The 115343-nt window shown below is 58.3% G+C and carries 97 protein-coding genes, 1 tRNA gene and 1 riboswitch (2 of these 99 running past the window's edge); of the genes, 49 read left to right on the forward strand and 49 right to left on the reverse strand.

Going from position 1 to position 115343, the window contains the following annotated elements:
- From mpl to QWI16_RS14160, 3 genes are all read right to left on the reverse strand, one after another.
- On the reverse strand, nucleotides 1-818 hold the 5' portion of the coding sequence (gene mpl / locus QWI16_RS14150; RefSeq protein WP_302714089.1) for a UDP-N-acetylmuramate:L-alanyl-gamma-D-glutamyl-meso-diaminopimelate ligase. Its footprint begins 544 nt before the window's first position; 818 of the gene's 1362 nt are visible here — the first part of the coding sequence; it begins with the start codon at nucleotides 816-818; the stop codon falls past the left edge of the window.
- A 75-nt stretch (nucleotides 819-893) separates the two neighbouring features.
- Nucleotides 894-2633, reverse strand: a complete 1740-nt coding sequence (gene olsF, locus QWI16_RS14155) for a bifunctional ornithine lipid synthase OlsF (protein ID WP_302714090.1) — start codon at nucleotides 2631-2633, stop codon at nucleotides 894-896.
- Between the two features lie 104 nt (nucleotides 2634-2737).
- Nucleotides 2738-3841, reverse strand: coding sequence for a hypothetical protein (locus tag QWI16_RS14160; protein ID WP_302714091.1), 1104 nt, complete (start codon nucleotides 3839-3841; stop codon nucleotides 2738-2740).
- A 192-nt stretch (nucleotides 3842-4033) separates the two neighbouring features.
- On the opposite strand from QWI16_RS14160, the gene serB reads away from it, so the two are divergent.
- On the forward strand, nucleotides 4034-5251 hold the full coding sequence (gene serB, locus QWI16_RS14165) for a phosphoserine phosphatase SerB (protein WP_302714092.1): 1218 nt from the start codon (nucleotides 4034-4036) through the stop codon (nucleotides 5249-5251).
- A 38-nt stretch (nucleotides 5252-5289) separates the two neighbouring features.
- Here serB and QWI16_RS14170 read toward each other — a convergent pair whose 3' ends face one another.
- The 3 genes from QWI16_RS14170 to epmB form a co-directional block, all read right to left on the reverse strand.
- Nucleotides 5290-7371: an EAL domain-containing response regulator gene (locus tag QWI16_RS14170; RefSeq protein ID WP_302714093.1), complete on the reverse strand. Its 2082-nt coding sequence runs from the start codon at nucleotides 7369-7371 to the stop codon at nucleotides 5290-5292.
- A 418-nt stretch (nucleotides 7372-7789) separates the two neighbouring features.
- Nucleotides 7790-9592: a cyclic-di-GMP receptor FimW-related protein gene (locus tag QWI16_RS14175; protein ID WP_302714094.1), complete on the reverse strand. Its 1803-nt coding sequence runs from the start codon at nucleotides 9590-9592 to the stop codon at nucleotides 7790-7792.
- An 86-nt stretch (nucleotides 9593-9678) separates the two neighbouring features.
- On the reverse strand, nucleotides 9679-10692 hold the full coding sequence (gene epmB / locus QWI16_RS14180) for an EF-P beta-lysylation protein EpmB (protein WP_302714095.1): 1014 nt from the start codon (nucleotides 10690-10692) through the stop codon (nucleotides 9679-9681).
- A gap of 40 nt (nucleotides 10693-10732) precedes the next feature.
- On the opposite strand from epmB, the gene efp reads away from it, so the two are divergent.
- The 8 genes from efp (at nucleotide 10733) to QWI16_RS14220 (ending at nucleotide 19868) form a co-directional block, all read left to right on the forward strand.
- A complete protein-coding gene (efp, locus tag QWI16_RS14185; protein WP_302714096.1) occupies nucleotides 10733-11305 on the forward strand; it encodes an elongation factor P in 573 nt (190 codons plus the stop codon).
- A 2-nt stretch (nucleotides 11306-11307) separates the two neighbouring features.
- The gene (gene epmA / locus QWI16_RS14190; RefSeq protein ID WP_302714097.1) at nucleotides 11308-12267 is read left to right on the forward strand and encodes an EF-P lysine aminoacylase EpmA; all 960 of its coding nucleotides are present in this window, start codon (nucleotides 11308-11310) and stop codon (nucleotides 12265-12267) included.
- Between the two features lie 341 nt (nucleotides 12268-12608).
- Entirely contained in the window at nucleotides 12609-15224 is a 2616-nt protein-coding gene (ppc, locus tag QWI16_RS14195; protein ID WP_302714098.1) for a phosphoenolpyruvate carboxylase, read from the forward strand.
- A gap of 120 nt (nucleotides 15225-15344) precedes the next feature.
- A complete protein-coding gene (locus QWI16_RS14200) occupies nucleotides 15345-15764 on the forward strand; it encodes a GntR family transcriptional regulator (protein WP_302714099.1) in 420 nt (139 codons plus the stop codon).
- Between the two features lie 10 nt (nucleotides 15765-15774).
- Nucleotides 15775-16659, forward strand: coding sequence for an ABC transporter ATP-binding protein (locus tag QWI16_RS14205; RefSeq protein WP_302714100.1), 885 nt, complete (start codon nucleotides 15775-15777; stop codon nucleotides 16657-16659).
- On the forward strand, nucleotides 16656-17333 hold the full coding sequence (locus tag QWI16_RS14210) for a hypothetical protein (protein ID WP_302714101.1): 678 nt from the start codon (nucleotides 16656-16658) through the stop codon (nucleotides 17331-17333). The genes QWI16_RS14205 and QWI16_RS14210 overlap by 4 nt, the downstream gene beginning before the upstream one ends.
- Before the next feature lie 9 nt (nucleotides 17334-17342).
- Complete coding sequence (locus QWI16_RS14215) at nucleotides 17343-18524, forward strand: acyltransferase family protein (RefSeq protein WP_302714102.1); 1182 nt, start codon at nucleotides 17343-17345, stop codon at nucleotides 18522-18524.
- Nucleotides 18525-18620: 96 nt separating this feature from the next.
- Nucleotides 18621-19868, forward strand: coding sequence for a DNA/RNA non-specific endonuclease (locus QWI16_RS14220; protein WP_302714103.1), 1248 nt, complete (start codon nucleotides 18621-18623; stop codon nucleotides 19866-19868).
- On the opposite strand, the gene QWI16_RS14225 is transcribed toward QWI16_RS14220, so the two are convergent.
- Nucleotides 19848-21032, reverse strand: a complete 1185-nt coding sequence (locus QWI16_RS14225; protein WP_302714104.1) for a helix-turn-helix domain-containing protein — start codon at nucleotides 21030-21032, stop codon at nucleotides 19848-19850. The genes QWI16_RS14220 and QWI16_RS14225 overlap by 21 nt on opposite strands.
- A gap of 420 nt (nucleotides 21033-21452) precedes the next feature.
- Between QWI16_RS14225 and QWI16_RS14230 the strand changes: the two genes are divergently transcribed.
- A complete protein-coding gene (locus tag QWI16_RS14230) occupies nucleotides 21453-25238 on the forward strand; it encodes a glycoside hydrolase family 9 protein (protein ID WP_302714105.1) in 3786 nt (1261 codons plus the stop codon).
- A gap of 62 nt (nucleotides 25239-25300) precedes the next feature.
- Here QWI16_RS14230 and QWI16_RS14235 read toward each other — a convergent pair whose 3' ends face one another.
- Nucleotides 25301-25957 (reverse strand): glutathione S-transferase family protein, encoded by a 657-nt coding sequence (locus tag QWI16_RS14235; RefSeq protein ID WP_302714106.1) that lies wholly within the window; start codon nucleotides 25955-25957, stop codon nucleotides 25301-25303.
- Nucleotides 25958-26065: 108 nt separating this feature from the next.
- Between QWI16_RS14235 and QWI16_RS14240 the strand changes: the two genes are divergently transcribed.
- Nucleotides 26066-26617 (forward strand): TetR/AcrR family transcriptional regulator, encoded by a 552-nt coding sequence (locus tag QWI16_RS14240; protein ID WP_302714107.1) that lies wholly within the window; start codon nucleotides 26066-26068, stop codon nucleotides 26615-26617.
- A 4-nt stretch (nucleotides 26618-26621) separates the two neighbouring features.
- On the opposite strand, the gene ybaK is transcribed toward QWI16_RS14240, so the two are convergent.
- Both ybaK and QWI16_RS14250 read right to left on the reverse strand, forming a co-directional pair.
- The gene (gene ybaK, locus QWI16_RS14245; protein ID WP_302714108.1) at nucleotides 26622-27089 is read right to left on the reverse strand and encodes a Cys-tRNA(Pro) deacylase; all 468 of its coding nucleotides are present in this window, start codon (nucleotides 27087-27089) and stop codon (nucleotides 26622-26624) included.
- Nucleotides 27073-27648, reverse strand: a complete 576-nt coding sequence (locus QWI16_RS14250) for a GNAT family N-acetyltransferase (protein ID WP_302714109.1) — start codon at nucleotides 27646-27648, stop codon at nucleotides 27073-27075. The genes ybaK and QWI16_RS14250 overlap by 17 nt, the downstream gene beginning before the upstream one ends.
- Before the next feature lie 141 nt (nucleotides 27649-27789).
- Between QWI16_RS14250 and QWI16_RS14255 the strand changes: the two genes are divergently transcribed.
- Complete coding sequence (locus QWI16_RS14255; RefSeq protein WP_302714110.1) at nucleotides 27790-29886, forward strand: marine proteobacterial sortase target protein; 2097 nt, start codon at nucleotides 27790-27792, stop codon at nucleotides 29884-29886.
- Nucleotides 29846-30499: a class GN sortase gene (locus tag QWI16_RS14260; protein ID WP_302714111.1), complete on the forward strand. Its 654-nt coding sequence runs from the start codon at nucleotides 29846-29848 to the stop codon at nucleotides 30497-30499. Before QWI16_RS14255 ends, QWI16_RS14260 begins: the two co-directional genes overlap by 41 nt.
- A 10-nt stretch (nucleotides 30500-30509) precedes the next feature.
- Here the strand turns inward: QWI16_RS14260 and QWI16_RS14265 are convergent, their stop codons facing one another.
- Nucleotides 30510-31397: a transporter substrate-binding domain-containing protein gene (locus tag QWI16_RS14265; protein WP_302714112.1), complete on the reverse strand. Its 888-nt coding sequence runs from the start codon at nucleotides 31395-31397 to the stop codon at nucleotides 30510-30512.
- A 141-nt stretch (nucleotides 31398-31538) separates the two neighbouring features.
- Between QWI16_RS14265 and dauA the strand changes: the two genes are divergently transcribed.
- Nucleotides 31539-33290, forward strand: a complete 1752-nt coding sequence (gene dauA, locus QWI16_RS14270; RefSeq protein WP_302714113.1) for a C4-dicarboxylic acid transporter DauA — start codon at nucleotides 31539-31541, stop codon at nucleotides 33288-33290.
- A gap of 17 nt (nucleotides 33291-33307) precedes the next feature.
- Entirely contained in the window at nucleotides 33308-33925 is a 618-nt protein-coding gene (locus QWI16_RS14275) for a LysE family translocator (protein ID WP_302714114.1), read from the forward strand.
- Nucleotides 33926-33956: 31 nt separating this feature from the next.
- On the opposite strand, the gene QWI16_RS14280 is transcribed toward QWI16_RS14275, so the two are convergent.
- Both QWI16_RS14280 and QWI16_RS14285 read right to left on the reverse strand, forming a co-directional pair.
- Nucleotides 33957-34901: a hypothetical protein gene (locus QWI16_RS14280; protein WP_302714115.1), complete on the reverse strand. Its 945-nt coding sequence runs from the start codon at nucleotides 34899-34901 to the stop codon at nucleotides 33957-33959.
- Entirely contained in the window at nucleotides 34898-35239 is a 342-nt protein-coding gene (locus tag QWI16_RS14285) for a PadR family transcriptional regulator (protein WP_302714116.1), read from the reverse strand. Before QWI16_RS14285 ends, QWI16_RS14280 begins: the two co-directional genes overlap by 4 nt.
- A gap of 162 nt (nucleotides 35240-35401) precedes the next feature.
- Here QWI16_RS14285 and QWI16_RS14290 point away from each other — a divergent pair, with 162 nt between their 5' ends.
- Complete coding sequence (locus QWI16_RS14290; RefSeq protein WP_302714117.1) at nucleotides 35402-35764, forward strand: cytochrome b562; 363 nt, start codon at nucleotides 35402-35404, stop codon at nucleotides 35762-35764.
- 3 nt (nucleotides 35765-35767) lie between these two features.
- Here the strand turns inward: QWI16_RS14290 and QWI16_RS14295 are convergent, their stop codons facing one another.
- The 7 genes from QWI16_RS14295 to QWI16_RS14325 all read right to left on the reverse strand — a co-directional run bounded on the left by QWI16_RS14295 (nucleotide 35768) and on the right by QWI16_RS14325 (nucleotide 42495).
- Entirely contained in the window at nucleotides 35768-36733 is a 966-nt protein-coding gene (locus QWI16_RS14295) for an ATP-binding cassette domain-containing protein (RefSeq protein WP_302714118.1), read from the reverse strand.
- Complete coding sequence (gene modB, locus QWI16_RS14300; protein WP_302714119.1) at nucleotides 36720-37382, reverse strand: molybdate ABC transporter permease subunit; 663 nt, start codon at nucleotides 37380-37382, stop codon at nucleotides 36720-36722. The genes QWI16_RS14295 and modB overlap by 14 nt, the downstream gene beginning before the upstream one ends.
- A 2-nt stretch (nucleotides 37383-37384) precedes the next feature.
- Nucleotides 37385-38086: a molybdate ABC transporter substrate-binding protein gene (gene modA, locus QWI16_RS14305; protein WP_302714120.1), complete on the reverse strand. Its 702-nt coding sequence runs from the start codon at nucleotides 38084-38086 to the stop codon at nucleotides 37385-37387.
- 105 nt (nucleotides 38087-38191) lie between these two features.
- The gene (locus QWI16_RS14310) at nucleotides 38192-39043 is read right to left on the reverse strand and encodes an ABC transporter ATP-binding protein (protein ID WP_302714121.1); all 852 of its coding nucleotides are present in this window, start codon (nucleotides 39041-39043) and stop codon (nucleotides 38192-38194) included.
- 9 nt (nucleotides 39044-39052) lie between these two features.
- Nucleotides 39053-40039: an ABC transporter permease gene (locus QWI16_RS14315; protein WP_302714122.1), complete on the reverse strand. Its 987-nt coding sequence runs from the start codon at nucleotides 40037-40039 to the stop codon at nucleotides 39053-39055.
- 48 nt (nucleotides 40040-40087) lie between these two features.
- The gene (locus QWI16_RS14320) at nucleotides 40088-41494 is read right to left on the reverse strand and encodes a CmpA/NrtA family ABC transporter substrate-binding protein (RefSeq protein WP_302714123.1); all 1407 of its coding nucleotides are present in this window, start codon (nucleotides 41492-41494) and stop codon (nucleotides 40088-40090) included.
- A gap of 434 nt (nucleotides 41495-41928) precedes the next feature.
- Nucleotides 41929-42495: an ANTAR domain-containing response regulator gene (locus tag QWI16_RS14325; protein ID WP_302714124.1), complete on the reverse strand. Its 567-nt coding sequence runs from the start codon at nucleotides 42493-42495 to the stop codon at nucleotides 41929-41931.
- A gap of 117 nt (nucleotides 42496-42612) precedes the next feature.
- On the opposite strand from QWI16_RS14325, the gene QWI16_RS14330 reads away from it, so the two are divergent.
- The 5 genes from QWI16_RS14330 (at nucleotide 42613) to QWI16_RS14350 (ending at nucleotide 46786) form a co-directional block, all read left to right on the forward strand.
- Nucleotides 42613-43731, forward strand: a complete 1119-nt coding sequence (locus QWI16_RS14330; RefSeq protein WP_302714125.1) for a hypothetical protein — start codon at nucleotides 42613-42615, stop codon at nucleotides 43729-43731.
- Nucleotides 43732-43789: 58 nt separating this feature from the next.
- Nucleotides 43790-44668, forward strand: coding sequence for an endonuclease/exonuclease/phosphatase family protein (locus QWI16_RS14335; RefSeq protein WP_302714126.1), 879 nt, complete (start codon nucleotides 43790-43792; stop codon nucleotides 44666-44668).
- Nucleotides 44649-45035, forward strand: a complete 387-nt coding sequence (locus QWI16_RS14340; protein WP_302714127.1) for a DUF5329 family protein — start codon at nucleotides 44649-44651, stop codon at nucleotides 45033-45035. Before QWI16_RS14335 ends, QWI16_RS14340 begins: the two co-directional genes overlap by 20 nt.
- Before the next feature lies 1 nt (nucleotide 45036).
- On the forward strand, nucleotides 45037-45978 hold the full coding sequence (locus QWI16_RS14345) for a DUF6635 family protein (RefSeq protein ID WP_302714128.1): 942 nt from the start codon (nucleotides 45037-45039) through the stop codon (nucleotides 45976-45978).
- Nucleotides 45979-46300: 322 nt separating this feature from the next.
- The gene (locus QWI16_RS14350; protein WP_302714129.1) at nucleotides 46301-46786 is read left to right on the forward strand and encodes a TspO/MBR family protein; all 486 of its coding nucleotides are present in this window, start codon (nucleotides 46301-46303) and stop codon (nucleotides 46784-46786) included.
- Nucleotides 46787-46789: 3 nt separating this feature from the next.
- On the opposite strand, the gene QWI16_RS14355 is transcribed toward QWI16_RS14350, so the two are convergent.
- From QWI16_RS14355 to QWI16_RS14370, 4 genes are all read right to left on the reverse strand, one after another.
- Nucleotides 46790-47929 (reverse strand): AI-2E family transporter, encoded by a 1140-nt coding sequence (locus QWI16_RS14355; protein WP_302714130.1) that lies wholly within the window; start codon nucleotides 47927-47929, stop codon nucleotides 46790-46792.
- 73 nt (nucleotides 47930-48002) lie between these two features.
- The gene (locus QWI16_RS14360) at nucleotides 48003-48923 is read right to left on the reverse strand and encodes a response regulator (protein WP_302714131.1); all 921 of its coding nucleotides are present in this window, start codon (nucleotides 48921-48923) and stop codon (nucleotides 48003-48005) included.
- The gene (locus QWI16_RS14365) at nucleotides 48920-50233 is read right to left on the reverse strand and encodes an ATP-binding protein (protein ID WP_302714132.1); all 1314 of its coding nucleotides are present in this window, start codon (nucleotides 50231-50233) and stop codon (nucleotides 48920-48922) included. Before QWI16_RS14365 ends, QWI16_RS14360 begins: the two co-directional genes overlap by 4 nt.
- Before the next feature lie 138 nt (nucleotides 50234-50371).
- Nucleotides 50372-50677, reverse strand: coding sequence for a DUF805 domain-containing protein (locus QWI16_RS14370; RefSeq protein ID WP_302714133.1), 306 nt, complete (start codon nucleotides 50675-50677; stop codon nucleotides 50372-50374).
- A gap of 322 nt (nucleotides 50678-50999) precedes the next feature.
- Between QWI16_RS14370 and QWI16_RS14375 the strand changes: the two genes are divergently transcribed.
- Both QWI16_RS14375 and QWI16_RS14380 read left to right on the forward strand, forming a co-directional pair.
- Nucleotides 51000-52316 carry an ammonium transporter gene (locus tag QWI16_RS14375; protein ID WP_302714134.1) on the forward strand — a complete coding sequence of 439 codons (1317 nt, stop codon included), beginning with the start codon at nucleotides 51000-51002 and terminating at the stop codon, nucleotides 52314-52316.
- Nucleotides 52313-52969 (forward strand): hypothetical protein, encoded by a 657-nt coding sequence (locus tag QWI16_RS14380; protein WP_302714135.1) that lies wholly within the window; start codon nucleotides 52313-52315, stop codon nucleotides 52967-52969. The genes QWI16_RS14375 and QWI16_RS14380 overlap by 4 nt, the downstream gene beginning before the upstream one ends.
- Before the next feature lie 31 nt (nucleotides 52970-53000).
- Here QWI16_RS14380 and QWI16_RS14385 read toward each other — a convergent pair whose 3' ends face one another.
- From QWI16_RS14385 to QWI16_RS14400, 4 genes are all read right to left on the reverse strand, one after another.
- A complete protein-coding gene (locus QWI16_RS14385; protein WP_302714136.1) occupies nucleotides 53001-54524 on the reverse strand; it encodes a beta-N-acetylhexosaminidase in 1524 nt (507 codons plus the stop codon).
- 197 nt (nucleotides 54525-54721) lie between these two features.
- Nucleotides 54722-56611 (reverse strand): 1-deoxy-D-xylulose-5-phosphate synthase, encoded by a 1890-nt coding sequence (gene dxs, locus QWI16_RS14390; protein ID WP_302714137.1) that lies wholly within the window; start codon nucleotides 56609-56611, stop codon nucleotides 54722-54724.
- A gap of 43 nt (nucleotides 56612-56654) precedes the next feature.
- Nucleotides 56655-57539 carry a polyprenyl synthetase family protein gene (locus QWI16_RS14395; protein WP_302714138.1) on the reverse strand — a complete coding sequence of 295 codons (885 nt, stop codon included), beginning with the start codon at nucleotides 57537-57539 and terminating at the stop codon, nucleotides 56655-56657.
- Nucleotides 57539-57781, reverse strand: coding sequence for an exodeoxyribonuclease VII small subunit (locus QWI16_RS14400; RefSeq protein WP_302714139.1), 243 nt, complete (start codon nucleotides 57779-57781; stop codon nucleotides 57539-57541). The genes QWI16_RS14395 and QWI16_RS14400 overlap by 1 nt, the downstream gene beginning before the upstream one ends.
- Before the next feature lie 230 nt (nucleotides 57782-58011).
- Here QWI16_RS14400 and pomA point away from each other — a divergent pair, with 230 nt between their 5' ends.
- From pomA to QWI16_RS14415, 3 genes are all read left to right on the forward strand, one after another.
- Nucleotides 58012-58776 (forward strand): flagellar motor protein PomA, encoded by a 765-nt coding sequence (gene pomA, locus QWI16_RS14405; RefSeq protein ID WP_302714140.1) that lies wholly within the window; start codon nucleotides 58012-58014, stop codon nucleotides 58774-58776.
- 7 nt (nucleotides 58777-58783) lie between these two features.
- Complete coding sequence (locus QWI16_RS14410) at nucleotides 58784-59770, forward strand: flagellar motor protein MotB (RefSeq protein ID WP_302714141.1); 987 nt, start codon at nucleotides 58784-58786, stop codon at nucleotides 59768-59770.
- Between the two features lie 516 nt (nucleotides 59771-60286).
- Nucleotides 60287-61663, forward strand: a complete 1377-nt coding sequence (locus QWI16_RS14415) for an MFS transporter (RefSeq protein ID WP_302714142.1) — start codon at nucleotides 60287-60289, stop codon at nucleotides 61661-61663.
- Here QWI16_RS14415 and QWI16_RS14420 read toward each other — a convergent pair.
- Both QWI16_RS14420 and ectB read right to left on the reverse strand, forming a co-directional pair.
- Entirely contained in the window at nucleotides 61660-63027 is a 1368-nt protein-coding gene (locus tag QWI16_RS14420) for an aspartate kinase (RefSeq protein ID WP_302714143.1), read from the reverse strand. The genes QWI16_RS14415 and QWI16_RS14420 overlap by 4 nt on opposite strands.
- 72 nt (nucleotides 63028-63099) lie before the next feature.
- Nucleotides 63100-64368: a diaminobutyrate--2-oxoglutarate transaminase gene (gene ectB / locus QWI16_RS14425; RefSeq protein ID WP_302714144.1), complete on the reverse strand. Its 1269-nt coding sequence runs from the start codon at nucleotides 64366-64368 to the stop codon at nucleotides 63100-63102.
- 364 nt (nucleotides 64369-64732) lie between these two features.
- On the opposite strand from ectB, the gene QWI16_RS14430 reads away from it, so the two are divergent.
- The 3 genes from QWI16_RS14430 (at nucleotide 64733) to QWI16_RS14440 (ending at nucleotide 67153) form a co-directional block, all read left to right on the forward strand.
- Nucleotides 64733-65347: an IMPACT family protein gene (locus QWI16_RS14430; protein ID WP_302714145.1), complete on the forward strand. Its 615-nt coding sequence runs from the start codon at nucleotides 64733-64735 to the stop codon at nucleotides 65345-65347.
- 234 nt (nucleotides 65348-65581) lie between these two features.
- Nucleotides 65582-66142, forward strand: a complete 561-nt coding sequence (locus QWI16_RS14435; protein WP_302714146.1) for an HNH endonuclease — start codon at nucleotides 65582-65584, stop codon at nucleotides 66140-66142.
- Nucleotides 66143-66211: 69 nt separating this feature from the next.
- Complete coding sequence (locus tag QWI16_RS14440; RefSeq protein ID WP_302714147.1) at nucleotides 66212-67153, forward strand: sugar phosphate isomerase/epimerase family protein; 942 nt, start codon at nucleotides 66212-66214, stop codon at nucleotides 67151-67153.
- Here QWI16_RS14440 and QWI16_RS14445 read toward each other — a convergent pair.
- Complete coding sequence (locus QWI16_RS14445; protein WP_302714148.1) at nucleotides 67134-68045, reverse strand: hypothetical protein; 912 nt, start codon at nucleotides 68043-68045, stop codon at nucleotides 67134-67136. The genes QWI16_RS14440 and QWI16_RS14445 overlap by 20 nt on opposite strands.
- A 179-nt stretch (nucleotides 68046-68224) precedes the next feature.
- Complete coding sequence (locus tag QWI16_RS14450; protein ID WP_302714149.1) at nucleotides 68225-68581, reverse strand: hypothetical protein; 357 nt, start codon at nucleotides 68579-68581, stop codon at nucleotides 68225-68227.
- Between the two features lie 311 nt (nucleotides 68582-68892).
- Between QWI16_RS14450 and QWI16_RS14455 the strand changes: the two genes are divergently transcribed.
- The gene (locus QWI16_RS14455; RefSeq protein ID WP_302714150.1) at nucleotides 68893-72384 is read left to right on the forward strand and encodes a HEAT repeat domain-containing protein; all 3492 of its coding nucleotides are present in this window, start codon (nucleotides 68893-68895) and stop codon (nucleotides 72382-72384) included.
- Here the strand turns inward: QWI16_RS14455 and QWI16_RS14460 are convergent.
- From QWI16_RS14460 to QWI16_RS14475, 4 genes are all read right to left on the reverse strand, one after another.
- A complete protein-coding gene (locus tag QWI16_RS14460; RefSeq protein WP_302714151.1) occupies nucleotides 72378-73346 on the reverse strand; it encodes a transporter substrate-binding domain-containing protein in 969 nt (322 codons plus the stop codon). The two genes, QWI16_RS14455 and QWI16_RS14460, sit on opposite strands and share 7 nt — an antisense overlap.
- Before the next feature lie 218 nt (nucleotides 73347-73564).
- Nucleotides 73565-75004, reverse strand: a complete 1440-nt coding sequence (locus tag QWI16_RS14465; RefSeq protein WP_302714152.1) for an efflux transporter outer membrane subunit — start codon at nucleotides 75002-75004, stop codon at nucleotides 73565-73567.
- A gap of 10 nt (nucleotides 75005-75014) precedes the next feature.
- Nucleotides 75015-78218 carry an efflux RND transporter permease subunit gene (locus tag QWI16_RS14470; protein ID WP_302714153.1) on the reverse strand — a complete coding sequence of 1068 codons (3204 nt, stop codon included), beginning with the start codon at nucleotides 78216-78218 and terminating at the stop codon, nucleotides 75015-75017.
- Nucleotides 78219-78266: 48 nt separating this feature from the next.
- The gene (locus tag QWI16_RS14475) at nucleotides 78267-79436 is read right to left on the reverse strand and encodes an efflux RND transporter periplasmic adaptor subunit (RefSeq protein ID WP_302714154.1); all 1170 of its coding nucleotides are present in this window, start codon (nucleotides 79434-79436) and stop codon (nucleotides 78267-78269) included.
- A 287-nt stretch (nucleotides 79437-79723) separates the two neighbouring features.
- Between QWI16_RS14475 and QWI16_RS14480 the strand changes: the two genes are divergently transcribed.
- Nucleotides 79724-80344 (forward strand): TetR/AcrR family transcriptional regulator, encoded by a 621-nt coding sequence (locus QWI16_RS14480; protein WP_302714155.1) that lies wholly within the window; start codon nucleotides 79724-79726, stop codon nucleotides 80342-80344.
- Between the two features lie 91 nt (nucleotides 80345-80435).
- Entirely contained in the window at nucleotides 80436-81887 is a 1452-nt protein-coding gene (locus tag QWI16_RS14485) for a sulfatase family protein (protein ID WP_302714156.1), read from the forward strand.
- Nucleotides 81888-81896: 9 nt separating this feature from the next.
- Here QWI16_RS14485 and QWI16_RS14490 read toward each other — a convergent pair whose 3' ends face one another.
- The 4 genes from QWI16_RS14490 to QWI16_RS14505 form a co-directional block, all read right to left on the reverse strand.
- The gene (locus tag QWI16_RS14490; RefSeq protein ID WP_302714157.1) at nucleotides 81897-82730 is read right to left on the reverse strand and encodes a 3-keto-disaccharide hydrolase; all 834 of its coding nucleotides are present in this window, start codon (nucleotides 82728-82730) and stop codon (nucleotides 81897-81899) included.
- A gap of 89 nt (nucleotides 82731-82819) precedes the next feature.
- Complete coding sequence (gene cysE, locus QWI16_RS14495) at nucleotides 82820-83620, reverse strand: serine O-acetyltransferase (protein WP_302714158.1); 801 nt, start codon at nucleotides 83618-83620, stop codon at nucleotides 82820-82822.
- Between the two features lie 71 nt (nucleotides 83621-83691).
- Entirely contained in the window at nucleotides 83692-84714 is a 1023-nt protein-coding gene (locus QWI16_RS14500; protein WP_370659934.1) for a serine/threonine protein kinase, read from the reverse strand.
- Nucleotides 84715-84739: 25 nt separating this feature from the next.
- Nucleotides 84740-85420: a ComF family protein gene (locus QWI16_RS14505; protein ID WP_302714159.1), complete on the reverse strand. Its 681-nt coding sequence runs from the start codon at nucleotides 85418-85420 to the stop codon at nucleotides 84740-84742.
- Between the two features lie 111 nt (nucleotides 85421-85531).
- Between QWI16_RS14505 and bioB the strand changes: the two genes are divergently transcribed.
- The 7 genes from bioB (at nucleotide 85532) to QWI16_RS14540 (ending at nucleotide 91667) form a co-directional block, all read left to right on the forward strand.
- Nucleotides 85532-86602 carry a biotin synthase BioB gene (gene bioB, locus QWI16_RS14510; protein WP_302714160.1) on the forward strand — a complete coding sequence of 357 codons (1071 nt, stop codon included), beginning with the start codon at nucleotides 85532-85534 and terminating at the stop codon, nucleotides 86600-86602.
- 8 nt (nucleotides 86603-86610) lie between these two features.
- Nucleotides 86611-87786 carry an 8-amino-7-oxononanoate synthase gene (bioF, locus tag QWI16_RS14515; RefSeq protein ID WP_302714161.1) on the forward strand — a complete coding sequence of 392 codons (1176 nt, stop codon included), beginning with the start codon at nucleotides 86611-86613 and terminating at the stop codon, nucleotides 87784-87786.
- Nucleotides 87783-89342, forward strand: coding sequence for a malonyl-ACP O-methyltransferase BioC (gene bioC, locus QWI16_RS14520; protein WP_302714162.1), 1560 nt, complete (start codon nucleotides 87783-87785; stop codon nucleotides 89340-89342). Before bioF ends, bioC begins: the two co-directional genes overlap by 4 nt.
- On the forward strand, nucleotides 89339-90022 hold the full coding sequence (gene bioD / locus QWI16_RS14525; RefSeq protein WP_302714163.1) for a dethiobiotin synthase: 684 nt from the start codon (nucleotides 89339-89341) through the stop codon (nucleotides 90020-90022). The genes bioC and bioD overlap by 4 nt, the downstream gene beginning before the upstream one ends.
- Nucleotides 90023-90285: 263 nt before the next feature.
- Nucleotides 90286-90516: a hypothetical protein gene (locus tag QWI16_RS14530; RefSeq protein WP_302714205.1), complete on the forward strand. Its 231-nt coding sequence runs from the start codon at nucleotides 90286-90288 to the stop codon at nucleotides 90514-90516.
- 29 nt (nucleotides 90517-90545) lie between these two features.
- Entirely contained in the window at nucleotides 90546-91415 is an 870-nt protein-coding gene (locus QWI16_RS14535; protein ID WP_302714164.1) for a putative metalloprotease CJM1_0395 family protein, read from the forward strand.
- Between the two features lie 72 nt (nucleotides 91416-91487).
- Nucleotides 91488-91667, forward strand: coding sequence for a DUF3094 family protein (locus QWI16_RS14540; protein ID WP_302714165.1), 180 nt, complete (start codon nucleotides 91488-91490; stop codon nucleotides 91665-91667).
- Between the two features lie 22 nt (nucleotides 91668-91689).
- Here QWI16_RS14540 and QWI16_RS14545 read toward each other — a convergent pair whose 3' ends face one another.
- A complete protein-coding gene (locus QWI16_RS14545; RefSeq protein WP_302714166.1) occupies nucleotides 91690-92163 on the reverse strand; it encodes a DUF4399 domain-containing protein in 474 nt (157 codons plus the stop codon).
- 171 nt (nucleotides 92164-92334) lie between these two features.
- Here QWI16_RS14545 and QWI16_RS14550 point away from each other — a divergent pair.
- From QWI16_RS14550 to pnp, 8 genes are all read left to right on the forward strand, one after another.
- Nucleotides 92335-92411, forward strand: a tRNA-Met gene (locus tag QWI16_RS14550).
- 331 nt (nucleotides 92412-92742) lie between these two features.
- Nucleotides 92743-93198 (forward strand): ribosome maturation factor RimP, encoded by a 456-nt coding sequence (gene rimP / locus QWI16_RS14555; protein WP_302714167.1) that lies wholly within the window; start codon nucleotides 92743-92745, stop codon nucleotides 93196-93198.
- A 42-nt stretch (nucleotides 93199-93240) separates the two neighbouring features.
- A complete protein-coding gene (nusA, locus tag QWI16_RS14560) occupies nucleotides 93241-94722 on the forward strand; it encodes a transcription termination factor NusA (RefSeq protein ID WP_302714168.1) in 1482 nt (493 codons plus the stop codon).
- A gap of 63 nt (nucleotides 94723-94785) precedes the next feature.
- Complete coding sequence (infB, locus tag QWI16_RS14565) at nucleotides 94786-97461, forward strand: translation initiation factor IF-2 (protein WP_302714169.1); 2676 nt, start codon at nucleotides 94786-94788, stop codon at nucleotides 97459-97461.
- 72 nt (nucleotides 97462-97533) lie between these two features.
- On the forward strand, nucleotides 97534-97917 hold the full coding sequence (gene rbfA / locus QWI16_RS14570) for a 30S ribosome-binding factor RbfA (protein ID WP_302714170.1): 384 nt from the start codon (nucleotides 97534-97536) through the stop codon (nucleotides 97915-97917).
- The gene (gene truB, locus QWI16_RS14575) at nucleotides 97917-98858 is read left to right on the forward strand and encodes a tRNA pseudouridine(55) synthase TruB (protein WP_302714172.1); all 942 of its coding nucleotides are present in this window, start codon (nucleotides 97917-97919) and stop codon (nucleotides 98856-98858) included. Before rbfA ends, truB begins: the two co-directional genes overlap by 1 nt.
- Nucleotides 98859-98984: 126 nt before the next feature.
- On the forward strand, nucleotides 98985-99254 hold the full coding sequence (rpsO, locus tag QWI16_RS14580; RefSeq protein ID WP_302714173.1) for a 30S ribosomal protein S15: 270 nt from the start codon (nucleotides 98985-98987) through the stop codon (nucleotides 99252-99254).
- A 106-nt stretch (nucleotides 99255-99360) separates the two neighbouring features.
- The gene (pnp, locus tag QWI16_RS14585; RefSeq protein ID WP_302714174.1) at nucleotides 99361-101517 is read left to right on the forward strand and encodes a polyribonucleotide nucleotidyltransferase; all 2157 of its coding nucleotides are present in this window, start codon (nucleotides 99361-99363) and stop codon (nucleotides 101515-101517) included.
- 60 nt (nucleotides 101518-101577) lie between these two features.
- On the opposite strand, the gene QWI16_RS14590 is transcribed toward pnp, so the two are convergent.
- Together QWI16_RS14590 and QWI16_RS14595 are read right to left on the reverse strand one after the other, a co-directional pair.
- Nucleotides 101578-102234, reverse strand: coding sequence for a ChrR family anti-sigma-E factor (locus tag QWI16_RS14590; protein WP_302714175.1), 657 nt, complete (start codon nucleotides 102232-102234; stop codon nucleotides 101578-101580).
- Entirely contained in the window at nucleotides 102231-102818 is a 588-nt protein-coding gene (locus QWI16_RS14595) for a sigma-70 family RNA polymerase sigma factor (RefSeq protein ID WP_302714176.1), read from the reverse strand. Before QWI16_RS14595 ends, QWI16_RS14590 begins: the two co-directional genes overlap by 4 nt.
- A gap of 347 nt (nucleotides 102819-103165) precedes the next feature.
- Between QWI16_RS14595 and QWI16_RS14600 the strand changes: the two genes are divergently transcribed.
- Nucleotides 103166-105001, forward strand: coding sequence for a fasciclin domain-containing protein (locus tag QWI16_RS14600; RefSeq protein ID WP_302714177.1), 1836 nt, complete (start codon nucleotides 103166-103168; stop codon nucleotides 104999-105001).
- A gap of 44 nt (nucleotides 105002-105045) precedes the next feature.
- Here the strand turns inward: QWI16_RS14600 and uca are convergent, their stop codons facing one another.
- From uca to QWI16_RS14630, 6 genes are all read right to left on the reverse strand, one after another.
- Entirely contained in the window at nucleotides 105046-108666 is a 3621-nt protein-coding gene (gene uca / locus QWI16_RS14605; RefSeq protein WP_302714178.1) for an urea carboxylase, read from the reverse strand.
- 69 nt (nucleotides 108667-108735) lie between these two features.
- Nucleotides 108736-109377: an urea amidolyase associated protein UAAP2 gene (locus QWI16_RS14610; protein ID WP_302714179.1), complete on the reverse strand. Its 642-nt coding sequence runs from the start codon at nucleotides 109375-109377 to the stop codon at nucleotides 108736-108738.
- Between the two features lie 8 nt (nucleotides 109378-109385).
- A complete protein-coding gene (locus tag QWI16_RS14615; RefSeq protein ID WP_302714180.1) occupies nucleotides 109386-110102 on the reverse strand; it encodes an urea amidolyase associated protein UAAP1 in 717 nt (238 codons plus the stop codon).
- Nucleotides 110099-110896 (reverse strand): ABC transporter ATP-binding protein, encoded by a 798-nt coding sequence (locus QWI16_RS14620; RefSeq protein WP_302714181.1) that lies wholly within the window; start codon nucleotides 110894-110896, stop codon nucleotides 110099-110101. Before QWI16_RS14620 ends, QWI16_RS14615 begins: the two co-directional genes overlap by 4 nt.
- Entirely contained in the window at nucleotides 110893-111714 is an 822-nt protein-coding gene (locus QWI16_RS14625) for an ABC transporter permease (protein ID WP_302714182.1), read from the reverse strand. The genes QWI16_RS14620 and QWI16_RS14625 overlap by 4 nt, the downstream gene beginning before the upstream one ends.
- 47 nt (nucleotides 111715-111761) lie before the next feature.
- Nucleotides 111762-112802, reverse strand: a complete 1041-nt coding sequence (locus QWI16_RS14630) for a putative urea ABC transporter substrate-binding protein (RefSeq protein ID WP_302714183.1) — start codon at nucleotides 112800-112802, stop codon at nucleotides 111762-111764.
- 63 nt (nucleotides 112803-112865) lie between these two features.
- A riboswitch (guanidine-I (ykkC/yxkD leader) is annotated at nucleotides 112866-112970 on the reverse strand.
- A gap of 480 nt (nucleotides 112971-113450) precedes the next feature.
- Here QWI16_RS14630 and QWI16_RS14635 point away from each other — a divergent pair.
- A protein-coding gene (locus QWI16_RS14635; RefSeq protein ID WP_302714184.1) for a DUF1631 family protein crosses the window boundary here: on the forward strand, nucleotides 113451-115343 show its 5' portion. 525 nt of this gene lie beyond the right edge of the window; only the first 1893 of its 2418 coding nucleotides appear in the window; its start codon is at nucleotides 113451-113453; its stop codon lies off the right edge, out of view.

A 115343-nucleotide genomic window follows, 5' to 3' on the forward strand; every position in this document is an offset into this window, starting at 1 on the left:
CACTGTACCTCGGCCACGGTGGCATCACCGTTGAGCACTTGAAAGTGGCTGCCGTCGGCGGCGAGCTTGTGGCTTTGCCACTGGCCGGTCTCGCCGAAGGTTTCGCGCTCGCTCCAGCAACCTTTGGCCAGGGTATCGTCAATGGCTGGAACGGCGGCGGGGGAAATAATGCGCCCGCTGCCGGGCACGGTGCGCACCAGGTGGTGAAACTGCTTTTGAATGTCCGCGAGTGAGTCAAAGATGTCAGCGTGGTCAAATTCCAGGTTATTGATGATCAAGGTGCGCGGTTGATAGTGAACAAACTTGGAGCGCTTATCGAAAAAGGCGCTGTCGTATTCATCGGCCTCAATCACAAAAAACGGTGTATCGCCCAGGCGGGCGGAAACGGGAAAGTTCTGGGTCACGCCGCCGATTAAAAACCCCGGGCTCATGCCTGCGTATTCTAAAATCCAGGCGAGCAAACTGGCGGTAGTGGTTTTGCCGTGGGTACCGGAGACCGCCAGTACCCATTTGCCCGGCAGCACCTGTTGGCGCAGCCATTCGGGGCCGGACGTGTAGGCCAGGCCCTTTTCCAGTACTGCTTCTACCGCCGGGTTGCCGCGGCTCAGGGCGTTGCCGATAATCACCAGATCGGGTGCGGGCTCCAGCTGCGCCGGATCATAACCGCTGATCAGCTCGATACCGACTTGCTCGAGCTGCGTGCTCATGGGGGGGTAGACGTTTTGATCCGAGCCGGTTACCCGGTGCCCCAGCTCCTTGGCCAGGCAGGCAAGGCTGCCCATAAAAGTACCGCAGATGCCGAGAATATGGATATGCATGCTGAAAAAACCCGCCCACTTGGATGTGGGGCGAGCTTAGCATAATGCGGCAATAGGAGGGTACGGCTGGCGCCGTTAACCGTTGACAGCCACCGGTGGTATGTCTTCGCCAAAATAGCGCTTTTTCTTGGTCGCTTTCATCAGGGTGAGATCGCCCATAAACAAACCGTCCAGGCAGTCGCCAAAATCCGAATCGACGCTAAACGCCAGCAAGCTGTAGCCGCCGGGCTCGTAGAGTGCGGCGTACTGTTTGTAGAGGGTGGGGAACTTGTGGCCGGCCTCGGCGAACTGCTGTTGCAGGTAGCGGAAGGCCTGCTCCTGATCCATGCCGCTGAAGCGCTGATTGATCGCGGCAAAGTCGTCCGGCTCGATAAAGTGCGGGTGGTTCGCCTGAGCCAGGGGCTTGGCGGTGCGGTAGTATCGCTCGTAAAAGTACACGGTAAGGTCACGCAGCGCCTTGGGGTAGGCGGCGCTCATACTCACCGGCCCGAGCACATAGCGCACTTGCGGGTTGTGCGTGAGATAGGCGCCGAGGCCCTGCCAGAGGTAATCCAGGCTGGCCTTGCCCCAGTATTTGGGGTTGACGAAGCTGCGGCCGAGTTCGACACCTTGTTCCAGGTAAGTGAAAACCTCTGGGTGGTAGTTGAACAGCTCGTCGGTGTAGAGGCCGGCCGCGCCCATCTGCTGCAAAATGCGGCCGCAGTCGCCAATGCGGTAGGCACCGGCAATGGTCAGGTTGCTCTCATCCCAGAGCACCAGGTGGCGGTAGTGATGATCGTACTTGTCCAGGTCGCGGCGCGCGCCAGTGCCTTCTCCCACCAGCCGGAAGGTGTGTTCGCGCAGCCGGCCGATTTCGCGCAACACGGTAGGATGGCTCTGGTAATCGCAGAGAAAGATCTTGTTGTTGTCAGAGGTGGTGCCAATATGCTGCGCGTTCGCCAGCTCGGCCTTGATTGCACCGCGCTCTTCGGGGTGGGCGATGGTGCGTTCGGTCACGAACTGGGCACCGCGCTTTTTGCGCAGTTTATAAACGTGTTTTTTCAGGCGCTTGATGAGCGCTTTATCGGCCAGTTTGTCGGTGTCCAGCTCGGCGTGAGGGATAGGCTCGCCGATGCGGATGCGGATTTCCGCCGACTGCTTTTTAAACATTTCGCGCGCGAGCAGTGCTGTGCCAAACGGCTTGTAGAGCATGGAGGCGGAGTAAAACAGCAGGGAGTTTTTTGCCTCGATAAACATGGGCAGAATGGGCGAGCCGGTTTTGCGCGCAAAGTGCAAAAAGCCCGCGTGCCAGGCGCCGTCGCGAATGCCCTTGGGGCTGGCTCGGGAGACTTCGCCGGCGGGAAAAATAATCACGGCCTGGTCGTTGTTCAGCGCCTGGGCTATCGCCTTATAACTTCTGCGGTAGGCGCCGCGGGTCATGTTATCGAGCGGCAAAAAGACATTGTGCAATGGCTCAAAGGCCATGAGCATGTCGTTGGCGACGATGCGCACGTCCGGGCGAACCTCGCTCACCATGCGCAGCAGCGCCAATCCGTCCAGCGAGCCTATGGGGTGATTGGCAATGATCACCACGCGGCCCTGGGCGGGAATGTTGTTGCGATCGCGCGAGCCGACGCTGTAGGTAAAGTTAAAAAACTCGAAAATCTGATCGATAAAGTCAATGCCGCGCAGCCCTTCATGATTGCGCAGAAACTGGTTGATCTCTTGCTCGTGGGTCAGTTTGCGCAGCAGCGACAGCGTCGGTCGTCGAATAATGGGCTTGGTGTTGGCAAAGCGCGGGAATTTCTCGGTGACAGATTGTTCGATGTTCAGCATAGCTCTCGCCCGTTGTGGTCACCCGCCTGGGTGGGTGTTGGGGCTAAGCTAGATCGAAAAAGTGACAGTTGCGTGATGCTTTGGTGACCGGCCTGTGACAGGCCTTAATCAAGTGTGTGTGCGAGCCGCTGCAGTTGCTCCTGCTGGCGTTCCAGTAGGGCTTTATAGGGCGGCTTGATGTCGCGCAAAAGGCCGGCCTCGCCGAGCTCAATGTGGTGCAGCAGAGCGTCGCTCTGCAGGCGCGGGTCAATCCAGACGTCGCTGCGCTGATGCGTCGGTGCGTGCGGGCGGGGGTTGTGGTAGGCCTCGCTCAGGGTGAGGGCGTCATCGGCGGTGTCCGCGGCGAGAATATTGGCCGCCAATTTGAGTTTGGGGCTGTCTTCGGTGTTGCACAACCCAAGCGCGAGCACGCTGATGCAGATACCGTAAAAGCAGGCGTTCTCGTTGGAGTCACCCGCCACTTCCAGTTGCAGACGGTCGCCGCTGAAGTGCTGTTTGCTGCCGGTGTAGAGCGCAAGTATACCGCGCAGGTGTTGGTCAAAGCGGTTCAGGCGCTCTTCAAAACCCGCGCGCGAGAGCTGCTGGCTCAGTTCATTGATATTGATAAAAACCAGCTCGATGATGACAGTGCAGTCGGGCAGCGCCGGGGGCTCGGCGTTGGCTTCTTCCTTTGTAGGCACCGTTAACGGAGGCGGAGCGGCCAAAGCTTCTGTCAGCCGGTGCTGGGCGAGCCACAAGAGCGCCAGGCAGCCGACAATGGCAAGCGTCCAGAGCCAGAGCCAGGTGCTGTAGGCTTGATACACCGGTGCCAGGGATAAGGTCACTGTGAGGTGCCCGGCGATGTGTGTGTCCAAAGTGATGGGTGCGGTGAAGCTCAGCGCCCGGTGACCGGGGGTCAGCTCACTGCTGCCGCTTTGCACCAGCAGGCGGTTCTCGACATCGTGAATGGTGGCGCCGCGCACATCCGGCTGCTTCGCCAGGCTCTGCAAAATTACCTGCAGGCTGATCATGTCCTGCGCCAGGGCGGGCTCCACGGCCTGCGAGGCGGCCCGCTCGGCGAGGGCCTGGCCGTAGCGTGAGGCCTGTTCCTGGCGCTGGGCATCGGCTTGTGCCAGCGTCAGGAACACGCCCAGCACTCCCAGCAGCAACACCGCCAGGGTACACAGGCCGAGCAAAGGGGCGCGGGACAGACGCTGGCGTAGACTCATGGGGGATCCGCTGTTGTTAGAAGTCGGCGCATTCTAGCGCAGTTGCGGTATCTAAACATGAGTGAGGGTGAATGAATAGCCCGGGGCGCTTCAACAGCGGTGCAACGCGGGAGCGGGCCTTGTGCGGCTTCATAGTCAGAGCCCAACCTTAGCCGCTATAATGCGCCTTTTCTTCGGACTTTATCGGTCATTGTGAAACAGATCCTCTTGATTAGCGCCGTCGGCTCCGACCGGCCGGGCGTCACCTCAGCCATTACTCAGGTTCTCGGTCGCTATCAGGCCGCCATTCTCGATATTGGCCAGGCGGTGATCCACGACAGCCTCACCCTCGGTTTACTGGTGGGGGTGGATACGGCCAATGTCAGCCAACAGCAGCTGCTCGATGAGCTGCAAGCGGCGACGGCGGCGCTGGGTATCAATATCCGCTTTACACCGATTGACCACGACAATTACCAGCAGTGGGTGGAGCAGCAGGGCAAGGCACGTTACATCGTGACCCTGCTCGCGCGCGAAGTCACTGCCGGGCAAATTGCCGATCTGACTCAGGTCACCGTCAAGCACGGGCTGAATATCGACAACATCAATCGTCTCTCCGGGCGTATTTCTCTGGACGGTGCCGATCGCAAAACCAGCGCCTGCGTGGAGTTTTCCGTCCGCGGTGAGCCGGCCGACCGCGAGGCGCTGCGGGCCGACTTTATGGAGCTGTCGACTCTGCACGAGGTGGACATCGCCTTTCAAAAGGACACGGTCTACCGGCGCAACCGGCGCTTGGTGTGCTTTGACATGGACTCCACGCTGATCGAGGCCGAGGTGATCGACGAGCTGGCCAAGGCCGCCGGCGTGGGCCAGCAGGTGGCCGAGATTACCGAGCTGGCCATGCGCGGTGAGCTGGATTTTAACGAGAGCTTCGCCCGGCGGATGGCGCTGCTCAAGGGGCTCGATGAACGAGTGCTGGCCGAGATCGCTGAGCATTTGCCGATTACCGAGGGCGCGGAAAAGCTGATCGCCAGCTTGAAAAAACTCGGGTATAAAACCGCTATTCTCTCCGGCGGCTTTCAGTACTTTGGCGAGTATTTGCAGAAAAAGCTGGGCATTGATTACGTTTACGCCAACACCCTGGATATTGTCGATGGCAAGGTCACCGGGGAGGTCAAAGGCGAGGTGGTTAATGGCGAGCGCAAGGCGGCGCTGTTAAAAATGCTTGCCGAGCGCGAGGGCATCACTACTGAACAAACCATCGCTGTCGGCGATGGCGCCAATGATCTGCCGATGCTTGGTGCCGCAGGCCTGGGCATTGCTTTCAGGGCCAAGCCCCTGGTGAAAGCTTCGGCCGAGCAGGCGATTTCGACGTTGGGGCTGGATGCGATTTTGTATCTGATGGGGTTTCGCGAACGCGATCAAATTGTCTGATGACACACGCAGGCGGCTGGCGCCGCCTGCTTCACAGCTTAGCCTTCCATATTGAAATCGTAACTCATGGAGTGGGTTGGCTCCTGCAGATAGTGCCCCTGAATAAAGTGCACCCCTGCCTGCCAGAGCGTAGACAGCACGCTGGCGTTTTCTACAAAAGGCACAATAGTGATTTTCTCCTGCTCGTGCAGCTCCTGCAGTAATTGTGTGAGTGCCTCGGGGCTCTCGCTCTTGCTCTGAATGTCCTGGGTAAAGGAGCCATCGACTTTGATGATGCTGGCGTTGACGTGCTTGAGCGCGTTAAACGGATTGAGCGAGCAGCCAAAGTTACTGATGGCCAGCGACGTGCCGAGCTTGGTCAAACCGTTGTTAAGCGCCTTGGCGGCATTCAGATGGTTGGTGACGTCTACTTCCTGCGCCTGGAACACCACCGAGTCGGCGGTGAGCTTGGCCGCCTTAAAGGCAACGCCGAGCCAGGGAACGAGGGTTTCATCGCACACCGAGGCGCGGTTGAGGTTGACGATAAGCTTGGTTTTATTGCCGCGGGCGCGGTGCTCGGACAACATCTTAATCGACTCGAGAATCACCCAGCGATCAATTTTTACGCCTATACCGGCCTCAGCCGCCGACTCGAGAAAGCGGTTGGGGGAAACTTCTTCGCCCTCACTGTTCACCAGGCGCAGCAATACCTCGTAGTACTCTTCGTCAGAACCGCGCAAACTGATAATGGGTTGGAACAGCAAGCGGAACAAATCGTTGTCCAACGCGTGCTGCACCTCGCCGACGATATCCCGCTCCTGGCGCTCTTCTTCGCTGATGGGCGGCTCGTAGAGCAGGGCCTGGGCATCTTCCGCTTCGCGCGCTTTTTCCATAGCGTCTATGGCCTGCTCAATCACCGTCTCAGCGCTGACACTGTTCTCGTTGATAATCGAGACACCAATGGAGGCGTTGACCTGCAGGGTCTTACTGTTGACCTCGACAATGTGGTCGGCAATTTCCCGGCATAGGGCTTCGGCGCGCTTTACCGCTTCGTTGGCGGTGGTGTTGCCGGTGAGCAGGGTGAAGCTGGAGTCGCCGAAACGGGCCAGGCTTTCGCCCTCTCCGGCCTTGCTGGCGAACAGCTGGGCGAGATCCTTGAGCGCGGCGTCGGCGCCCGCCACCCCGAGTTTGCCCTGCACGGCATCGGCATAGTCATCAATATCAATGTACAGCAGCGCCCGGCTCTGGCCATCGGGCAGGTTGTCGATCAGTTTGTCGGTGTGGGCCAACATGTGGGTGCGATTGTTCAGCCCGGTGACCACATCCTTCCACTTGACGGCTTCGAGCTCGCGAGCAGTGGCCGCGTCCTTGCGTGTGGCTTTGGCGAGAAACTGAATGCAGGGCTCGTCATCGTAGGTGGCGTGGGCCACTTGCAGGGCGATGTCGGTACTGGAGCCGTCCTGCTTTAGGCCCTGAAAATTCAGCTTGGTGGATTCGGCATCCACACCCTTGAGCGTAAACTCTTTAAGAAACTCTTTCAGGGTGGCCTGGTCTTCGTCGCTGACCATGTCCATGATGGGCATGCAGTCGATATCGTCTTTATCGTTGTAACCAAACAGCTCGGCAAAGGACTCGTTGGCGTAGAGGTAGAGCCCATCCTGAACATAGGCAATGGCGTCGCGAGAGCTGTCCAGCAGCGACTGGGAGCGGCGCTCGGACTCGCGAAAGCGCCGGTCGGTAATGCGCTTTTCCTGACGTTGATTGCGGTTGGCGATTTCGCGACCGATGACCAGCAGCAGGTGCTGATCTTCATCCAGGCGCACCACATCGACGGCGCCGAGTTTCATGCCTTCGACAATGGTGGGGCTGCCCTCTTCGTCGGTGAGCAGAACCATCGGAACGTCCTTATTGAGACGGCGAATCTGTTTAATCGCCTCCTGAGGCGTCAGGTTCTGGGTTTTGTCGTGGGCGATCATCAAGTCCCACGCTTGATCTTCCAGCAGCTTGACCAAGGACTCATTGCTGGTCACATGCTGGGCGCGACTGGGTCGTCCGGCGTTATGCAGCATGCTGATAAGGCGTTCCGCCTCGGCCTGGGAGTCGTTGAGGATAAGCAGGCGGATCGTTTCATTGGGGTTCATAGAGGATAACTGCGCTCGTCTATTCTCATCGTTGGTTGAGTGCGCTCGCCGCTGATCCCTCAGGTCTGTTAACAGGGCATGTCTCATGCGCCTTCGGGTAAGCGTTGTTGCTGTGCCGTGGCGGTAACACTCACCAATCCCTTCTCCCTGTGAGGACAAGAGTGCGCAGCCATTGCTACGGGCACTACCCGAAGAGTGTTAACAGATCCTAGCGGAAAGAAATCCATTCACTCGAAAAGTCATACCGGCCGTCGGCATGTACTTGCAATATGTAGTCTATCTGGCCGGAAGCGACAACTATATTAACCGAAACCGGCCCCAGGACAACACCTGTAAAATGATTGATGCGCCGCCTTCACCCTTGTGGTTGAAAAATGCGACGAGCTTGGCGTTTCCCGCTCGCCCCCTTATCACGACCTTATTCACGCCATACGGATTCGAAGTCGTCGGTTGAGCGCTTGTCGGCCTTTTCGGTGTTGGCGTCGGTGCTGACCAGGGTCTTATAGGCAAACTGACTCACGGTGCCCGTGGTAAACAGGCGCCTTGTCAGTTGCATGGTGGTGAGCTTGCCGTTTTGATAGAGCTTAATTTTTTGCTGCTCGTGAAAGCTCAAGGCGTTGGTTAGCAAGCTGGCGGGGCGGTTGGCCAGTCGCTGGGCGGGTAGCGCGAGTACCCGCAGGTATTCGGCCGAATCGCCGGTTTTTTGCAGCAGGGCGGCAGCGGCGGGCTGCGCCTGGGGCGCCAGCAGCTGGATGCCCAGCTGGCTTGAGCCGCGCGCCTGCTGTACCCAGCGAACTGCCGCTATGGCCCATTTGTGACGCCCGGGTTCGCGCACCCCGAGCAACTCGCCGGCCTTGAGTTGTAGGGGGCTTTCGGTATGCCACTCCAGGCAGTAACCGCCGGCACTGACGTCCACCACATCCACCGAGTAAATGGGGTGCTGGCCGCGATAGCGCAGCCGGGCGCTGCGGCGGATACTTTCCTCGACATTACTGGTAGAAGCGCTGGAGTTGGTGATAGTGGGCTTGGCCACATCAAAAGCCTCGCCCCAGGGGTCGGCGGCCTCGGGGCTGATGCGGTCTTTGAGCTTTAAGCTGCGCTTTTTAAAAATGCCGTCGTCACTGTCGTCCAGACCCAGGTCGGAGGGTTGGCGCACAAACATATTAAAAGGTGTTTCATCGGCCACGTGAAAGTGCAGGTTGGACAGGCCGACGGTCACCTCAAGCTGGCCCTCCCCGGCGTGGCGATCAAAGCTGCGCTGGGCCGGCTTCTGCCAGGCGTTGATTGCGTGAGTCACCAGCGCCGAGGACAGCTTCATGTTTTTCAGGGTATCTGGTGAATGGAGAATAGACGCCAGTTCGTCGCACAGAGCGGTGGTGTCTATTTGGCGCACTACATCGCTCTCGTACAGGCTCAGGCGCGTGCGATACACCGGCGGCGTGTCACTGTCGAGCATAACGCTGTAGAGGTTGCTGGCCTGCTCCGGGTCGAGGGTATCGAGGCGCGCCTTGCCAGCGAGCGTCTCCAGCGCCAGATAAATGTGGTAGAGGTCGTTTTGGCGCAACTGGTTGGGGCGACAGGAGGCCAGCAGGCAGATGCGCAGGTAGGCGGCATCAATGGTGCGCACGCCCCGATGATAGGGCAGGGGGTCGTCAACCGCTACCCGTGTGAGGTTGTGCAGCTCTGCCAAATGGTAAAGGGTATGAAGTTCGCGCCACAGCTGGTTGATGGTGGGTGTATACAGCTGGTAGCTGCGCAGCAACAGCAGGCCCAGACCGGTAATGGCCCGGTGAATTGTCAGCGCCTTGAGCTCGTCGGAGCAGCGCCCTGACAGCACATCGCGCACTGCGGCTAAATAGGCGTTGCTCAAGTGTTTTTGCAGCGCCTGGGCCACGGTGGCGGCTTTGCGCGCGGGCTCGGGCAGGATGATCGGCTGATTGAGAAAGGCTTTTGACAGACCGACAATGCAGCCCTGCACGGCGGGGCGCACCACTTCGAGAACCGCCACATGGTTGTCGCCATCGGTCTTTAAGCGGGCCAGCTCAGGTAATGCTGAATAGAGAACGGCACTGACAAAACTGGTACGCGTCAGCGGCAGGGCATCGACCCACTGTTCAACACTCTTGGGCGACGCGCTTTTGCAGAAACTCAACTGCTTGAGGTCCGCCTCGGGCAAGCGCAGCCTTGCCAATAACTGTTGCTGTTCGGTCTGGGTATTCATGCGTCCTCAGCGTCGCTCGTATCTTATCAGGAATATAGCGGATTTCGTCTCGCCCTGTCGCCCCAAAACTCGCCGTCGTGTCTGTGTTAGTCGCAGTAGACGGGGGTCTTGCAGGGCTCGCCGGCAATTTCCCGCACAAGCTTTGGCACCAGATAGCCCGACATCGACGCCTGCAACTGGCGGTGTAAGTGCACGGCGCTGGCTGTGTCCACATCAAAGTGCGCCGCGCCTTTGACCTTGTCGAGCAGGTGCAGGTAGTAGGGCAGCACGCCGCAGGTAAACAGCCGCTCACTGAGATTTTGCAGCGCCTCTAGTGAGTCGTTGATGCCGCGCAGCAGCACCGTTTGATTCAGCACCGTTACGCCCGCGCCGCGCAGCCGCGCCAGGGCGCCGGCAACCTCATGGTCAATTTCGTTGGCGTGGTTGGCGTGGATCACCAGGGTGTTGGCAAAGCGGCTGGTCGCCAGCCAGTCCAGGCAGTCGTCGGTGATGCGCGCCGGGATCACCACCGGCAGACGCGAGTGGACCCGCAGGCGCTGCACGTGGTCGATATCGGCGATCTGGCCGCTGAGCCAGGCGAGCAGCGAGTCGGGGGCGCCGAGCGGATCGCCGCCGCTGAAGATCACTTCGGTGATGGAGCGGTCGCGGCGGATATAGTCGAGCGCCGGCTGCCAGCTGGCTTTGCCCGTGCGGTTATTTTCGTAGGGAAAGTGCCGCCTAAAACAGTAGCGGCAGTTAATGGCGCAGCTGCCGGTGACGATCAACAATACCCGGCCGCGATACTTGTGAATCAGCCCTGGGTGGGGGTTGGCCTCGGCCTCGGCGAGGGGGTCTTCGGTGTAGCCCGGCTCGGCGTTGAGTTCCTCGGCGAGCGGCAGCACCTGCAGCAACAGAGGGTCACGCGGGTTGCCTTTTTCCATGCGGGCGGCGTAGGCGCGTGGCACCCGCAGGGCGAAGTCGCCGGCGCCGGCGCGGGCTCCTTCGAGCAGCCCCGGGTCCAGCTCTAGCACGCGGCAGAGTTCTTCTGGGGTGCGAATGAGCTCTTTCAGCGCCTCTTGCCAGGTTTCGGTCTGCCATGTGGCAGCGGTTCGATGTATCATTGGCGCCTTTGAATTTCTGTCAACGTCTACGAGAGGGGTTATGGCCACCTATTCTATCAGCGATTTCCGTACCGGTCTGAAAGTCATGCTGGATGGCGATCCGTGCAACATTGTGGAAAACGAACTGGTAAAGCCCGGTAAAGGCCAGGCCTTTAACCGCGTTAAATTGCGCAACCTGACCTCCGGCCGGGTATGGGAGCGCACCTTCCGCGCCAACGAAACACTCGACAGTGCCGACGTTGTCGACCGGGATATGGAGTACCTCTACAGCGACGGTGAATTCTGGCACTTTATGGACCCCGACAGCTTCGAGCAATTTGCCGCCGATGCCAAAGCGGTGGGCGATGCGGCCAAGTGGCTGCGCGAGCAGGACAAGTGCATCATCACGCTGTTTAACAACGCGCCGCTGGTGGTGACGCCGCCCAATCACGTAGAGCTGGAAGTGGTGCAAACCGACCCGGGCCTCAAAGGCGATACCGCCCAGGGCGGCACTAAGCCGGCTACTCTGAGCACCGGTGCTGTGGTCAAGGTGCCTTTGTTTATGAACCAGGGCGACGTGGTGCGCGTGGATACCCGCACGGGCGAATACCTGGGCCGGGCCAGCAAAGACTGATTTTGGTCGACCCGCAAGAGACCTATCTCCCCTCCGCCCGGCCCGAGATGATCGAGGCCCGGGCGCAGCTCTACCGAGCGATACGGACCTTTTTTAGCGAGCGCGATGTTCTGGAAGTGGAGGTGCCACTGCTGGGCTCGCACTTTGTCACCGATCCGTATATCCCCGCCGTTGTGGCTGATAACGCCGGCAGCGAGCGCTTTTTGCAAAGCTCCCCCGAGTACGCCATGAAGCGGTTGCTGGCCGCCATGCCGCGTTGCATCTATTCTTTGGGCAAGGCTTTTCGGGCGGGCGAGCGCAGCGCCCGCCACAATCCCGAGTTTACGCTGCTTGAGTGGTACCGGCTGGGCTTTGATGATCGGCAGTTGATGGCCGAAGTCCGCGAGCTGGTTGTCGCTTTGTGTCCGGGTACGGCCGTCCAGTCGTTGAGTTATCGCCAGTGGTTCGAGCAGAGCCTGGGCGTGGACCCTCATACCGCGACCCTGGATGAGTTGCGCGCGACCGGCTTGGCTCATATTGAGATCGATGGCACAGGCTTGGATCGCAATGACTGGCTGGATTTGCTGGTTACCCACACGCTGGAGCCGGCTATGGTGCCCGGCCTTACATTTATTTACGATTATCCGGCAAGCCAGGCGGCTCTGGCGCGCGTATTGCCAGATGAGTCGGGGGTGGCTGTGGCCCGGCGGTTTGAGGCCTTCTTTAATGGGATGGAGCTGGCTAACGGTTACTGGGAGCTGACAGACCCGGCTGAGCAGCGCGAGCGCTTTGCCGCTGACCGGGCACGCAGACGCCAGCTCGGCCTGCCGGATCGCGCCGGCGATAATCGGTTACTCGCAGCTCTGGAACACGGCCTGGCGCCCTGCGCCGGCGTGGCCCTCGGCGTTGACCGGCTGCTGATGCAGCGCGAGGGTTGCACGCATATTCGCCAGGTGTTGGCGTTTGACGACAGCCGTGCATGAGAATGTGCATAACTTTGGTCAAAAGTCGTTCAGGGGGGGGCGTTGGTTGCCGTATGGTAGGGGGAGGCCCCCGCGGCATTTGGTGATAAAACCGGCTCGATTGGTTGTCATCTGTGCAATTGTTTGCTTTTTAACTGATTGATTTTGTTTGAATTTTACGCTGTGTGAGAATCGCACAGATACGCGCGGGGCAGGTGTGGCAAGGCCTCGCGGCGGTTACGCAGGGCTCGTTCACAAAGTTATCCACAGCAAGTGTGGACAAGCCCTTTCTCATCAATGGCCGCGCTGACGGTGTCGGTCGAAATCCCTTAAAATAATCGTTTTGGCTACGGAGACAGTTGATGCAACAGTTACCCGAAACCCTGCGGGAAAACGTCCGCTTACTGGGGGAGTTACTGGGCGAGACCATTCGCGACCACGAGGGCGAAGAGCGTTTTAGCAGGGTCGAACAGATCCGCCAGTTGGGCAAGAGTATCAATCAGAGCGAGGAGGAAGACTCCAGCGCACTGGTGGAAATTCTGGGCGAGCTCGACGATGAGGACATACTCCCCATCGCCCGTGCGTTTAATCAGTTTCTCAACCTCGCCAATATCGCCGATCAGGAATACGGCGCCAGCGCCGAGGCCGAGCCCGAGGATGGCCTCAAGGCCATGCTGCTGAATTTTTCCGAAACCTACGGCCGCGACAAACTCTCCGAGGTGGTGCGCAATCTGCGCATTGAGCTGGTACTGACGGCGCACCCCACCGAGGTGACGCGCCGGACCCTGATTCGCAAATACGACCAAATCGTCAACACCCTGTCGGATCAGCAGCGCGGTAACCTATTGTCCTTTGAAAAGGACAAAGTCGTGGGTCGTCTGCACCGCCTGGTGGAAGAGATCTGGAGCACCGATGAAATCCGTGCCGAACGGCCCACCGCGGTGGACGAAGCCAAGTGGGGCTTTGCTGTCATCGAGAACAGCCTCTGGCAGGCCGTGCCCGATTTTATCCGTCATCTTGACCGGCTCTGTTGCCGGCATCTTGACCAGTGCCTGCCGCTGGATCTGCAGCCCTTCCGGTTTTACTCGTGGATGGGCGGCGACCGCGACGGCAACCCCAATGTCACCCACGAGGTCACCCGCGAAGTTCTGCTGCTGGGCCGGTGGATGGCCGCCGAACTCTACCTGCGCGATGTCCAAAACTTGGCCGGTGATTTGAGCATGCACGCAGCCAGCGCCGAGTTTCGCGAGTTGGTGGGCGAGTCGGATACACCCTACCGCGATTATCTCGCCGAGTTGCGTCGTCGCATTCAGGCCACGCTCGACTGGGCCGAAAGCACGCTCAAGGGCGAGGAGCCTGCCCGCCCTCAGGGGCTGATCGAGTCGCGGCAGGATCTGCTCGAGCCCTTGATGCACTGCTACCGCTCGCTCAACGAAGTGGGCTTGCCGCACATTGCTAACGGGCCGTTGATGGACACCATTCGCCGCGTCCACAGCTTTGGTATAAATCTGGTTCCGCTCGATGTCCGCCAGGACGGTGAGCGTCATGTCAAAGTGATGGATGAGCTGACCCGCTATCTTGAAATGGGCAGCTACCTTGAGTGGAGCGAGGCCGAGCGCCGGGAGTTTTTGCTCAAGCATCTTAAGGATCGCCGCCCATTGCTGCCGGCCCATTGGCCGGTGAGCGACGAGGGGGCAGAGGTGCTGAAAACCTGTCGCGTTATTGCCAACGAGCCGCGCGAGACGCTCTCCACTTACATCATTTCCATGGCGCAGCAGCCCTCCGATGTTTTGGTGGTGGCGCTGCTTCTAAAAGAATGCGGCATGAGCTGGAACATGCCTATTGTCCCGCTGTTTGAAACCCTGGATGACCTGGATCGCTCGGCCGAGGTGATGGATCTGCTCTGGCAGCTGCCCTGGTATCAGGAGTACACCGGCTCGGCCCAGACGGTCATGATCGGCTACTCAGACTCGGCCAAGGACGCCGGCAAGTTTGCCGCAACCTGGGCGCAGTACAAGGCGCAGGAAAAGCTGGTGGCTCTGGCGGACAAGCACGGTGTGGACCTGGTGCTGTTCCACGGTCGCGGTGGCACCGTTGGCCGCGGCGGTGGCCCGGTGGAAAAAGCCATGGCCTCACAGCCGCCTGGTTCGGTGAAAGGCAAGATTCGGGTGACCGAGCAGGGCGAAATGATCCGCTACAAATTCGGTTTGCCGAAGGTGGCTTTCTCGAGCTTTTCCACCTACGTGGTCGCCACCTTGCGGGCGACGCTGGAGCCCCACGCCGCGCCGAACGATGAGTGGCGGGATCTGATTGAGCGCATGGCTCAGGCCAGCCTTGAGGGTTACCGCCGCGTGGTGCGCGGCCATCCGCAGTTTGTCCCTTACTTTCGCTCACTGACGCCCGAGCAGGAGCTGGGTTTGCTGGCGCTGGGTTCGCGTCCGGCCAAGCGCAAGGCGACCGGCGGCGTAGAGAGCCTGCGGGCGATTCCCTGGGTGTTCGCCTGGATGCAGGTGCGGCTCAATTTGCCGGCCTGGCTGGGCACGCGTCAGGCGCTGGAGTTTGCTCTGGAAAATTCGCCTTCGACGCTGAGTGACATGGTGGACAACTGGCCCTTCTTCTCGGCGTTTTTGGACTTGCTGGAGATGGTGATCGGCAAAGCCGATACCCCCATTGCCGCCTACTACGAAAAGCAATTGGTGCCAGAGGAGCTGCACCCGCTGGGGCAGGAGTTGCGCGCGGACCTGGGAGCGCTGGAGGTATTGATCAACCGCATTAAAAAGCAGGACAACCTCTTCGATGCCGACCCGGTGCTGCGTCAGACACTCAGTGTGCGCAAGCCCTACATCGATCCGCTCAACTATCTGCAGGCAGAGCTGCTCAAGCGCTATCGCAGTGGCAAGCCTTTTAGCAAAGAGCTGGAGCGGGCGCTCAAGGTGACCATGGCTGGTATCTCGGCAGGTATGCGCAACACGGGCTAGTCCTGGCGTTTTCCAGCTGTCACGTAACAAGGCCAGATCTTCGGATCTGGCCTTTTTTTCGCCTCAATATCCTGCCGCCGGCTTCTTACCGCTTGCTCATGGTTCCCTTGTGTGTATACTGTGTATATACTATATGCACAGTTGGGGATGAATGTGGTTGAAGGGTTGTTTCTTTCCCAGGCCGATAGTCGGCCGATGTATCTGCAGATGATGGAGCAGATCAAACTGAAAATTATGGCGGGTGACTGGCCCCCGGGCTTTGCTTTGCCGTCGATTCGTGAGCTGGCCGCGGCGACGTCAGTCAGTGTGATCACGGTTAAGCGCGCCTATCGCGAGCTGGAAAGCGAGGGGCTACTGGTGACCCGGCAGGGGCGGGGCTCTTTTGTGGCGGGCTCCGCCGGTCAGGCCGAGCTGCGCGACTCGGAGCTAAACCGTCACCTGGACCAGCTGCTGGATGCTTCCGAGCGGTTGGGGTTGAGTGCCGAGGAGCTGTTGCTCTGCCTGGAAGCGGCGATTGAAAAGCGCCGCAATCAGCAATGAGGATGATGTTATGGCGAATGTAATCGAGATGTCGGGGGTCGCCAAGACCTATCAACATTTCAGTCTGGATCATATTGATCTGACCCTGCCAGCCGGGGAGATTATGGGGCTGGTGGGTGTGAACGGTGCGGGCAAGTCCACCACCCTGCGCATTCTGATGGGGCTGATTGCGCAGGACAGCGGCAGCGTTCGGGTGCTGGGTCATGCCCTGCCCGATGAGCAAGTGGCCGCGAAGAGAGACATCGGTTTTGCCTCGGAAGATATGCGCCTGTATCGGCACAAAGATTTGCAGTGGCATATGGGTTTTATGCAGAGCTTTTTTCCCACCTGGGATCAGAGCTACGCGAAGCACTTGGCGGCAAAATTCGACCTGGCGCTTGATCAAAACCTGAAAGGCTTTTCTCACGGGCAGCGCGTAAAAGCCAGTTTGTTGTTACTGCTGGCTCGCCGCCCAGGGTTGCTGATACTCGATGAGCCCACCACAGGGCTGGACCCGGTGGCCAGAAGCGAAGTGATAGAAGAGCTGGCGGAAGTGCTTACCGATGAAAATCGCAGTGTACTGTTTTCATCACATAACACCCACGACGTGGAGCAGCTGTCGGACACCCTGACCTTTCTCCACGATGGTCGCGTGCTGGCTTCTGAAAACATTGAAGATTTTCTCGATAAGTGGCGCTGCGTGCGTTGCAAGGGCGACCTGGCGGAAGGTGACCTGCTGCCTCCCAATGTGGCTGAGATGCGGCGAAGCGGATCCTTGGTTAACTTGAAAGTCGATAACTTTGGTGAGCCGAGTTTGCAGATGTTGCGAGACAAGGGCCTGGAAGTGGTCGAGGTGATGCGCATGACACTCGAGGAGATATTTATCGCCAATGTCAAAAGAGGGCGTTTGCAATGACTACCGATCTTGTCACGGTGAAAAAGCTGGTGCTAAAAGACTGGGACCTGCACCAAAAGATCATCGCCGGGTATATTGGCCTGGGTATTCTTGGGTTGGCGATTCTCGGTTACCCCCATGTGTGGGCTTTTTACATGGGCTGCGTCATCCTGATGACAGTAATGATTTCCGCGGGTTTTCATGCCATCAATGTCACCATTATCGGCGAAAAAAAGGAGCAGACAACGCCGTTCATTATGAGCCTTCCGGTGCGACCTTTTGAGTATGCACTGGCAAAAATTGTTGCCAACTTGGTGATATTTCTCGTGCCTTGGACAGCGATTGTGGTGGGAATCGTCTTTCTTACGCTTACCACGCACATTCCTGACGGCATACTGCAATTTTTCCTGGTGATGTGCGTGCTCCTGGTCATGAACTATTCGCTGGTGTTGACGATCACGCTGGTCTCCGAGTCCGAGGGCTGGAGCATTTTTTTTATGGTCATTGTCAATATTGCGGTCAACCCTTTTATTATGCTGACGTTGCGCAATCCCGAGTTTAATCAACATATGGAGTCTGACACTTTTTACTGGAGCGACGATGCCACGGTGATGATGTCGGTTATGTTGGTGGCAACCGTGCTCTTCATAGTCGCTGGTGCTCTGCGCCAGAGCCGTCGTCAAACGTTTATTTGAGGCCCGATCATGAATGCCAGCTCAGAACGTTTGCACTATATGGATAACTTACGGGCGATTGTGATGATCGTGGGGGTGTTTTTTCACGCCGCACTCGCCTACAGCCCGCAGTTGCACCCTGTTTGGATGAGCGCCGACACGGTCAACTCCCCGCTCGTCGATTGGGTGGCAAGCTTTCTCCATGTGTTTCGAATGCCCTTGTTTTTTGTGGTGGCGGGATTTTTTGGCGCACTGCTTGTGCGCCAGCGTGGCGTGGGCGCCATGTTGAAAAACCGGGCCCTGAGGGTGCTTTTGCCCTTTGTGATTTTCTGGCCCCTGGTGATGGCGGCAATTATCGCGCCCATGATGTGGGCCGTTCACAACGTTGAGAATCTGCCGCCTTTGCTCGAGTTTATTCAATCCATGATGGCAAACCCCGACGCGCCGCAAAGTCCGCCATCGACGGTGCATCTGTGGTTTCTCTACTATCTGGCGTTTTTCTATGTATTGATTTGGGTATTGCGTCAAGCGCCGCTCGGCGGTGTAAAGCGGTTTCTCCTTGATCTTCACCCAATGGTTGCGTTGATGGTGTTGCCGCTGTGCCTTATCCCCGGTTTGAGTTTGGCCGTGGTGCCTTATCCAGCGCCTGAGTCGTTTATCCCGCAGCTGTGGGCCTTTGGTTTTTTTGGTCTGTTTTTTGTGTATGGCTACTGGTTGTTTGATTCCATGCGTTTGTTGGATTATTTTGAGCGCTACGGGTGGGCTCTGGTCGCCATGAGTGTGCTGTTGTTTATTCCGCTGTTTTATGCATTTCCAGAAACCGTTACCCTGCAAAACGCCTATGTTCATCCGCCTTGGCCTGAGCGGGCGCTGATGGTGATCTGCATAGCCTATATCTCGGTGTTTATGTCCGTAGCGTGTCTGGTGCTCGCACGCGTCTGGCTGAATCAGCGCAACGCCTTTATGCGGTATATGTCTGATGCATCCTATTGGATTTATATCGCTCATTTACCGGTTGTGCTGGCTATACAGTATTGGCTGTTGGATCAACCTGGTGGCTGGTTTTACAAGTTTTCCGTGTCATCACTGCTCACCATGGCTATCTGTATTCTAAGCTACATACTGCTGGTGCGCTGGAGCCCTATCGGCTGGCTTCTTAATGGCAAACGTAAGAGTCTGTTGCGGCGAGCGCCCGTCGCAAGCGAGGTATAGCCTAAAGGTTTGGCGCTGTATTTGGCGCGGGGTAAGAAAAGTGTCACAACCGCGGCATAGCATCAAAGCTCCACGGACGACAGGAGCCCTGATGCCATGCGCGGATACAACCCGGATTTTCTCGACAACATTCACTTGCCTTTGCCTGATTTCAGTGCCCGGTTGGCCGGCGAGGTCCACCGATCTGCTGATCTCGATGAGCAGGTCATTGCACACTATCCCAACTACTCGGTGATCACCAACGCCCATATTGATAAGCGCTCCGCCGTGGTTGCCGCTCTGAATATTGATCAAAATCAGTATCGGCGAACGCATCGCTCCGATCGGTGGCGCACAGACAGCCGTATTGGTGAAGAAAATCAGCTGAACAACGACTATTATCGCAATAACCCCTGGGACCGGGGGCATTTGGCTCGGCGTGATAACGCCGCCTGGGGCGCGGATGAACGAGAAGCGCAAATCGCATCGGATGAGACTTTTTATTACTCCAATGCCTCATTGCAACATCAAAATCTCAACCAGGACGAGTGGCTGGCACTGGAGGACTGGGTGCGCGACTTGGATATCGTCAAGGGCGGTAAGGTATCCAGTTTTAGCGGCCCATTCTACGCGGCTCACGATCGCAGTATCACCCCCGAGGGCCGGCCTCTGGCGCTGGTACCCGCGGGCTTTTTCAAGGTGGTCTGCTTTATCAACAAGGACTCAGACGCGTTGGATGTACGCGCCTTTGTGATTTATCAGGATGAAGAGGCTTTGCGCGATCGCGCTGGCCGCCAGCGATACAACAACCTTACCTACCAGTCCACCATTACCGAGGTGGAGGCGCTGACAGGCCTGTTGTTCGACAGCCGAATCTATCATGCCAACCCGCTGTTCGCGCATATTGACAGCGCAGCGCGCGACGGCCACGGTGAGACGATCACCCCCGAGCGCTTTGAAGTGGCAAAGAGCAAAGATCTAATGGCTCGCGAAACACCCAGACCCGTGATTCGCGACGATCTCGTGGATATTTATATCGCCGGTGCCTTGCCCAGCCCCGCCGGAGAAGATCGCACCGGCGAGTGGATAGTGCTGATGAACCTCGGCGCCGAGCCGGTTTCGGTCGCCAACTGGAAGCTGGAAGACAACAGCGGTCAGCGCCTTGAGGTGCCACCGGCTCTGCTGGAGGCGGGAGAAACGCTCAAAGTCGGACCGCTCTTGCCGCTCAAACTTGGCAACGGCGGCGATGTTATCAAGCTCTTTAATGCCGCCGGTGAGCGCATAGACTGGGTAAACTATTTGAGCCACATGGTTCAGCCGGGTCGACCCGTCTGGTTTCTCGCCTCACGGGATATTTTGCGATGAGCACACACCGGCGTGCCGCTTGCGATATTCGCTGGGGGTCATGCCGGTGTGTTTCTTGAAGAGTGTGTTAAAGGTGGCTTTACTGTTAAAGCCGGCGGCATAGAGAACATCCAAAATGCTCGTCCTTTCGCTGTCGGGCCTGGAAAGTATGTGGCGCGCCTCATCAATACGGTAGCCGTTGATGAACTCATAGAAGTTTTTGCCAAAATGACGATTGATCATGGCGGAAAGCGTTTTTTGGCTAAGCCCGATGGCAGTGGCCAGATCATCCACAGTCAGCGAATGCTGCAAGTAGGGCTTGTCTTTTTCGATAAACTGCATCAGCCGATCAATATCTCCTTTCTCATAGGGCGCCCTTTCGTTGGCCTCGGGCTTGACCAGTGATTCTTCCACTGAGGCGATAATGCTTGAGTGCCTAAGGCTGAAAAATATCAACACGCTAACAAGCAAGAACGCGAGATAATTGGCTGCCAATCCTGCAGAGCTGAAGTCGAGGTTAAACCCCGAGTGAATGCTGGCCAGAATCATCAGTGCCACCAGAACGGCAATGACTCGCAACACCAAAAATCCGTCTACCAGTAAATTCAACCACTTAAAATCGATGCTCTGAATATCGGAAAAATTGTCGCGAATGCGCGCGCGATATCGTCGGATTTCAACAACACAAGCAATGCCAAACCCCAGTCTTATCAATTCCCTTAGAAGAGTTACATAATTCATATACTTGGGTGCCAAGGCCAGATCATAGCCCTGCTGTAGGGAGAGCTTCGCGTCGTTTGACAGGCTGTAGTAGAAAGCGATTTCGTATATCAGATAGGCTGCAAAAGGTATGAGGTAAACCCACTCGTGCTTTTTCGGCAGGTAATTTTTGTAGAGCACTGACCGCGTATACCACAGCAGTAAAGGCCCCTCCAGCCAATACGCGAAGCCGAACACGTAAAAGAGGTTGGGGGAAATGTCCATGGCTACATAGCGAAACTCCTCACCAAAATTGATCAGAATGTCGAGCGGTATAGCCGCGTGGGAAAACAGAAACAATGCCAGAAACAAATTTTTGGGCATGTGCCCGCGACTTACTGCGAGAAGCAGAATGGAGTACAAAATACACTGGTAGGCCGTCATTAAAAGGACGACATCGTGCGTGTTGAATATAACTGAATCCATGACCGTGTCCGATGTTCTTATTCTTAGGATAAGCGCTAAAGCGTTGTTTTATGCGTCAGGCATTCTCCCAGCTTGCAAGAAGTCAGTATATCAGGTCATTGCAGCCAGTCGTTGTAGTAAAAAAATGCGGTGTAGAGATTCGCGCCAACCCCCGTCATTGCTGCGCTCTGGGCGTTCAAACTTTATCTGAACGTTCAGGTACAGGCAGCGTCCGCGTTTCGGTCGACGTCTCCTGAACGGTGGCGGAGTATCTCCGTCGGATCTCATCCGGAAAACAAAAGCTCTTTCTGCGCAGCCCACGCGGTAAGTTTTATGGATGTCTAACAGACTGAACCAGTTGAGAGCCAATGAAAATGATCAATGCGAGCGTTCAGTGCCCTTGATCGACAAAACTCTAATAAAGTGAAGGAGGAATAGCGTGTGAAATCGTCATGCAAACTTAAACAATGGGTGGTTGCGACCGCCGCTCTGCTTAGCGGTGGTTTGGCCCACTCAGCTGAAATCAATGTTATCGAGAACGCCACTTTTCCAGAAAATAGCTATTACCCTTGGGCAGCCAACGTCTGGGCCGGTGACGCAACAGCCGGTGTTCGAGGTGGCGGTAACCCGAGCAATCGTTTTTGCCTGGAGATGAACAACCCAAGCGCGAATGAGTGGGATATCAACCTTCGCCATGAAGGTATACCGCTCATTGCGGGACAGGCGTACCAATTCAGTGCCGACGTTTGGACGAGCACAACTGTCGATATTAAAGTAGCGACTGGTAGTCCTGACGCTGATTTCCACTTTGGCACTTTTGGTAACGCAGATGGTCCTCATTTCAACGTTGATGGAGCCCCTCTGACAGGGACGCCGCAAACCATTTCACGAACCTTTAATGCACCAACGTCAAGCGCGAGCGGGCCTCTTCCGGCGGAAACCACCGGTTGGTTTGATTTTCAGCTTGGTGGGGGGCTAGTGCCCGCGGGAGCAACAGTTTGTTTTGATAATGTGCAGCTTATTACCGAAGCTGAGGAGGAAGAGCCAAAAGTAAGCCAGTCGCCCGTCGAAGTAAACCAACATGGCTATTTGCCGGGTTGGCCGATGAATGCGGTGTATGCTCTGCCGAGCGGTGTCGCTGATACACAGACTCCCCGTGCCTGGGCACTTTACCGAGAGGGTATTGCAACCGCAGTGAAAACCGGGGGAACCAGCTCTTACGGTAGTTATGGACCGGCGGGCCAACAGGTGCACTTGGTTGACTTTACTGACAGCTCGCTGGCCGATGGCGATTACCACCTGGAGGTGGAAGAAACGGGGGGAGCGGATACTTATAAAAGTCATATCTTCAGCGTAGGCAGTGACCTCTATACCGATCTCAAGTACGACGCGTTAGCCTACTTTTACCACAATCGCTCGAATGCAGAAATAGACGCGAGCGTGGTAGGCAGCGAATGGGCTCGTGGCAAAGGGCATATTCAGGACGACTCTGTACAAACTATCGCCTGTAAAAGCGCCAGCGCAACCCATGACTGTCTCACCTTAGATGTTTCGGGCGGCTGGTATGATGCTGGCGACCACGGTAAATATGTCGTCAACGGCGGGATCTCTGCGTGGACGCTAATGAATCAGTACGAGCGATCCAAGCATCTGGGTGCCAATCTGGCTGACTTTGTCGATGGCAGTGATATGGCTTTGCCGGCCGGAGAGAACGCTGATGGTGTCCCCGACATTTTGAATGAAGCCGCATGGGAAGTTAAGTGGCTTATGAAGATGCAGGTTCCCGAAGGTACTAACGCGGGTATGGCGTACCATAAAATGCATTCCGAGGTCTGGGCCAATGTCCCGTGGGATCCCAGCAGCCAAGAAGCCTACGACGAAAAACGCTACATTTGGGGCCCTTCGACAGCGGCGACGTTGAATTTTGCTGCCGTGGGCGCGCAGTGCTATCGAGTGTTTAAGGGCACTGGTATTGCGTCGGATGATCCCTCTTACGCATCGTTGGCAGACGAATGTCTGGATAAAGCTGTTCTTGCTTATGAGACTGCCGCCGATACGCCTTACGTTCCGTCGCCGCCGGAGACAGTGGGCGGTGGTGCTTATCCTGACGGTTCGGGTGGAGCCTCCGCTGTGGATGATGAGTTCTACTGGGCTGCCACCGAACTTTACCTCGCTACCCATAACACCGGGTTTGATCGCGACATCTACGGCAGTGCCATAGCTGCATCTCCAGATCACCCTGGCTTCGGAGAATATGCCTCTCATCAAAGTGTTATGAATTGGCAGAATACCGGCGCTCTGGGTGTACTCTCATTGGCGACTGTTGGTGAAGCCTATGCTGCAGATAGCAGCTGGGTGGACGCGGCACGCGCCGCCGTGAAAGACTCTGGAGCGAATTATGCAACAGCTGCTACCGGCGCTCCCTATGGTGTTCCTTTTGATCCAGCCAATATGTATTGGGGTTCAAACTCTAACGTCTTGAACAATATGCTCGTAATGGGACTGGCTCGTGATTTTTCATGCGACACAGAAACCTATGACGAGGCGCTGCAACAAAGTATGAATTATCTACTGGGCCTTAACCCATTAGACCGTTCCTATGTCTCAGGGTATGGTAAACGGCCGGTTCGCCATCCGCACCACAGGTTCTGGGCGGATCAAGGCGACTTTCCTGCAGTGCCCCCTGGTGCAGTGGCGGGAGGGCCCAATGGCGATATCACTAGCTGGACAGAAAAGGAAAACAGTTTCTTGCCGGGCTGTGAGTCAGCACCACTGACATGCTATATGGACGATATCAGCAGTTACGCAACCAACGAAATCACCGTAAACTGGAACGCTCCCTTGGCCTGGGTAGTGGCTTACATGGACGAAGCGGCTAGCGGTGCTACTCCACAGTCTTGTGGTGGCCTCGTAGCTGAAGATGCAACTTTGGATTTGGGTTCGTCCAATACTGGCACTTTGGACCTGTCTGCTTTGAATCAAAGCCTGCCCGGGGATACGTTTGTTATTGTTGATGGTCCCAGCTTTGGCACTGCTTCAATCGATAGTGGAGTCTTGACGTACACGGTGGACACCGTGTCTAGCGAAGATAAGCTTACCTACCAAATTCACCGCGGCTCAGATGTGTCGACAGCTGGACAGGTGGCCGTACAACTACAGCCACAATCTCCACTGAGCTGTTCGTGGAATATTGTTCGCGACGTAGATGACTACAACAACTTCTGGGAAGCAGAGGTGTTACTCGAGAACAATACAGCAGATGACATCTCCAGTTGGGAGCTGTTGGTGACGGTCGGAGCAGACAATGTTGTGGGCTACGAGTGGCACGACGCTGGTTACACCAGAGTATCGGGTGATGAAGCCACGCAGAGTACCTGGTCTGTGGAGGATCGGGGATGGGATGGTTTTATTCCCGCCGGAGGTAATCGCACGCTGATTCTGTCGGGCTATGATCCTACGGTTAAACACTGGGAGTCTGGATTTGACGGCTATACACCCGCTAATGTTGTAAGCATCGGTGGCGATTGTGGCACGCCCGCCGAGAAAACAGTGGATATAGTGAGTCTTGAGGGGGGCGACTCTAACGTATTTACTGGAGACGACTTTATTACGCTAAGTTGGTATAACAACAGCGGCAAAGTTCTGTATATTGAGGATGAGCAGGGTAACGTTCTGCCGCTAACTCGCAGAGATGATCCGGTTCGTATCATTCCCGACGGCACTTGGACGAGGATGGAGGCACGGATATACCACCTGCGGGAGATGACATCGCTCGATATGTCTCCTGGTACTCATACGTGGACGGTTGCAACCGATTCGGGCTTGGCGCAGGAAATCAGCAGCTCCGTCTCATTTACGGTCTCGAGTGAGGCTGTCATGCGCTGTAGCGTCGGCGTTACCACCCGTTACAACGATGGGGATTGGCTGGGAAGCTTTGAGCTGACCAATACCAGCAATCAGGTTGTCTCCAACTGGAGCTTGCTGATGCAATGGCCCAGTGAAGACTACACCGATGCGCCGGCTTCAATCCAGAACGTATTTGGCAGTGACAAGTATACCGTGGAGCAAGTAGAGCCATGGATTTACCGGATTGTTGCAAACACCAGCATTGCGCCCGGTGAGATGCTGACGGATGTGTACCGTGGCAACGTCTGGCCGGGAAGTGATACATGGGCCGTATCGGAACCAGAGGTTACCTCCGAGCCGGGAGGCTTGCGCTGTTACTAGTCTGAAAATGGCTCCTTTGTTATGAGCTTGCGCCAGTTCGGTTTTGCGATCTGGCGCTTTTTCTATCGAGACTGGGACAGTGGCTTAAGGATCATTGTACCGCTTTCCCTCCTTTGTAGCCGCTCGGTGTAGGCCGTCAGTCTGTTTGAATGAGCCACAATATTGAGAAAATCGGGCGAATCTAGGTTGTAGAACAGCATCGGCGCCAGCATGGCATCGGCGAGTGTGAACTCACGGCCCACAAGATACGGCTTGTCACCCAATTGTTTTTCCACGATCTTCAGTGCATTCTCCGCCAAGGGACGCTTTTCGGTAATCACATCGAACCTCGGTTCGCCATTTTCTCCCTTGGGAATCAACTGCTCCAGCATAAACTGGCGCACCACATGGTAATCCACATAGTGGGTTATCAGAGAGCACCACTGATCCACCTCGGCTTTTTGTTGTGCAGAATTGCCTTGAAGTGTTTCTTCACCAAAGGTCGAATCCAGATAGCGGACAATGCTTGCGGTTTCGGCGAGGACAAAATCACCGTGAAACATGACCGGTAGTTTGCCGAACGGATGCACCTTGAAGTGTTCCGGGCTGTGGGTTTCGGCCGGTTTTTCGTCAATAATTCTGCCCACGGTATAGGGAATACCCTTTTCTTCGCACACCAGTAAAACAACGCGTACAAATGTGCTGAAGGTGGGGCCGAATATATGCACTGTGTCCGTCATGACTTTCTCCTGTTGATTAACGCTCGACAGCGTTACTGTAACCGGATTCAAAATATGTTAAAGAACATACTTTAAGGCTGTGTTTATATAGGTTGGGAGGTATTGCCAATGGGGTGGAAGAGTGAGCACAAGCAACAGACCAAGGCCCGCATTTTGAGCGCGGCGGGTCAGCTGTTCACGCGTTTGGGCTACGAGCGGGTCAGTATTGACGATGTTATGGCCGCAGCGGGTCTCACCCGGGGCGCCTTTTACGCGCACTTTGGCTCAAAGTCCGAGCTCTATGCCGAGGCCATAGTCACGGCAGCCATCAGGGCCAGGAATCTGCTGCTGGAGCCTCTGTCCGAAAGCCCCAGCGTGGACGCGATTGCCGCGCGCTATCTCTCGCCTGAGCGGGCGCGAGACGGAGACGCGCGTTGCCCATTGGCTTTTCTCGCCACGGACATTCATCAGCGCGACGATCAGGTGCGCGATGCCTACACGCGGGTGTTAAAAGGTTTTGCGCGCACCCTGGCTGGCAATACAACAGCGGTTGAGCTGTCACCGCAAACGCTCAGGCAGCTTGTGCTTTTGGTGGGCGGTTTGGCGCTGGCCCGCGCGGTCAATGATCCGGCCCTGAGTCAGTGCCTGCTGGACGCCTGTCGCCAGGGTGTTAATGGTTGAGCCCTCAGTCAGCCAGCGCGGCAAAGTTGGCGTTTATTGTTCGTGCTAAATCCTGTGGGGCCAGAGCGATCTCAAGGCCGCGCTTGCCGGCGCTGACATAGAGTAAGTCGAGCCCTTGCGCTGAGTCGTGGATAAACGTGCGCAGGCGCTTTTTCTGGCCCAGAGGGCTGACGCCGCCCAATACGTATCCGGTCGTGCGCTCCACTTTGCTCGCCTCTGCCATTGCGGCTTTTTTAGCGCCCGCCGCTTTTGCCAGACTCTTGAGGTTTAACGTGGTGTCTACGGGTACCAGCGCCGCGACCAGCTCGCCGGTGTTCAGCTCAGCGATCAGCGTTTTAAACACCGCTTGCGGTGCTACCCCGAGCTTTTCGGCCGCTTCCAGTCCATAAGAGGCTGCCGATGGGTTGTGGCTGTACTCGTGTATCTGGTGAGAAATTTTCTGCTTTTTCAGCAGATCAATGGCCGGGGTCATGGGGCATTGCATCCATAAAATCGGAGTCATTCAGCGTGTAGCGCAAGTGGTTGACGCTAACGCCATAGAGGTCTTCGGCTTGAATAACTTTGCGCGTACATTGAAAGCCAAGCCGTTGGGCGATAGCAATGCTTTTGAGGTTGCCCTCGGCAACGTTGAGTGTGACGGTGCCGAGGGCCCGCTCGGTAAAACCAAACCGCAATAAGCGCTGGGCGCAGCGCGTCATAAGTCCCTGGCCGGTGTGTGCTTCACTCAGCCAGTAGCCGATATTGGCCGTGCCACTGGCCCGGTCCATCGCATCCAGTGAGCAGGTGCCCACCAGCTCGCCGTGCCAGCTTACGGCAAAGACTTCGGCCTCGCCGGTGGCACGATTATTTTGTGCGCTGCTGATGAACCGCCTGGAATCGGCCACCTGGATGTTGCTATCCAGCCAGGGCAGCCATTCGCGCAGATACACACGATTGCGCTCAATACACGCAAACAGCGCCTCGGCGTCCGCCTCTTGCAGTGTCCGTAGCGCCAGTTGGGGCGCTACCGCCAGTGTTCCTGAGTCCGTCATTGAGTCAGTCGACTTTAGCCATGTTAGTAGCTGCCATATTTAATCACAATTGATCATCGCTTTGCCGCAAACCAGCCGCTCGCGGCCCTATTGCTCTGTTGCAATGACTGTGACTGAAACATCCTCAACGGAGTACAGAATATGCGGATTGGATATTGGTGGCGGCTGGCGGCCACGGCGTTATTGGGGCTGGCATCGATGAGCCAGGCAAGCGAGACGGCCGAAGCCGGGAACCTGGTGTACACCTCGGGGAGCCAGGGCAGTGCGCTGCATCTGGGTACCCGGCTCGATATCAATGTGCAGGGGTTGCAGGCGCAAGTACGGGTGGCTCAGCGCTTTCAAAATACCAGCAGTGAGTGGGTCAATGCCGCCTACGTATATCCGCTGGCGGAAGACAGCGCGGTGAGCGGCTTGAAAATGCTGGTGGGCGAGCGGGTGATTGTCGGCGAGATCAAGGAAAAAGCCGAGGCGCGTAAAACGTTTGAAGCGGCCAAGGCCTCCGGCAAAAAAGCCACGCTGGTAGAGCAGCAAAGGCCCAACCTCTTTCGCCAGGAGGTGGCGAATATTGCACCGGGTGAAATCATTGAGGTGCACCTCGTTTACAGTCAGCAAGTGATTTACGATGCCGGGGAGTTTCGCCTGCGTCTGCCAACCACCCTGACCCCGAGGTACATTCCGGGCGTGAGCCGCGCCGAGTTGCTCGGCAGCGCCAGTGTGCACACCGGCGCCTCTGGTTGGTCGCTGCCCACCGATCAGGTCGAAGATGCTCACTTGATTACCCCGGCGCAGCACCACAACACGCCGGGCAGGCTGCTCAATCCAATGTCGCTCAATCTTGCGCTCAATGCCGGTATGCCCCTGGCTAAAGTAAACAGTGCGACCCACAAGTTGGCCATAGAAAAGCCGGCGGGAGCGGCGCAGGGTGTGCGCAGCATCCAGTTTGCCGCCGGTGAGGTGAGTATGGATCGCGATATCGAACTCAGCTGGCTACCCGAGCCCCAGGCGGCTCCCGTTGCGGCGCAGTTTGTCAGTCAGTGGCAGGGCGAGCGCTACGCGCAATTGATGCTGATGCCGCCGCGCGAGCTGGCCGAGCATCAGGTGTTGCCCCGCGAGCTTATTTTAATCGTGGATACCTCTGGCTCCATGGCCGGCAACTCCATTGAACAGGCCCGCGCCAGCAGCCTGCTGGCGCTCAATCAGCTGACAGAGCGCGATCGCTTTAACGTGATTTTCTTTAGCAGCAGTACTCACACGGTGTTTGAGCAAGCGGTGGCGGCCACGCCGGCAAACCTGGCCAGTGCACGCCAGGCGATCGAGAGGATGCGAGCCGACGGCGGCACCGAAATGCACTCGGCCCTGTCCCGTGCGTTTGATCACGACAGCAGTGGCGAGCATCTGCAGCAAATCGTGTTCGTCACTGACGGCAGCGTGGGCAATGAATCGGCACTGCTGACGTTAATACACCGCTGCCTGGGCGATGCGCGCCTGTTTACCGTGGCCATCGGCAGTGCGCCCAACCGGTTCTTTATGCGCCGCGCCGCCGAGTTCGGACGCGGCAGTTTTACTGAAATTGCCACTGCCGATCAGGTGCAAGAACGTATGGCCGGGCTTTTGTCCAAGCTGCAAAAACCCGTGGTGGCCAATGTGCAGATTGACTGGCCACAACCGGTAGAGGCGTTTCCGCGCACGGTTCCGGATTTGTATTGGGGCGAGCCTATCCTGGTCACGGCTAAGCTTCCGCCCTGGCCGTCGCGCTCCGATGCCCGGGTTGTGATTACCGGCGAAAGCGCGGGTAAGCCCTGGCAGCGGGAGCTGGTATTGAGCGCCGGCGAGGCGCCTCTGGCCGATGTCGGTGTGCCGGTCCTGGCGCAGCGTTTTGGCCGGGAGAAAATCGCTTTTCTGGAGGATGAAGCCTATCGCGCGGGCAATAGCGAGCAGGCGCGCGATACCGTCCTGCCGGTGGCACTGCAGTACCAATTGATGTCGCGCTTTACCAGCCTGGTGGCGGTGGATAAAACGCCCTCGCGCCCGGCGCAGGTCACGGCCAAAGACGGGGCGATTGCCAATGCCATGCCGGCCGGCTCAGGTATGCAGGCGGTGGGTTATCCGCAAACGGCCAACGGTTTGCTATGGCACTTGCTGATGGGGGCGCTGGCTTTGGTGGGGCTCTTGGTGTTGAACTCGCGGGGGGTGGTGTATGTCCGCACGGAATTCACGGCCGCTGCCGGCCGGTCATAAAGGGCGCTTGTGGATCAGTGCGCTGTTGCTGTTGGTGCTACTGTGGCAGTGGGGCAACGCTTTTGGCATTGAACTCAAGGCGCAGCTGGCCCAGATGTTGATTGAGCGCGCCTGGCAACAAAAGCTCGACGCCCCTGGGCTCAAGGCTGCGCCCTGGCCCTGGGCCGATACTCAGCCGGTGGGACGGCTCCAGTGGTTGGATGAGCGCGGTCGGGTGCAAAAAGACCTCTATGTCTTGGCAGGCGCTCACGGTGAGGCGCTGGCCTTTGGCCCGGGACTGATGGCCGATGCTGTGGGTACGGATCAGCGGGCGCGCGTTATCGGCGGCCACAGGGACACGCACTTTCGGTTCTTGCAAAAACTCAGCAGCGGTGATCGGTTGCGCTGGCAGGGCGCCGACGGCCACTGGCGTACCTATGTGATCAGTCAGCGCAGTATTGCCGATGTGCGCACCGAGGAGTTGTGGATAGAGCCCGCGGCCGATGCGCTCTGGCTGGTGACCTGCTACCCGTTCAATGAGCTGCGCGCCGGCGGTCCGCTGCGCTACGTAGTGCGAGCCGATAGCCTGGAGGCGGTGACACAGCAATATGCCGACGCGGGCGTCAGGCTTTAGCGTCAAAGTGTTAGCGCTTGGGGGAAGTGGCCAGTAGCGGCTTTTCCAGAGCGGGTACGAGCGAGGGGGACGGATGCTCCAGTACCAGCAGCTGGGTATCGCTGCGGCGGATCAGGGCGATGGCGTCGCCAAAATGATGGTGGAGCAATGCGTCCAGGGTGCCATCTTCCTCCACGCGCTTGAGCCCGAGCGCGATACGCTCGGCCAGCTCGCGTTCGCGCGCACTGACATAAAATACCATGGCGTGGGGGTAGTAAATTAAGGTGTGCTCGGCCACGGTTAATTGCTCGGCGGCCCGGCTGGCGGCGATTTCGTCGGCCGCCTCGGCGATGCCGAGAAAGACGGTGTCGAAGCGGCCATAGGCGAGCATCTCCAGCAGGTTTTCGTAGCGGCCGCTGTCGTTCACGGTAAAAGCATTGTGGCGCAAAATATCCGCATCGGCCCAGTGACTGCCCTGGCCTACCGTGAGGTTGCGCAGCTGGTGCTGTGCGGCGGCCTCGGCAAAGCGCTGCTGGTCGGTTTTGCGAATAATGGCGGCCCGGTAGCCGAGCAGCCCTTTCATGGTCGGGTGGGGCACCACCAGCAACCTGCCTGCGCGGGTAAAGTCATCGTCTCTGAGGCCAGAGACATAGACGTTGGCCAGCTCACCGTCGGCCACGGCCTGGCGTCCGCGCTGAGCCCCGAGGTGCTGGTTGTTGACACTCAGCCGATAGGCGGGATATTGGTCGGCGGTGTGATCCAGCACGGCCTGCAGCAGCTGCGTTTCGTAGGCCGTGCGTGCGTTCTTGCCGCCCCAGAGGGTGACCTCCATGGCGACGGCCGATGTCGCCAATAAGCTCGCCAGGGTCATGCCGGTGATCCAGCGCAGCAGGGCGCAAGACCTTTGGGTTACATGCATACATCCACCCGTTTGCCGCAGAGGCCAAGGACTCTCTCGGCGCATATTTCATTATTGTGATGGCTGTTATAGCCTTTTCACGCGTCCTTAGCAAGCTGTGACGGGGTGTATACTTGTTCTCTTTACGCATGGAGATTGCCTATGCCGGCCAGGCGCCAGCTTGAAGGATTAAAGGTTGCCAGCGCGCTGCGGGAGAGTTGCCTGGAGGAGGGCTACAGCTTCCATAAGCTGCGCGGTGACCTGCTGGCGGGTCTGACCGTGGGTATCTCTGCAATCCCCCTGTCAATGGCACTCGCCATTGCCATCGGCGTACCGCCCGAGCACGGGCTTTACACTTCGCTGGTGGCCGGTGTGATTATGGCGCTGCTCGGTGGTTCGCGCTATTCGGTGGCAGGCCCCACAGCCGCGTTTGTGGTGATCTTGCAGCCGGTGGTGCAGGAGTATGGTCTCTCCGGCCTGATGCTGACCACCTTAATGTCGGCGGTGGTGCTGGTGCTAATGGCCATCGCCCGCTTTGGCCGCGTGGTCACTTACATCCCCAATACGGTGACCTTTGGTTTCACCCTCGGCATTGCCGTGATTATCGCCACGCTGCAACTGCCGGATCTGCTGGGGTTGGTGATTACCGAACCCATGCCCGATTTTTATTTTGCCAAGCTGTGGATGATTGCTCGGCATCTGGCGACGCTGCACTGGCCCACCTTGCTGGTCAGCTTGGTGTGTGTGGTTACCATGTACGGTTGGCCGCGGTTGAACTGGCTGCCCATTCCAGCGCATTTGATCACCATTGTCACAGGCACAGCGGTGGCGCTGCTGCTGGCTTATTTTCACTACCCGGTGGCCACCATTGCCAGCTCGTTTGAATACCAGGCACCGGCTGGTCATACCGTGCACGGCATCCCCACCTTTTTACCCGAGTTCACTTTGCCCTGGAAGCAGCCGGATGGTTTGCCCTGGTCCCTGGAGATGGTCAGTGCCCTGCTGCCGCAGGCGTTGACCATCGCGCTACTGGGCGCGATTGAAGCACTCTTATGTGCGGTGATGCTGGAGCGTCTTACGGGCAAGCGCTACCACGCGAACGCCGAATTGTTTGGTCAGGGCGTGGGTAATTTGCTGGTGCCGTTTTTTGGCGGCTTTAGCGCCGCGCCTGAGCTCGCTCGCTCCACCACCAACTTTCGCGCCGGGGCTGCGACGCCTCTGGCCGCACTGATTCACACCGCGGTGATCGCCGGCTGCCTGATCTGGGCGGCGCCCTATCTCAAGCATTTGCCCATGGCTTGCATGGGCACTTTGGTGGTGATTGTCGCCTGGCGCATGTGTCACGGCCGGCAAATCGTTTCTACCGTGCGCACCGCGCCGCTGGCGGACGTGCTGGTGTTTGCGGTGTGTTTTGCCCTGACCTTAATGGTGGATATGGTGGTGGCGATTGGCTCGGCGGTGGTGATTGCCGCCATACTGTTTATGCGCGACATTGCCGCCATGACCAAGGTGCGCGACATTACCAAGCAGCTCAAACACGTGCCCCGCCCGCTGCCCGAGCACTGGCGGGTGGTAAAGATTTCCGGCCCCATGTTTTTTGCAGCGGCGGACAATATTTTTGCCGAGCTGGACGCCTTTGCCAAGGATCAGCGGGGGCTGGTGATGCATATGGACGGTGTGCCCTTGTTGGACGCCGGCGGCCTCGATGGCCTGACGGGTTTTATCAAACGCTGTAAAAAACGCAAGGTGGAACTGATTTTGTCCGACGTGCAATTTCAGCCGTTAAAGGCCATGGTCAAGGCGGGCATCAAGCCCGAAAACGGTAACTTTGTGGTCTACCCAACCCTCGCCGAGGCGCTGGAGGCGGTGCTGGATAAATCGCCGGAAGTGGCGCCGGTAGCGGATCAGGATTAGCGCCCGGAGGCAAGTGTATGAGCATTGGGGATGGGTGTTTGTTGTTTTTCATGCTGGTGGGGCTGGCCGCGTTGCCGAGCTCGAGTGTGGCGCTGGTGCTCGGGCGCAGCGCCAGCGGCGGCCTCGCTCATGGTTTGGCCACCGCCTGTGGCATTGCACTGGCCGATACGCTGTTTATTTTGCTGGCGGCGCTCGGGCTGTCGGTCGTTGCCACTTACGCGGGCCCCTGGTTTTTTCTGATCAAGCTCCTCGGCGGATTCTATTTGATCTGGTTGGGTTACCAGCTGTTCACCCGCCCGGCGCATGTACGCGCGCCTGGAAAAAGCGCTCGTGATAAGCGTTTGAGTTTCAGCCTGCTGGCAGGATTTGTGTTTACCCTCGGCGATATTAAGGCGATTGTCTTCTACGCCAGCATACTGCCCATGGTGGTAGAGCCCAGCAGTCTTACACTCGCCGAGCTGGCTGTGTTGGTAACCCTGACCTTGGTGGCGGTCGGCGGCGTCAAAGCCGCTTATGTTTTTCTTGCGCAGCGATGGTTGGCGCCCCCATCCGGCGCCGCGCCGGCTCTGCCTGCCCAAAAGCTCGTGGGCGGCGCCTTAATGGCAAGCGGTGCTTTTATTGCGTTAAAGCCGTGAGTATTGCGCAAAGGCGAGTCAGCATTTTTGCCTAGCCAATCGCTCGGTATTGCCGCGCCTTGGTGATCACATCAATCAGCGCGACTATGGCGTAGCCCGCCAGGCCTATGCCAATCCAGGTAGAGGAGAACGCAAACTCGCGGGCGTGTTCACCAGTGCCAATCACAACGCTCAGCGCACTGTCCCACTGGTAAATAACGGCCAGAATGATCAGTGTCGGCAGGTGCAGTGCCATGTCGCCGATGAGTTTGCGCCGCGTCCAGTAAGGAAAGATCAGTTTGGCGACGGCCATGAGCAAGCTGGCCAGCAGCAGGGCGTTGATCCACGGTAGTAAGCCGATCCACTGCTCCGAAAAAACAAACGCAATGGGATTTTCACCCAAGCTGCGCGGAATTATGCGGTTGAGCCAGGCGGTAAAATACACCAGTACTACTACTTCGATGGCCGAGCCGGTGCGGCTGATGTATTCGCCTTCGGCGCTAACCTTGGGCAGGGTGTCCGGCTTCCAGTGTTTAAACAGTTCCGTGCGGTTGATGGATTCGCCAAACAGATAAAAGATCAGCGTCAGCCAGGCGAAGCCGTAGAGGCTGGCATTGAGGGTGCTCCAAAAAAGCTGCGGTAGTATTTGCCAGACGCGCGGGTCCTGTTGCTGAATCAGCGACAGGCCTGCCAGGCAGATTTGCACGAGGGCGATGGCCATGACCAACCAGCGCAGCAGCTGCAGGTACACGGGAAAGAGGCTGTGACTCACCAGCGTCGGGCGGGGCTGGAAATCGGCGGCGACGAGCATGGGGTGTCCGCGTTCTTTGAGCAGGGCTTTGATCTCGTCGTCGGTGAGATCCCGGTTGAGAGTTTCGGCGCGGTAGTCACATTCGTCCTGCAGATCGCTCAGCAGTTCATCGGCGACATCGCCGCGAACCTGCGCCGGCAAGTAGGATTTAACCGCGTAGGTATAGCGCTCCAGCCAGTTGTTCATGGTGTGTTCTCCGTAATTTGGGTCAGTGCCCGGTTAAGGCGTTGCCACTCGGTTTGCATAGCCGCCCGCGCCGTTTCGCCCGCTTCTGATAAACGGTAAACCCGGCGCTTGCGTCCTTCCTGTACTTCCCATTCGCTGGCCAGCAGCTGCTGGCTCTCCAGCCGGCGGAGCAGGGGATAGAGGGTGCCCTCGTCCACCTCCAGCTCTCTGTCCTGCAAAAAGCGGCGCAGCGAATAGCCGTAGTGCGGCTTCACCAGCGCCTCAAGAACCGCCATTACCAGCAGCCCGCGGCGCAGCTCCATGGTGAGCTTGTTCAGTCGTTCGGCGTCATCGTTCACGTGTCCGGCCCCATACTGTGTATTGCACAGTATATACTATGTGTCACACAGTATGTGTTTGTCAAGCGCTGACCAATAAACCGCAGGCGTGTCTGGTAAGTCCTTCATGTTCCGGTAAAATTTGGCACCTACCATAAGCACTCAACCCAAAGAGGTATCACCGTGAAGCCATTTTTAGCCGCATTGCTGTGCGCCCTGATGCTCGGCGCTTGTTCCAAGCACGACGATTTGCACGAGTCCATGGAAACCATGGGCGACGCTTTTAAAACCATGCGCGAGAGCAGCGATCTCGACGCGGTCAAAACCGAGTGGGAGAGTTTTAAAGCCGGCGTCGAATTGGCGCAGATGCAGCAGGTGGCGCCGGAAGATCAGGCAACCTTTGATAAAGGCATGGACGAACTGGCCGAGCGCATGGCCGGTGTCGATGCCGCCTTGGCAGCGGGCGACCTGGAACTCGCCAAACAGGGTATGAAGCGCCTGGGAGAAGTGCGCAAGGAGTACCACGACAAGCTGGAAGTGAAATAAGCTTCAGGCGGCTTTGACGCTGTGGGCCTTAAACTGGGCAAACACGGTTAGGCCCCGCGTCAGTTCCAGGCTCTTTACCGCCCGTGGGGTGACCAGTGCGTAGAGAGGCAAGTCGTTCCAATTGAGCGTGATGATCACACTGTGATGATCCAGAGCCTCAATGTCGATAATCTCTACTTCGAGTGTATTGCCAATACTCGAAAGCACCGGCCGTTGGCGGGCAAGGGAGACGTCGTGGGCATCAATGCGGATGCGCCGCGTGTGCGCGGGCAGCGGGCCGGTGTCGAGCGCCTGACCGCGAACCTTGAGGTGGCCGGCGCGCTGTTCGATGGGCCAGAGTGCGGCCGCTTCACTCGGCGCTTGCTGCACCTGCCGCTGGTGAGCGGTGGCCAGCTCCAATAGTTCTCGGCTCTGCCAGAGATAAACACGGTCGCAGCTGGCTTCAATATCCCGCCATTGATGGCTCACCAGAATCGCCGACAGACCGCGCTCGGCGCAGTAGCGGCGCGCGACCCTGAGCACCTGCCGGGCGGCGGCTTCATCCAGCGCCGATACAGGTTCGTCCAGTAAGACCAGTCGGTGAGCACTGATCAGAGCGCTCAGCAGAGCCACCCGCTGGCGCTCACCACCCGAGAGTGTCTCGGTATGCCGCGCCAAGAGCGGGGTGACCCCGAGCTCCTCGCACAATTTTTCGGTTCGCTCTGCGCCGTGCTTTTTCTGCAGCGCATTGATTTGTGAGGCGACGGTTTGCGCCGGCCATAAAAGCGCTCCCTGAGCCGCCCAGCCGAGGCCCCGCGCCGCTGGTGCCAGCGCAAAGAGGTCCGTGCCTCGGATGCCGAACTGGCCCGTCTTGCCCGCGGCCAACTCGGTGAGCAGTTGAGTTTTACCGCAGCCGGACGGGCCGCTGATGGCGAGCCATTCCCCTTCGGCCCACTGGCACTTATGACCGCGCGCCTCAAGGTGCCACATACTTCAGCCCCCGCTGGCGCTGCCAGCCGTACAAGATCACCAGCAAGGCAAAGGAGGCGGCTAGCAAGCCGCCGGCAATGTGATGCGCGCGGGCGAAGTTGAGCGTCTCCACCTCATCAAACAGCAAAATCGACAGCACCTGGGTTTCACCGGGAATGTTGCCACCGATCATCAGCACCACGCCAAACTCGCCTATGGTATGGGCAAAACCGAGTGCGGCGGCCATCACAAACGCCTGGGCGCTGGCGGGCACAATCAAGTGGCGCAGCAGTTCCACACGACTGAGACCCTGGCTGCGCCCGAGCTGCAACAGGCGCGTATCCATCTGTGCAAAACTCGCCGCCAAGGGTTGCACGACAAACGGCAGGGAGTAAATCAGCGAGCCGATGACCAGTCCGGTAAACGAAAAGGCGAGCCCCGCTTGGCTGAACCGCCCCAGCAGTCCGTCGGGCGCGAGCAGCAGCAGTAAATAAAAACCGAGTACTGTGGGCGGCAAAATCAGGGGCAGGGCCACGGCGGCCTCGACCAGGGTGCGCCCCAGTCGTGAGCGCCCCTGCGCCAGCCACCAGGCCAGCGGAGTACAAAGTATGAGCAAGAGCGCCGTGGTGACCACTGCGAGTTTTAGAGTGACCCAGATCGCTTCTGCCATGGTTACAGCGCCGCCAGATAGCCGTGTTGAACAATGAGCGCCTGCGCCGGTGCGGCGAGCAGAAACTCGAGAAAAGCCCGCGCCTGCGGCGAGTTCTTGACCAGGGCGGCGGCCTGAATCAGTACGGGGGCATCGCCGAGCGGGTACCAGTGCAGCTCGGGTGCCAGGGGCTTGAAACTGGCGGCCACCAAGGCACAGTCGGCATTGCCACTGGCGACAAACTGCAGTGCGCTGGCCACCGAGCCCGCCTGTACCTGGCGCGCGCGAAAGGCTTGTCCGTGTCGACTCAGCCAATGGGCGCCGGCGCGACCGTAGGGGGCGGTTTTGATATTGGCGAGCGCCAGGGTATTTGCCCGGGCCAGGGCGGCTTCGGTATCGGCCGCCCAGTGACGGCAAGTGGCCATCAACTGGCCGCGCGCGTAAGTGACCGGTGGTTTGGCCCGACCTCGCTCGGCAAGTGTTTGCGGATAGGACTCATCGGCAGAGAGAAACAGATCAAAGGGCGCACCGTGCAAAATTTGCTGGGTGAGCGCGCCGGAGGGGCCACTAGAGAGGGTGACAGGGGTATGGCTGCGCTCTTGCCACATCGCAAGCAGAGCTTCTAAGGTCGGTTTGAAGTTACTGGCAACGGCGATTCGCAGAGGCTGCTCTGCCAAGGCGTTTACAGAGAGGCCGAAGAGCAGGCCCAGAATCAGTGTGCGCATAGTCAACTGCCGCTGTGTTCATGGAAGCGGTAGTCCGGAACCTACGGCAGGCCCCTGAGACACCGGCAGGGGCATTGTGCCATAGAACGGGTTTGCGAAAATGCCCTAAGCGACGTGGTGTCGACTTTCCCCCGCTTTGGTTTGGTTGTCGCGGCGCGCGCCAATGGGTTCGATTTTTCTCTGCTTCTCGTACAAAAAGCGCAGCACCGCACTGCGGTAATGGTTGTAGTCGGCATTGTCCGCCAAGGCGAGGCGATCCCTGGGGCGCGGCAGATCCACTTCGAGGATTTCCCCGATGGTGGCGGCCGGACCGTTGGTCATCATCACGATGCGATCGGACAGCAGCACCGCCTCGTCTACATCGTGGGTGATCATGATCACGGTGTTGCCGAGTTCCGCTTGGATCTCCATCAGCGAATCCTGCAGGTGGGCGCGGGTCAGCGCGTCCAGCGCGCCAAAGGGCTCGTCCATCAATAGCACCTGCGGTTCCATGGCCAGTGCCCGGGCAATACCCACGCGCTGCTTCATGCCACCTGAAATTTCATCGGGTTTTTTGTGCATGGCGTGACTCATTTGCACCAGCTCGAGATTGTGTTCAATCCACTCGCGCATTTCGCGGCGCGATTTGCTCCGGCCGAACACCCGCTTTACCGCCAGCTCCACGTTTTGATAGGCACTGAGCCAGGGCAGCAGTGAATGGTTTTGAAAGACTACGGCGCGCTCGGGGCCTGGCTCATTGACTTCACGCCCATTCAAAACCACGCCGCCGCTGGAGGCTTGATACAGGCCGGCGACAATATTGAGGACGGTGGACTTGCCGCAGCCGGAGTGGCCAATCAGCGAGACAAACTCACCCTTGGCGACTTTTAAGTCCACGTCTTTCAGTGCGCAAAATGGACCCTTGGGCGTAGGGAAACTGATGCCGACGCGCGACAGTTCAAGGTGTGGGTTGTTCATAGTGATCTCCTAGCGCACGATGGCGCTTTTGTCCCAGTTGACCCAGCTTTGGATAAACAGCAGGGCGCGATCGAGCAAAAAGCCGATAAAGCCAATCATCAACACGGCGACGCAAATACGTCCCAGTGAATCGGAAGAGCCGTTTTGAAATTCGTCCCAGACAAATTTGCCGAGCCCGGGGTTTTGCGCGAGCATCTCCGCAGCGATCAGTACCATCCAGGCAATGCCGAGTGACAGGCGCAGGCCGGTAAACATCATGGGAATGGCCGATGGCAGCACAATGGTTTTTACGTGGGTAAACCAGCCTAGGCGCAGCACCCGGCTGACGTTTTTCAGATCCTGATTAATGCTGGCCACGCCCACGGCAGTGTTGATCATGGTTGGCCAAAGACAGCACAAGGTGACGGTGACCACCGAGGTGATAAAGGACTTGGCCAGCATAGGGTCGTCGGTGACGTAGACCGCGCTCACCACCATGGTTACCAGCGGCAGCCAGGCCAGCGGTGATACCGGTTTAAAAATCTGAATGATCGGGTTGAGTGCACGGTAGACCGTGTTACTGAGGCCAATGCAGATACCCATGGGAATGGCGATCAGGGTTGCGAGGACAAAGCCCGTCATGACCGTGATAAGGCTGGTAATAATCTGGTCAAAAAAAGTCGGCCGGCGATTGAACTCGCGCTGGGAAATGTCCGCCGCGGGATTCTTGGCCAGCTTCTTGGCATTGCGCTCATCCTGGCGCTGGTAAAAGGCCGCTTCGCGTTGGTTCTCGGCGCGGTGTTCGCCGAGCAGGTTTTGCCATTGCTCCTTGACTTGTACCGGCCCCGGAAACTGACCGAGGGAGGTGTCCACTTGCTGCGCGCCCAAATGCCAAACGCCGAGAAACAGCGCCAGACCAATAGCGGGTATGAGCAGCGCTTTGGCCAATGCCTGCCATTGGGCTTTGCCGAAGTGAGTGTGTTGCCATTTTTGGCGTATTGCGATGGCGGGGTTCATAGCCAGTTCCTCGTTGAAAAGCGGGCGCCTGACGGCGCCCGGATGAATTTACAGAGTGTCCTCGGCTTTTAAGCCGATATTCAGGGTTTGCAAATACTCGGTGGGCTTGCGGCCATCGTAAGTAATGCCGTCAATAAACTCCGGTTGCGGTCCCTTAAAGCCGGACTCAGAGGTAAAGTCGGGGAACTCGTCAGCGCTGGCCTCGCCATCCTCAATCAGCGCTTTGGCGGCGGAGGCGTAGATGTCCGGGCGGTAGACTTTCTTGGCTGTTTCAAAGTACCAGTCGTCGTCTTTGTGCTCGGCAATCTGGCCCCAGCGGCGCATCTGCGTGAGGTACCAGATCGCGTCCGAGTAATAGGGGTAGGTGGCGTGGTAGCGGAAAAACACATTAAAGTCCGGCACTGAACGCTTATCACCTTTTTCGTATTCGAAGGTGCCGGTCATGGAGTTGGCAATCACCTCGGCATCGGCGCCCACGTAATACGGCTTCGAGAGTATCTCTACCGCCTCGGGGCGATTGGCGTTGTCGTTGGCATCCAGCCATTTGGCGGCGCGAATCAATGCTTTGGTTAAGCGCACAGTGGTGTTCGGGTATTTTTCGGCAAATTCTTTGGTGATGCCGAAGACTTTCTCGGGGTTGTTTTTCCAGATTTCGTAGTCGGTAATCACCGGTACGCCTATACCTTTGAAAACCGCCTGTTGATTCCAGGGCTCACCGACGCAGTAACCGTAGATGGTGCCGGCTTCCATGGTCGAGGGCATTTGCGGCGGCGGGGTAACGCTCAGCAGCGCATCGGCTTGCAGTTGACCAGAGGTGTCCCCTTTGTGCGGCGCGTAGAAGCCCGGGTGTATGCCGCCGGCCGCCAGCCAGTAGCGCAATTCGTAATTGTGAGTGGATACCGGAAATACCATGCCCAGGTTGAATGGCTTGCCTTCTTTTTTATAGGCCTCTACCACGGGTTTGAGCGCATCGGCTTTAATCGGGTGTACCGGCTTGCCGTCGGCGCGCTTGGCAATGTGCGGCTTCATTTGTTCCCAGACAGCGTTAGAAACCGTGATGCCATTGCCGTTCAGGTCCATGGAAAACGGCGTAATAATATGAGCCTTGGTGCCAAAGCCGATGGTGGCCGCCAGGGGTTGTCCGGCGAGCATATGAGCGCCGTCCAACTCACCGGTAATGACCCGATCCAGCAGTACTTTCCAGTTGGCTTGAGCCTCCAGTTCGACAAACAAACCCTCGTCTTCGAAATAGCCTTTTTCAAAGGCGATCGCCAGCGGGGCCATATCGGTCAGCTTAATAAAGCCGAATTTTAAGTCTTCTTTTTCAGGCTCGCCGACAGCGAATGCCTGCGCACCCAAGCACACTGCGGCAAAGCCCGCCAGGATGTTTATCAGTGGTTTAAGCCAGCGCTTTATCGGTTGTTGTCTTCGCTTTGTGCTGTTTGGTGTGATCATAAGTGACTCCCGTTCCCCAATGAATCAATAAAAAAGGCGCACACCGCAGGCCCGGTTTCCCGGTTGCGATGGACGCCTTTGTCCGATGAGCAGTAACCGCCGTTGGCACTTGCCCCTTTGTGTTTGCCCTATGGCTATTTCAAAGGCTGTGCCAAGCTAGCAGCCAACTTAAGAAAAATGCCGGCTCGCCAAAAGTGTGCGTCGCTCGAGGGTGAATCAGCTAGGTAAAAGCGAAATTTGCCCAATATGCACCTTGTTGAGCCGCGATGTTTTTTCTGACGCAGAGAAAGGCGCTATAAAAGTGCGCCCGTCACGGGCAAATCGTGGACAACGCTGGTGCACGATTGCGAGCTTGTGGTGCGCCGGTTTGTCGGGCCGCGGTCGAATCGCGGCGGCGGGGAATTGGTCGGGCTTGAAGGGGTGGGGTTGGCGTTTTACAGCAGTGACTGCATGGCGAGAATCTGGCGGGCGAGATCGCCGATACGCTCTTGGCGCTTCATGGCTTCGCGGCGCAGCTTTTGGTAGGCGTCGTCTTCACTCAGTCCCTGGGCCTGCATCAAAACGCCTTTGGCTTTTTCAATGTCCTGCCGGTCGGCCAACTGTCGGCGGGTACTGGCTAATGCTTTTAGCAATTGGCGGTCGCGCTGATGACGTGCAAGCGCCGTACTCAGGACCACCGCTAAGCGACCTCCCTCGAGCTTGCCGGTAATAAAGGTGGTAACGCCGCAGGCAATGGCGCTGCGCGAATCTTCTTCGCTGGCGTGGCGACAGATCACGATGCAGGGCAGGTCGCTTTGCGCCAACCGCGTTTGCAGATGACTCATTAAGGTAGGGCACCATTGCTTTGTCTCAACAATCAGTAGCGCCTCGCTAGCGCCCGGGCAGCCGGTCAGCTCATCGAGTGTGGCCTGGGTAAACTGCCGGCAGCCCGGCCAGGCTTTGAGCCCGCCCGCCAATAGCCCCGGTAACTGGGGATCAACCAGATAGAAAATGTGCGTCATATCGCCCTCCCTTCGCAGCCACTTGAGCAAGTTATGTACCATTTCCAGCGGCGGGAGACGTGCGCGCTTGTGGGGCAATAGCAACTATACTGACAGTGAGAAGGTGAGGGCCATGCGATGCACAACAGAGCCCGACAAGGCTGGCTAAATGTCTTTCTGGCCGCCGCGCTGGGCACGGCGGTGGGTTGTAGCTCATTGCCCGTTAATGAGGTGGTGCCCGCACCGGACTCTGCGCTGATTGCCGCAGCCTTAACGGGCAGCCCCCTGGCGCTTGAACAAACGGTAGTGGTTACTGAAAACCCGGACACCCTGCTATCGCTGACGCCCGCCATGGCGCATTTTGCCGAGCAAAGTGTGAGGGGCTATGCCAAGGATGCGGCCCGCACTCAGGCTCTGCACCGGGCCTTGATCGACCCGCCGGAAGCCGGCGGCCTGGGCATGCGCTACCATGCAGCGGCGACACTCACGCCGCAACAGGTGTTTGTGCGCCGCGAGGCCAATTGCCTGAGCTTTTCACTGCTGTTTGTCGCCATGGCCCGGCATGTGGGGCTCAGGGCCAGTGTCAATGATGTATCCATTCCGCCCGCCTGGGATATGACCGGTGACCGGGTGCAGTTTATGCGCCACGTCAACGCCAAGGTGGACTTGCGTTTTAGTACCGATGCCATAGTGGTGGATTTGGACTTGCCCAATTACCGGCCCTACTACGCCCAGCGGCTGATCTCTGATGCCACCGCGAAAAGCCAGTACTACAATAACCGCGCCATGGCCGACAAGGCGCGGGCCGCGACCCTGGCCGAGCGCTTCTACAACTTAAAACAGGCTCTGGCGCTGGACGATAGTCAGAGTTTTTTATGGGACAACCTCGCCTCGTTATACTGGCGCGCCGGGCACTTATCCATTGCTGAGGCCCTATACCTCAAGGCGTTGGAGACCAACCCGCGGGATCTCACCGCTATCTGGAATCTCAGTGAGCTCTCGCGCCAGCTGGGCAAACCAGATACGGCGGACGAGCTGGCCGAGCTTGCCAGCGACTATCGCGACGCCAACCCCTATTATCAATACCGCCTGGCCAGCCGGTATTTTCTGCAGGCGGACTACGCCGAGGCCGCCACGAGCATCGAGTCGGCCATTAAAATGCAGCCCAACGAGAAGCGCTTTTATCAGCTGGCCGCCGATATTTATGAGACCATGGGCCTCGAGGCCAAGCAGTCGCGGGCGCTTAGCCACCTGTAAACGGAACTTGCCCGCCGCCGGCCGATCAAAACCGATTCCCGTTTATTGAGCGAAAATCATGTTGACCTCTCTCAGGCGCCTAAGCAGTTTCTGCATTGTTGCTCTGACATTGTCGGCAGCGCTCGGCGCTCAGGCGCTGGAGTCGGCCTCCGACGAGTCCGCTGGTTTGACGACCCTGGCCGTGACCGCGGAGCAGTGTATCGGCGAGTTGCGCAGCAGCCGGGAGCGGGCCTACCCCGATACCTACCCCTTGCCCGACGAGTTGCGGGTGATGAGCTGGAACATCTACAAAGCCCAGCGTGAGCAGCTGTTGAGCGATTTACAGGCGCTGAGTGAGCAGGCGGATATCCTGCTGTTGCAGGAAGCTTTTGCCGATGAGCGCTTATCGGCGCTCAAACCCCACTGGCGCTTTGCGCCCGGCTATCGCGATGGCGACTTACAAACCGGCGTGCTCACTCTCAGCCAGTGGCCGGCGGCGGTGCACTGCCACCTCACTCACACTGAGCCCTGGCTGCGCACGCCCAAGGCCACTAATATTGTCGAGTATGTGTTGGCCGGCGACGAGCGGCTGCTGGTGGTCAATCTGCATGCGATTAACTTTGAGCTCAGCACCGACAGCTACCGCGAGCAACTTATGGCGGCCGTGGGAATCTTGCAAGAGCATCCGGGTCCGGCCATTTTTGCAGGCGATCTCAACAGCTGGAGCGATACGCGCCGCGCCCTGTTAACCGAGCTGCTCGAGCCGCTCGGCCTGCAGCCGGCGCTGTTTGACGAGGACAACCGCACCCGCGCCTTCGGTCTGGCGCTGGATCACGTCTGGACGCGCGGTGTGAGCATCAGCGCTTCCAGTGTGCCCCAGTACACAAGCTCGGATCACAACCCACTGCTGGTCACTCTTGAGCTGGAGGGCGTGAATCGTGTGGCAGAAAACCGCTAAGTGGTTCTGGGTGGTCTGGCTGTTAGTGGTGGCGGAGCGCTCTCTGGCCGAATCCGAGGCGCAGCGGGAGATTACCGGCCTGATTCAACATGTGGCCCAAAGCGGCGTGGTGTTTATTCGCAACGGCTCCGAGCACACGGCCGAGGAGGCCGCCGACCATCTGGCCATGAAGTACCGCCGGGCCAGCCGCTACGCGAGCACCGCCGAGGAGTTTATCGACAATCTGGCGAGCAAAAGCTCGATCACCGGCAGACCCTACCAGGTGCGCCTGGCGGACGGCACACAGATGCGGGCGGGCCAGTGGTTGCACACTGCCTTGCAGAGTCTGCGCCTGCAGCGCGCGGCAATGACCGATGCCAAGCCCTGATATGAGGACCAGCGAAGAGGCTTCGCAAGACTCAGCCCTGCTGCTGGCCGCCTTAGAAAAAGGTGTGGAGCGCTATTTTGCCGAGTGTCGCGCCCGCGTCCCCGCGTTTGTGAAGCGCCACTTTCGCTACCCCGGCGCCTGGTACACCAACCGCCAGTCGCTGGGGTGGGACATGTTGCGCTCTCCGCTCAATTTACTTTGGGTACCGGTTTACCTGCTCGCTCAGTGTCTGGCTTGGCTGGCGCAGCGCCTCGGCCTCGCATGGCCGACGCGCTGGCTGCGCCGGGTGCCCAGCGGTATGCGTACCCGTGTCCAGCGCTATCTGATCGAGCGCACCGAGGCGGAGCTGCTGGGCCGGGCGGCCGGGGTAAACCCGCTGCGCGAAGCGATTGCCGAGGCTATTGTCGAAACCCAGGGGCTGGGTCAGCTCAGTGAGGAGCGCGAGGCGCAGTTGGAAAAGAGCCTGGTGGATGCCCTGTCGCAGTACGCTCTGACGCGCACGGCCAATGCCGATATCAGCAATACCGTGTTCGCCACCGTCGCCGGTGCCTTCACCCTACAAAAGTTCACCCCGGGCGGCATCGCCATCGGTATGTCCTTGGCGGGGCTGCTCGCCAACCGCCTGGCTGCGCTCGACTTTATCTTTGGCCCCTGGCTCGGCCGGTGGTACTACGCGCTCTTTCCCGTCTCGCCCGATGCCTGCCTGGTGCTGGTCTCCACCGCCGGGGTGATGCTGTTAATGGCGGTGTTTGCCTGCTTTTCGGGTTTGGTGTCCGACCCGCTGCAGAGTCTTACCGGTATACATCAGCGCCGGCTCAAGCGGATGATTGACAGCCTCGAGCGCGACCTCAAAGCGCGCACGACTGGCAGCTTTCGGCCCAAAGACGCCTATCTGGCGCGCTTGATGGATATTATCGATGCTGCCCGGGTAGGGATGGCCTAGTGAAATCCAGGCACCAGGCACTTCCTGAGCCCGCCCTCGGGGTCGGGCCAATAAGAGATCAACGCTGGGAAACCGTTGTATCAGCCCGCCAATCCCCTTGAAGCACAGGTGATCGCCGGCCTCCGGGCGCAGGCCTATGCTCTGGTGCAGGTCAGTGAGGCGATTTTGGGGTTTATTCGGAGGGCGTGGGTTAGGGCGGTCTGCTGATCGCTGCGCCACTGATTGCTTGTACCAAGCTGATCAGCTAGCCGACTTTGTTCGTATCTTTCAATCGATCAAAACATCACAAAACTCAGGGTATTCAACGATGGGGAACTCTTCAATGTCTCGTACTGGCCAAGCTCTCGGCCTGCTTGCGTGGCTAGCACTGTGTTTTCTCGCCTCGGGCCTTGGCGCTATCGCCTCGGTCAATGCCGGGGGTTTCTACGCTGAGCTGGCTCGCCCCGATTGGGCGCCGCCGGCTTCAGTGTTTGGGCCTGTCTGGAGTCTGCTGTACGCCATGATGGCGGTTGCCGCCTGGCGGGTATGGCGGTTGAGCGGTTGGCGCGGCGCCCGGCTCGCCCTCGGCGTGTTTGTAGCGCAGCTGGCGGTGAATGCCCTTTGGAGCTGGGTGTTTTTTGCCTGGCGGCTGGGCGGCGCGGCGCTGGCCGATATTGTGGTGCTCTGGTGCCTTATCGGCGTGACCCTCTGGTGCTTCTGGCGCCGGGATCGGTGGGCCGCAGTCCTTCTCTTGCCCTACTGGGCGTGGGTAAGTTTTGCCGGGGTGTTGAACTATACCTTGTGGCAGACCAACCCCGGCCTTTTGTAGCGGCTAATCTTGTTCAGGCTCCTTGGCGGGGCCAGCGCCCGCCTCAATCAGCTCATTTTCGGTTTCTCTCTCGCCGGCGCTGAGGTCTTCTTCCTCGACGTTGATTTCACGCATAAAAATGCCCCAGAAGGCGATAAACAGCGCCGCGATCAGCGGGCCGATGACGAAGCCGTTAATGCCAAATAACGCCATGCCACCCAGGGTCGACAGCAGCACCAAGTAATCTGGCAGCTTGGTGTCGCGGCCCACGAGAATGGGGCGCAGCAGGTTGTCCACCAGACCAATCACGCCGCCACCGAAAGCCACCAGAACAATGCCCTGAACGTAAGAGCCGGTGGCGAGTAGGTAAATGGCCACAGGGCCCCAGATAATGGCAGCGCCCACGGCCGGCAGCAGCGAAGCAAACGCCATGACCACGCCCCAGAGCAGGGCGGCGGGTATCCCGAGAATCCAGAAAATAATGCCGCCCAGCGCGCCCTGAACCATGGCCACCACCAGGTTGCCTTTGACGGTGGCGCGGGTGACCTCGGCAAACTTGGCGAACAGCAGGCGCTCGCGCGTATCGCCCATGGGCAGCGCGCGAACCATCAGCTCTTTGAGGTTGTGGCCATCGCGCAGGAAAAAGAACGTCAGGTAGAGCATCAGGCAGAAATCCAGCACAAATTTAAAGGCGTTGGAGCCGATGTCAAAGGTGTACTGGGCGAGGAACTTGCCGCTGTTCATAGCGAGATTGACAGCTTGCTCTTTCAGGTCGGGAAAGTTCACCCCAAAGCGCTCAAGGGTGTCCTTGACCACAGGAAAGCTGTTTTGAAACTGCTCAATGTAGCGGGCCGGGTCCAGCTCGCCGGCTTCAATTTTTTGGTAGAGATCGGCCGCCTGGGCGACCACGGAGCTGACCAGGAAAATCACCGGAATGATCACAATCACTAGACACATCATCAAGGTCACCAGCGCCCGCGAGTTGGGCCGGTGTTTGAGTGAGCCCAGCAGGCGCGACTGCGCCGGGTAGAAAATGATCGCCAGGGCACAGGCCCAGAAAATCGGACCGAAGAAGGGTTTGAGTACCCATAAAAAGGCCGCCGATACCAGTACTAGCAGTGCGAGAAAGGATTTGGTTTCCAGGTTTTTTTGAAAGTCAGACATGTCCCTGCCTTAAGAAAGTCGGTTTGCGCCATCATAAGGCAAGGTGGCTCGGACTGTCATCCAATAGTGGCGCTCAGGCGGCGCTGCTTGAGCGCATGCGCTCCAGGTAGCCCTTAACTCTGTCCAGCAACCTGTGGCTGGTTTTACCCTGGGCCTCGAGCGGCTGCTCTTGCACGCGGTGGCGGCGCAGCATGATGGGGTTGTCTTTTAAGTTTTGGCGGTGCTTGTGGGCCGAGGCTATGCTGCCGTAGAGCATACGGCGCGATAAGGGCATGGGCAGTACGCGAAACACCTGTGCGCGATTGATTAGCTGGATCAGGTGGCTGGTGTCCGAGAAGGCGGTGACGACCAGTACCACCAGCTCGGGGCGCCGGCGCTTCATAAGCGCCAGAGCTTCGGAGATGTCGCCTTCTGGCAGGATCAGGTCGGTGAGCAAAATGGCGTCCGGGTGCTGCACCAGTTGCTCCATCGCCGCGTCGACGCTGCAGGTGTAATGCACCTGGTATTCCGGCTTTTCTTTTTCAATCAGTTGCGCCATGGCCTTCTTGCTGTGCAAGACAACAATGTCGCCACCGCTGTGCGCGGGCTGTTCTGATAGGGTGTTGGCTGGCGCTGTTTCGCGGGCCACGGCTATGGCCTCATCCAGAGTCTCACGCAGCTCATTCAGGTGCCAGGGCTTTTGTACGTAGCGAAAGATTTCCCCCTCGTTGATCGAACCCACAATGCTCGCCAGCTCCGAGTAACCGGTCAGTAGAATACGCACAGTGGCGGGGGAGATATCGCGTGCGCCGCGCAGCACCTCAACGCCCGTCATCAGCGGCATGCGTTGGTCGGACACAATGACCTCTACCTTGTTGTGGCGCAACATGGCCAGGGCTTCCTGGCCGTCGGTGGTGGTCAAGACGTTGTAATCGCGGCGAAATGCCATTTCCATGGTGCGTAAAATTCGGCTCTCGTCGTCGACAAACAGCAATGTGGGTTTGCTTGCGCTCATGTCGGCTCCTGTAAGGCGGAAGGGTTGAGTTGTTTGCGGGGCAAACGGATGACAAATTCGGTTCCCTTGTTCTCTATAGACCGTACGTCGATCAGCCCTTTGTGCTGCTGGACAATCTGGTAGGAAATGGACAGACCCAAGCCCGTGCCCTCGCCAACGGCTTTGGTGGTAAAAAACGGATCGAAGATTTTCTTGCGCACCGTCTCGGGCATGCCGCGGCCGTTATCTCGGATATGCACGTCCACAAACGTTTCGCGCGCGCGGGTTTTTACCTTGATGCTGCCGTAGTGCTCAATCGCCTGGGCGGCGTTGGTGAGTATGTTTAAGAACACTTGATTGATCTGTGAGGCAACACATTCGATGCTGGCGTCTTGATCGTAGTCGCGAATGATCTCAGCTTTTTGCTTAATGATATTGCGGCCGATGTTTAGGGCGCTGTCAAGGCATTCATTGAGATTCACCTGTGAGAGTTTGACATGATCCAGCCGGCTGAAGTTTTTCAGGTTGGTCACCAGCTCACCGATTTGACTCAGCCCATGCAAACTGTCGGCAAACAGTGTGTTCATGTCCGACAGCAAGCCACCTTTTACCACCTCATCCACGCTGTCTATCGAAGCTTGTATGGCGGATTCGATATGTCCGTCGTCAGCGGTTTTATCCAGCAGGGCGCTTAATAGACTTTGGTTGTTGTCGGCCAGAAGCGCAACGGACTGACTGAGATCGGCCGCCAACTCGATGTTTGATTGCACATAACCGAGCGGGGTATTGATTTCGTGAGCCACGCCCGCGACCATCTGGCCGAGGGAGGCCATTTTCTCCGACTGAATCAGCCGCGCCTGGGAGGATTTCAAATGTCGGTTGGCGGTTTGGAGAGCTCGATTGCGGGTCTCCGCACGCTTTTCCAGCAGTTCAAGCAGCGACAGGACCATGCCCATGCCGAAAAAGTGGTTGTCTTCGATAATGACAAAGTCTTCGGTAATCGGATTGCTGATGTGCGCATGCACATAGCGGCTGGCCTCTTCGATATCGGTATTGATGTCCACCAGCAGAGGTTTGGCGTTCATAAAGTTGGCAACCGGGCGGGCGCCGAAGATTTCCCTGCCGTAGGATTGCAGGAAGATTTTCATGATCGCATAGCGGGAAATGGTTCCCGCGACCTTCCCGTTCTCAACAACCGGTAGGCACAAGAGCTCCCTGTACCTTTCAGAAAGGAACAGGTCGGCGACGTCATTGATTTTAGTTGTCGGTGTCAGTGGCTCGACAGATACCGCCAGTTCGCGAACCCGCTGACAGGAAACGGCAATGTTCATGCGGCCCTTCGCAGTTTCGTCACTTCACCCGACCCGCAGTCTGGGGGATGTGTGTGACGATTGTATGAACTGTGAAGTGCGCCTCAGAAAAGAACACCGCCGGGATGGCGGCGGTGTTGGTTGGTGCCAGCGGGGGAGTTATTTGCTCGGCTGGGCCAGCAGTACGATTAATACGATAAAACCAAGAACAGGAATCAGGCCAATCAGTACCCACCAGCCCGAGCGGCCACTGTCGTGCAAACGGCGTACGGCGGCAGCAATAGACGGAATCAGCACGATCAGGCTGTAGAGCGTGCCGAGCACACCGAGGCCGAGCATAGCATCGACAACGCCAACGGCGATGGCAATAAGCAGATTGATCAGGAAAAACATCCAGTACTGGGTGCGGGTCCAGCGGCCTTCGAAATCGGTAAATTGTTTAAACGCCTGTATGTAATGTTCCATGGAAACCCCTGTGTTGTTATGACGTATTGTTTACAGCCGGATTACCTCTCCAGCCCAGTCATTTTTACTCACCCCGTCAGGCTTGTCGACTCCTGTGAGGATTTTTGCACCAGTTGTGATACAGGCGTGGCCGCTCGCGGGGCCACGCTGCGCTCAAATGGTGCGCCCGGACTGGTCCTCGACCCCGGTGCTTTCGCGCTGTGCGCGCCACGCCAAGGGGAGCGCGCTGTAAGAGCTTCTGGCACGCTAAATGCGTCATTGGCAGGACAAAACGACAATTGCACCACGGTGAGCCATGCCGTGAGTATAAGGAAAATGCCCGATGAACAAACGATTCTCTGCGCCAGCGGCCGCGGCGCTGTTGGTCTGTGCGCCTGTGGTTTACGCGGAGCAGGCCGCCTCCTCAAGCTCTGTCAATACGGTGTGGATCGCGATTGCTGCGGCCCTTGTCTTCTTTATGCAGGCCGGGTTTGCACTGCTTGAGAGCGGCATGTCCCGCGCCAAGAACACCGTCAATGTCATTATGAAAAACTACGCCGATGTCTGTCTCGGCAGTTTGGTGTTCTGCCTGGTGGGATTTGGTTTGATGTTCGGCGCCAACCCCACCGGCTTTTTCGGCACGGATCATTTCTTTCTCAACCCTGAAGAGGAGTGGGATTGGTCGGTGGTCCTGTTTCAGGCCATGTTTGCTGCCACCGCCACCACCATTGCCAGTGGTACGATGGCCGAGCGCACGCGCTTTAACTCCTATCTTTTGTCGGCCTGTATTGTCATGGGGTTTCTCTATCCGGTGTTTGGCAGCTGGGTGTGGGGCAGTGCGTTTGAGGGCTCGGGGTGGCTGGCCGAGCTTGGGTTTATCGACTTTGCCGGCTCTACCGTCGTCCACTCACTAGGCGCCTGGGTGGCGCTGGCCGGGGCGCTGGTGGTTGGCCCGCGCATTGGTCGTTTTGACCGCGATGGTAAGCCGCACCGGATCCCCAGTCACAACTCAAGCTATGTTGCGCTTGGTGGGTTTATTCTCTGGCTCGGTTGGTTTGGCTTTAACGGCGGCAGCACCCTGGCGGCCGAGGTCTCCATTGGCCTGATCAATCTCAACACCCATTTGGCCGCTTGCGCTGGGGCCGCCGGCGCTTTGTTGGCTTGCAGTCTGCGCCGCTCGCCCATTCTGGTCGGGCATGTTGTCAATGGCAGTCTCGGTGGCCTGGTGGGCATTACCGCCGGGTGCGCCACCATGGACCCGCTCTGGGCCATGGTCACGGGCCTGGTGGCCGGGTTAATCGTGGTGTTTGGCTCGGGCGTTTTGCTCAGGTGGCGCGTCGACGATGTGGTGGGCGCAATACCGGTGCACGGCTTCGCCGGAGCCTGGGGAACGATTGCCGCGGGGCTGTTTTATCGTGAGCAAATGTTTTCCATCGACCTGGTGGTGGTGCAGCTGATCGGCGTGCTCTCCTGTTTTCTCTGGGCCTTTGTCGGCGCCCTGGTCATTTACGGCCTGGTGAATCTGTTCTTACCCTTGCGCGCTGAGGCGCAGCACGAGCAGCGCGGCTTGGACATTACCGAGCACGCCGAGATTGGCTATCCGGAGTTTAGCAAGAACACCGCCTACAACGAGAAAACCCTGGAGGTGCTTGAGCGATGAGCGCCAATCCCATACAAGTTCAAAAACGCCGTATCGTCTACACGGCTTTGGCACAGTTTCTTAAGGGCGAAGAGCTTGAGCGCGCGTTCAGGCTGTGGGAAAAACAATACGCCACCAAGCCGGTGTACGCGCTCAATGAATTTGTCGGCAAACTTGGCGATAGTCCCGCGCTGGCCGGGCGGCGCAAAGAGGTGATTCGCACGCTGCTCAACTTGAGCCAGCACCCCGAGGGGCTGTTACCTGATCCGGTGGCCGGTTACGGTGAGCTGACTGACTTTTCCAAAGCCGCACCGGCCCAGTATCCCGAACGGCTCGACAGAATTTTTGAACACTTTTTGGTGGCTGTTGAAACGGTTTTGCCGAGCGATGCGTTTATTCAGTTGCGGCTGAATTTTCTCGTGCGCCTAGCGGACATGAAGCTCAATCCCACCCTCAAGGCGCGCTTGCGATTGTGGTTTGACAGCGATGGCAGCGGCAAGGTGTTTTCGGTGGTGTGCACCGCGCCGGAGATTCGCCGGGTGGTGAATCAATTGTACGTCGTGATGTGTGAGCTGTTTGGTCCGGTGCGGGCCGACGACATTCTGGAGGCCTGCGTCGCCTGGTTGGAGCGCTATCACCCGGTCAGTGTCAGGGACATTCGCCGCTTCTTGTGACCGGGCGGCGAGCGCCGCCCGGTGGCCGGTGTTACCAGCCGAGGTCGGGCTCGCGGTAGTACTCAATGCCCAGGGCATCGAGCTGAGCGCGCAGCGCCGACAAGCGCGCGACAAACTCAGCGTAGTCGCGATCCTCGGCGCGGCTCCAGCCCAGTTCGGCGGTGCTTGCTAAACGCGGCCAGAGGCGGTTGTCGGCGACCGCGTTGGTGTGTACCAGCTCCGACCACATGGCCGATTCAACGCCGACGGTTGCGCCGAAGGCGCTGGGGTCGAGGCTGTAGGCCCGCGCCAGGGGCACGCCCTCTTTGCGACACCAGTCGTAGGTGTTGGGCTGGCCGGCGTAGTTGCCGTGATCAAAGTAGGTATAGGAGCAGGGCGAGACGATCAGTTGATGGCCGCGATCCAGCGCCGGCTGGATATCGTACTGGTCGTTCCATAATTGCAGCAGAACATCGGGATCATTGTCCGCCACCGAGCCCTCTTCCCAGGCAATGGCGGTGCGACCCAGATCAGCAACAATGCGTGTGGCTCGGCCGATGAACTCACCGTAAAGCGGGTCTTTGATTTCGTCGCCACCGATGTGGATGTACTCTGACGGAAACAACTCGACCAGCTCGCTCAACACATTCTCTACCCAGGGGTAGATCACCTCGGGTTTTGTCAGGCACAGTTTGCTGAAACCCACCTCCAGACCCGAATAGGTGTTGAGGTTGGTGACATCGTCGCAGGCCAGTTCGTTGTAGGACGCAATGGCGGCCTGAGTGTGGCCGGGCAGATCGATTTCGGGCACCAGGGTGACGTGACGCGCCTCGGCGTAGGTCACCAGCTCGCGAATTTGCTCCTGAGTGTAAAAACCCGCGCGGCCACCGGTGACGGCGCTGGCACCGCCAATCTCAGTGAGTTTGGGGTACTGCTTGATTTCCACGCGCCAGCCCTGGTCATCCGACAGGTGCAGGTGGAGGCGGTTGAGCTTGAAGCGCGCCATGCGCTCAATGTGCGCCTTGAGGTAGTCCGCCGGCAAAAAGCTGCGGGCGACGTCCAGCATATTGCCGCGCCAGGGGTAGCTGGGGCTGTCGGTGATATCGACCAGCGGCAGCGGGTAGCTGGCCTGCACCTCGGCCGGCAGCAACTGGCGCAGTGTTTGTACCGCGTAGAACAGGCCGGTGTCGGTGTTGGCCGAGAGTGTGATTTGGTTGTCGATGATCAGGCGGTAGCCCTCTTCGCCGAGCTCAGGTTCCTGCACCAGAAACAGCTCTATCTGGCTTTCTGCGGTATCGCTTTCGGTGATGTCCAGGTCGGCCAGCAGGCGCTTGAGGGCCGGCAGCGAGGTCTCCGAGCCGGTGGCGGCCTCAAGGTGAACCACATTGCCAAGTTCCCACTCCCCTTGGTGCCGGACAACCGAGCTTGGGTAGGGCACCAGCGCCAATTGCTCGTCTGCCGTTTGCGGCAGGCTGCTGGAAGCGCGAGAGGATTGCGCGGAGGATGAGCTGGGTGAGGGCGTGCTGCCGCAGCCTGCAATCAGGCAGGTGGCGATCAATGCCAGAAGTATTCTCATTGTGGTAGTGCTCCATTCGTCGGGGAACCGAGTGACGGGCATTTATTATCGTGGTGAGCGTGTCGGTCGGTGCTCTGTGGCCCCTGATGTCCTCCAGCCCTTGGCTCTGCCCTTACTCTAGAGTAAGGGCAATTCTCGGGGCAAGCGCCCTGGCACTCCCTGTACAGATACTTACAGTTCTTTAAAGGGCTGAGGGGTTAAGGGGCCAGCTTGCCTGGGCGCGCACTGGCAAGTTCTGTGAGACGCTGATCGATAGCGCGCTCAATGCTATCCGCGTCCAGGCCTTGGCTGGCGAGCTGCTCGGCGTGGCTCGCGTGGCCGACAAAGCTGTCATCCAGTCCGAGCTGCATGATGGGCAGGGTGATGCCCTGATGGTTCAGATACTCGGCCACCGCTGAGCCCGCGCCGCCGGCCACCGCGTTTTCCTCCAGGGTGACCAGCAGGCCATGACGCCTGGCCAGATCGTCAATCAGCGCGGTATCCAGGGGTTTGACGAAGCGCATGTCGCACAGTGTGAGGCCCAGCTTGTCGGCTGCCTGGCGAGCAGAGGCGGCCAGTGTGCCAAAGCACAAAATCGCCGCGCCTGTGCCCTCGCGCCGGATCACGCCCTTGCCCAGGGGCAGGGCGTTCATGGCGCTGGCAATCTCGGCGCCTGAGCCGCGCCCGCGCGGGTAGCGCACGGCGGATGGTCCACGGTGGCGATAGCAAGTGTACAAAAGCTGCCGACACTCGTTTTCGTCACTGGGTGTGGCGATGACCATGTTGGGGATGCAGCGCAGATAGCTGATGTCAAAGCTGCCCGCGTGGGTGGCCCCGTCTTCGCCGACCAGACCTGCGCGATCAATAGCGAAAGTAACGTCCAGGTTCTGCAGTGCCACGTCGTGGATCAGCTGGTCATAGGCGCGCTGTAAAAAAGTGGAGTAAATGGCCACCACGGGTTTTTGGCCTTCGCAGGCAAAGCCGGCCGCCAGGGTCACGGCGTGTTGCTCGGCAATGGCCACGTCGTAAAAGCGCTCAGGGTAGTCGCGGGCGAAATCCACCATGCCCGAACCCTCACACATGGCCGGGGTGATGGCGACCAGGCGTGGCTCAACGGCGGCCATATCGCACAGCCACTGGCCGAAAACGGCCTGAAATTTGGGTCTGTTGGGGACCGGCTTTTTCGGTGCGGGTTCGAGCTTGTTCAGGGCGTGGTAACCCACGGGGTCTTTTTCGGCCGGCTCAAAGCCCTTGCCCTTTTGCGTGATGATGTGAAGCAGCTTGGGGCCTTTGACGTCGCGCAGGTTGCGCAGGTAACGCACCAGCGATGACAGATCGTGGCCGTCGATGGGGCCCACGTAGTTAAACCCCATTTCTTCAAACAGGGTGCCTGGGGAGACAAACCCCTTAAAGTGCTCTTCGGTACGCTTGGCAAACTCCCAGGCGGAGGGAATTTTGGTCAGCACCTGCTTGCTGCCTTCGCGCAGAGAATTGTAGAACTTGCTGCCCCAGATTTTCGACAGGTAAGTCGCCAGCCCGCCCACATTGGGGGAGATGGACATATTGTTGTCGTTGAGAATGACCAGCAGATCGGCGTCGGTATGGGCGGCGTGGTTGAGCGCCTCAAAGGCCATGCCCGCGGTCATGGCGCCGTCGCCAATGATGGCGGCGCATTTTTTGTCACCACCGGCCAGTGCCATACCGAGCGCTGCGCTGATGGAGGTGCTGGAGTGACCCACCCCGAAAGTGTCGTACTCGCTCTCCTCGCGCTTGGGAAAGCCGGACAGCCCACCCGACTGGCGCATGGTCAGTAGCTGCTCGCGTCGGCCGGTGAGAATTTTGTGGGGGTAGGTCTGGTGACCGACGTCCCATACCAGCCGGTCTTGCGGCGTGTTGTACACGTAGTGCAGGGCGAGGGTCAGCTCCACCACGCCCAGACCAGCGCCAAAGTGTCCGCCCGTTTGGCCCACGCTGTAGAGCAAAAACGCGCGCAGCTCCTCGGCCAGCTGCACGAGCTGCTTCTCTTTGAGCTCGCGCAGTTGCGCCGGGGAATCGATGCCGTCGAGTAGCGGCGTCTCCGGGCGTTTGGTGGGGATTTCGTTCAGCATCTGGACACTTCGGCTATCGGGAAACCTGACATTGTAGGCGCCTCTAGTGCTCCCGCTCAACCACATATTGGGCGATCAAGCGCAGCTCACCCGCGTCGCCCGTCAGCGCATCCAGGGCCTCGAGGGCCTCCAGGTAGAGCGCTTGGGCGCGCCGGCGAGCTTCTTCGAGCCCCAGCAGCGAGACATAGGTGGGTTTGTTGCGCGCTTCGTCGGCCCCCTGGCGCTTGCCCAGAGTGCCAGTATCGGCAGTGACATCGAGAATGTCGTCCTGCACCTGGAAGGCCAGGCCGAGAGCCCTGCTGTACTGGGCGAGGGCGGCCAGCTCAGACTCGCTCGCGCCGCCAATCAGGGCGCCCATACGCACACTGGCGTCGATCAGTGCGCCGGTTTTGCAGCGGTGCATGTGCTCTAGCTCGGCGGTGTTGGGCTGGGTGTCCACGGCGGCCAGGTCAATGGCCTGGCCCACCACCATGCCTTTCAGGCCCGAGGCGCGGGCGAGGGTGCGCACCAGCGCCAGCCGGATGGTGTCATCGAGCCCGGGTGTCTCGCACAGCAGTTCGAAGGCGAGTGTCTGCAGGGCATCGCCGGTCAGTATGGCGAGGGCCTCGTCAAAGGCGATGTGGCAAGTGGGTTTGCCGCGGCGCAGTTCGTCGTCGTCCATGGCCGGCAGGTCGTCGTGCACCAGGCTGTAGGCGTGCATGGCCTCGAGCGCGGCGGCGGCGGTATCGAGAGCCGGGTGGTCTGCGGTCTTACGCACAGCGCGAAAGCCTGCGAACAGCAGCAGGGGGCGAATGCGCTTGCCGCCACCGGCGAGGGCGTAACGCATGGCCTCGGCCAGCTGGCTGCCCGGGGTATCTGGCACCGCCTGTTCCAGTGCCTGGTCGATGCGGGCGCGCAGGGCGCGCGCGTGGTCGAGAAATACCGACATTAAGGGTTGTCCGGTGCGTCGAAATCCGTCAGCACGGGCTCGCCATTTTGAGCAATCAATGCCTGCACCTGCTGCTCGGCCTGGGTCAGGCGCTGCTGGCATTCGCGGGTCAGCTTGATGCCTTGCTCAAAGGCCTCCAGGGATTGCTCCAGCGTCAGCTCGCCGCTCTCCATACGGGCGACGATGGTCTCCAGCTCGTTGAGCGAGGCCTCGAGGTCGAGGGCTTTCTTCTTCGCGGGCATGGGGGTGGATCCTGCACGGTTGCGCGCCGGGGTTCAGCTTTCAGGCCTGCGGCCGATAGCCTCTCCAAGCGCTCGATGAATGAATCGTGAATTCTTTTGCCGCATTATACCGTCTTGAGCAGGCATCTGTGGTATTTACAGCGCAGGCGAAATTAAGACTAGAATAGGCGTATCAGATAAAACGGCGGCCCGGTTCTGGTCGGGCAATGGCCAAAGTGAAGGAGTGAGGGGTGGATCTAGCAACGCTGATCGGGCTGTTGGGGGCTCTGGGCCTGATTGTCGCGTCCATGTTTATGTCCGGCGAAATTGGCATGTTCGTCAACGCGCCATCGCTGGTGATCGTGGTCGGCGGCAGTGTCTTTGCGGTGATGGCCAAGTTCGGGCTCGGGCAGTTCCTGAGTGCTTTCAAGGTGGCCGGCAAAAGCTTTGTTAATAAGCTGGACGATCCGCTGGATATGATCGACGAAATCGTCGAACTGGCTGACGCCGCGCGCAAGGGCGGTCTCTTGTCGCTCGAGGGCAAAGAGGTGAGCAACGGCTTTTTGCAAAAGGGCATTCAGTTGCTGGTGGATGGTCACGATCCCGATGTGGTGCGCACCATGCTCTCCAAGGATCGCTCACTGGCCGAGCGGCGCCACAGAAACGGCGCCTCTATTTTTTCTGCGTTGGGCGATGTTGCTCCGGCGATGGGAATGATTGGCACCCTGATTGGTCTGGTGGCCATGCTCGCCAATATGGATGACCCCAAAGCCATTGGGCCGGCCATGGCGGTTGCCCTGTTGACGACCCTGTACGGGGCCATGATCGCCAATGCCATTTGCCTGCCCATCGCCGACAAACTCAAGCTCAGGGCGACCGAAGAGTACCTGATCAAAAGCATGATCATTGACGGTTTGCTCGCCATTCAAAACGGTCAGAACCCCCGTGTCATCGATACGATTTTGCGAACCTATTTGCCCGAGCGCAAGCGCGACGTGGCTGATGCAGCGGGTTAATTGATTCATGAGTGCTGACGAAGACGAAGACGGCTGCGAATGCCCCCCGAGCCTTCCGGCGTGGATGGCGACCTTTGCCGATTTGATGGCATTGCTAATGTGCTTTTTTGTGCTCCTGCTGTCGTTCTCCGAAATGGATGCGATGAAATTTCGCCGACTGGCGGGCTCCCTGGCGCAGGCGTTTGGGGTGCAGGCAAAAGTGAACGTCAACGAGGTGCCCAAAGGCACCAGCATCATCGCCCAGGAGTTTAGCCCCGGCAAGCCCGAGCCGACGCCGATCAACGAGATCTTTCAGCGCACCGAGGACATTACCAAAATGAGCCTGGAGGTGCGCGACTCCCAGGAGTACGACATAGAGCGCGGCGAACCTGACATGGAGGAGAGTTCTAAAGAGCGGCTGCAGCAGGTGCTGGAGGAGCTGATTGCCCAGACTCGCCAGGACGCCACTGAGTTGGCGGACAAGCTCAAAGAGCGCATCTCCAACGGTGAGCTGGAGATTGAAACCCGCGGCCGCCAGATCATTATTCGCATCCGTGAAAAGGGGTCATTTCAGTCTGGCTCTGCCACACTCGACCCGGATTACTACGATGTAATTGACGAAATACGCGCGGTGCTCATGCTCAAGCCCGGCCGCATTGAGGTGCAGGGGCACACGGATAATGTGCCCATTCGCTCGGCGCGTTTTCGCTCCAACTGGGACCTGTCCGCCATGCGGGCATCCTCGGTGGCAACCCAACTAATGCGCGGTGGCTACCTCTCACCACAGCGCTTCGAGGTATCGGGGTTTGCCGACACCCGGCCGCTGGCGCCCAATGACTCGATCACCAGCCGGGCGCGCAACCGCCGGGTTGAGATTGTCATACGCCAGGGGCTGGAGGCCGATCTCGGCGCTGAGGATCTGGAACTGCTCAAGAGCGAGGGTGACGACATTATCCGCAAGCTGGATGTCGAGCCCCAATACCTGTTTGACCTGGAGCCGGAAGAGGTCTTCTAGCGCCGGCTTTGGCGCGCATTTCTGTAAGATATGTCTCACAAGGTTTGCTGACATTGGCGGCTGTTCCACTTTGACCATTGGGCCGATAATAGCGGCTAATGGACATCGCCATAGGGATATGAGGCACGGAAAAGACGGAACGCGCCGCACGAGCCCAAGGTTGGACTCCATCCTGCAAACCCTGCAACAGGCCCCCTTGTTGCAGGGTTTTCTTTATTGCTTCAGCGCTTATTAGAGACCCCCCCCCCCCTCTTGATGTCGCCCTGAATTTGGCGATGGCCACGAGGTTTTGCGAAAAGTCGGGTAAAGAGGCGCATGGCCAGCGCTAATTGTGCTCAAATAGGCTTTGGTGCTCTTTCTGGGAATCCGCAGCTTTTCACTGTGCCCTAATAGGGACTCCTGGCAAGGTGCGGTGCGCCGCGACTGGCGTAGCCCGCTGCAATTTGCAAGCAGTGGGGCACAAGGCCCATTTGGCGGGCCATTTCTTCGTTGACTCAATGGTTCCACTAAAAACCCATGACTGAAAACCCCTCAGCCGAGTCCTGGTGGCTTTTGCTGACGGTCTGCCTTGGCGCCTTTATTGCGCCCCTGGGTATGGCCTCGGTAAATGTGGCGATTCCGGCCTTGGCCTCCGAATTGGCGGCCAATGCGGTCCTGGTCAGTTGGATTCCCACGGCGGTGCTGGTGGCCAACATTGTCTTTATGTTGCCTGCTGGCAAGCTGGCTGACATCTGGGGACGCAAGCGGGTTTTTCAGCTGGGAATTTGTCTCAATGCCTTGGCGGGCTTGGGCGCGTTCGGGGCCAGCTCCATTGAGTGGGTGCTGCTCATGCGCTTTTGTCAGGGGCTCGGCTCGGCCATGATGTTTGCCACCAGCATGGCGCTGTTGATCTCGGTGTTTCCCGCACATAAACGCGGCCTGCCCCTTGGGGTCAATGCCGCCTGCATTTATCTGGGGCTGACCTTGGCCCCGGCGCTGGGTGGCTGGGTTACTCAGTGGCTCGGTTGGCGCTATGTGTTCCTGTTGCCCATGCCGCTGGTGGTGATTGTCCTGGGATTTATTCACTGGCGGGTGCCGGGCGAGTGGCACTCGCAGGAACCCAGCCGTTTTGACTGGCGCGGGGCCTTGGTGTTTGCCCTCTGGGCGCTCGCCCTGGTTACTGGGCTAACGGGCTTGCCCGACCCCAGGCACCTGCTGGCGCTAGTGGTCTCGTTTGTTTTGCTCGGGGTGTTTATCGTTATGCAGGCGCGCTCGCCTTCGCCGCTGATTCGTGTGCAGATGTTTCGCGAATCACGGGTGTTCTCCATGTCGCTTGGTACTGCCTCACTGATGTACGCCTCCAGCTACCCCTTGGGCTTTATGTTGAGTTTGTACCTGCAGTACGTGCGCGGCTACAGCGCGGCCGATGCCGGCCAGCTGCTCTTGGTGCAGGCTTTTGCCATGGCCTGTGTGGCGCCTTTTGCCGGAAAGTTATCGGACTATTTTCCGGCGCGCTGGCTCGCCAGCGCGGGCTGCGGCTGCACGCTTGCGGGATTTTACGTTCTAAGTGGTATTGACGCCCAAACCGAGGCGCCGGTGATCGGTGCAGGCCTGTTGTTGGTAGGGGTGGGCTTTGGCTTTTTTTCCAGCCCCAACAATCATGTGGTAATGCACTCGGCCAGGGCGAGCGAGGTGGGCGTGGCAGCCGCCACTCTCAACCTCGCCAGAGTCACGGGTAACCTGGTGGGTATGAGCCTGGTGAATTTATTGATCTACTGGAATCTTGGCAATGTTGCCATGAGCGCTGAGCTTGCCGCTCCCCTGCTGATGACCTTTCACGGCGCGCTGCAGTTGGCGCTGGTTTTTTTGGCGGCGGCGACGCTCTTGTCCCTACTGCGCGGTCGCGCGCGTTAGCGCGCGCTGCCGATCAGAGTGTTGTACAAGATACGTGTCGCCTCGTCCGCGACCGTCTGGTAAACCCCCACGTGAAAGCAGATTTGCGAGGGGCTCTGGTCAATCAGTTCAATGGGCACATGGGCATCCCCCAGCGCGCTCAACGCCTCTATAATTGGGTAGGAGTTGCGGTTCAGCCCCAAACCCACCGGTGTGATGATCGACAGGTTGTACTCGACCCGCATATTGTCCGGCTTTAAACGCTTTTCGATGACCCGGCGCAAATCGTTAATGCTGCCCAGCAAATCGTCCTTGCTCACCAGTACCGCGATGTCATCTTTGTCGGTGGGGTAGTGATAAGTATTGATGCCGAAGTCGTGAAAAATTTGCAGCAGGGAGGCCGTAAAGCCCACCTCTTCGCCCAGCATGTCTTTTTCAATATGGATGTACGACATATTGTCTAACCGGGCGATACCCACTACGCCTTCTTCCGGTACACGTTCATTGAGAATCAAGGTGCCTGGTTCATTCGGGGCATTGGTGTTGCGAATGTTAATGGGGATTTTCCGGTCCCGGCATTTGAGCATGGCGTCCAGGTGAAAAACGTTAAAGCCTTTGCTGGAGAGCAGGCGGATCTCTTTGAAGGTCAGCCTGGGGATGGCCCGCGCCTCTTTGATGATCCTCGGGTCGGCCTCATAGACGCCGTTGACGTCGGTCCAGTTTTCGTAGGTATCGGCATCCAGTGCGTAGGCGATTTCGCCACCGGTGAGGTCGGAGCCGCCGCGGGAAAATACGGCGATATGGCCGTCCTCGGTGACGCCGTAGAACCCAGGCACTACGGAGATACCGTCAAACTCTTGCAGCGCGAGAACATTCTCGTAGGCTTTATCCAGCGTTTTGGCGGCCAGATAGTTATCGCTGACCAGAAAGCCCACATCCTCCGGCAGCTGCGCCTTGGCGGGCATGTCCGAATTGTTAAAGTAAGCGGCAATAATCCGGGCGTTGTAGTGTTCGCCACGAGAGGCGAGAAAAGCCACGCGTTTGTCACCGCCAAGCTCGGTATTCAGGTCTTTTTTCAGCGCCTCGATGATCTCTTTATCGTCGACTTTGAGGTCGCGCATGATGGCGGTAAATTTGTCCACCACTGCCTTGCGGCTGTCATCGGCCGTAATGTTCTGGCGCTGATTGTAAAAGTGAATACCCTTGGTGGCGATGTTGATTAAATGGTCGGTGACCTTTTCTTCGCTCTTATGGCTACGTCCCGGTCCCGACACCACAATGACTCTCCGCTTCTTATCGCTTTTGACAATGTCGCGTACTTTGGCAATTTGTTTGGCGTCGGCGACGGAGCTGCCGCCAAATTTACTGATGATAATGTCTGACATGGCTCTACTGATCGGCTGGTGAGTGACAAGCGCGAAACCTGGGTTTCGCGCTACCGGTGTCTTTGGGCGAAGCTACTGGCCGGTGACCATTTTTTGGCGACGCTCCGACAGTGCTTGCAGGGAATCGCGAATAATGCCGAGCCCTTCATGCAACAGATCTTCTTCAATCAGTAGTGAGGGCAAGAACTTTAACACCTGATCGTCAGCGCCAGAGGTCTCAATCACCATGCCTCGGGTAAAGGCTTCAGCGGATGTGTCACTGGCGACACCCGGCGACATTTCCAGGCCCCAGATCATGCCCAGACCGCGCACCTTGGGTTCAAACTCGGGAAACTCACCGGCGATTTTTTTCAATTCTTCGCGGATCAGTTTGCCTTTGTATTCGACGGCTTTGGACAAGTCGTCATTATCCCAGAAACTGAGCGCCTGGGTGGCGGCGATAAACGCGAGGTTGTTGCCACGGAAGGTGCCGGTGTGCTCACCCGGTTGCCACTGATCCAGCTCGGGACGCATCAGCAGCAGGGCCATGGGCAGCCCGCCACCGATGGATTTGGACAGAGTGACCATGTCGGGGTGGATGCCCGCGCGCTCAAAGCTAAAAAAGGTGCCTGTGCGACCGTTGCCAACCTGGATGTCATCAATGATCAGCAAAATATCGAATTCGCGACACAGTTGCTCCAGTTTTTTCAGCCACTCTATACGGGCGACATTGACACCACCTTCACCCTGGACGGTTTCAACGATGATGGCGGCTGGCAAATCCACGCCGCTGCTGCCGTCGGAAAGAAACTTCCGCAAGTAGTCAATGGTGTCCACGTCTTCGCCGAGAAAGCCGTCGAAGGGCATAAACGCGGTATTGCTGCGTGAGCCGTAAGACTCGTCTTTGTAAAAATAATTGCCGGTGGCGGCGAGAGCGCCCATGGTCAGGCCGTGATAGCCATTGGTAAAAGCAATGACGTTGGAGCGACGCTTGACCATGCGCGCGAGCTTGAGTGCGGTTTCAACAGCGTTGGTGCCGGTGGGTCCGGTGAACTGAACTTTGTACTGAAGGTTGCGCGGTGCGAGAATGGTGTCGCGGAACTTTTGTAAAAAGCTGCGCTTGGCAATGGTGGCTTTGTCCAGACCGTGAACAATACCATTGTGCTGCAGGTGCTCGATCAGGGCCTCGGTGATCATCGGGTGGTTGTGGCCGTAGTTCAAAACACCAGCGCCGGCAAAGAAGTCAATGTAGCGGGTACCGTTTTCGTCGAACAGCTCTGAGCCCTTGGCGACATCGAAGACCGTGGGGAAAGAACGCACATAGCCGCGCACTTCAGATTCCATTTCTTCAAAAATTCTCATGTTCGTCTCCAGCTGAAGGTTAATTGTCTGCCGTTGCCGGCCTGTCTGTCGCTGCGGGCGCAAAGCGGAGCAACCCAAAAGGGGCGGCGCCCCGAGTAGCCGTTCTGAAACGGTCGCCTGGACGACCGGCTATGTCAAAACGCCAAAACAAGTGGCGTTACATACGTTGACGACGCAATCCGGATGAGGGAAAGGTCACTTGATCGGGGTTGAACGGCGCCTGTAGCGGGCGGGTCAGTGGCCCTTGTCGAGGGGCTAATGATAACAAGGGTAGCGGAGAATGCCTAATAAGCGCCCGCGCGCCAATGACCAGAGGGGTCGGAAACGGTACACTGAGCGCTACTCAATATTGATTGAATTGCGTATGAAACAAGCCTATCGCGCCATTGCTGACAAGGCCGAATATGTTCACGAGGAAAAGCGCAGCACCTTTACGGCACTGCTGCATCCGGTGCGTTCGCGCGAAGAGGCCATGGCCACCTTGCAGGCTATTCGGCTGAACCGGCCCGGGGCCAGCCATTATTGCTGGGCCTATGTGCTGGGCGACGCCTTGCAGCCGCAGGCAGCGGCCTTTAACGACGACGGCGAGCCCTCGGGCACCGCCGGGCGGCCGATGCTCAATGTACTCATGCACCGCGAGGCAGGCGATTGCTTCGCAGTGGTGGTGCGTTTTTTTGGTGGCGTTAAACTCGGTGCCGGTGGCCTCGTGCGCGCCTACGGCGCTGCAGTGTCCGGCGCGCTCGATCAAGCCCGCTGGTATTCGGTGGAGCCTCTTGCCACGGTGCGGATTGCGACCGCTTTTGCCAACGAGCAAAAAGTCAGACACTTTTTGCAGGTTCAGGGCGCGGATCACGTGCAAGCCGCTTACGGCGAAAGGGTCGAGATTACCGCTAGGGTGGCCGAGCAGCAGTGCGAGGCAATGGCCGAAGCGCTCGCACACCTGACCTCGGGTCAGGCCAAAATGGTTGTTGATTCATAGCCTAGGGCAATCCCCAAAAACCGCAGATCACATCGGGGCCTTTGCAAAGCGCTGGCAGCGAGTGGACGGTCTTGCGCGGCAATTGTAAAAAACGGTAGGTAAAACACGAAAAAAGCGTTACATTTGACATATTATCGTCACAGTTTACAGACAAAGTAAGACAAGCACCACGTCAGTGGTTGTGCTCTGCCAGTAGCGGAAAGCGTGAAGCAACCGCGATGACAGGAGGTGTCGATGGAAGAGAGGATCCTGCGGCTCAATATCGCCGGCCAGCCAATCGAATGGTTGCACTGGCAGGATGCAGTTTGCCTCTACGCTCGCGACTTGGTTGCCTGGAGCCTCGGCGGCTCGGTTCGCAAAGTGATGGGCGGTTATGCCCGCTGCAGCGGCGTCAGGTCTCAGATTACACTCCCCGCGATTATTGCCTGTGGCGGCAGCCGCATTGCCCGCTATCGCCAGATTCCGCCTTTGACCAACCGCGCCCTCTTTGCCCGCGATAATCACCTTTGCCTCTACTGCGGCAAGACGTTCAGTTCGGCACTGTTATCCCGCGATCATGTGCACCCGATCAGCCGCGGCGGTCGCGATGTCTGGCAAAACGTGGTGGCCGCCTGCAAACGCTGCAATCAGCGCAAGGGCAATCACCTGCTCGAAGATATTGATATGGAGCTGTTGGCACTGCCGTTTCGCCCCAACATTGCCGAGTATCTCGCGCTGATCAATTCCGACCGGATTCGCGGCGACCAAATGGAGTTTTTGCGCCCGCAGTTTTCCGAGCACCGCAATTGGCACTGACCCCGCCACGCGCTAGAATCGCAAGCTCAATGATTCACTCGCCCATCTTCTGGACGCCGGGGTTGCTCTATGACACACATTTCTCGCAGACAGTGGCTCAAGGGCGCTGGCGCCCTGGCAGCAGGCGCTGCTCTGGGCGGCTGGTGGCCGGCCCGCGCTGCCGACAATTTTCACTTTGATATTTCGCTGGCGCAGTGGTCGCTCAACAAAGCGTTTTTTGATCGCTCGCTAAGCCCACTGGATTTTCCCGCTGTGGCGCGCACCAGCTTCGACATCGGTGCCATTGAATACGTCAACCAGTTTTTTATGGATAAGGCCCGCGATAAAGCGTTCCTGCAGGATCTTAAAGCTCGCGCCGCCGATCACAACGTTCGGAGCCTGCTGATCATGGTGGACGGCGAGGGCGATTTGTCCACGGTCGATGAAACCCGCCGCAAGCAATCAGTGGAGAATCACTACAAATGGGTGGAAGCGGCCAGTGAGTTGGGCTGTCACAGTATCCGTGTGAATCTGCACGGCGCCGGCAGTGCCGAGGATTGGCACCGCGCTTCAGTGGCCAGCCTGCGTGAGTTGGCCGAGTTCTCCAAGCCGCTTGATGTTGCCATTTTGGTGGAGAACCACGGCGGGTTTTCCTCTCATGGCGCCATGCTCGCCTCGGTATTGAAAGAGGCCGACAGTGCCTATTGCGGCTCTATGCCGGATTTTGGCAACTTCTGTTATCAGCGCGCCAGTGGCGATTTGTGGGATTCACCCTGCGTCAAGCAATACGACATTTACCAGGGAGTGGCGGATCTCATGCCCTACGCCGGCGCCGTGAGTGCCAAGGCGTTTCGGTTTGATGAGGCGGGCAATGAAACGGATATCGATTACCTGCGTATTTTTAAGTTGATCAAGGCGGCGGGCTACTCCGGTTATGTGGGCATTGAATACGAAGGGCACGACCTGCCGGCCGACGAGGGCATTCGCAAAACCAAGGCGCTGCTTGAACGTGTCAGGGCGCAGCTGGCTTAGAGCCGACCTTAGGCCCCAGCCGCTGCCAATTGCTGACCTGGTCGTTGTAGAAACCGCATTCCTGATAGGCCCTGACAATGGTGCCTTTACTGCGCAGCAACGCCAGCCCTTTTTCCAGTGCGCTGTAGTAGGCGCTTCCCAGCGGGTGTCGGCGGCTGACAATCCAGTGTCGCGTGCCGTCCAGAGCCACCTTAAAGCCGGGCAGGGGTAGTAGCTGCCCCTCTGGCGTGTCTATGCTCATATCTCTCTCTCGCTGAAAGGGGGCGAGGGTAATGTCCGCCCGCTCGGCGGCAAGCATGCGCACCATGGACACCCAGCTGTTGGTGAAGTAGAGACGCTCAAAGCCCAGAGATCGCAAGGTGGCGATGTCTGTTTTCCAGTCCGGGCTGGTGACTACCCTAAGTTGCCTCAGGCTATCGGCGTCGGCGTTTATGGCCCGACGGTTATGCGCTGCCGTATAAAGGCCGACGGTAAACTCGCCATGGCGAACCACGGCAGAGCTGGTGTACAACTCGCCATCCAATGGCGTTATATCGCTGCGCCAGACCAGAGCCCCCGAGCCGATTAACTCGCCGCTGGCCACCTGGTGAAGGGTGCGCCGGTAGGTTTGCTCGGGCACTATGTCCAGGCGCTGATCAAAGCCGCCGAGTAGCAAAGCTTGCTGGAGCAAAACCAGCTCAATTACATCGCGCCGCGCGCCCTTGCCATCGTAATGGTGAATCTGCCCAATAGCTCTGCCTGCGACAAAGCGCCGGTAATCGGCGAGGATGTCGGGCGTCACTGTAACTCTGATCGGTACAGTCTGCGCCTGGCCCAAGGGGCTGAAGGCAAGTGTCAGCACGATCAGTAGCCCGCAAAAAACGCGGTAAACAAAGGCCGTTGTACTGGACAAGAGCGGCACCTGCGTCGTTGGTGACCCTCGCTTGCAGGGCCCAATGTGGTTTTTCTAAGTGTGGCTGCTGGCGGTGATTTTTGCCACAGAGCGCGCTGTCCCGACCTACAGGTGACGGGGTTTTTGGGTGGGACTCAGGAGTATCAGTGTTTTGTTTTCGGGCGCGGCGCTCGGGCGGCTCAGCGATAGACGACTTGTCCGCGATAAATGCGCGCCGGCCGGCTGCTGTGTTCATCGTCGCTGGATTTCGCCGGAGGCACTTCTTTCAGGCTGACCTGGCCCCGGTAGACTTTCACCTGGCTTTTGGGGCTTGGCGCCGGTTCGGGGCTGTCGAGGCGCGCCACCCAGGGCTCGCCCGCCAACTGCATCAGCTCTTTTATCAGCGCACGAGTCACTGTGTTTGCACCGTCGTGATAGTGATCGGCGAGCTCGGCCAACACGTCCGGGTTGGCTAGCTTGATGCCCGGCTTGAGAGTGGAGGGTACACGCCGGCGCAGTTCAAGAACCAGATCGATCATGGGTTTGCTGTACTGCATAGGGTGGATTCCTGTAGTGAGTGCAGGTAAAAGCTGTTGAAGCAAAATGCCAGCCAAAACGCAAGCGGCGCGGACAAAGGTCCCGGAGGCGACAGCATGCCTTTGCTGCCCCGATCTGGGGCGTCTGCCCGGGGACGCGTCTACAATAGGTGCAGAGGGTAAAGTTGGGCCTAAAGTCGTATTGAGGTTTAAAAACACTACTTTACTTGCGCCATTAGGGCGCTACCGTATACTCCGACTGCGCTGTAATCGGTTTTATTGAGCCGTGCTGTGCCCATTGCTTCTGAGCCATAACGATAATTGTGATGCCTATGTTGAAAAAAACTCTCGGCGCCCGTGGTGCCTCGCGCTGTTTCCAGATGTCCCTGCTTGCCCTCTCGGTTGCTCTGGCAGCCTGCTCCAAAGACGAGGCCGTTCAGACGCCAGAGGCTCCGGCGGCAAGGCCCGCGAGTGCGCCTGAGCCAAAGCCTGCACCCAAGGTCATCGAAGTGAGTGATACGGATGCGGCAAAGCAGGCTGCACGCATCCAGTCCCAGGTAAATCTGGAGCTTGCCGAGGGCGTGGCCATGGACTTATGGGCCTCGGAAAAGCTGCTGGCAGACCCGGTGGCGCTGAGCATGGATTACCAGGGCAACGCCTGGGTGGCGATTACCCACCGCTCTAACAATTCAGAATTTGATATCCGCCCCTACCCGCATTGGCAAACGCCCTCGCAGGCCATGGTCACGGTCGAAGATCGCCGCGCCTTTCTGCGCGACTACTTTGCCGAAGAGAAAAACCTGACCGCTGAGGATGTGCCGGATCGCAACAAAGACGGCGTGCATGACTGGCGCGATCTGGCCGTGGTGAAGGAAGAGGTGCTCAAAATCAGCGATCTCAGTGGCGACGGCCATGCCGACCGAGCTCAGACGTTTCTGGAAGATTTCAACAGTGAGGTTACCGACGTGCTCGGCGGTATTTACTACCACAACGAGCGCGACGAATTGTTTCTGGGGGTGGCGCCCAGCGCCTGGCGAGTGAAGGACACTGACGGCGATGGCAGCGCCGATGAAAATCATAAGCTCTCCGACGGTTTTGGTGTGCACATCGGCTTTAGCGGCCACGGCATGTCCGGCGTAACTCTGGGGCCGGACGGTCGCATTTACTACGGCATTGGCGATGTCGGTGCGAACATCACCGATAACGACGGCAACCAGTACCCGCACCCCAACCGCGGTGTGGTGGTGCGCAGTGAGCCAGACGGCAGCAACTTTGAAGTCTTTGCCTATGGGGTGCGCAACACCCACGAATTTACCTTCGATAAATACGGCAATCTGATCAGTGTCGACAACGACGGCGATCACCCGGGCGAGTACGAACGCATCGTCTATCTGGTGGATGGCTCCGACAGTGGTTGGCGCATCAACTGGCAGTTTGGCAAGTACACCGACCCCAAAAACAACGAATACAAAGTGTGGATGGATGAAGACTTCTACAAGCCGCGCTTTGACGGTCAGGCCGCCCATATCCTGCCGCCCGTAGCGCCCTACCACGCCGGGCCGACCGGTATGGTGTATCACCCGGGCACCGGCTTGTCCGAGCGCTGGAAAGACCATTTCTTTATTGTCGAGTACACCGGCAGCGGTCCGCGCTCCGGCATCAATGCCTTTACGTTAAAGCCGAGCGGTGCCGGGTTTGAACTCGATAGCGACGAAAAATTGATGCGCGGCGTGCAGAGCACGGGGCTCGATATGGGGCCCGATGGCGCACTCTACACCAGCGATTGGATTGAGGGTTGGCAGCGCAACGGCAACGGCCGCATCTGGAAGCTGGACACGCCTGAAGCCGCCGACAGCGCTGAGCGCGCCGAGGTGCAGGCGTTGCTGCAAGAAGATTTGTCCACCCGTGAAGCGGCCTCGCTGGTCAGTCTTCTGGGTCATGCCGATATGCGCGTGCGCTCGCGCGCCCAGTTCGAATTGGTCAGTCGCGATGACAGAGCCAGCCTTATCGGTGCACTGGACGAGGACAACCAAATGACCCGGGTACACGCTATCTGGGGCATCGGTCAGTTCGCCAGGCAGGATCCGGCCGCTGCACAGCCGCTGCTGGCCCTGCTGCAAGACGAGGATGCGGAGATTCGCGCGCAGGCGGCCAAAGTCATAGGCGATGCCGCCTACCCCGAGGCGGCCGATGCTCTGATTGGCAATCTTGAACACAGTAGTGCCCGTGTGCGTTTCTTTGCCACTCAGGCGCTGGGTCGTCTCGGCCAGAGCGGGGCGAGTGCCCCCATCATCGCCATGTTGGAGCGCAATAACGATCAGGATGTTTACCTGCGCCAAGCCGGTGCTATCGCCCTGGCCCGAATCGGTGACGAGTCGGCGCTGGCCGCGCTTGCCGAACACGCCTCCGAGGCGGTGCGCATTGCCGCCGTGGTGGCGCTGGGTCGCCTGGCGAGCCCCGAGCTGGCGGCGTTTCTCGATGACGACAGCCAGTTCGTGGTGACCAATGCCGCCCGCGCCATAAACGACGACCTGTTTGTCGATGAGGCGCTACCGGCGCTCGCCGAGCTTTTGGGGAGGACACCTCATAGCAACGAGACACTGCTGCGCCGTGTAATTAATGCCAATGCCTTTGTCGCCGGCAAAGCGGAAGCCGAGCGCCTGGCACGCTACGCCGCCGATACCTCGGCTGCGCCGGCGCTGCGCGCCGAGGCGCTTGAGGCGTTGACCTATTGGGAAAATCCCTCGGTGTTTGACCGCGTCAGCGGCCGCTACCGCGGCGAGCGTAAGGGCGACCCAGCGGTGGCGCGCCAGGTGTTGGCGGATGTGTATCCCGCCCTGCTGCAGGACGCCCACAGCGACGTTCGGGTGGCCGCGGTCAACGCGCTGGGCACACTGGCCTTTGCCGATGCCACCGAGCGTTTGGTGGCATCGGCCAAAGGTGACAGCGATGGCCAGGTGCGGCTGACTGCGCTCAACAATCTGCATAAGCTCGGTCACAGCGATATGCAGGCCGTGGTCTATGGCGCGCTGAACGATAAAGACCAGGATGTGCGCATGGCGGCCCTGGCCATAGTGCCGGATTTGGATATTCCCACCGAAACCAAGGTGGACATGCACACCATCCTGTTGGCTGAGGGCTCCGTGGGCGAGCAGCAGGCTGCCTATCAATCGCTGGCAAACATCAAGGCGCCCGAGGCTTATCAGGTACTGGCCGAGCAAATGCGCAAGCTGATGGCCGGTGACATAGCGCCGGAGGTGAAGTTGGAGCTGGTCAATGCCGCCGAGGCCGCCGGCCAGGCGCAGCTGACCCAGTTACTGGCAGACTATGAGGCGGCAAAAGACCAAGATGACCCGCTGTCGCTCTACGCTGAGGCACTCAAAGGCGGCGATGCGCGAAGTGGCTTTGCCCTGTTCAGTTACAACAGCACCGCCCAGTGTGTGCGCTGCCATGTGATTGGTCCGCGCGGTAGCAAGGTTGGGCCGGAGCTGACGGACATAGGTTTGCTCCTGTCGCGCGAACAACTGCTGGAGGCCATGGTGGCCCCCGGTGCTCGCATCGCCCCCGGTTACGGTCGCACCACGGTAACCCTGAGCGATGGTTCACAAGTTGACGGACTCTTTGCCGCCGAGACCGAGAAGACCATTACGGTGCAGAGCAACGACGGCAAGTCCCACGAGATTAATCGCAGCGATATCGTCGAGCAGAGCTACTCGCCATCCGGTATGCCGCCTATGGGGCTGCTATTGGATAAAGGTCAGCTGCGCGATCTGGTGGAATACCTACATCTTCAGCGCGGTCAGCAAAAAGCGGAAACTCACTGAGCGCCCTCCGCGGATCGCTCAGCGGGTGGTGATCCCACGGCGGGTTCACCACCCGCTGAAACGACGGGCTTAAGGATGGGCCATTGGTCCGTTTGGGCGTTAAAAAAGCCGGACTGGCGATAGGCCCGCTCCACCACCCCCTGCAATCGCAGCTGTGCCAGACCTCTCTGCAGCGCGGCAAAAAACGCCGGTCCTTGAGGGTGTTTGCGGCTTACCGCCCAGTGGCGGCTGCCGCTGATCGCGACTCGAATATGCTCCACTGGCAGTAGCCGGCTGCCATTGACCTCGATGGATAGATCGTCGCGGTTGGGGAAAGGCGCCAGCACCAGTTCACCTCGCCCGGCGTCCAACATACGAACCATGGAGGGCCAGTCGCCACCGTAGGTGATTCTGCGAAACCCTAGGGCCTGTAAGGTGTGGACATCGGCGCGCCAATGCTGGTTGCTGATGATGCGCCACTGGCGCAGCTGATCAGCCTCTGCCTGTTGAATGTGCCGGTGCGTGGCCAGGGTGTAGATGCCGACAATAAACTCTCCATTCTCAACCAGGGCATCGCTGATCAACAGCGCATCTCCGGCGCTGGCGAGGTCGAGGTGCCACTTACTGGCGCCGGTACTGATCAGCTGGCCAGCTGCCATTTGCCGGATGACTCGTCGGTAAGAGGTCTCGGGGATAAAGGTTAATGGCCACCCAAATCCACCCAGATGCAGCGCTTGCTGAAGCAAAATCAGCTCTACCACGTCGCGCCTGGAAAATGGACCCGAAAAGTCGCTGATCGCCAGAGGGTCGCGCGGGCCGAGAAAGCGCTCGTAGTCTTCAATCACATCCACAGACACGGCAACCGGCAGCGGCTCAGCCGGCTGCTGGGCCTGGCTTGACACTGCAAGGCCTGTCAGCAGCAGATAACACAGCAAACGTCCTGTGCAGTGGAGGCATCCCTGAATCAGCGCGGTGGGGTGCAAGGATAAAATTCCGGTGAGGCCACAGTTACTTAATATTCAATAGTGATTTAACGTTCAATTTAGCACTATATGTGCCATAGATCTTTAAATGGTTTTCGGGGCTAGGCGTTTTATTGGGGGCGGTTCGGGGGAAGGAAAAAGCCACCGCTGGTCCGGTGCTGGCGCTCGGAGCAGACACCAACGCCGGACCTTTGGTGGTAAGGCAATGCCCGGGAGGGTTACCGGGCGGATGCGAGAGCGTCGGCCGCTATCGCATCTGGGGGGAGGGGCCAGCCGCCGGCGAGGCTTTTGTAGACGGCAATCAATGACTGGAGCAGTTGGGTTTCGCTTTCGGCGAGCTGGGCGCTGACGGTTAACCGCTGGCGCTCAGCATCCAGAACGCCGAGAAAGTTCTCACTGCCTACCTCAAACCGCTGGCGGGCGTAACCGAGCGCCTGCTCGCTGCTGACACTGGCTTTGCGCAATTGCTCGTGCCGTTGATTCTGGCGGCGGTAGTTTTCCAGCGCATTGTCGGTTTCTTCAAGAGCGAGCAGCACGCTCTGTTCGAACGCGGCAAGCTGAGCCCGGGCCCTGGCGTCGGCGGCGTCAATGCGCGCGTAGACCCGGCCGAGGTCAAAGGCGGCCCACTCGATCCTTGGAGTGAAGTTAAAGGTTTCACTGTTTTGCTCACCCAGCTCGTCCACGTCCGTGGCCAGATAGCCAAGGCCGCCGTTGAGCGTAATGCGTGGATAGAGGTCTGCCACCTGCACGTTGTAGCGGGCGGTCGCCGCGCTCAGGCGCGCTTCGGCGGCGTGAATGTCAGGGCGACGGCGCAACAGCTCGGACGGTTTTCCCGCGGCAATTTGCGGCGGCCGTGCAGGCAGTGGGGCGTATTCGGCAAGGCGGTCGCGAATGTGTTTTTCCGGCTGGTCGGTGAGTACCGCGAGCCTGTTTGTAGCGCTGTTGATCTGCGCCTCAAGGCTCGGCAGACGCGCCTCTACCAGCGCCAACTGAGTGCTGGCGCGGGTAATATCGAACTGGTCGGCGCGGCCAATTTCGGCCAGTCGGCGCGTCAGCTCAAAGGTCTCGCGCAGATTGGCGGCGTTGCTGGTAGCAACCATCAGCTGATGCTGTGCGCCGCGCAGCGCCATATAGGCGCTGCCGACTTCGGCGGCAATGCTGACTTGCGTGGCGCGGACAATCGCCTGCTGCTCGTCCAGTTGCGCATCCGCCGCTTTGACGGCATTGTTGACCCGGCCAAACAGATCCAGCTCCCAACGGGCGTCAAAGCCCGCCTGGTAATACTCGGTGATGCCGACGCCCGGTTCCGCCTGCTCGCTCATTTTGCGTCTTTCACCCTGCGCGCTTGCGGTGACCTGGGGAAAACGGTCGAGCTTGGTGTGACGCAGCAGCGCGCGGGACTCGGCGAGCCGCTCGCGGGCGATGCGCATGTCGTGGTTAACCGTGAGCGAGCGCTCTACCAGGGCACTCAACTCCGCGTCCCCAAGTTGTTGCCACCAGTGCGCGACAGGCGTCGCGCTTGCGTAGAAGTCGGCGTTTTCAAATTCATCGGCCAGTTCGGGCAGTTCGGCCTGCAGCGAGGCCTCCTCGACCGAGCGGTAGTTGGCGCAACCGGCTAGCACTAGGGCGGCGGCAAGGGTGGTCATGGTCAATTTCATAGCTCTCTCCTCAGGCCTCTGCGCTGCGTGGCAGTTGTGGCTGTGCATCGGCGGCCAGAGCTTGGTATTCGGGCCGGTAGTATTTATCCGCGCGCTCAAGCTTGCGTACCAAGACGTAGAACACCGGCGTAAAAATCAAACCGAAGAAGGTCACACCGAGCATGCCGGAGAACACGGCAATGCCCATCACGTTGCGCATCTCGGCACCGGCACCCGATGACAACACCAAAGGCACAACCCCCATGATGAAGGCAAAGGAGGTCATCAGAATGGGCCGCAGGCGCAAGCGCGAGGCGTTAATTGCCGCTTGGTAGGTGGGCATGCCCTGACGCTCGAGGTCGCGCGCAAACTCCACGATCAAAATGGCGTTTTTGCTCGCGAGCCCGGCTAATACAAAGAGACTAATTTGCGTAAAAATGTTGTTGTCGCCCCCCGTCAGCCAGATGCCGGTAACCGCCGCGAGTACGGACAGAGGCACAATAGCGATGACCGACAGCGGCAGCGCCAGGGATTCGTACTGAGCGGCGAGCACCAGGTACACCAGTAGCAAACACAGCGGGAAAATAAAGATAGCGGTGTTGCCGGACAGTACTTGCTGATAAGTCAAATCTGTCCACTCGAAGGCCATACCTGGCGGCAGAGTCTCAGCCAGGATTTCACTGATGGCATCCTGAGCGGCGCCGCTGGAGTAGCCGGGCGCAGCGTTGCCGTTCAAATCCGCCGCCAGATAGCCGTTATAGTGACTGGCACTTTCCGGGCCGTAGCTCTCCTGCATTTGTACCACCGAACCCAGAGGGACCATATCGCCCGATTGATTACGCACTTTTAATTTCAGCGCGTCTTCGGTGGAAGAGCGGTACTCGGCATCGGCCTGGGCGATGACCTGGTAAGTGCGACCGAACTGGTTGAAATCATTCACGTACAGAGAGCCGAGGTAGATCTGCATGGTGTCAAAGACTTCATCAATTTGCAGGCCGAGTTGCTTCGCTTTGGTGCGATCCAGGTCAGCGTAAAGCTGTGGCACATTGATTTTGTAGTTGGAGTACACACTGGACAGCTCGGGGCGCTGCCAGGCTTTTTGCGTCACTTGGTTTACAACGTCCGCCAGCGCTTCGTAGCCCAGATCGGCGCGGTCTTCAATCTGCAGTTTAAAGCCGCCGGTGGTGCCCAGGCCACGCACCGGTGGCGGTGGAAAGATGGCGATAAACGCCTCCTCGATACCGGCAAACTTCATTTGCAGTTTCTGGGCGATGGCGCCGGCAGATAATTCGTCACTGGTGCGCTCGTTGAACGGGTCGAGCGGGACAAACACAATACCCGCGCTGGCGCTGTTGGTAAAACCGTTCACCGACAAGCCCGGAAACTGCACAGCGTTGGCGACGCCGGGCTCGGCCAGGGCGATTTCTCCCATTTCACGGATGACATCCTGAGTGCGGCCGAGAGTGGCACCGTCGGGCAGCTGGGCAAAGGCAATCAGGTACTGTTTATCCTGCGCCGGCACAAAACCCTTGGGCAGTGAGGTCAGACCTACTCCTGTGATGGCGAGCAGTACGGCATAGACCGCGATGGTGAGCGTTTTGCGACCTAGCAGGCGTCCCACGCTGGTGGAGTAGCTGCCGGAGCCGCGATTAAACACTCGGTTAAAGCCGTTGAAGAAGCGGCCAAACAATTTGTCCATGACGCGCGTAAGCCAATCTTTGGGTGCCTTGTGGTCTTTCAGCAACAGTGCGGCCAGCGCCGGGCTCAGGGTCAGCGAGTTCACGGCCGAGATAACGGTAGAGATAGCGATGGTCAGGGCAAACTGCTTATAGAACTGACCGGTCAAGCCACTGACAAAGGCAATGGGAACAAACACCGCCACCAGCGTCAGCGAAATAGCGATAATCGGGCCGCTGACTTCCTGCATGGCTTTGTATGTGGCGGCCAGTGGCGACAAGCCCTCTTCAATATTGCGCTCGACGTTTTCCACCACCACGATAGCGTCGTCCACTACAATACCGATGGACAGCACCAGACCAAACAGTGACAGAGTGTTAATGGAAAAACCAAAGGCGTGCATCAGCGCAAAGGTGCCGATGATGGACACGGGAACGGCCAGCAGCGGAATGATGGAGGCGCGCCAGGTTTGCAGAAACACGACCACCACAACCACAACCAGCAGCAGGGCTTCGAGCAGTGTTTTTACCACCGCCTTGATAGAACCTTTCACAAATACCGTCGGATCGTAGACCACTTCATAGTCCACCCCATCGGGGAACATCTCTTTCAGCTCTGCCATTTTGGCGCGGGTGTTGTTGGAAATTTCAATGGCATTGGCACCCGGGCTCTGGAACAGACCAATAGCCACGGCGGATTTGTTATCCAGCATGGAGTTGAGGTCGTAGGCAGAGGACGACAGCTCTACCCGCGCCACATCCTGCAGGCGAGTGATTTCTCCGGTGCTACCGGTGCGGATAATAATCTCGCCAAACTCTTCCGGGGTTTCCAATCGGCCCTTGGCGTTGATGGGCCGCTGCACTTCAATCGCTTCGCTGATAGGGGCGCCGCCGATAATTCCGGCCGCCACCTGAACGTTTTGCTCGCGAATGGCGTTGACCACGTCTCTGGCGCTCAGGCCGCGCTCGGCAATTTTGTCCGGGTTGAGCCAGACGCGCATGGCGTAATCGCCCGAGCCCCACATGTTCACCATGCCGACACCGGGCACCTTGGCCAGTTCATCTTTGATGTTCATGTGCGCGTAGTTACGCAGGTACAGATCGTCGTAGCGGTTATCCGGCGAGAGCAGGTGCACCACCAGGGTCAAATCCGGCGAGCTTTTCACCACGGTGACGCCGAGTTGGCGTGTCACCTCGGGCAGCCGTGGCAGAGCCCGCGATACACGGTTTTGCACCATCTGCTGAGCCAGGTCGGGATCAGTGCCAATTTTGAAAGTGACGGTCAGGGTCAGCCGACCGTCGGCGGTGGCCTGCGAGTGCATGTAGAGCATGTTCTCGACGCCGCTCATCTGCTCTTCCAGCGGCGTCGCCACGGTTTCGGCAATCACCCGCGGGTTGGCGCCGGGGTAGGAGGCGTTGACCACCACCGAGGGCGGCGACACTTCCGGGTACTCGGTCACCGGCAAATCAAACAGAGCCAGAAAGCCGGCAATAAAAATCAACAGGGAGATAACGCCCGCAAAGATCGGGCGGTCCACAAAAAACTTGGAGATGTTCATAGCGTTTCCGTGCGGTTATGCCCGGCGCAGAGGCCGGGCGAAACACAATTAAAAAGTGGCTGCTAAATTGTCGGTGGATTCGGCGGCGGTGGGGGTGACCGGTGAATCGGGCCTTACGTGGGCGAGCCCGCCGACAATAACGCGATCACCCGGCTGCAGGCCCTCGCTGATAATTCTTTGGCCGCGCCACTGCTTGCCGAGCGAGACTTCGCGGTAGCGCGCGGTGTTGTCCGCATCCACCACCAGAACAAACTTCTTGTTCTGATTGGTACCTATGGCGCGCTCGGGCAGAACCAGTGCTTCGCTCAATTGCGGTGCTCCTAGACGCACCTCGGCGTACATGCCGGGGGTGAGTGCGCCGTCGGTGTTCTCGACAATGGCGCGCGCACGAATGGTGCCGCTGGCGGTATCCAGGCGGTTGTCAAAGGCGTGTAGGTGGCCCTCGTAGATCACGCTTTTGTCGGCGGCCAGGGTCAGCTCTATGGGCATGGACTTGGGGTTGTCCGTCGCGCGAACAAAGCGCAAAAAGGTCTGTTCGTCCACGCTGAACTCGGCGTAAAGGCGGTCGTTGGCCACAATGCTGGCCAGTACCGGAGCGTTGGGGCCGGCTTCAACGACATTGCCCTCAGTGAGCTCGGCGCGGCTGATGCGCCCGGCCACGGGTGCGCTGATATGGGCGTACTCGAGATTGAGCGCCGCTTGCTGCCGGGCGGCCTGAGCCTCGGCGACCGCGGCTTTGGCTGTTTGTGCGTCATTCTGCGCCGCGTCAAACAAGCTTTGTGATATCAGCTTATCTTCCAGCAGCCGGCGAGCCCGCTCCAGCTCGTCTTGGGCGAGAGCAAAGCGTGATCGCGCCGCTTCCAGTTGAGCGCTGGCGCGCGCCAAAGCGGCCTCATGGGGCCGGGGGTCAATCAAAAAGAGTGCCTGCCCCTGGCTGACGTGCTGGCCGTCGTAAAAGCTGACTTTTTGGATGGTACCGCCGACCAGTGGCTTGATGTCGGCACTGGCCACTGGAGTCAGGCGCCCGGAGAAGCTTGCCCAGGTACGGATTTGCTGGTGCTCCACGGTGGCGACCGTGACCGAGGGTGGCGGTGGCGCGCTGGCCTGCGCCTCGGCGCTGGCTTGGCTTTGGTAGAGAGTAGCGCCTGTCACCGCGGCGGCGGCGATGGCAAACGCCAGTGTGAGCCGGCGGCCCGGCTGTTGTATGGCCTTGAGCATGGCGATTTCCTTTCTGAAAGTGGTGGTTGTCGATAAGAATGTCGGCTAGAATACATACCGGTCGGTATGCTCGTCAAGAGGGTGCGTATGACAATTTGGCGATACTTTTGTGGCAAAGGGGAACTTTAGTGCCGCGGCTGGCTCAGATACTGGTAAGTATCAACCGAATCTCATCTTGCCACGGGGGTAAGGTCGGGTTAGTGTTGGTCAAACCGAGCGATCGGTAAAAGTACGATTTATTTCAAACCAACCGGTATGTTTTGCCCGGTGAGGAGAGAGCAAGTTCCATGAGTGCCATTGAAACCCGCGAGCGCCTGCTGTCCACTGCCCTGGAGCTGATCTGGCAGAGCAATTACAGCAGTGTTGGGGTCAACGAGATCTGTAAGCAGGCCGGTGTGACCAAGGGGGGGTTTTACCACCACTTTGAGTCCAAGGCGCAGCTGTTTTGCGAGGCGACGGACTATTACTGGAAAAGCGTCAAAAAAGACTTTGATGCACTCTTCTCACCGTCCAACTCGTCGCTGGAGCAACTTGAGAATGTGTTGGCGTTTATTCTGCGCACCAAGCTGGACGAGGAGAACGATGATATCCCCGGCTGTGCGTTTTTTAGCGCCGGGACTCAATGTGGTAACAACGAGGAAAAAATTCAGGAGGCGCTGCGCGAGATGTCCAACGCCTCGGTGCGCTATAACCTCTCGCTGGTGCGGGCCCTCGCTGGCGACGGCTATCTGGAGGATAACGTCGATCACGAGCGCGCTGCCCGCTACATGCACCAGTACATTCAGGGGGTGCTGATCTATGGCAAGGTGCACCGCAATTTGCCTCTGGTGCGCGACGATTTGCCCGAGGCGGTCTACCGCCTGCTGGGACTGAAGCGCGAATACTGGTTTTCCGCAAAGCCCACCTAGGGGCGGTCTTGGGTTTTTGCCTGGGGTGGGTATGCCCTGGGCGCCGGATTTGCAAAACAATAACAACCCCACCCAGAAGTGCGTGCCCCCTATGAAGCCAGCCTTGCTTTTCCTGTTGCTTGTTTTGAGTGCCTGCCGGTGGACAGCCCAACCCGAATCCGGCAGACATGCCAAGGCCCAGGGCGCTGAGCCTTCGGCGCCCAATGTCATTATCGTGTTTACCGATGACCAGGGTTACGCCGATCTCGAGCCCTTCGGTGGGGCGAACTTGCGCACCCCGAATCTTAATCGCTTGGCCGATCAAGGCGTCAGGCTGACGGACTTTTACGTGGCTCAGCCCGTGTGTTCGGCCTCCCGGGCCGCTCTACTGACAGGGGCCTACCCCAATCGCGTGGGCGTCAGCGGCGCTTTTATGCCAGACACTGGCCGCGGGTTGGCTTTGGAAGAGACCACCCTGGCCGAGATGCTGAAAGCCCGTGGTTATACCACTGCTCTTATGGGTAAGTGGCACCTGGGGGACGACCCGGCCCTGATGCCCAATCGCCAGGGCTTTGATGAGTTTTTCGGCATCGCTCACTCCAATGACATGTGGCCTTACCATCCCCTGCAGGGCGACGTATTTAATTTTACCGACCTGTTGCTGTTTGAAAACGAAACGCCACTGCGGGCATTGGAGGATCAGTCCGATCTCACCCGCTTGCTCACGGACCGGAGCATTGCGTTTATTGAGGCCAATAAACAGCGGCCCTTTTTTCTCTACCTCGCTCATCCGCAGCCACACGTTCCCCTGTTCGTTTCCGGGGCTTTTCAAGGGAAGACGGGCGCCGGGCTCTACGCGGATGTCATTGGAGAAATTGATCACTCTGTGGGGCGGCTGATGGCAGCGCTAGAGCGCTATCAACTGGCCGATAATACCCTGTTGATATTTACCTCGGACAATGGCCCATGGCTGGCCTACGGCGACCACGCCGGCTCGGCCGCGCCTCTGCGCGAGGGCAAGGGCACAGTGTTTGAAGGCGGTGTGCGCGTTCCCTTTATTGCTCGCTTTCCCGGGCGCATTCGCGCCGGAAGTGAGGTCAATGTGCCGCTAATGAGCATCGACCTTTTGCCGACCATCGCCGGTATTACGGGCAGCCCGCTGCCGGAGCGCAAAATTGATGGTAAGGATGCCTGGTCAGTATTGACCGGTGCCAGTGATCACCCGCCGCACGAAGCCTATTATTTTTACTATGGCGATAACGAACTCAGAGCGGTGCGTTACGGCAAGTGGAAGCTTTACTACCCCCACAGCTACCCATCGTTAAACGGTCGCGAAGGGGGAGCGGCGGGCCTGCCCGCGCGCTATGAGACGCTCGAGCTCACGCAGATCGCACTCTACGATTTGCAGCGCGACCCCTCGGAAACACGCAATCTGGCTGCGCAGCATCCGCAGGTGGTCGCGCGTATTGAAGCCCTGGCGCAACGCCAGCGCGAGGCCCTGGGAGATGGTCTGCGAGGCCAGGCCGGGCGCGAGCGCCGCCCTTTGGGGCGCGCGCCAGACTAGGGGCTCGGGTTATTCTTCGCCGTTAAACTGACAGCTGCCGGCGTCGTGCTTGACCAGGTAACTTTTGTAATTGCTGGCGGACGGGTCCATGCAGCCTTCCAGATTCAGCAGGCGCACAGAGCGGAAGTCGATCGGGGCCGATTCGGCCTGCAGCGCAATATAGCCGCTGCCGTGCGCTGAGCCGTCGTCCTTTTGCAGGTCGCGATAGCTCATGACTTCTTTCCCGGCGACAAAGTGGCGCGCCAGTTCCCGGCCGTGCACTTCCAGGCCGACGGTGACCCATTGATCGCCGTTGTAGGTCTGGCTGGCCGAGTTTATGCAGTGGTCTTTGCGCAGTGCCTGGCCAATAACCACCTGGGTGCCGGGGGTGCAGAGATTGGCTGTCGACCTTTCGCCTTCTTCCAGGCCGCCAAGCATTTGGTATTCGAGGCTCAGGGGGAAATCTTGATCGAGCGCCATGCTCTCGGGAGATTGGGCGTGATACATAATGCCATTATTGCGCCTCGCCCACTCCGGGCCTCCGGCGGCTTGCTGCTCTACAAAGCGGTATTCCACCTCGATTCGGTAGTAGGAAAACGGCCGCTTCTGATAGAAAATATGGCCGAATTCGCCGGTAAACGACGGGTAGTTATCGTATCGTACTTGCAAGAGCCCGTCTTCGACCCGAAAGGTCTCGTGGATGTTTTCACCCAGGGGTGAGCCCTTAATTTTGATCGCCCAATCGGCTAGGTCTTTGCCGTTGAACAGGTCGATCCAGTCTTGCTGATCCGCCGAAGCGGCAAGAGCGGTGTTGTTAAGGGTTGATAACAGGCCGCACAGGGCGAGTGCTTTGAATGGGGGCATAGGTGGCTGACTCTCATTTTTATTCGTGACATAAGAATCAAATATACAGCAAATGCCTCGCCGGTTGCAGGGGCGAGCAAGCTTTGCGCTTACTCGCCGATGGTGTGGTTCATGGCTCTGGATGGGTGATCGCAATCCGCGTTACCTACCACCTTGGCCGGCACGCCCGCCACCGTGGTGCGCGGCGGTACTGGCTTGAGCACCACGCTGCCAGCGCCCACCTTGGCGCAGTGGCCAATTTCGATGTTGCCGAGAATCTTCGCTCCGGCGCTGATCAGCACACCGCTGCGCACTTTCGGGTGGCGGTCTCCGCTCTCCTTACCGGTTCCGCCCAGGGTGACGGCCTGCATAATTGATACATCGTCCTCTACAACGGCTGTTTCGCCAATCACGATCCCGGTGCCGTGGTCGAGCATGATGCCGCGCCCAAGCACTGCGGCCGGGTGGATATCCACCGAAAAGACCACCGAGATGCGATTTTGCAGAAACAGTGCCATAGCCTGCCGTCCGCGCTGCCACAGCCAGTGAGCGACGCGGTAAGCCTGGAGCGCATGGAAGCCTTTAAAAAACAAAAAGGGCGTCGTGAGCGAGCAGCAGGCGGAGTCGCGTTCATTGACCGCCTGCAGGTCGGCGCGCACGGCGGCGCCGATGTTCGGATCGTCAGCCAGGGCGGCGTCGATGACTTCGCGTACGGAAATCGCTGGCAATGCGGGGCTGTCCAGCTTATTGGCCAGATGAAAGCTCAGCGCATCTTCCAGGCTGCTGTGGTTCAGGATGGTGGCGTAGAGAAAACTCGCCAGCATCGGCTCTTTGCCCGCTTGGTCGTAGGCGCGCTGGCGAATCTCTTCCCACACCGGGTCGGCGCTGGTGGTGGCCTGTTGAATGGTCATAGGGTTTCCTCCTAGCCGCCATTATTAGGCTTGGGGGCCGGGATTTCCAGAGGCGCGAGTGTGAGCAGGCGCTAAAAGACTTCGAGCGCCGGCTCCTGCAGCGCGGCCAATTGCTCTCTGAGCTCGAGAATGTGCTCGGCCCAATAGCGCTCGGTGTTAAACCAGGGAAAGCTGTGGGGAAACGCCGGGTCTTCCCAGCGCCGCGCCAGCCAGCCGGCATAGTGCATGATGCGCAGGGTGCGCAGCGCCTCAATCAGCAGGAGCTCTGCCGGGTTAAAATCGCAAAACTCGCGGTAGCCGTCGAGAATCTCCGATAGCTGCGCGCTCTGTTGGGCTCTGTCGCCGGAGAGCAGCATCCACAGATCCTGAATGGCTGGGCCGTTACGCGCATCATCAAAGTCGACAAAGTGGGGCGCGTCGTCGCGCCAAAGGATATTGCCAGGGTGGCAGTCGCCGTGCAGGCGGATGGTGTTAAAGCGGGTGCTGGCAAATACCTTGTCGCAGCGATCTATCAAGTCCTGGCCCAGCGTTCGATAGGCCTCGCGAAGGCTGTCGGGGATAAAACCCTTGTCGAGTAAAAATGTGTAGCTCGCGCGGGCAAAAGTGTCGGTGTTGAGCTCGGGGCGCTGCTGAAAGGGCGCCACGCGACCTAGGGCGTGAATTCGCCCGAGTGCGCGGCCGAGGCTGAGCAGGTGGTCGAAATTATCCAGCGTTGGCGCGTGCCCACCCTGGCGGGGGTAGAGGGCGAAGCGAAAGCCGTCAAAAGACAGTAGACTGCCGGCATCGTGCTCTATGGGCGGTACCACAGAGACGCCCAGGTCATGCAGGGTGCGCGAAAAGCCGTGCTCTTCGAGAATCTGCTCGTCGCTCCAGCGCGCCGGGCGATAGAACTTTGCAATCAGCGGGCTCTGCCCGTCAATACCGACCTGATAGACCCGGTTTTCGTAGCTGTTGAGGGCAAAAACCCGCGCGTCGCAGACATAGCCCAAGCTTTCGACGGCGTCCATCACCAGATCTGGGGTGAGGTGCTCGTAGGGATGTGCGGTGTCTGTGTCGTTCATAGTGTGGCCAGCGTCCATTGGATGGGCTGCCATTGTACAGGTCCCGGCGCTTTTGGCTCTAATGGCCGTCTTCCGGTGTTCGCGCCAGCGCCCAGATTTGTACGGAGCTGGCGCCAGCCTTGCGCAGGCACTGGCTTATCTCCCTGGCGGTGGTGCCGGTGGTGAGCACATCGTCCACCAGGGCAATGTGCAACCCCCGGACGCGCTCGGCGCTGAAGGCGCCGCGAATATTGGCGAGGCGCTCTTTGCGCGGCAAGCCGTGCTGATCGCTGGTGTGGCGGTGCTTAAAGAGCCGTCTACGCCCGTGTGCCACGCCCGTGGCGCGGCTGGCTGCTCGGGCCAAGGTCTCAGCCTGATTAAACCCCCGTTTTAGCAATCTTCGCCAATGCAGCGGTGTGGCCAGTATCAGCTCGGGGGGGTGCGGCAGTTGCTGCTGGCTCAGCCAGCGGCCAAAGAGTTGGCCGAGCAGCGCCCCACTGCCGCGACAACCATGAAACTTGTAACGGGCGATCAGGTAGTCCAGTGGGAACTCGTAGCGATAGGGAATATGGGCGCTATCAAAGGCTGGGCGTTTGCTCAGGCAGCGCCCGCACACGCGGCCACTCTGACCGAGGGGCAGGGCGCACTGCATGCAGTGGTCAGGGCCGATAGCGAGCGCATCGAGCGCCCCTTGGCAGGGCCGGCAGACCCGCCCGTCGCTCGCCTGACGACAGAGTAAACACAGTCCGGCAGTTGGCATTGGTTAACCTCAAAGTCCTTTTCAGGTTGACAGCGGCCCCGCCGTGAATATGATGGCAGGATTACCGAGATTAGCAGCTGCGCTGCAGCCTACCAACATTTTGGAACAATTATGACTGTCTCCGTTAACGGCGCCCCGCTGGGCGCAGTGCGTCACGACTGGACGCGCGATGAAATCCTGGCGCTGTTTGCGCAGCCATTTAACAACCTGTTGTTTCAGGCTCAAAGCCTCCACCGCCAGCACTTTGATCCCAATCAGGTGCAGGTGAGCACCCTTTGCTCCATCAAAACCGGGGCCTGCCCCGAGGACTGCGCTTACTGTCCACAAAGTGCCCGCTACGATACTGGCCTTGAGCGGGAGAAGCTGATGGCGGTCGAGAAAGTCGTGGAAGAGGCCCGCGCGGCCAAGGCCTCGGGCGCAACGCGCTTTTGCATGGGCGCGGCATGGCGCTCGCCCAAAGGCAAAGACATGCCCTATGTGACCAAGATGGTTCAGGAGGTTAAATCCCTGGGCCTGGAAACCTGCATGACCCTTGGCATGCTCGATGAACATCAGGCGCGCCAATTGGCGGACGCCGGTCTGGATTACTACAACCACAATCTGGACACCTCGCCGGAGTACTACGGTGAAATCATCACTACCCGTACTTATCAGGATCGTCTCGATACCCTCAGCAATGTGCGTGCGGCCGGTATGAAAGTCTGTTGTGGTGGCATCGTCGGCATGGGTGAAGAGGCCGGAGACCGCGCCGGACTCTTGCAGCAGCTGGCCAATATGCCCGAACACCCCGAATCGGTGCCGATCAATATGCTGGTGCGGGTCGAGGGCACGCCGCTCGAGCAGCAAGAAGAGCTCGACCCCGTCGAGTTTATCCGCACTATCGCTGTGGCGCGGATTCTGATGCCCGAATCCCATGTGCGCCTGTCGGCCGGGCGCGAGGCCATGAGCGATGAAATGCAGGCTTTAGCGTTTTTTGCCGGAGCCAACTCTATTTTCTACGGCGAGAAATTGCTGACCACGGCAAACCCCGAGGCCAACAAAGACATGCAGCTGTTTGCCCGCCTGGGTATCCGCCCTGAAGAGCGCCATGTGCACAGTGACGACGATGCCGTGGAGGCGGATATCGCAGCATCCATGGAGGCGGCTCACAACGACAGGTTTTTCTACAACGCCGCTAACTGACAGGCTACATGAACCCCTTCGATCAACACCTTCAGGCGGTGCTCGATGAGCGCCGCTCGCTGCACCGCTATCGCTCGCGCCCGCACATCGGCTCGGCTCAGGGGCCTGAGCTCGAGGTGGATGGTTGTCGCTATACGGCATTTTGCAGCAACGATTATCTAGGGCTTGCCGCGCACCCCGATGTGGCTGCGACCCTGGCGCAGGCCGCTGGCGACTGGGGGGCGGGCAGTGGTGCCTCGCACTTGGTATGCGGTCACTCGGCAGAACACCACGCGCTGGAGCAGGAGCTGGCCGCCTTTTGTGGGCGCGAACGTGCTCTGGTTTTCTCCACGGGGTTTATGGCCAATCTGGGTGCGGTCACTGCGCTGGTAGGGCGTGGCGATGCGATTATCCAGGACAAGCTCAATCACGCCTCGCTGCTGGATGCGGGGCGCCTCAGTGGCGCGCGCTTCAGCCGTTTCTTGCACAATGATTTGGCCTCTTTGCGTACTCGCCTAGCAGCGGCGCAGGCCCGCCGCGCGCTGATTGCGGTCGATGGCGTTTTCAGTATGGATGGCGATCTGGCGCCGCTGGCGGAACTGGCGGACATGGCTGCTGAGCACGGTGCCTGGCTGATGGTAGACGACGCCCACGGGCTGGGGTGTCTTGGTGCGGGCGGCCGAGGCTCGGTAGAACATTTTGGTTTGAGTCAGGCTCAGGTGCCCGTACTGATGGGTACCCTCGGTAAGGCAATGGGTACCTTTGGTGCCTTTGTCGCGGGCTCAGAGCGTTTGATAGAGGCGCTGATTCAGTTGGCGCGCAGTTACATCTATACCACGGCGCTGCCCCCCGCCGTAGCCGCCGCCACCCGCGTGAGCTTGCGCCTAGCCGGTGAGCAGGGTTGGCGCCGCGACCACCTGCGGGCTCTGATCGAGCAGTTTCGTTTGGGGGTCGAGTCGCTCGGCTATGCCCTCATGCCTTCACAGACGGCCATTCAGCCTATAGTGGTGGGGTCTGATGCGGCGGCCCTGTCGCTCTCGCAGGCACTGAAGGACGAGGGCTTTTGGGTGAGTGCGATCCGCCCGCCAACGGTGCCCGAGGGCAGAGCCCGTTTGCGGGTGACGCTCACTGCGGCGCACAGTCGCGCGCAAGTCGAAGGCTTGCTAGCGGCGCTAGAGCGCGTTAAAGCGGTGGTGGCGTCTTGATTGGCAAAGCGCTCTATCCATCGCTGGCATCTTCTCCCTCTGACCCTATTGTGCTCTTGCACGGCTGGGGCTTCGATCGTGCCAGTATGGCGTCACTGGTCGAACCTTTGCGTGCGCTGGCCGATGTCTGGTGCCTGGATTTGCCGGGGTTTGGCGAATCTACGCCGGTGGAGTATCGCGCCGACGTGCTCGCTGATTGTCTCGCCGAGCACCTTCCTCCGCGAGCGGTTTTGATTGGCTGGTCGCTTGGGGGGGTGCTCGCGGTGGATTACGCCGCGCGCTATCCCGAGCGGGTTACGGCCCTGGCGACGCTGGCCACCAACGCCCGGTTTGTGGTCAGCGATACTTGGCCAGAGGCTATGGCCCCCGATGTTAACCTCGCCTTTAACAGAGGCTTTGCCTGCGCGCCGGCCGCGACAGTAAAGCGCTTTTGCGCCCTGGCGGCCCAGGGCGGGCGTGAAGCTCGTCCACTCGCCCGCACGCTGCAGCAGATGAGTTGTCCGTTAGCTGAGCCGCGCGCGGACTGCTGGTCCGAAGCCCTTGAGTACCTTGCCAGTCGCGATATGCGCAAGGCACTGGCTGAACTCACCGTGCCCCGGTTGCATCTTTTCGGTGAGGCAGATGCGCTGGTGCCCGTGTCGGCTGGCCCCGCCGTGGCTGGCTTGGCCCCTTCGGCTCACATAGAGGTGGTGGCCGGTGCTGGGCACGCCCTGCACTTGGATCGCCCAGATTTTGTCGCGGCCAGGCTACAGACTTTCGTCCGCGAGGCTGGCAATAACTCGCTGGATAAACACTGGGTGGCGCGCTCATTCAGTCGCGCTGCGGGCAGCTACGATGCATCGGCACGCCTGCAAAGGCAGGTAGGTGAGCGTTTACTATCAGAGTTGCCCCCAGAGGTGGAGACCGCTCTCGATCTCGGCTCTGGCACGGGGCTGTTTCTCGGACCTTTACGTGAGCGTTCGGGTGCGACAACCCTGGTTGCCCTTGACCTGGCGGAAGGCATGCTCAAACACGCTCGTCGCGCGGGGCGCGCGGCGGATGCCTGGGTGTGCGGCGATGCCGAGTCTCTGCCGCTGGCCGCAGAGAGCATCGATCTGGTGTTTTCCAGTCTTGCGATTCAGTGGTGTGAGCGCCTGGAGCGCCTTGCCAGTGAGTTGCACCGTGTCCTTCGTCCCGGCGGGCGCCTATGTCTCGCGACTCTTGGCGAGGGAACGCTCGCCGAGTTGCAGGCGGCCTGGCAAGTGGTTGACGGCTATGTGCACGTTAATCGGTTTGTGCCGCCTGAGCGTCTGCTTGAGGCTCTGGCGCAGGCCGGATTTAACCAGATTCAGGTGGAGCAAGAGCGCTGTGTGCTTTATTGCGACAGCCTTCGCGCGTTGAGCAGTGAGCTCAAGGGGCTGGGCGCTCACAATGTCAACACTGGCAGGCCTCGTGGTCTGACCGGTAGGCACCGTCTGGCAGCGTTGGAGCAGGCCTATGAGCGTTACCGAAACGATCAAGGGTTGCCTGTGACCTATCAGGTGGCTTATGTCACCGCCACCTGGGGGGGCGTATGAGCCAGTGGTTTGTGACGGGAACCGATACCGATGTGGGTAAGACGCGAGTCGCTGCAGCGCTCCTCTATCTCGCGCGGAAGCGGGGGTTGAGCACGGCGGCCCTCAAGCCGGTGGCGGCCGGTTGCGAGCAAACAGCCGTAGGGCTGCGCAACGATGATGCAGTGCGCCTGCAGGCACAGTGTCAGCCGCCGCTGGCGTATCAGGTCGTTAACCCAGTGGCGCTGGAGCCGGCGATCGCGCCGCATATTGCCGCCGATCAGGCGGGTGTCTCTTTGTCCTTGGCGAAGTTGGTGTCCGCGGCCCGCGCGCTCTTGGCACGCCGGGCCGACTTTAGTTTGATAGAGGGGGCCGGTGGCTGGCGGGTGCCATTGAATGAGCGCGAGACGCTGGCAGAGTTGGCTATGGCCCTGGAGCTGCCGGTTATTCTGGTGGTCGGGGTGAGGTTAGGCTGTCTCAATCACGCGCTGCTGACGGCCGAGGCCGTTGAGCGCGATGGCCTCAGGCTGGCCGGCTGGGTAGCCAATCTTGTGGATCCGCAGAGTCTGTGCATTGAGGAGAATATCGCCACCTTGAAAGGGCGTCTGGCCGCGCCCTGTCTCGGCACCGTGCCCTACCTGCCTGCCACCGAGGCGCCGGATCTGGCGCCCTATCTCGATCTTGATAGCTTACTGAGTGTCTAGTGTTCCATATGGCTAAACGTGACGGAATGAACCACATCAACCACCCGCGTCCGCTGCTGGATTCTCATCGTATACCTATATAAGGGAATACGCTGGTTTAGCCCCTTCTTAGCCCCAAGTATTCTTATTTTTGGTGTTTTACGCGCCATGTTCTGGTTGTTTTTTGTACTAGCTTGGCGCTAAACTATGGAATAAGTGTAATTGGGTGAGAAGTGTCAGTGCGCTTGCCCGGTGTGTCGAACAAGTCTGGTGTGAGGTGTGTGATGGACGTCGGTTCAGTGGTTAACCAAAGCCTGATAGGGCTTCAGAGTTCGCGCGCGGAGATCGTAAAATCCGCCGAGCAGATCACTCGCGCCGCTCAAGGTGATCAAACCCAGAGTATTGTGGAGCCTCTGATCAATATCGAGGCCCAGCAGCAGGTGTTTGACAGTTCGGCGAGGGTGCTTGAAGCCGCCGACGAGACCATCGGCACCTTGCTTGATATCAATGCCTGATCAGCGGGCTTGATTTTTGGGACTATGATGTGATCAATTCACTGCCCTCAAATTTCGCCAATGCAGTGACGCCCTATGCGCCGCTGGGGCGTCAGGCTGTGAGTGAAGAAAACACCGAGCTGAAAAGTTCGCCCTTTAAGCCTCTGGAGGAAAGCGCCCAGTCCGGTCGCAATGAGAATCGCCGCTCGCCCGACGAGCGGGCGGCAGAGGTCGAAGAGCGCGAGCGCACCCGCATCGCGCCGCGCGATTCTGAGCGGTCACCGGCAGAGGGTGACGGCGCGGCCGCCGAGCGGCGTGAGCAGGAAGAAGTGCAGGACACCATTCGCGAGCTCGCTGCACGTGACCGCGAGGTGAGAGCCCATGAGCGTGCCCACGCTGCTGTGGGTGGCCAGTACGCCGGAGCGCCGCGCTACGAGTACACCCGCGGGCCGGACGGCGTCAATTACGCCACCTCGGGCGAGGTGAGCATCGACACTAGTCCGGTGCCCGGTAACCCCGAGGCAACGATTGAAAAAGCCGAGCAAATCCAGCGCGCTGCGAGTGCGCCGGCTGAGCCTTCACCACAAGATCGCAGGGTGGCGGCGCAGGCGACTCAGCTTGAGGTGCAGGCGCGTGCTGAGCTTGCCGCTCAGGAGCGCGAAGAGCGGCGTTTGGAAAGTGAGCAGGCCGAACGCGCCCGAGCCGAGCGTTCTGAGGGCGAGGCTCCTTCGCAGGACACCCAAAGCTTGCGCGAACAACAGCGTGAAGAGGCTGAGCAGGAACAGCGCAAGCGTGAAGAGCGTGCGCGCGAATTTGCCGAAATCAGTGCCCGCAATATTGATATTAATCGCCGCCTTATCGAGATCGGCGTTATCGAGTCCCCCACCGGCAGCGGTCAGCTGCTGAGTCAGCAAGTCTAGGGTCTTTATTCTTTAACACCTTTGCCGATTTGCTGGTAATCTCTGCCTGCCAATTGCAAGTGTGAGGATTATATGGCCAGTAAACTGACACCTGAGGATCAGGCCCGTGTCGAGCGGGTGATTCATCGCGGCGTTAATAGCGTCGAGCGCAAACCCTTTAAGGTCTGGACGCTGTTTGCAAGCATCTTGCTCTTGTTGGTGTTGATGAGCGGTTTCAGCTATTTCATAGCCTGGCAGCACGGGGTCGTCTGAGGCCAGCGACCCCCTTGCGATACTACTTTACCGTAATGGTGATTTTTTCCGACATGACCGGGGTGTCGTGCGGGCGGTGCAGGTGATCGCCCACCAATAGTTGCAGTGTGTGTTCGCCGGGGCTTAGGTTCAAAGTGGTTTCCGTTTGGCCGCCGCCGAAATGGCGGTGCCGGTCATCGGCGGGGATAGTGGTGCCCGCCCTCGGAGGTTCGGCTACATCAATCAGCAAATGGTGATGCCCGGTATTGCTAACCTCAATGCCGGCGGGTGCGACGCCCATGCCGCTCAAGCCAAATTTGACGGTAATCGGATTGCTGAGCACATCGCCATTCTGCGGACTAATAAAGTAGACCTGCGCCTTGTCGGCCGCCAAGCTAGCCTGTGCGAGGCAGGCGCCGGCAAGTGCCAGAGCGCACAGTATCGGGCGCGACGCTTTGTTACGCTTAAGGCCTGAAGATCTTTCTTTTCCCGAGAATCTATTTTGTGCGAAAAACATGGGAACTCCTTTTGAGAACTTGTGGATGCCCCTGATTATAGGGGGATTGCCGAGTAGGTGTCATTGACGGTTCTGTTAAGAAAAATGAAATCGGCCTTGACCCCTGTCATATGTCTCCCTATAATGCGCGACCTCGGTTGGGGGATCACACATCCTTTGCTGAGTTGATGATGCGGGGTGGAGCAGCCTGGTAGCTCGTCGGGCTCATAACCCGAAGGTCGTTGGTTCGAATCCAGCCCCCGCTACCAAATACGTAAACGGGTGTCTCAGGCGACGCCCGTCGGTGTCAGCCCCAAGGGGCTGGTAAGCCACAGCAGGTGGCCCGCCATGCAGAGACGAGCTGCTGGCATAACAGGCTGGTATGTTCTAGTGTATAGAGCCTGCAGCCCGGCGCCGTTAGAATAGGCGCTTCCGGAGCCCCTGCAAGGGGCTTTTTTGTATCTGAAAGTCAGTGGGGTGCCACTGCCGCAGACGACTGTGGTGCTGTAACAAAGGTGGGCCTTGGGCCCATTTTTTGTTTCTGGCGGGCGGTGTTATCGGTGGTGAGACCCGCCGGGTGTTGAAGAGTCGGGGGTTCTTATGGCGTCTTTGGAAGAGCGGTTGACGAATATGTTCGCCCCAGTGGTGACGGCGCTTGGTTGTGAGCTGTGGGGTGTCGAGTATGTCACCGGTGGCCCGAACAAAGTCTTGCGCGTGTTCATCGACAAAGACGAGGGCGTGATGGTTGAAGACTGCGAAAAAGTCAGTCGTCAGTTGAGTGCTCTGATGGATGTCGAAGACCCCATCGCTGGGGAGTACATGCTCGAAGTGTCCTCTCCGGGTATGGATAGGCCGCTCTACACCCTGGATCAATTTTCCCGTTATGTGGGTCAGGTGGTGGCAGTAAAATTGCGCGTTCCTTTCGACGGGCGCCGCAAGTTTAAGGGTGTCTTAACCGGCATCGAAGATAGCGATGTTGTGGTGGCTGTGGACAATGAAGAGTACCTGCTGCCAATAGAATCCATTGAAAAAGCGAATATAGTCCCCCAGTTCTGATCGCTAAGCCGGTCGGAAACAGGAGTTGAACGAGGCAAACTCATGAACAAAGAAATTTTGCTGGTCGCTGATGCCGTCTCCAACGAGAAAGGCGTTGACAAGGAAGTGATCTTTGAAGCTATTGAAAGCGCTCTGGCGATGGCCACCAAAAAGCGGTTTGAAGAGGACTCAACCATCGAGGTCAATATCGACCGCGCGACCGGTGATTATGAAACCCACCGCAGCTGGGAGGTGGTGGCCGATGATGTGCTTGCCGAGCTGGGGACCCAATTGACCACCCAGGAGGCCGCCGAAGTTGATACCAGCCTGAAGGTGGGCGATATCTACCGCGAAAAAATTGAAAACGTCGAGTTTGGTCGGATCGCCGCGCAAACCGCCAAGCAGGTGATTGTGCAGAAGGTTCGTGAAGCCGAACGCGCGCAAATGGTGGACGAGTATCGCGACCGCGTGGGCGAGCTGGTTAACGGCACCGTGAAAAAAGTCACTCGCGACAGTATCATTGTAGACCTTGGCAACAATGCCGAGGCGCTCCTGCCGCGCGATCAGCTTGTCGGGCGCGAAATTTTCCGTATGGGCGACCGCGTGCGTGCCTTGTTGCAAGATGTGCGTTCTGAGGCTCGCGGCCCGCAGCTGTTCCTGAGCCGCTCCTGCCCAGAAATGCTGATTGAGCTGTTTAAAATTGAAGTGCCAGAGATCGCCGAAGGCATTATCGAGATCAAAGGCGCCGCTCGCGACCCCGGCCTTCGGGCCAAAATTGCGGTTAACACCAACGATGGCCGCATTGATCCTGTGGGCGCTTGTGTGGGTATGCGCGGCTCCCGGGTGCAGGCGGTTTCCAACGAGTTGGGCAATGAGCGTGTGGATATCGTGCTGTGGGATGATAACCCTGCCCAGTTCGTGATTAATGCCATGTCACCGGCGGAAATCGAGTCAATTGTGGTCGACGAAGACGCCGGCTCAATGGACCTTGCAGTCGCCGAGGAAAATCTCGCCATGGCCATTGGTCGCGGTGGCCAGAATGTCCGTCTCGCCTGTGAGCTGACCGAGTGGGACATCAACGTGATGAGCACTGCCGAGTGGGAAGACAAACAGGCGGCGGAAACCGGCGGGTACATTCAGGTATTTATGAATGCGCTGGATGTGGACGAGGATGTCGCCCAAGTACTGGTGGAAGAAGGCTTTACCACCATTGAAGAAGTGGCCTATGTACCGCTTGATGAAATCGCCTCCATTGAAGGTTTTGACGAGGATGTTGCTGAAGAGCTACGTGCTCGCGCCAAAGACGCGCTTCTGACTCAGGCACTGGCCTCTGAGGAGCAGCTCGAAGGTGCAGCACCTGCCGATGACCTGCTCAATATGGAAGGTATGGACAAAGAACTGGCCGTTGCTATGGCCAGCCGCGGAATCGTCACCATGGAAGATCTTGCTGAGCAGGCGATAGATGACCTGTTGGGCATAGGTGATTTGGATGAGGAGCGCGCCGCGGCACTGATTATGAAAGCCAGAGAGCCCTGGTTTGCCTAGTCTCACCGATGGTCCAGTCGGAGTAATGGTGATGTAGGCAAAATTCGAAACTGAGGAAATGTAATGGCAGAAGTTAAAGTAAGCGAACTCGCTAAATCAGTGGGAACCCCCGTTGAGCGACTGCTTAAACAAATGCAGGAAGCCGGGCTGCAGCATACCACTGAGAATGCGTTGGTCTCTGATGAAGAGAAGCAACAGTTGTTGGCTTATTTGAAAAGTAGCCACGGAGGCGAGTCCGAATCCGAGCCGCGGAAAATTACGCTCAAGCGCAAAACCACAACCACGCTCAAAGCTGGCAGTGGCAGCGGCCGTAAGACAGTCAACGTTGAAGTGCGGAAAAAGCGCACTTACGTGAAGCGCAAGTCTGTCGATGAAGAGCCGGAAGTGGAAGAAACACTGGTGGCGCCGGAGCTGGAAGCGGCAGTGGAGCCCGAAGCCATCGCTGCCAGTGCGCCTGCCCCTGAGCCTGAGCCCGTCGAAGAGCCCGAAGCCACTGAGTCCGAGGCCAGTGAAACTGCTGTAGATGCCGTTACCGAAGAGGCGCCCGCTGAGCCGGCGCGCAGCTCGTTTGTCGATGACATTGAAGAGAAGCGCCGTGCCGCCCAGGAACGACGTAAGGCCGAAGAAGCCGCCCGCGAGGCCGAGCTCAAAGCCTTGGAAGAAAAGCGCAACGCCGAGAAAAAATCCACCGAACAGGCAGCGCCGGCGGCAGATCCTGCCGCTGTGGCTCCTGCGCCGGCCAAGCCGGATACCAAGCACGGGCGCAAAAAAGAGCGCCGTGAAGAGTTTGAAGACGACGAGTCACCGCGTCCCAAGCGTGCAGGCAAATCGGGCAAAAAAGGTATGGGCCCGAAGAAGTCATCCAAGGCTGACCTCTATGAATTGGCAGAGGACGATGTGGATCAGGCGTTTATGCAGCGTCGTCGTGCCGGCCGCGCCGCGCACAAAGCCTCCAACAAGCATGGCTTTAAAAAGCCCACCCAGAAAATCGTGCATGAAGTTGAAGTGCCGGAAACCATTTCGGTATCCGACCTTGCGCAGCGCATGACGGTTAAAGGTGGCGAGCTGATCAAACAGCTGATGAAGCTTGGGGTGATGGCCAATATCAACCAGCCGCTCGACCAGGAAACGGCGCAGCTGGTGGTTGAAGAAATGGGGCACACCGCCAAGCTTGTCAGTGAAAACGATATTGAAACCCGCCTGGAAGAGCATGTCCGCGTAGACGGCGAGGCGCTCCCAAGAGCACCTGTGGTGACGGTCATGGGCCACGTTGACCACGGCAAAACCTCACTGCTGGACTATATTCGCCAGGCTAAGGTCGCTGCCGGCGAAGCCGGTGGTATTACTCAGCACATTGGTGCCTATCGGGTAAAAACCAGCCAGGGTGAAATCGCCTTTTTGGATACCCCCGGTCACGCCGCCTTTACCGCCATGCGCGCGCGCGGTGCCCAGTGTACCGACGTGGTTGTCCTGGTGGTCGCTGCCGACGACGGCGTGATGCCGCAAACCGAGGAGGCCATCAACCACGCGCGCGCCGCGGGCGTGCCATTGGTAGTCGCTATTAACAAGTGCGATAAGGAATCCGCTGATCCTGATCGGGTGAAGAATGAACTGGTGGCCAAAGAGGTGATCCCGGAAGATTGGGGTGGCGACACTCAGTTCGTTGAAGTCTCGGCCCATACCGGTGCCGGTATCGATGAGTTGCTGGAAGCTGTGTCTCTGCAGGCTGAGCTGCTGGAGCTTAGGGCAGTCGCCGATGCGCCGGCTCAAGGTGTGGTGGTCGAATCGCGCCTGGATAAGGGCCGCGGTGTGGTGGCCACTTTGCTGGTACAGCAGGGGACCCTCAAACACGGGGATCTGGTGCTGGCCGGTCAGAGTTACGGCCGCGTGCGTGCTGCTACCAACGAGCTGGGCCAGCAGGTTCAGTCGGTGGGGCCCTCGTCGCCCGTCGAAATTCTGGGGCTGGATACGGCCCCCAGTGCCGGCGATGAGTTTGTCGTGCTGGAAGATGAGCGCAAGGCTCGCGAGGTGGCTGAGTTCCGCGCCGAGAGAGAGCGTAAAGAGCGTATGCAGCGCCAGCAAGCGGCTAAACTTGAAAACATGTTTGCCGGTATGGACGGCGGTGAGAAGAAAGTACTTGCCGTGGTGGTCAAAGCCGACGTGCGTGGTTCGCTGGAGGCAATTCTCGCCTCGCTGGCGGATATCGGCAACGACGAGGTGGAGGTGCAAGTGGTCTCTTCCGGTGTGGGCGGTATTACCGATAACGACGTCAACCTGGCCCTGACGGCCGGCGCTATCGTTGTCGGCTTTAACGTTCGCGCCTCCGGCAGCACCCGCCGCCTGGCAGAGCAGGAAAGCGTTGAGATTCGCTACTACAGCATTATTTACCAACTGCTGGATGATGTGAAAAGCGCGCTCTCCGGTATGCTCGACCCAGAGCGTGTGGAAGAGATCGTCGGTATTGCCGATGTTCGCGAAGTGTTCAGTTCACCCAAGTTCGGCCAGGTGGCAGGCTGTATGGTCACCGAGGGTACGGTATACCGCAATAAGCCTATTCGGGTTCTGCGCGACAATGTGGTGATCTTTGAGGGCGAGCTGGAATCGCTGCGTCGCTTCAAAGACGATGTCAACGAAGTGCGCAATGGCATGGAGTGTGGTATCGGCGTGAAGAACTATGATGTGAAAGTCGGCGACCAAATTGAGGTCTTCGACGTCAAGGAAGTGGCGCGAGAGCTGTAAGTCGGCGCGCTTCTTCAATCGCCCCGGCGCTTGTCAGCGTCGGGGCTTTGTCGTTTAAGAGCAGGTGAAGAGATGCCCAGAGAATTTTTCCGCGCGGATCGAGTGGGCGATGCCATTCAGCGCTATCTGGCCAATATGATCCAGCAGGAAATCCGCGACCCGCGAGTGGGACTGGTGAATATCAACAGCGTAACTGTGTCCCGGGATATGGCTTACGCCAAGGTGTACATTACGCTGGTGGGCGGTACTGAGACCTCCGGGCGCGAGAGCGCCGAGGTACTGAACAATGCCTCAGGTTTTTTGCGCACGTTGCTGGCGAAAGAGCTGAACATGCGCACGGTGCCCCGCCTGCAGTTTTACTATGACCATACCTCAGTGCGTGGTCAGGAATTGTCCAGCCTGATTGACAGGGCGGTAGCCGCTGACAAGGCAAAAGGTGGCGACGAGGACAGCTGATGGGCCGCAAGCGTAAGGGCCGCGCCATCGATGGCGTATTACTGCTCGATAAACCCCTGGGGCTGAGCTCCAATCACGCCCTGCAGCGGGCTAAGCGCCTGTTTTTTGCCGCCAAGGCCGGGCACACGGGAAGCCTTGACCCACTGGCCACCGGTGTCTTGCCGGTCTGTTTTGGCGAGGCTACCAAGTTCTCCCAGTTCTTGCTGGATGCCGACAAGACCTACCGAGCGACCTTTGTCCTGGGCGAAAAAACCGCTACCGGAGACGCCGAGGGCGAAGTCCTGGAGGTGGTCAGTGCAGCGGCGGTCGAGTCCGTTCAGCTGCGTGAAACCATGGATGAGTTTCTGGGGGAAATCGATCAGGTGCCGCCCATGTACTCGGCTCTCAAGCAAAATGGCCAGCCTCTGTACAAGCTGGCGCGCCAGGGGCTTGAAGTGACCCGCGAGGCGCGCCGGGTGGAGATCATGGAGTATCACCTGCTGGCTTTCCGCCCGGGCGAGCGCGCCGAGCTGGATGTTGAGGTTCACTGCTCGAAGGGCACCTACATACGCTCTCTGGCCGAGGATTTGGGTGAGCGGCTGGGCGTTGGGGGGCATGTGAGCGCCCTACGGCGTACCTTCACTGGTGGTTTTGATGAGAGCCAGTGTGTCACCCTGGAGGCGCTGGATGCCGAGCGTGGCGAGGGTCGTGCCGAAACACTGGATCATCACTTACTGCCCGTGGACACCCCTGTGGACCACTTGGCATCGGTGCACCTGAGTGCGGATTCGGCCCACTATTTCCGCCGGGGTAACCCGGTAATGGACGCGCAGGTCTATCGCGTCGGCCAAGAAGGTGATATGGTGCGTGTCTTTTGTGAAAGTGGCGATTTTTTAGGCGTTGCCACTATCGATGAAGGGCGTGTGGCGCCCAAACGCTTGGTGGCGACCGCCACCGGCTAACAACAGAATTTGTCCCGGGCTCTTGCCCTGGGCAAAACGCCTGCTGTGGCGGGCGGATAGCCTGGCCTGCCTGTAAATATGCACGGGTACGGCTGTAATTCACGCATATTGTTTGAGGTAATGATTATGGCACTGAGTGCACAAGAAAAATCCGACATCGTAAAAGAGTATCAACAAGCAGAGGGTGACACTGGTTCACCGGAAGTGCAGGTTGCCCTGTTGACCCACAACATCAACAAGTTGCAAGACCACTTTGCCGGTCACAAGCAGGATCACCACTCCCGCCGCGGTCTGATCCGCATGGTAAACCAGCGTCGTAAGTTGCTGGACTACCTGAAAGGGAAAGATACCAGCCGTTACGCTGCACTGATTCAAAAACTGGGTCTGCGCCGCTAATTGCAAAGTGCCCGCAGCTGCGGGCACTTTTTTGTTGTATACCTGTAGGTTATCTGAAGCTGCGTAGAAGAGAAAAACGCACTATTTGCAAGTAAAGGATAAAAGAGTGAATCCGATTATTAAGAAATTTCAGTATGGTGACGCAACCGTAACTCTGGAAACCGGTCGCATCGCGCGCCAGGCCACTGGTGCGGTGATGGTGACCATGGGTGAGACAAGCGTGCTGTGTACGGTTGTTGGCGCCAAAGAAGCGGTACCGGGGCAGGGCTTTTTCCCGCTGTCGGTCCACTATCAAGAGAAAGCCTACGCTGCCGGCAAGATTCCCGGTGGCTTCTTCAAGCGTGAAGGTCGTCCGTCAGAGAAAGAGACGCTCACTTCGCGCCTGATCGATCGTCCAATTCGTCCGCTGTTTCCCAACGGTTTTATGAACGAGGTACAGGTTGTCTGTACGGTTATGTCGACGTGCAAATCAGTGGATCCGGACATCCCGGCCATGATCGGCACCTCGGCGGCACTGGCGGTGTCCGGTATTCCGTTCAGCGGCCCGATCGGTGCGGCTCGTGTGGGCTACACCCAGGACGGCGGCTACCTGCTCAACCCGAGCTATGAAGCGCTCAAGTCTTCTGAGTTGGACATGGTGGTTGCCGGCACCTCGGAAGCGGTGCTGATGGTTGAATCAGAGGCCAACGAACTGCCCGAAGACATTATGTTGGGCGCGGTTCTCTTTGCCCATCAGGAAATGCAAGCCGTTGTCCAAGCGTGTGCCGAGTTGGCTCGCGACGCTGGCAAGCCCAAGTGGGATTGGCAGCCAGAGGCGGAAAACGCCGAGCTGCGTCAGGCTATTGAGCATGGGTTCTCTGAGTCTATTGGTGTGGCCTATCGCATTACCGACAAAGCCAAGCGCTACGATCGTCTGTCAGAGCTGCGCTCTCAGGCCGTCGCTGAGCTGGTGAAAGAAGGTAGCGAAGTCTCTGAAGAAGACGTGAAAAAGGTCTTCGGTAAAGTGGAGAAAGCCATTGTCCGCAGCCGCATTGTCGATGGTGAGCCGCGCATTGACGGCCGCGATCAGAAAACCGTTCGCGCCATTGATGTAGAGGTGGGCGTTTTGAACAAAGCGCACGGCTCGGCACTGTTTACCCGCGGTGAGACTCAGGCGCTGGTCGTGGCGACTTTGGGCAACGCCCGCGATGCGCAGATTATTGATGCGCTGGAAGGCGAGCGTAAAGATCCCTTTATGCTGCACTACAACTTCCCTCCCTACTCTGTGGGTGAGTGTGGTCGCATGGGCGCCACTGGCCGTCGCGAAATTGGTCACGGTCGTCTGGCACGCCGCGGTATCGCCGCTGTGCTACCCGACGCTGAGTCCTTCCCCTACACCATGCGTGTGGTCAGTGAGATTACCGAGTCCAACGGCTCGAGCTCCATGGCCTCTGTCTGTGGTTCTTCACTGGCACTGATGGACGCCGGTGTACCCCTGAAAGCGCCGGTAGCCGGCATCGCCATGGGTCTGGTGAAAGAAGACGACAAGTTCGCCGTTCTCACCGACATCCTCGGTGATGAAGACCACCTGGGCGATATGGATTTTAAAGTGGCTGGTACCTCATCGGGCATCACCGCTTTGCAGATGGACATCAAGATCGAAGGTATCACCGAGCAGATCATGGAGATCGCCCTCGAGCAGGCCCTGCGGGCTCGTTTGCACATTCTCGGTGAGATGAACAAGGTGATCGCCGAGTCGCGCGCCAAAGTGAGCGACAATGCCCCGCGCTTTGAAACCATCAAAGTGAATCCGGATAAGATCCGCGACATCATCGGTAAAGGTGGTGCGACTATCCGCTCTATTACCGAAGAAACGGGCGCATCGGTTGATATCGACGACGACGGTACCGTGAAAATCTACGCCGATGATACGGGCGCACTGCAGGCTGCCGTGGATCGTATTATGGGCATTACGGCCGAAGCGGAAATTGGTGAAATCTACGAAGGCACAGTGGTTCGTATTGTCGACTTCGGTGCGTTTGTGAATTTCTTGCCGGGCAAGGATGGTCTGGTGCATATTTCGCAAATCGCTGATGAGCGCGTCAATAGCGTGACCGACTACCTGCAAGAAGGGCAGGTGGTGCGTGTCAAGTGCCTGGACGTAGATCAGCGCGGCCGTATCAAACTGTCGATCAAAGAGGCCAAGGCAGAAGAGGGCGGCGAACAAGCGCCGGCCGAGTCTGACCCGGCCGCTGAAGCGAGTGAAGAGTCCGGCGAGCGCTGAGACTCTTAAAGCAAAAAAGCCCGCGCAGCGAGAGCTGCGCGGGCTTTTTTTTATCCTGAATCAGGACCAGTGCATAAACGGATTAAGCAGGCGGTAAAGCCCGAGAAAACGCAGCGGCGCATCCAGTACCGTCAGGCAGATACAGTCTTCATTTTGCAGCGCCGTGGGCGAGTGTTGGTGGCTGCCATCGCGGCTGACGAAATCGCCCTCGTGGTACACACCGAGCTCATCGGAAAATCCGCCGCTCAGTACCACTGTCAGTTCCCGCCCTTTGTGGGTGTGCTCGGGCACGCGCGCGCCAGCGCTGATTTTCTGCAGGCCGATGCGAAACCCCGACACGCCAAGGCGCTCAGTCAGGTCGTACTCAGCAATTTCGCGCGTCTGCTGGCGCCATTGAATATCTTCCAGGCGTTTGGGCAGAAAGCCGTGCAGGGGGTTACGCAGCGCGCTGGCTTGAGGCACCTCTATGGCCGATGCCGACTCACCCGGCCCGTCTTTGTCGATTCCGGCCATAAACTGGTCGAAATCGCGCACTTTGACCTGCCGAGGTTCGCTCTGCTCAAGCAGAGCGCCGCCGAGGGAGTTCAGTTTTTTCACCTGAGCGCGACAGCTGTCGCACAAAAACAAATGCATAGCCACGGCGAGTGACTGTGGCATGGCCAGCGTCCCGGCTGAATAATCCAGTAAGGTGACTTCATCTGGATGATGTTTGCTCATAGCTCTTTAGTCTCTAACATCAGGCGTAGCTTCTGCATGGACAGCCGCAGCCGTCCTTTGAGCGTACCCAGAGGCACGTTCAATTCTTCAGCGACTTCCTGATGGGTTTTGCCTTCGTAGTACACTTTTCTAACGGCGATCATCTGCTCTTCAGGCAGTTCCCCGATCGACTGGCGTAAATGCTTTTCCGCCGACAGTGCCTGAATAGAACGCACGGTGCTGTCTTCGGTGGGTATCTGCCAGAGATCTTCAGTTTCGACGTTAATTTCTGCCTTCATACGCCCCATCTTGCGCAACAGATCAATCCTTTGATTGCGGGTGATGGTAAAAATCCAGGTCGAGGCCGACGCCAGTGAATCCACGTACTTGTCCGCACTGCGCCAGACACTGGTCATGACCTCCTGAACCAGCTCGTCAGCCTGCTGACTGATCCCCTGGTTCATGGCATAGGCTTTGATACGCGGGGCAAAGTAATCGTATATCTTGCGAAAAGCCTCTCGATCTCTGTCCCGGGCGACGAGGTGGAGCAACTCAGCCCAGTACTGCGCATCGGATTGGCTCTTGTCACCGGAATCGGTGCTCATAGATCTGACCTTGGACGTCACTGCTTTTGGGGGCGCCATGTTCTGCCTCGTTTCCTGACCGTGGTTTTTCGGTCGTTTATACGGCTAAGTGGCGCCTGCGGATCACTAGCATAGCATGGGAAGGGTGGGGAGGCGCCGATGGAAATCTTGATGAAAAATGCGACATTTTTCGGCAGGGTTGAAGCGGAGCGTTTCGACCTATACGCTGGCCGCGTCTGCATTGATCAAAAATTCCGATCGATTTATTGAAAAAACTCTCACAATAGCGTTTTCTTTGATCTCTCGTCGTTCGACGTGCGTACCTCCGCCTGCACTAACAACCTCGTACTTTTTGCAGGAGAAGCAAGATGAATAAGTCAACATTGAGGTACTTACTAATAGTCGCTCTGACCTTTGGCCTTGTGGCCTGTGGTAGCGATGACGACGATAATCACAATCCCCCACCCCCTCCTGAAGCAGAGACAATTGTCGATGTGGCGGTTGCCAACGGCAACTTCACCACCTTGGTGGCAGCGCTCGAAGCAACAGGACTCGATGAAACCCTGGACGACGAAAACGCGACCTTTACGGTCTTTGCTCCCACCGATGACGCCTTTGCCCTGTTGGGGCAGGACACCATTGATGGTTTATTGGCGGACACCGACACACTTTCCAATATTCTGCTCTATCACGTAATAGCGGATGCTGAGGTAGACGCTGAGGCAGCTGTTGCAAGCGCGGGGACAACCGTAGAGATGGCCAACGGTCAGCGAGTGGGCCTGTCTCTTGAAGGCGAATCTTTGCTGGTGAATCTGTCGATGGTAACCATGACCGATATCGAGACAGACAACGGCATTATCCACGTGATCGACGCGGTGCTGATGCCTCCGGCCGAGCGCGGCGAGCCGAGCATGAATATTGTCGAGACGGCCGTCGATAACGGCAACTTCACAACCTTGGTAGCGGCCCTGCAGGCGGCGGATCTGGATACCACCCTGGCCAATGAAGCCGAGACCTTTACGGTTTTCGCCCCGACTGATGACGCGTTTGCCATGGTCGGTGAAGAGAACATCAACGCGCTGCTCAATGATCAGCAAGCTCTGCAAGCGGTTCTGCTTCAGCACGTGATCAGCGGTGCTGAGGTCACTTCCGTGGATGCCTACGCTGCCAATGGCACAGCCGTCGAGACAGCCAGCGGCGCTGAGGTGATGGTTGATATCGTCGATCGCATGCTCACCGTCGGTGGAGCTGAAGTTGTCATGTCTGACATATACACCACCAATGGCGTGATCCACGTAATCGACACTGTCATTGTCGGCGACGTCGAACTGCCGGCACCACCCAAGTCAATTGTCGATGTGGCCATGGAGGCGGGAAGCTTCGATACGCTTGTTGCCGCTCTTCAGGCGACTGGACTCGATACAGTGCTGGCAGACCTTGACAGCGAGTTTACCGTCTTTGCCCCGACGGACGACGCCTTTGCTACCCTGGGCCAGGACACGATTGATGCGCTGCTGGCCGATACCGATACCCTCAGCGATATTCTGTTGTACCACGTGATTGTGGGTGGCGAAGTACTGGCCGATGCGGCGATTACGGTTGCCGGTTCGGATATGCCTAAGATCACCATGGGTAACGACGACATGGCCGCTCTGTCGCTCAACAATGACAACCTCTACATCAACACCGCGACTGTGGCCCAGCCTAATGTCATGGCAGATAACGGCGTCATCCACGTCATCGACCAAGTGATTATGCCGCCTGCCGAGATGGGCATGCCCGATAGCAACATTGTTGAGACGGCGGTAGCGGCTGGTAATTTCACCACCTTGGTAAGTGCTCTGCAGGCTGCGAATCTTGATGGTGTCTTGGCTGACGAAAGTGAGACGTTTACCGTCTTTGCGCCCACGGATGCGGCCTTTGACAAAATCGACAGCGCCACATTGGATGCCCTGATCATGGATGTGCCGGCCCTGACCAATGTCCTGTTGCAGCACGTTATCCAAGGTGCCGCAGTGGACTCGGTAACGGCCTTTACCCTTAATGGCACCAGCGTCAATACCGCCGCTGACGAGGACGTCACCATTGAAGTGGTTGATGGCATGTTGCAGGTGCAAGGTTCCAACATCACCACCTTTGATATTTACACCAACAATGGTGTGATTCATGTGATCGACACGGTGATCACTGAAACGCTCGAATAACCCTTGTCCCACTGTGTTGCAGGGGCCCTTCTGGGCCCCTTTTTTTATTCGCCTGGCTCCAGCAGTACCAGGGTCTGACCGGGTTTTACGCCGTTTCCCGGTGCTTTTAGAATCTGCTTCACACGCCCGGCGGCCGGGGCGGTAATGTTTATTTCCATTTTCATGGACTCCAGCACCAGCAGGGTTTGACCGGCTTGTACGTTCTCACCCACCTCTGCCTTGATTTGCCAGATACTGCCCGAGACGGAACTGTCCACGGGAATGTCGCCGTCCGCCATGTCCAACTCACTATCGGTTTCCTTTTGCTCTACGGGGGTAAAGTTAAACTGTCCGTCTGCGTGCCAACGCTCGAGCTCTTCGTCAAACGCCTGTTGTCGAAGGGCCTGAAAGCGGTCGATGTCGGCTTGATGCTCGGTAAGGAACCGCTCGTAATCCGACAGGCTGAACTCGGTGGGCTCAATGCGTATCGGGTAATGCCCGCGCGGAAAGTCGCGACGCATTTGCTTTAGCTCCTCGGCTTCTACCGGATAAAAACGTATCTGATCGAAAAAGCGAAGCAGCCAACGCTGGTCAAACTCCGCTGTTTTTCGATAGCGATTCCACATTTGCAGGGTGCGCCCCACAAACTGGTAGCCTCCCGGCCCCTCCATGCCGTACACACACAAGTAAGCGCCGCCAATACCGACGGAGTTTTCCGCGGTCCAGGTGCGGGCGGGGTTGTATTTTGTGGTTACCAAGCGATGGCGCGGATCCATCGGCGTTGCGACCGGTGCGCCCAAATAAACATCCCCAAGACCCATAACTAGGTAAGAGGCGTTAAATACGATCTGCTTTACTTGCTCGATACTTTCCAGGCCATTGATTCGGCGAATGAATTCCAGATTTGAAGGGCACCAGGGTGCGCCGGGGCGCACACTCTGCTCATATTTGGCAATGGCTTCGCGACAGGCGTCGTCATCCCAGGATAGAGGCAGGTGCACAATGCGCGAGGGCAAGCTTAACTCGGCAATTTGGGTGGCGAGGTGCTTTTCGCCTTTTTGCAAATGCACAAGCAGCTGCTTCAGAGATATTTGCTGGCTATCGTAGTGGATTTGTAGCGAGCGAATGCCGGGTGTCAGTTCGCGCATGCCCGGTGCCGGGTTTTGCTCGAGCCATCGCATCAGTGCATGGGCGCGAAAGCGCAGCTTGATATCCAGCTGCAGCGGGCCGTACTCCACCAGTAAAAAGTGATCGCCGGCAACGCGGTAATTCACCGCTTCACCGACTTCGTCAGCGAGCATGGTTGCCACCACCGGAGATGACAGAGAATCTAGACAGAGCTCTGACGACTCGCCGTTTGCGGGTGCAAGATGTGCAATAGTTAGGTTTTGCGTTCTCTCAATACCAACAGCCGTGTCTACCGTAACCGGCACAAAACGAATTTTATCCCCCGCGCGTAGCTGGCCAAGTTTCCAAAGATCGGCGGAAATGACCGTTGCCGGACAGACGAAACCACCGAGAGACGGTCCGTCCGGGCCGAGAATGACGGGCATGTCGCCGGTGAAATCCACGGTACCAAAAGCGTAGGCATTGTCGTGAATATTAGACGGGTGCATACCTGCTTCGCCGCCAGTGGTGCGAGCCCACTGCGGTTTGGGCCCATTCAGTCGTACCCCAGTGCGGCTGGAGTTGTAGTGCACCTCCCAATCGGTAGTGAAGAAGGCGTCGATGTCGTCGCCGGTAAAAAAATCAGGTGCTCCGTGTGGCCCGTAGATAACGCGCAGTTCCCAGTGATTGCCAATGGCCGGTTTTAACGCATCGGGAAGTTCTGCGATTTTTACTGGCGGGGCTTCAGTGCAGTGAAGCACATCACCGGCCAACAGTGCGCGACCATTGTGGCCGCCAAACTGACCTAGGGTAAAGGTCGAGCGCGAGCCCAGGTAAAGCGGGCACGCTATGCCTCCGGCCAGCGCTAGGTAGGCGCGCGCGCCTGTTTCACTGACTCGGCCCAAAGTCAGTGTTTGACCGGCTTTAACTGAAAAAACTGCCCAGTTCTTGAGCGTTACACCGTCGAGCTTGGCCTCGATATCGGCGCCGGCGAGCGCGCACTGGGTGTCAAAACCAAATTTTAGGCTGGGGCCCGCCACGGTGATTTCCAAAGCGGCGGCGCTAGCATCGTTACCAAGCAGTCGATTGGCGAGGCGAAACGAATAGTTGTCGAATGGGCCAGAAGGGGGAACGCCGATATGCCAATAACCGCTGCGGCCGGGGAAATCCTGAATAGTGGTTTGTGTGCCGCCTGACAAGACATCGATGCGAGCTTCACAAAAGCCGCGTTCGTTCAGGTAGCGGGTGGTGATATCGCCCTTGAGGAAGATCGGCTCGGCCAAAAGTTCTGTCACGTACGCTTTGTTGGTCTCTATGCCGTAGAGACTGCTGTCTTGCAGTGTTTTCGATAACAGTGCAATGGCTGCGTCACGGTTGTGGCTTTTAACAATGACTTTGGCGAGCATGGGGTCGAAGTAAGGCGACACCTCCAGGCCGGACTCTATCCAGTGATCAATACGCACGACTTTTTCGTCACTGCGCTCGTTGATGGGAAAGCTGACCTCGCTCAGAAGCCCCGCGCTGGGCTGAAAGTTCTTGGCCGGGTCTTCAGCGTAGAGTCGCACCTGAATGGCGTGACCCACGGGTTTTAGTTGGGAGAATTCCTTCTCAATATCTATGGGTTCGCCGCTTGCCAGACGAATCATCCACGCGACGAGGTCCACCCCCCAGACTTCTTCGGTGACGCCATGCTCCACCTGCAGGCGGGTGTTGACTTCGAGAAAGTAGAAGTGCTCCTCAAGGGCATCGTAGATATATTCGACTGTGCCGGCGCTGCGGTAGCTGACAGCGCCCAAGAGGCGCGCTGCGGTATCGTGCATGGCGTGTCGAACCGAGTCCGGCAGATTGGGAGCGGGACATTCCTCAATGACTTTTTGATTGCGCCTTTGACTTGAGCAGTCGCGCTCGCCAATGGCAACGGCTTTACCTTCACCGTCACCAAATACCTGCACTTCAATGTGCCTTGCTCTATCGATAAACTTCTCTAGGAAAACGCGATCGTCGGAAAAGTTATTGGCACCCAGTTTGCGCACAGAGTCGAAACTGTTTTTGAGATCGTCTTCACTCAGGCACAAGTGCATACCAATGCCGCCGCCCCCGGCACTGCTTTTCAGCATAACCGGAAAGCCTATCTCGTGTGCCCGCGCTATGGCATCCTCAAGCGAGTCCAGAAGCCCGGTGCCCGGTACCAGAGGCACGTCATTTTGCTCGGCTACAGTGCGAGCGGTGTGCTTAAGGCCGAAGGTATCCATCTGTTGAGCTGTGGGGCCGATAAAAGCAATTCCCCGACTCTCACAGCGCTTGACAAAGGTCGGGTTTTCGCTCAGAAAGCCATAGCCTGGATGGATGGCATCGGCACCGCACTGCTGGGCAATTTGCAGTATTTTGTCTTGGTCGAGGTAGGTGTCGGTTGCGCCGCCTTCGCCGAGAGTAAAGGCCGCGTCTGCCTGGCGTACATGCAAACTGTCGGCATCTGCGTCGGCATAAACCGCGATAGACTCGATACCCATTTGTTGTAGTGTGCGGATAATGCGAACGGCGATGGCGCCACGGTTGGCAATTAGAACCTTATTAAACATAATTTCACTCCGGCGGGTCGTCCCGGAAGCTGCCTTGCTCGGGCAGGGGTCGTCCCCCGCGGCAGGTATTTAGTCCCAAATAATCATTTCTACCGGTGTCGGGTTGTAGCCGTTGCACGGGTTGTTCAGTTGCGGGCAGTTAGACATCAATACCAGCACGTCCATCAGTGCGGTCATTTCCACGTATTTTCCCGGTGCGGAAATACCGTCTTCAAAACTCAATCCGCCCTCCGGGGTAACGGGCACATTCATAAAAAAATTAATGTTGTGAGTGATGTCTCTTTTGCTTAGCCCGTACTCCGGGTGCTCGGCAATGGCCAGCATCCAGCTGTCTCTACAGGCGTGCATGCAGCGCTTCTCAAGATCGTAGCGCACGGTGTTGCTTTCCGTGGCGCAGGCGCCTCCGAGGGTATCGTGTCTGCCGCAGGTATCGGCAGTGATTTCCAGCATGGGGTTATTCAAGCTGGAGCGCAGTACACTGCCTGCGCTTAAGTAGACATTGCCCTGCTCGCGCAACGTGTCCATGGCGCTGTAGCGCTCGGTGACATCCGCTGCATTGAAGAACAGGGTGTCTGCCGCCTGGTTGCCGTGCGTGTCGAGAATACGCAGAGTCTGGCCGCGCCTAAGCGGTGCAAGGTAATAGTCACCTGCCCCGACATGTGTTCGGCTGACGGCGCTGTGTACGTCCAGTGAGCTCTCTCTAATGCTCATTGCTCCCCCTAAAGACCGATATGGTAAAGCGTATTATTGGCAAAGCCCCTGTGGTTCTCGGGCCTTGAGTTCAGGCAGAGGTCGTCGCTTTGAACAGGTTCTGCCAGTCCCAGTTCTATTTCAATGTCGCCGCGTGGGTAGACTTCGCTCTGATCGAGCGGGTGTGGGCAGGTGTGCAGTATCACCAGGGTGTCCATTTCAAAGCGCAAAGTCACCTGCCGCATCTTGGAGGGGTAGTCACTGTCAAGCGTCAGCTTCCCTTCAGCGTCTGTACTCGTTCTGCTGAACCAGTTGATATTTGCAGCGAGATCAGCTCGGCCGAGCCCGTATTTGGCCAGTTCAACCAGAAATGCATCATGGCCGTTTTGGTACCACTGATTGCGGTCCTGTTGATAGTTGCGCTCACCCCAGAGCGCGGCCACCTTTTGTGCATTGCTGCTGCCGCATACCGTATCGTGCCAGCCGTGACTGTCTTCGATGACAGAAGCGAAAATTCGCCCCATGTCAGAATAGAGGCAGTGTCCGCGAGTCAGTTTGAAGGTGTGCTGACATTTGAGCGTATCCGGAGCGTTGTAGCGCTCAAGCAGTTGACGGGGGTTGTAAAACAGCATGCCGACATTGCCAATGCCGGTGGTGTCGGTCAGGCGCATGGCGCTGCCGCGACGCATTTCCAACGACCAATGACTGGCGCCGGGTAGTAACGTGGTGTAGTCGATACGTTTCACGTAGTTTCTCCAGTGTTGGCATCGAATTTTTGCTCGGTGAGCTTTAAAGACTGTTCAATGGCGGCGACGGTTGTCGCTGGGGTTTTACCTACCGGCAAGTCGTAAGTGATACGCGCTCCCCAGGCTCCCGGGGCTTGAGGGTCGTGCCGTACTTTGTCAAATACCCACAGGCGAGTGCCCAGGTAAAATCCTTCGGCAAGATCGTGGGTGACCATAAACACGGTTAACTGATGTTCGCGCCACAACTCCAGAATCAACTTGTGCATGTCGGCGCGAATCCCCGGGTCGAGTGCGCCGAAGGGTTCATCCAGTAGAAGCACCCTGGGTTTGCGAATCAGTGCCTGGGCAATCGCAAGGCGCTGACGCATGCCGCCTGACAGTTCGTGGGGGTATTTGAGAGCCGCATTGGCCAGCCCAACTTTTTCCAGCAGTGCCCGCGCCTCTTCAATCACTTGCGTTTTTTGCCTGCCAAAGAGTTTCCCCATCAGCGGCGAGTGCTCAAATTCCCGCGCGATGATGACATTGCTCAGAACATTTAGGTGCGGGAATACGGAGTATTGCTGAAAAACAATGCCGCGAGTTTGATCCGGTTCGGTGCGGATAGGCGCGCCGTCCATTAACAGCCTGCCGCGGGTAGCGGTTTCCATACCCAGCAGCATTTTGAGGAAGGTGCTCTTGCCGCAGCCGGAGGTGCCGACCAGGGTGACGAATTCGCCGGCTTGCACGGTTTTGGAAATGTTTTCCAGAACAACATTATCCCCGTACTCTTTCCAGAGCTTGTCGATCGCAATCATCGTGCGCCCCCCGTGTGGTGCCAGGGAAAGGCCCACAGGCTCAGTCGTGCCAGCAGCCAGTCGATGATAAAGGCCAGAAGTGTTATCCAGGCAACGTAGGGCAGAATGACATCCATGGACAAATAGCGGCGAACCAGAAAAATCCGATAGCCAAGTCCGTCGGTGGAGGCAATGCCCTCAGCGGCAATCAAAAACAGCCAGCCGGCACCGAGGGAAAGACGCACGGCGTTGATCAGGCGCGGCAGCAGCTGAGGTATCAGGACCCGCCAGACGATGTGCCAACTGCTGGCGCCGAGTGTTTGTGCCTTGATCAGTTGTTCGCGTGGAATTTCCTGCGCGCAGCGCTGAATGTCCCGAGCAATAAACGGGGCTACCCCAAAGATAATCAATGCCACTTTTGACAGTTCCCCAAGCCCGAACACAATAAATAATATGGGCAGTAGTGCCATGGGAGGGATTAGGGAAATCACAGTAATCAGAGGCGCCATGGACGAATAGGCGACGGGCAGTGCGCCGGTAATCAGTCCGAAGGTGAATCCAATCAGCGCGGCGATGCCAATGCCCAAGCCGAGGCGTGTGAGACTTGAACCTGTGTCTTGCCAGAACAGGTACTCGCCCGTGCGCTTGCTTGGCTCAAATGCCAGGCGATTGATGGCTTCGCCCATCTGCGCAAAGCTCGGTAGCAGCTTGTCATTGGGGTTGGCTTCCAGGCGTGCATCCGAGGCGATTACGTAGATCAGAAGCAGGGCGAACACAGGCAGCAGCCCCAGCAGGATACCAGCGGGCCGTGACGGCCTAAGGTTAACCAGGCGTTTCATAGGCGTAGGGTTCCGGGCGGGAGTGAGCCTCCCGCCTTAGAGAGCGTTTACAGCTTGCCGTCAGCAGCCATTTGCATGTAGGTGGTGTCGAAGCGCAGCTTGACGTTACCGCTGTCGCCGTAAGTCCCTTTCGGGCCTTCAATGCCGATAAAGCCGGCATCCGGAGCGCCTTCACCGAGTAGCCCGTGGTCGTAGGAAAACTCGGCGACTTTCTTCATGGTGGCTAGGAGCTCGTCGCTGTTGACCAGCTCTAGAGCATCGGTGGGTTGGTAGAACATCTTGGTGCTGGCCAGTTGAGCATCGTAGCCGGCAAGGTCGGTACCCGAGGCAACGCCCATGGCGGTGCGCGCGGCTTTACCGGCGGCGGAGTCGGTGCTCATAACGCCCATGATTTCATACCAGGCGCCGGTCAGTGCCTTGCCTAACTTAGGGTTGGCCTTGAGTGTTTCGGTGTTGATGACCAAAAGATCCATGATCTCCCCTGGTATTTGTGAGGAGTCGAAGACTTTGTTGGCGTCCTCCTCTTCTAATATGGTGTTCAGCAGCGGATTCCAGGTGGTAACCGCCGATACTGAGCCCGAGTTGTAGAGGGCGACCATGTCGGCATCGGACGTATTGACGACTTGAACATCGGCCTCGCTCATGCCGACGCTCTCCAGAGCCCTTGCCAGAAGATAATGGGACACGGACAACTCCACCAGGTTTACGCGCTGACCTTTGATGTCTTTGAGTGAGTCTTTACCGCGCAGGATGACGCCGTCGTTGCCGTTGGAAAAGTCGCCGACAATCAAGGCCGTGCTGTCGACACCGCTGGCCGCGGGAATCGTCAGTGCGTCCATATTGGTCATAGTGCAGGCGTCAAATTCGCCAGCCGTGTACTGGTTAATGGACTCGATGTAGTCGTTGATCTGTACGACGTCGATCTCGATCCCGTATTTATCGGCCCACTTATCGACAATTTTCTGCTCTGCGCCATAGCCCCAGGGCATCCAGCCCACGTAGATAGACCAGCAGATTTTAAAGGAGTCGGCCGCTTGGGCCTGTAGGGACAGCAGTAGAGCGAACGCAGCGATAGACAGTTGCTTCATGACAAACCTCCGAAGGTATGTACGTTGGGATATAGGAGCACTCTTGGCAATCTGGCCAACCAGTTCTCCCGGGCTTTTATCCCGCCGTGTAACCCCCACTTCGAAGGTCGAAAGCTCTCGGACCAGTCACAGAGAGATAGCTCTGCCGGAACCCTAGCCTTCTATTTTTACCAAATTGTCGATTGTCCTGACTTACCAATAAGTGCGGACATGTTCGGTGCTTTGGTAAAGCAAGTTGAGTACCAACGCCGGTGAATTCCGCTTAAGTCCATACGCTGCGGGCAGTGGAGTTGCCTGGTACGTTCTTCCCGAGAGGGCAGGATTGGGGGTGAGAGGTGCCATTTTGGTGCGATGGCAAGGGCTTTTGCCTAAAAATGAGGCGTCCCTGGGCCCGTTGGTGGGTTTGGGAACCCGGTGGATGGGCACGAAAATCGCTTGGCCTCAGGTGATTCGGTGCAAAAGCCGTTTGCGGCGGGGTGTCGGGGGAGTTTAAGTGGCGCTTAAAGTGTGCGCAACCAGTCGGCCTAGCATATACTGATTAAATCACATTTATAGCAATCATCAGCGAACCGTCGGCAAACCCCCGAAGACATAGGTCGTGGTGCGGGGGCTTGCCCGTGAGGGGTTGAGGGGATGGACACGAGAACCATGGATAAAAATAAAGGGCGGGGGACAGAGCAGCTTCAGCCGGAGGCGGCAGCCCCTGGGGAGGCCTATGAACCTTTGACGCATACGCAGGCAGTGCGTTGCCTGGACGCCTGCGCTTCGACTGCGGTCGATTACATCACCCACAATTTCCCCCGGTTTTGGGATGAGTGGGTCGGCTCTATTGAAAAACGCGAAGAGAACGCTCGCTCCAACAAAGAGCAGATTGCTCTGGGTGAGACGGTCAAGCTGCTACAAAAGCGCGGCCCCGCAGTCCAGCAGCGGTTCGTCGAACTCCTGCAGGCCTGCTTTGCGGACTTTTCCCGGCAAAAGCTTCAGACCCCGGTCGGCCAAGAGCGTTTCTCCCGCAGCGAGGGGCTCTCGCTGGTGGATAATTCCGAATTGGAAGAAACCATCGCCATTACCTCCATCTGCCACCGAGCCGATACTCAGTTTGCCGAGGCGCTTTGGGCCCTACATCAGCGCCTGGCGCTGCTCAACGGCGGCAAGAAAATCGATGAGCGTGGAAATCCCGTCAGCCCGGTGCAGTTCTGTGACGTTTTGCGCCGCCTTGTCGCGGACCTCAGTCTTGACGCCAGAACCAAGGTGGTTGGCTACAAACACTTTGAGGCCGCCCTTATAAAGCCGATCGGCGGGCTCTATGATGAGCTGAATCATTACCTCGCCGCTGAAGGCATAATGGCAAATCTGCGCTATAGCGCGGTGAGCCGTCAGGACACAAGTGCTCAGCCCGAACAATCGCAACAGCCGCCGTCAGAGGAGGCCGAGCCCGAGCGTGCCAAGGTTCAAGAGGCCGCAGTGCAAGCGTCTGGAGACGCTGAGCAAGCGCCGCGCCGGCGCGCTACCGACCGTATTTTCTCTGAGGGTGAGAGCAAGGACCCCGAGCAATACCAGCAGGGGCTGATCAGCGCTATCCGCCTATTGCAGACCCACCTGGGGGTGCCCGGGTCCTCCGCGCCAGCCGCTGGTGGTTCCGGTGTAGCGGCTGCTCAGGCTGGTGCGACAACGGCGGTTGCGCGCGGGCCACAGCCCTCTCAAGGCGGTGGGGTAACCCCTTTGAGCTCGGCGCCGCTCATGGGCGCTATCGGTCATTTGCAGCATCAGGTTGCTGAGAGTAGTCATGCCCTGGCTGAGGCTGAAATGAATGAAATCCAGCCTCTGGCCGTCGCTTCGGTTTCGCAGCAGCTGCTAGCGGAAATGCAAAAGCGCGGTGAAGACGAAGTGCGCTCGGACGACATGCATACCATCGAGTTGGTGGGTTTGTTGTTCGAGTACATTCTCTCTGATGAACAATTACCGGACTCGGTCAAGGCGCTGCTGAGCTACCTGCACACCCCGGTTCTGAAACTGGCGTTTATCGACAAGGAGTTTTTTGAAAAAGTAGATCACCCGGCTCGGGTTCTGTTGAATCAAATGGCCGAAGCGGGTGCCCGTTGGATCAGTAATGACGGTACCAATCAGTACAACATTTACGCCAAAGTCAGAACCACCGTTTTCCATATTCTGGAAAATTTCGGTAACGATGTAAAAGTATTTGCCGAAGCCCTTCTGGAGTTTAGCGCCTATACCCGCAACGTGTTGCGCCGTCAGGAATTGATGGAAAAGCGGGCTATGGAAAAGGCCAGGGGCGAGGAAAAACTGCGCGAAGCCAAAATTCAAGTGAACAGGGAAATCTCCCGGCGTATTGATGGCAAGGACTTGCCTTCGCCGGTTTTGCTGTTGCTGCTATTGCCCTGGTCCGACTACTTGTCGTTTATTATTTTGCGTTACGGCGCCGAGTCCGATAGTTGCCGTCAGGCGCTTAAGGTTGCCGATGATCTTCTCTGGAGCATTGAGCCCAAGTTGCTCGAGGTGGATAAAATTCGCCAGCTGGAG

The organism is Gilvimarinus algae (assembly GCF_030518215.1).
In the GTDB taxonomy this organism is placed as follows: domain Bacteria; phylum Pseudomonadota; class Gammaproteobacteria; order Pseudomonadales; family Cellvibrionaceae; genus Gilvimarinus; species Gilvimarinus algae.

Excerpts from the sequence above, each read along its gene's own strand:
- modB (WP_302714119.1), bottom strand. The coding sequence starts at position 37,382 with ATGGCAGAAGCGATCTGGGTCACTCTAAAACTCGCAGTGGTCACCACG.
- truB (WP_302714172.1), top strand. The coding sequence starts at position 97,917 with ATGGGCCGCAAGCGTAAGGGCCGCGCCATCGATGGCGTATTACTGCTC.
- efp (WP_302714096.1), top strand. The coding sequence starts at position 10,733 with ATGGCCACCTATTCTATCAGCGATTTCCGTACCGGTCTGAAAGTCATG.
- QWI16_RS14365 (WP_302714132.1), bottom strand. The coding sequence starts at position 50,233 with ATGAACATTGCCGTTTCCTGTCAGCGGGTTCGCGAACTGGCGGTATCT.
- QWI16_RS14380 (WP_302714135.1), top strand. The coding sequence starts at position 52,313 with ATGAGCGCCAATCCCATACAAGTTCAAAAACGCCGTATCGTCTACACG.
- QWI16_RS14450 (WP_302714149.1), bottom strand. The coding sequence starts at position 68,581 with ATGCAGTACAGCAAACCCATGATCGATCTGGTTCTTGAACTGCGCCGG.
- QWI16_RS14475 (WP_302714154.1), bottom strand. The coding sequence starts at position 79,436 with ATGCTCAAGGCCATACAACAGCCGGGCCGCCGGCTCACACTGGCGTTT.
- QWI16_RS14440 (WP_302714147.1), top strand. The coding sequence starts at position 66,212 with ATGACACACATTTCTCGCAGACAGTGGCTCAAGGGCGCTGGCGCCCTG.
- QWI16_RS14595 (WP_302714176.1), bottom strand. The coding sequence starts at position 102,818 with ATGAGCACCGATTCCGGTGACAAGAGCCAATCCGATGCGCAGTACTGG.
- olsF (WP_302714090.1), bottom strand. The coding sequence starts at position 2,633 with ATGCTGAACATCGAACAATCTGTCACCGAGAAATTCCCGCGCTTTGCC.
- QWI16_RS14320 (WP_302714123.1), bottom strand. The coding sequence starts at position 41,494 with ATGATCACACCAAACAGCACAAAGCGAAGACAACAACCGATAAAGCGC.
- QWI16_RS14330 (WP_302714125.1), top strand. The coding sequence starts at position 42,613 with ATGCACAACAGAGCCCGACAAGGCTGGCTAAATGTCTTTCTGGCCGCC.
- QWI16_RS14210 (WP_302714101.1), top strand. The coding sequence starts at position 16,656 with ATGACTACCGATCTTGTCACGGTGAAAAAGCTGGTGCTAAAAGACTGG.
- QWI16_RS14480 (WP_302714155.1), top strand. The coding sequence starts at position 79,724 with ATGAGTGCCATTGAAACCCGCGAGCGCCTGCTGTCCACTGCCCTGGAG.
- QWI16_RS14385 (WP_302714136.1), bottom strand. The coding sequence starts at position 54,524 with ATGAGAATACTTCTGGCATTGATCGCCACCTGCCTGATTGCAGGCTGC.
- QWI16_RS14220 (WP_302714103.1), top strand. The coding sequence starts at position 18,621 with ATGCGCGGATACAACCCGGATTTTCTCGACAACATTCACTTGCCTTTG.
- QWI16_RS14500 (WP_370659934.1), bottom strand. The coding sequence starts at position 84,714 with ATGGCAGCCCATCCAATGGACGCTGGCCACACTATGAACGACACAGAC.
- QWI16_RS14315 (WP_302714122.1), bottom strand. The coding sequence starts at position 40,039 with ATGAACCCCGCCATCGCAATACGCCAAAAATGGCAACACACTCACTTC.
- QWI16_RS14255 (WP_302714110.1), top strand. The coding sequence starts at position 27,790 with ATGCGGATTGGATATTGGTGGCGGCTGGCGGCCACGGCGTTATTGGGG.
- QWI16_RS14540 (WP_302714165.1), top strand. The coding sequence starts at position 91,488 with ATGGCCAGTAAACTGACACCTGAGGATCAGGCCCGTGTCGAGCGGGTG.
- QWI16_RS14205 (WP_302714100.1), top strand. The coding sequence starts at position 15,775 with ATGGCGAATGTAATCGAGATGTCGGGGGTCGCCAAGACCTATCAACAT.
- QWI16_RS14260 (WP_302714111.1), top strand. The coding sequence starts at position 29,846 with ATGTCCGCACGGAATTCACGGCCGCTGCCGGCCGGTCATAAAGGGCGC.
- QWI16_RS14360 (WP_302714131.1), bottom strand. The coding sequence starts at position 48,923 with ATGAGCGCAAGCAAACCCACATTGCTGTTTGTCGACGACGAGAGCCGA.
- nusA (WP_302714168.1), top strand. The coding sequence starts at position 93,241 with ATGAACAAAGAAATTTTGCTGGTCGCTGATGCCGTCTCCAACGAGAAA.
- QWI16_RS14235 (WP_302714106.1), bottom strand. The coding sequence starts at position 25,957 with ATGACGGACACAGTGCATATATTCGGCCCCACCTTCAGCACATTTGTA.
- QWI16_RS14345 (WP_302714128.1), top strand. The coding sequence starts at position 45,037 with ATGAGGACCAGCGAAGAGGCTTCGCAAGACTCAGCCCTGCTGCTGGCC.
- QWI16_RS14420 (WP_302714143.1), bottom strand. The coding sequence starts at position 63,027 with ATGTCAGACATTATCATCAGTAAATTTGGCGGCAGCTCCGTCGCCGAC.
- QWI16_RS14295 (WP_302714118.1), bottom strand. The coding sequence starts at position 36,733 with ATGTGGCACCTTGAGGCGCGCGGTCATAAGTGCCAGTGGGCCGAAGGG.
- QWI16_RS14465 (WP_302714152.1), bottom strand. The coding sequence starts at position 75,004 with ATGAAATTGACCATGACCACCCTTGCCGCCGCCCTAGTGCTAGCCGGT.
- ppc (WP_302714098.1), top strand. The coding sequence starts at position 12,609 with ATGCAACAGTTACCCGAAACCCTGCGGGAAAACGTCCGCTTACTGGGG.
- QWI16_RS14430 (WP_302714145.1), top strand. The coding sequence starts at position 64,733 with ATGAAACAAGCCTATCGCGCCATTGCTGACAAGGCCGAATATGTTCAC.
- QWI16_RS14530 (WP_302714205.1), top strand. The coding sequence starts at position 90,286 with ATGGACGTCGGTTCAGTGGTTAACCAAAGCCTGATAGGGCTTCAGAGT.
- QWI16_RS14250 (WP_302714109.1), bottom strand. The coding sequence starts at position 27,648 with ATGACGGACTCAGGAACACTGGCGGTAGCGCCCCAACTGGCGCTACGG.
- QWI16_RS14410 (WP_302714141.1), top strand. The coding sequence starts at position 58,784 with ATGAGTGCTGACGAAGACGAAGACGGCTGCGAATGCCCCCCGAGCCTT.
- QWI16_RS14630 (WP_302714183.1), bottom strand. The coding sequence starts at position 112,802 with ATGAAGCAACTGTCTATCGCTGCGTTCGCTCTACTGCTGTCCCTACAG.
- QWI16_RS14600 (WP_302714177.1), top strand. The coding sequence starts at position 103,166 with ATGAATAAGTCAACATTGAGGTACTTACTAATAGTCGCTCTGACCTTT.
- QWI16_RS14160 (WP_302714091.1), bottom strand. The coding sequence starts at position 3,841 with ATGAGTCTACGCCAGCGTCTGTCCCGCGCCCCTTTGCTCGGCCTGTGT.
- QWI16_RS14215 (WP_302714102.1), top strand. The coding sequence starts at position 17,343 with ATGAATGCCAGCTCAGAACGTTTGCACTATATGGATAACTTACGGGCG.
- epmB (WP_302714095.1), bottom strand. The coding sequence starts at position 10,692 with ATGATACATCGAACCGCTGCCACATGGCAGACCGAAACCTGGCAAGAG.
- QWI16_RS14455 (WP_302714150.1), top strand. The coding sequence starts at position 68,893 with ATGTTGAAAAAAACTCTCGGCGCCCGTGGTGCCTCGCGCTGTTTCCAG.
- QWI16_RS14225 (WP_302714104.1), bottom strand. The coding sequence starts at position 21,032 with ATGGATTCAGTTATATTCAACACGCACGATGTCGTCCTTTTAATGACG.
- QWI16_RS14400 (WP_302714139.1), bottom strand. The coding sequence starts at position 57,781 with ATGCCCGCGAAGAAGAAAGCCCTCGACCTCGAGGCCTCGCTCAACGAG.
- QWI16_RS14170 (WP_302714093.1), bottom strand. The coding sequence starts at position 7,371 with ATGAACCCCAATGAAACGATCCGCCTGCTTATCCTCAACGACTCCCAG.
- QWI16_RS14485 (WP_302714156.1), top strand. The coding sequence starts at position 80,436 with ATGAAGCCAGCCTTGCTTTTCCTGTTGCTTGTTTTGAGTGCCTGCCGG.
- dauA (WP_302714113.1), top strand. The coding sequence starts at position 31,539 with ATGCCGGCCAGGCGCCAGCTTGAAGGATTAAAGGTTGCCAGCGCGCTG.
- QWI16_RS14620 (WP_302714181.1), bottom strand. The coding sequence starts at position 110,896 with ATGATTGCGATCGACAAGCTCTGGAAAGAGTACGGGGATAATGTTGTT.
- QWI16_RS14375 (WP_302714134.1), top strand. The coding sequence starts at position 51,000 with ATGAACAAACGATTCTCTGCGCCAGCGGCCGCGGCGCTGTTGGTCTGT.
- ectB (WP_302714144.1), bottom strand. The coding sequence starts at position 64,368 with ATGAGAATTTTTGAAGAAATGGAATCTGAAGTGCGCGGCTATGTGCGT.
- rpsO (WP_302714173.1), top strand. The coding sequence starts at position 98,985 with ATGGCACTGAGTGCACAAGAAAAATCCGACATCGTAAAAGAGTATCAA.
- uca (WP_302714178.1), bottom strand. The coding sequence starts at position 108,666 with ATGTTTAATAAGGTTCTAATTGCCAACCGTGGCGCCATCGCCGTTCGC.
- QWI16_RS14505 (WP_302714159.1), bottom strand. The coding sequence starts at position 85,420 with ATGCCAACTGCCGGACTGTGTTTACTCTGTCGTCAGGCGAGCGACGGG.
- QWI16_RS14310 (WP_302714121.1), bottom strand. The coding sequence starts at position 39,043 with ATGAACAACCCACACCTTGAACTGTCGCGCGTCGGCATCAGTTTCCCT.
- bioD (WP_302714163.1), top strand. The coding sequence starts at position 89,339 with ATGAGCCAGTGGTTTGTGACGGGAACCGATACCGATGTGGGTAAGACG.
- QWI16_RS14175 (WP_302714094.1), bottom strand. The coding sequence starts at position 9,592 with ATGAATACCCAGACCGAACAGCAACAGTTATTGGCAAGGCTGCGCTTG.
- QWI16_RS14415 (WP_302714142.1), top strand. The coding sequence starts at position 60,287 with ATGACTGAAAACCCCTCAGCCGAGTCCTGGTGGCTTTTGCTGACGGTC.
- QWI16_RS14545 (WP_302714166.1), bottom strand. The coding sequence starts at position 92,163 with ATGTTTTTCGCACAAAATAGATTCTCGGGAAAAGAAAGATCTTCAGGC.
- QWI16_RS14590 (WP_302714175.1), bottom strand. The coding sequence starts at position 102,234 with ATGAGCAAACATCATCCAGATGAAGTCACCTTACTGGATTATTCAGCC.
- QWI16_RS14275 (WP_302714114.1), top strand. The coding sequence starts at position 33,308 with ATGAGCATTGGGGATGGGTGTTTGTTGTTTTTCATGCTGGTGGGGCTG.
- cysE (WP_302714158.1), bottom strand. The coding sequence starts at position 83,620 with ATGACCATTCAACAGGCCACCACCAGCGCCGACCCGGTGTGGGAAGAG.
- QWI16_RS14370 (WP_302714133.1), bottom strand. The coding sequence starts at position 50,677 with ATGGAACATTACATACAGGCGTTTAAACAATTTACCGATTTCGAAGGC.
- QWI16_RS14325 (WP_302714124.1), bottom strand. The coding sequence starts at position 42,495 with ATGACGCACATTTTCTATCTGGTTGATCCCCAGTTACCGGGGCTATTG.
- rimP (WP_302714167.1), top strand. The coding sequence starts at position 92,743 with ATGGCGTCTTTGGAAGAGCGGTTGACGAATATGTTCGCCCCAGTGGTG.
- QWI16_RS14265 (WP_302714112.1), bottom strand. The coding sequence starts at position 31,397 with ATGCATGTAACCCAAAGGTCTTGCGCCCTGCTGCGCTGGATCACCGGC.
- QWI16_RS14240 (WP_302714107.1), top strand. The coding sequence starts at position 26,066 with ATGGGGTGGAAGAGTGAGCACAAGCAACAGACCAAGGCCCGCATTTTG.
- dxs (WP_302714137.1), bottom strand. The coding sequence starts at position 56,611 with ATGCTGAACGAAATCCCCACCAAACGCCCGGAGACGCCGCTACTCGAC.
- QWI16_RS14350 (WP_302714129.1), top strand. The coding sequence starts at position 46,301 with ATGTCTCGTACTGGCCAAGCTCTCGGCCTGCTTGCGTGGCTAGCACTG.
- QWI16_RS14355 (WP_302714130.1), bottom strand. The coding sequence starts at position 47,929 with ATGTCTGACTTTCAAAAAAACCTGGAAACCAAATCCTTTCTCGCACTG.
- modA (WP_302714120.1), bottom strand. The coding sequence starts at position 38,086 with ATGCGCACACTGATTCTGGGCCTGCTCTTCGGCCTCTCTGTAAACGCC.
- ybaK (WP_302714108.1), bottom strand. The coding sequence starts at position 27,089 with ATGACCCCGGCCATTGATCTGCTGAAAAAGCAGAAAATTTCTCACCAG.
- QWI16_RS14490 (WP_302714157.1), bottom strand. The coding sequence starts at position 82,730 with ATGCCCCCATTCAAAGCACTCGCCCTGTGCGGCCTGTTATCAACCCTT.
- QWI16_RS14280 (WP_302714115.1), bottom strand. The coding sequence starts at position 34,901 with ATGAACAACTGGCTGGAGCGCTATACCTACGCGGTTAAATCCTACTTG.
- infB (WP_302714169.1), top strand. The coding sequence starts at position 94,786 with ATGGCAGAAGTTAAAGTAAGCGAACTCGCTAAATCAGTGGGAACCCCC.
- QWI16_RS14395 (WP_302714138.1), bottom strand. The coding sequence starts at position 57,539 with ATGTCGGTATTTCTCGACCACGCGCGCGCCCTGCGCGCCCGCATCGAC.
- QWI16_RS14610 (WP_302714179.1), bottom strand. The coding sequence starts at position 109,377 with ATGAGCATTAGAGAGAGCTCACTGGACGTACACAGCGCCGTCAGCCGA.
- QWI16_RS14470 (WP_302714153.1), bottom strand. The coding sequence starts at position 78,218 with ATGAACATCTCCAAGTTTTTTGTGGACCGCCCGATCTTTGCGGGCGTT.
- rbfA (WP_302714170.1), top strand. The coding sequence starts at position 97,534 with ATGCCCAGAGAATTTTTCCGCGCGGATCGAGTGGGCGATGCCATTCAG.
- QWI16_RS14625 (WP_302714182.1), bottom strand. The coding sequence starts at position 111,714 with ATGAAACGCCTGGTTAACCTTAGGCCGTCACGGCCCGCTGGTATCCTG.
- bioF (WP_302714161.1), top strand. The coding sequence starts at position 86,611 with ATGAACCCCTTCGATCAACACCTTCAGGCGGTGCTCGATGAGCGCCGC.
- bioB (WP_302714160.1), top strand. The coding sequence starts at position 85,532 with ATGACTGTCTCCGTTAACGGCGCCCCGCTGGGCGCAGTGCGTCACGAC.
- QWI16_RS14335 (WP_302714126.1), top strand. The coding sequence starts at position 43,790 with ATGTTGACCTCTCTCAGGCGCCTAAGCAGTTTCTGCATTGTTGCTCTG.
- QWI16_RS14435 (WP_302714146.1), top strand. The coding sequence starts at position 65,582 with ATGGAAGAGAGGATCCTGCGGCTCAATATCGCCGGCCAGCCAATCGAA.